Below are 115,343 nucleotides of genomic sequence, written 5' to 3'. Positions count from 1 at the left end.
TTGAAATCCCGGTACAGGATCTGGAACGTGCAACGGTATTTTATCAGGCTGTTTTTGCGGCTGAGTTTAAACGTGAATCTATGGGAGGAATGGAAATGGCCATCTTCCCGCACCAGAAACCGAATCCAGGCGGCGCATTACTCAAAGCCGATACGTTTAAGCCTTCAGCGCAGGGGACCGTGGTTTACCTCCATGCCCCTGACTTAACGGCGATGCTGGCTCGTGTCTCCAAAGCGGGCGGGGAATGCGTCTTTGGCCCGCAGGTATTGCCCGATGATATTGGCACTTTTGCTCTTATCGTCGATAGCGAAGGGAATCGTGTCGGGTTACATCAACCGGCGTGAGTGCGGATATACTGAACAACAAACGCCTGCCGGTTATGCTGGCAGGCATCTTATCTTCATAAATGAAGCCTATGAGCCGAAGAGCAGACCGCCTTTTTCAAATAGTACAAATTCTGCGTGGGCGTCGGCTATCGACGGCTGCGCTGCTTGCCGAGCGCCTCGAAGTCTCTGAGCGCACCATCTATCGTGATATTCGTGACTTATCCCTTTCCGGTGTTCCCATTGAAGGTGAAGCGGGCTGTGGCTACCGTCTGCTTGCCGGTTATGATTTACCTCCCCTGATGTTTACTCCCACAGAAGTGGAAGCGCTGGTGGCGGCGATACGCTTAGTGCAAACGTGGAGTGGTGAATCACTTGCCCAGGCGGCGGGCACAGCCGAAGAAAAGCTGCTTGGGGTCCTGACGCCGCAACGACGCGTGGTTGCGGAGCGTTGCCGGATTATTTCTCCCGATTTTAATAAATATCCGCAGGTGAAAACCTGGTTTGACGTCTTTCATCGTGCCATCGGGGAGTTGCAAGTGCTTCATATCGACTATGCCGATGAGAAGGGGCGCGCGTCGAGCAGGAATGTCCATCCGCTTGGGCTGACATTCTGGGGGGAAGTGTGGCTGCTGGTAGCCTGGTGCGAAGCGCGTGAGGACTATCGTAGTTTCCGGCTCGACAGATGTTTGTCAGTCGATCCTACTGGGCACTATTTTTCTGAACGAGCCGATCGTTCTCTGGCCCATTTCATCGAGTTGCAGCAACGTGAAGGGTGTTTACCAGAGACAAAACAACCGATCGGCTAAGTGCGGATCGGTTTTTTTTAACGCTTCAGACGGTTATTAGAAGTTGTAACCCACAACTAAGTAACCACCCCAACCGGTAGAACGTACGCTGAAGTCACCTTCACCGAAGTTCAGGCTTGCGTCATCCGCCCACTGACCACCATTGTGCCAGTAACGCGCAACAACTGAGTAGTGCCAGTGATCGTAGTTCAGCGCAAGGATATGGCTGGACGCGATGGAGTTGCTGGTACGCGCATGTTTGCCGTTATTGTCGATGAAGTTGTCATCGCCCAGATCTGAACCCCAGTCAAAGTTGGTGAAACCGATGTAGCTCAGGTTACCGCCCCACAGGCTGGTAATCGGTACAAAGTATTTCACTTTGAAACGGTAGCCATCCCACTCGTTTTCGTTGGATGCGCCATAGTTCTGCCACTGGTATTTCGCATACACGTTAAGAGACAGGCTCATCGGCAGACCGGTTTCGATGTCGGTACCCAGACCCATGTACCAGGTGCTTTGTTTGCTGGCATCATTGCCATGCGCACCCATGTCATAGATATAGTTGTTGGCGATGTACCACTCTTTGAATGGGCCAAATGCCAGGCTGGTGCCGGTCAACTTATCAATAGAGAAGCGCGGTTCGATCTCCATGAACATGCGTGAGCCGTCGTCCCAGACACCTTTATCGTTGCCGTTACCCCAGCCGAAGGTTTTTGGAATATCGATGTAGCCGTAGAAATCTAACCAGTCTTTTTTGGCGAATGCTTCATATTCCATATAGACGTCGTTAGTAATTTGCGGTCCAAAGCGAGTGTGGTAGCTGCCCACAACGTTGACGCTTTGATGCCACCAATCAGAGACATATTCACTATTTTTTGTATCTTCGGCGTGAGCCGCGAAAGAGCTTGAAAGCGCCAGGACGGTGCTAGCCGCCAAAATAATTTTTTTCATATTTTATGCCACTGTTTTTATACATGATTCCCGTGAGGGCAGGAGGCGAGTGATCACCCGGGTCATTAACCATTCAGCTGGTTTCTTATTGACGCGCCTATTATAGAAATCCCTGCTCACAAAAATATGTTTCATTTCACATTATCGCCACATGCGTAATCGATTGCGTTCACGTTTGCGCACATTCAAAACGGGCGAGATTTTACCTGGTTCGTGAATTTAAGCAAATGGATGAGCCATTGTTACAATTTTATGTGACTCAGATCACTGAGATTTATAATGTCAGAAAGACGTTTTCTCGAATTTCATTCGGCGAGGTGTAACAAAAAAAGGTAAATGTTACTGAGGGTTAATCCCCCGCAGAGGCAGGGGGATTATCGTTTATTGGGCAGGTAAAGCCTGAGAAGGATCAATTGGCTGGATATCATGAATGCGCACAAAACCCAGTTGCTCTGGTGTAAGACCCGAAAGCACTAATGGAATGCTCACATCACTCGGTGCAAGAACACTCGCAGGCGCATTGATTTGCTGCGTCTGGACATTCACTTCCTGATAGTTTTCGGTGGTGCCCTGAATTTGCCCCCATTCCACTTTGCCGGTGAAAGCAGGAAGTGGTTCGTTAGATTCACCTTTAATAATCAGCATCACGCGGCTGCCGTTGTCTTGCGGGGTGACGCTACTCAGCGACATTTGCAAATTGCCTAGTTGGCTGTTCAGGCGCGCCGGAATTTTCGAACCGGGTAACAAATAAACACCGGTTGTCGATTTGGCATTCAGCGCATTTTGCTGAGTCAGCTTGACGGTTTGATCGGTGAGTTGTGTCATTTCTTTATTTAAAGAACCTACTTCGCTCTTCATCTGGCGCACTTCTGTTTGTTGGGCACAAGCGCTGAGGCTCACCATACTGGTAACCAGGAGAATTCTTAGGTAACTCTTTGTCATAACTAATTTTTCCTTAAAGTTTCTTCCTGATTTAAGCGTAGCTGTTCGCCAATGAAAAGTCATATTTCCTGGGATACGGTGGCATGCCTTTGTACTCTAGCGACTTCGCGGTAAACTATTGTTCATTTGACTAATCCTTCAGGACGCGCCATGCATTGCCCATTCTGTTTCGCAGTAGACACCAAAGTGATTGATTCCCGGCTTGTCGGCGAAGGGTCTTCCGTGCGTCGTCGTCGTCAGTGCCTGGTGTGCAATGAACGCTTCACCACTTTTGAAGTGGCGGAGCTGGTTATGCCGCGCGTGGTAAAAAGTAATGATGTTCGTGAGCCGTTTAATGAAGACAAATTGCGCAGCGGTTTTTTAAAAGCGCTGGAAAAGCGGCCAGTCAGTTCCGATGACGTAGAAATGGCGATAAACCACATCAAATCCCAGTTACGTGGCACCGGCGAGCGTGAAGTGCCAAGCAAAATGATTGGCAATCTGGTGATGGAACAGCTTAAAAAACTCGATAAAGTGGCGTACATCCGCTTTGCATCGGTTTATCGCAGCTTTGAAGATATCCGCGAATTTGGCGAAGAAATTGCCCGCTTACAGGATTAATGCCGATGTCGCTTGATGAAAAATTTATGGCTCGCGCAATGCAACTGGCAAAGCGTGGCCGTTTTACTACGACGCCTAACCCGAATGTCGGCTGTGTTATCGCCAAAGACGGTGAAATCGTCGGTGAAGGTTTTCACTTTCGTGCGGGTGAACCCCATGCGGAAGTGCATGCATTACGTATGGCAGGAGAAAAAGCGCGCGGGGCGACAGCCTATGTCACTCTCGAGCCTTGCAGCCATCACGGGCGTACACCGCCATGCTGTGAAGCGTTAATTGCCGCAGGCGTTTCGCGTGTCGTTGCCGCGATGCAAGATCCCAATCCGCAAGTTGCTGGCCGTGGGTTATACGCTCTGCAACAAGCTGGCATTGAAGTCAGCCACGGTTTGATGATGAATGAAGCTGAGGCGATTAACCGCGGTTTCCTGAAGCGCATGCGTACCGGCTTCCCGTTTATTCAACTTAAACTGGGAGCATCGCTTGATGGGCGTACAGCAATGGCGAGCGGTGAAAGCCAGTGGATTACTTCTCCTGAATCTCGTCGCGATGTGCAGCGTCTGCGTGCGCAAAGTTCAGCGATTCTGAGTAGCAGTGCGACGGTGCTGGCAGACAATCCCTCTTTGACTGTACGTTGGAATGAATTAGATAGCGCAACGCAGGCGGTTTACGACGAAGAAAACCTGCGCCAGCCAACGCGGATTATTCTCGACCGTGAAAATCGCGTAACACCACAACATAACCTTATCGCTCAAGCGGGTGAAAGCTGGCTTGCGCGTTGTCATGCTGACCAACAAACGTGGCCTGAAGGCGTTGAGCAGTTTATCGTGCCCGAACACAACGGCCATCTTGATTTGGTGGTGATGATGATGTTGCTGGGCAAACGTCAGATAAACTCGATTTGGGTTGAAGCCGGCCCGACACTTGGCGGTGCGCTGCTTCAGGCAGGACTGGTGGATGAACTGATTGTCTATGTTGCGCCGAAACTATTGGGCAATGATGCGCGTGGCCTTTGTCACCTGCAAGGGCTTGAAAAACTTGCCGATGCGCCCGAGTTTAGCTTTAGCGAAGTCCGTCAGGTAGGCCCTGATTTGTGCCTGCATTTGACGCCGCGATACGCCGGCTAGTAAAACGTAAGCAGGCACCAAAAGATTATGATAAAATCCGCCCCCCTAACGGGGCTAAACAGAACCGTAAAGGAAGAATATGAACATCATTGAAGCAGCCGTTGCTACTCCAGACGCTCGCGTCGCCATCACCATCGCGCGTTTTAACAACTTCATCAATGACAGCCTGCTTGATGGTGCGCTTGACGCTCTGAAACGTATCGGCCAGGTTAAAGATGAAAATATCACCGTGGTCTGGGTTCCGGGTGCTTATGAGTTGCCACTGGCGGCAGACGCACTGGCGAAAACCAAGCGTTATGACGCGGTGATTGCGCTGGGTACGGTTATCCGTGGCGGCACAGCTCACTTTGAATACGTTGCTGGCGGTGCTAGCAACGGCCTGGCGCATGTTGCTCAGGAAACGGGTATTCCAGTCGCCTTTGGCGTGCTGACTACTGAAAGTATTGAACAAGCCATCGAACGCGCTGGCACAAAAGCCGGTAACAAAGGTGCAGAAGCTGCACTGACCGCGCTTGAAATGATTAATGTATTGAAAGCCATCAAGGCCTGATTTTTTGTAAGGGGAAATCTGTGAAACCTGCTGCTCGTCGCCGTGCCCGTGAGTGTGCCGTTCAGGCGCTTTACTCCTGGCAGTTATCTCGAAATGACATCGCTGATGTCGAATACCAGTTCCTGGCGGAACAGGACGTCAAAGACGTTGACGTTAACTACTTCCGCGAACTGTTGGTCGGGGTGGCTACTAACAGCGCGTATCTGGATGGGCTCATGAAGCCTTATCTGTCCCGTCAGCTCGAAGAGCTGGGTCAGGTAGAAAAAGCGGTTCTGCGTATCGCACTGTTTGAACTGGCTAAGCGAGATGACGTGCCATATAAAGTGGCGATTAATGAAGCCATCGATCTTGCGAAAACCTTCGGCGCCGAAGACAGCCACAAGTTCGTGAATGGTGTACTTGATAAAGCTGCTCCGCAAATCCGTCCCCGCAAGAAATAATCTCCAGGCCGGTTTATCCCGGCCTTTCTTTATTCTGTATCCGTTAGCATTCGAGTTGCATCCAACACCCTGCAGCATGAAGGATGACGGGTATATTTAGAGGCATAACGCATGGCATGCGGTGAGTTTTCCTTAATTGCCCGTTATTTTGATCGCGTAAGCAGTTCCCGCCGCGATGTGGAAACCGGAATCGGCGATGATTGTGCATTGCTAACGGTGGCTGAAAAGCAGGTCCTCGCGATCAGTACCGATACTCTTGTCTCGGGCATTCATTTCCTGGCTGATATTGACCCTCGTGATTTGGGTTACAAAGCGCTGGCCGTAAATTTAAGTGATCTGGCCGCAATGGGTGCGGATCCTGCCTGGTTGACGCTCGCCATTACCCTTCCTGAAGTCGATGAAAGCTGGCTTGAAGCCTTCAGCGACAGCCTGTTTGAACAACTCGAATACTACGATATGCAGCTGATTGGCGGTGACACGACGCGTGGGCCACTTTCCATGACGCTTGGCATTCATGGTCTGGTACCAGCTGGCCGCGCGCTTAAACGCAGCGGTGCACGCATTGGCGACTGGATTTATGTTACCGGCACGCCGGGAGATAGCGCAGCGGGTCTGGCAATCTTGCAGGATCGTTTAACGGTTAAAGATCCTACGCAAGCGGCCTATCTCAAGAAGCGCCATCTGCGACCAACAGCACGCATTTTGCACGGCCAGGCTCTGCGCGATTTGGCGAGCAGTGCCATTGATCTCTCTGACGGGCTAATTTCCGATTTGGGGCACATCCTCAAAGCCAGTGAATGCGGCGCGCGCGTGGATCTCGACGCTTTGCCATATTCTGATGCTTTGAAGGCGAATGTCAGCCCTGAGCTGGCTCTGCAGTGGGCGCTTTCGGGTGGAGAAGATTACGAACTGTGCTTCACCGTGCCAGAAATCAACCGTGGTGCGCTGGACGTAGCTATCGGCAATCTGGGGATCCCGTTTACCTGTATCGGTCAGGTAGGTCCTGCGTCGGAAGGGCTGCAGTTCTTCCAGCATGGCAAGCCGGTAACACTGGATTTAAAAGGATACGACCACTTTGCCTCGCTCTAAAGATGTGGCTATTAGCCGTTTAAAGCTCAGTAATCCGTGGCATTTGCTTGCCACCGGTTTTGGTAGTGGGTTAAGCCCGATTATGCCGGGTACTGCGGGTTCGCTTGCGGCAATTCCGTTCTGGTATGTGATGACTTTGCTGCCGTGGCAGCTTTACTCCATGATCATAATGCTCGGTATTTGTATCGGGGTTTATCTTTGCCACCAGACTGCGCGCGATATGGGCGTTCATGACCACGGCAGCATCGTGTGGGATGAATTTATCGGCATGTGGATAACCCTGATGGCGCTGCCAGTTAACGACTGGCGCTGGGTCGCAGCAGGCTTTGTGATTTTCCGTATCTTCGATATCTGGAAGCCGTGGCCGATCCGTTGGTTTGATCGCAACATTCATGGTGGGATGGGGATCATGGTGGATGACATCGTCGCGGGCGTCATTTCTGCGGGGATTATTTATCTGATTGGTCACCACTGGCCGATTGGCCTGTTCTGATTTAGAACAACCCTCACCCCGGCCCTCTCCCTGAGGGAGAGGGAGGAAAACGGACTGTTCCTTCTCCTGGGAGGAGAGGGAGAAAAACGGACTGTTCCCTCTCCTGGGGGAGAGGGTTAGGGTGAGGGCGTTACTTAAATCCAACCTTTTCATGCGGCTGGTAAACGGATTCCAGCTCGGCAATCTCTTCCGGTTTCAGCGTTAAATCCACCGCTGCCAGCAAATCATCTAGTTGATGTTCACGGGAAACGCCAATAATTGGCGCGGCAATCCCCGGCTTACTCAGCAACCACGCCAGTGCCACTTGTGCACGCGTGACGCCTTTATCAGCTGCAACATTCGCCAGTCGCTCTGCAATCAGCGCATCGTTATCGTGGCTAGCATCGTAGAGATCTTTACCGACTTCATCAGAGACCGAGCGTGCGGTGGTGTCGCCCCACGGACGCGTCAGTTTGCCTCGGGCCAGCGGGCTCCACGGAATAACCGCGATCCCTTGTTCGTAGCAAAGCGGCAGCATATCGAGTTCTTCTTCACGATAGATCAGATTGTAGTGATCCTGCATGGTGACGAAACGCGCCCAGCCGTGTTGATCCTGCAGTGCCAGCGCCTGAGCCAGCTGCGAACTGTGCATCGAAGAAGCCCCGATATATCGCGCTTTACCCGCTTTCACTACGTCATTGAGTGCCTCAAGCGTCTCTTCAATAGGCGTGTTGTAATCCCAGCGGTGGATTTGCAGCAGATCGACGTAGTCAGTTCCCAGACGTCGCAGGCTGTCATCTATCGAACGCAGGATTTGTGCACGGGAAAGGCCTTCGGGTAAATCGCCGACCTGAAAGTAAACCTTGGTCGCGAGAACAGCATCTTCACGGCGGATGAAATCTTTCAGGGCGCGCCCGACAATCTCTTCGCTGCTACCGTCGGAATAGCTATTGGCGGTATCAAAGAAATTAATGCCGTTATCAATGGCGTGTTTGATGATGAGGCGGCTACTCTCTTCGGGAAGCGTCCAGGCGTGATTGCCACGATCTGGTTCGCCGTAGGTCATACAACCCAGGCAAAGACGGGAAACCTTGAGATCTGTTTTTCCTAACGTGTTGTATTGCATGGTTCCACTCCAGTTATGCAGGATACTTTAAGCATAGCAGGAGTGGAGGAAGGAATTAGTTAAGCCAGTTGCGGATCCTTGCTTCCATACCTTCAGCATCCAGTCCGATAGCCGCGCGGGCCTCTTCCTGGGTACCTTGGGCAATAAAGTAATCCGGTAAACCGATATTTAATACCGGGACCACTTTACGGTTGGCCATCAACACTTCGTTAACGCCACTCCCCGCGCCACCCATCACCGCATTTTCTTCGATGGTGACTAGCGATTCGTGGCTGGCGGCTAATTCAAGAATCAGTGCTTCATCGAGCGGTTTCACAAAACGCATGTCGACCAGCGTCGCATTGAGGGATTGTGCAACGGCTTCAGCTTCCGGCAGCAATGTGCCAAAGTTCAGCAGGGCGATTTTTTCACCCTCGCGTTTTTTCAACCCTTTACCGATTGGCAACAATTCCAGTGGCTGCAATTCAGCGCCAGTGCCATTGCCACGCGGGTAACGCACCGCACATGGGCCTTCATTGTAGTGATAACCGGTGTGCAGCATCTGGCGGCATTCGTTCTCATCACTTGGCGTCATGATGACCATGTCTGGAATGCAGCGCAGGAAGGAGATGTCGAACGCTCCCTGGTGGGTTTGCCCGTCAGCACCGACAATACCCGCGCGGTCGATGGCGAATAACACCGGCAGCTTCTGGATAGCTACGTCATGAATCACCTGATCGTAGGCGCGTTGCAGGAAGGTCGAGTAAATCGCGACAACCGGTTTGTAACCGCCAATCGCAAGGCCTGCCGCAAACGTCACCGCGTGCTGTTCAGCGATGGCAACATCAAAATATTGCGAAGGATACTGGCGTGAAAACTCCACCATGCCCGAGCCTTCGCGCATCGCAGGCGTCACAGCCATTAGTTTGTCGTCTTTGGCTGCGGTTTCGCATAACCAGTTACCAAAGATCTTCGAGTAGCCTGGCAAGCCACCGGCTGCTTTCGGTAACGTTCCGCTTTGCGGATCAAATTTCGGCACCGCATGGAAGCTGATCGGGTCTTTCTCAGCAGGTGCATAACCACGACCTTTCTTGGTCATGATATGGAGGAATTGTGGGCCGTTCAGGTCACGCATGTTCTTAAGCGTATTGACCAGGCCGATAACATCATGCCCGTCGACCGGGCCAATGTAGTTAAAGCCTAACTCTTCAAACAACGTACCCGGCACCACCATGCCTTTAAGATGTTCTTCCGTACGCTTGAGCAATTCTTTGATTGGCGGCACACCGGAGAAGACTTTCTTCCCCCCTTCGCGCAACGAAGAATAGAGTTTGCCTGAAAGCAACTGGGCGAGGTGGTTATTCAATGCACCGACGTTTTCGGAAATCGACATTTCGTTATCGTTGAGGATAACCAGCATATTTGGGCGAATATCACCGGCATGGTTCATCGCTTCAAACGCCATCCCTGCTGTGATAGCGCCATCGCCAATCACACAGACCGTGCGACGGTCTTTACCTTCTTTTTCCGCAGCCACTGCAATACCAATTCCGGCACTGATGGACGTCGATGAGTGACCTACGCTCAGAACGTCATATTCGCTCTCGGCACGCCACGGGAAGGGGTGTAGGCCACCTTTCTGGCGGATAGTGCCAATTTTGTCACGACGGCCAGTAATGATTTTATGTGGATAAGCCTGATGACCGACATCCCAGATTAACTGGTCGAAAGGGGTGTTATAGACATAGTGAAGCGCTACGGTCAGTTCTATCGTGCCAAGACCTGAGGCAAAGTGCCCGCTGGAACGGCTTACGCTATCGAGCAGGTAGCGACGCAACTCGTCACACAGTTTCGGTAAGCTCTCTTTTGGCAACAGGCGTAACTCTGGAGCAGATTCCACCAGTGCGAGGGTCGGGTATTTGGCAATATCAAAACTCATTAGAAACTCATCGTGGTGTTTACCCTTCATCCTTCAAGCCTCTGCCTGAATGCCAAAGGGTAAGTTAATAATTATTTATCACGTTGGATTATATAGCTCGCTAACGCTTCCAGTGCGGTAGTGTCTAACGACTGGCGAGCCAGTCCTTCCAGCGCCCGGAGAGATTCCTGATAGAGATCCCATGCTTTCGTTTTGGCATTCTCCAGCCCAAGCAGCGCCGGATAAGTACTTTTACCGAGTTGCTGATCGGCGCCCTGGCGTTTACCCAGCGTTGCGGTATCACCGATGACATCGAGAATATCGTCCTGTACCTGGAATGCCAGGCCGATACTGTCTGCATAATGGTCAAGCAAAGGGAGAGCGTTACGGCCTGCATCACCTGCGCTCAATGCGCCCAGACGAACAGCTGCACGAATTAACGCGCCAGTTTTATGACGATGAATACGCTCAAGGCTTTGCAGATCAATATGCTTACCTTCAGCTTCCAAATCCAACGCCTGACCACCACACATTCCCGCAACGCCACTGGCCGTAGCCAGTTCTTTCACCATCGCGAGTCTGTCTGCAATCGCCACTCCCGCCATCGGGGCATCACTTAGTATAGAAAACGCCAACGTTTGTAGGGCATCCCCCGCTAAAATGGCACTCGCTTCACCGAATTTGATATGGCAAGTCGGTTGACCGCGACGTAAATCGTCGTCATCCATGGCGGGTAAATCGTCATGAATCAATGAATAAGCGTGGATGCATTCAATTGCCGCAGCAGGGGCATCCAGGGTTTCTTGCTCTACGCCGAACATTTCTCCGGTCGCGTAGACCAGGAAAGGGCGAAGCCTCTTGCCACCAAATAGTGCGCCATAGTGCATCGCTTCAACCAGAGGAGTGTTCTGAAACGGCAGCGGCGCTAAAAAACGCAGCAGCGCATCGTTGGCCCGCAGTGCATGGGCCTGCAACTGATGGTTAAAATCCATTTACTCGTTATCCGGGGTAAAAGGCTTGAGTGGGGCGTCTTCGCTATCGCTGAGCAGGATTTGCACGCGTTGTTCTGCCTGTTGCAGTTTCACCTGACCCTGGCGCGCAAGCTGCACACCACGTTCAAATTCATTTAATGCCTCTTCGAGCGCTAAATCGCCGCTCTCAAGACGAGTAACTATCTGCTCAAGCTCCACAAGCGCAGTTTCAAAACTGGCCGGGACTTCGGTTTTTTTCGGCATAGTGAATGTCTGACTCTAATAATTTTTGCGACTCTGCCATGGTAGCGGAGTCATTTGTGTAACGCCATGGCTCACTGTTAGTGATATACTTTTGCGCCTCGGATGTATCGGCGCTATTGCCGCTGCAATTCTTTAAGTCTTTTAGCCCGCATGATCGATATGCCTGGCTCATCAACGAATCATAGCCGCCATGAAGTTTATCATTAAATTGTTCCCGGAAATCACAATCAAGAGCCAATCTGTGCGCATACGCTTTATTAAAATGCTCACCGGGAACATTCGCAACGTTTTAAAACACTACGATGAAGATTTAGCGGTTGTTCGCCATTGGGACAACATTGAAGTTCGCGCTAAAGATGAAAATCAGCGTATCGCGATTCGTGAAGCGTTGACCCGTATTCCAGGTATTCACCATATTCTGGAGGTTGAAGATGTGCCATTTACTGACTTGCATAATATCTTCGAGCAGGCGTTGGAACTCTATCGCGATCAACTGGAAGGCAAAACCTTCTGCGTGCGTGTGAAACGTCGTGGTAAACATGAGTTTAGCTCTATTGAAGTTGAACGCTATGTCGGCGGTGGCCTGAATCAACACATTGAATCAGCGCGCGTAAAACTGACCAAGCCGGATGTCACGGTTAATCTGGAAATCGAAAACGATCGTCTGCTGCTGGTGAAAGGCCGTTACGAAGGTATTGGCGGCTTCCCGATTGGTACGCAAGAAGATGTGCTATCACTGATTTCCGGCGGTTTCGACTCTGGCGTGTCCAGCTATATGCTGATGCGTCGCGGCTGCCGCGTGCATTACTGCTTCTTTAACCTCGGTGGTGCAGCGCACGAAATCGGCGTTAAACAAGTCGCACATTATCTGTGGAACCGTTTCGGTAGCTCCCACCGCGTGCGCTTTGTGGCGATCAACTTCGAGCCTGTGGTGGGCGAAATCCTTGAGAAAGTTGAAGACGGCCAGATGGGCGTGGTGCTCAAGCGTATGTTTGTGCGTGCCGCTTCCAAAGTGGCTGAGCGTTATGGTGTGCAAGCGTTAGTGACTGGCGAAGCATTGGGCCAGGTTTCCAGCCAGACGCTGACCAACCTGCGTTTAATCGACAACGTTTCCGATACGCTGATTTTGCGTCCGCTGATCTCTCACGATAAAGAGCACATTATTGATTTGGCACGTGAAATTGGTACCGCTGACTTTGCGCGTACCATGCCGGAATACTGTGGTGTCATTTCGAAAAGCCCAACCGTCAAAGCGGTGAAGGCGAAGATTGAAGCCGAAGAAGCTAATTTCGACTTCTCCATTCTTGACCGTGTGGTTGAAGAAGCGACAAATATCGACATTCGTGAAATTGCCAATCAATCCAAAGAAGTGGTGACGGAAGTTGAAACCGTTGACGCATTTGGCCCGAATGATGTGCTGTTAGATATTCGTTCTATTGACGAGCAAGACGAGAAGCCATTTAAGCCAGAAGGTGTGGAAGTGGCGTCGCTGCCATTCTACAAACTCAGCACTGCATTTGGTGATTTGGATCAGAGCAAAAATTATTTGCTGTGGTGCGACCGTGGCGTGATGAGCCGTTTGCAGGCGCTGTATCTGCGTGAGCAAGGCTTTGAGAACGTGAAGGTTTACCGCGCTTAATTTTCTACGCCCTCATCCCAGCCTTCTCCCCCAGGAGAAGGAGAAGTCCAGTTTCCCCTCTCCCTCAGGAGAAGGAGAAGTCCAGTTTCCCCTCTCCCTCAGGGAGAGGGCCAGGGTGAGGGTGGTTTAATAATCCCTGTAACTATAAATTCCCGCCGCTAATACCAATTGCTGTGAAACCTCATGGGCTTTTTCACGGCTCACCAGCAAATCGATAATCTTCAGTGCAAAATCTATTGCCGTGCCAGGCCCCTGGCTGGTCAACAGGTTGACTCGCGGATCCCAGACAATACGTTTATCTTGCCACTGAGCTTCCGGAATCGTTTCCTTAAGGCCAGGAAAACCTGTCATGTTTGCGACAGGGAACAGCTCGTGCGGAACCAGAACCGTCCCGGCTGCAGCACAAATGGCGGCAACGATGCGTCCGGAAAGATGGAACTGGCGCACGGTTTCCACTAACAGTGGGTTGTCGCGAAAACACTCTGCGCCCTTTAAGCCGCCGGGCAGCACAATGATATCGAACTCACCGTCCGCCACTGCAACTAATGGCGCATCAGCCAGTAGTTTGACGCCACGTGAACAGGTAATGGTCAGATCTCCATCACTGGCGACGCTTGCGGTTGTGACGCAAATCCCGCCGCGCACCAGAAGATCGATCGTCGTAACGGCTTCTGTTTCTTCAGTTCCAGGAGCCAGGCAAACCAGTGCTCGAGCGCTCATACTCATTCTCCTTACGCTTTATCAGCTCATACAAGCGGCTGTTCACCGGCACGCTGAGGCCATGAGCGCGCGCGCGTTGCAGTAAATAACCAGTAATGTAATCAATCTCTGTGTGACGTTGAACCCGCACATCTTGCAGCATCGACGAGATATTCTCAGCGGTGCTTTCGATAACTTCATCGACGTAAAAAAGCAGATCTTCTGGGGACGTGTGATGCCCTTCGCGTTCCATCACCATGGCGACTTCGTGGCAGATTTCGCGCACTTCCGACGGATGATGGAGTAACTGACCGTTCGGGCAGTTATAGAGCGCGGTCAGCGGGTTAATCACACAATTCACCGCCAGTTTCTTCCAGCTTGCGGCTTGAATATTGTTATGCCAGGCTATTTCCGGCAGCGCGTGATGCAGGTTATCGGCGAGAAAACTGTACTCGTTGCCTGCCACATTGCCTGGGCCAATATGCGTAGTGCCATTTGCCACGTGAATAATGATATTGCCATCGCGACGGGCCGCATGGGTGGTGACGCCAGTTAAAAGTGGCTGGTGCAACGTCCGCAATTCTTCAATTGTCCCCATGCCATTATGCAGAAGCAGAATAGGGCAATGAGACGGAAGTTTGCTGGCCAGTGCTCTCACTGAGCCGGAAACCTGCCAGGCTTTTAGTGTCACCAGCAATAAATCGCTGCTGGCGAGAAAGTCGGGATCGTTAGCGGTCAGCGTTTGATTAAACACGCTGCCGTCGGTTTCGACCACGTTGACATGACAAAACGGCTGCGGTACGCGCAACCATCCTTGTACTTCATGTCCTTGCTTGTAAAGCGATGCTAGCCAAAGTTGGCCGAGCGCACCGCAACCTAGCACGGTGATTTTCATTATGTCTCCCCATAACACCCTTCAAACTTAGGTGTACGTGCAGCAGATGTTTTGCTTAATCTATATTATACAGGGCTCTCTCCTGCTTTAACGGGTTGTTTTGCTCGGCCCAGCAGGTATTATGCAACGCAACAAAAAGAGAGGGAGAAGAAAGCATGCCATCTTTTGACATCGTGTCTGAAATTGATATCCAGGAAGTGCGTAACGCGATTGAAAACGCGGAACGTGAGGTTGCTACTCGTTTTGACTTCCGTAATGTGCCGGCGACATTTGAACTGAATGAGAAAAATCAGTCCATTAAAGTGGCCAGCGAATCTGATTTCCAGGTTAACCAACTGTTGGATATTCTTCGTGCCAAGCTGCTTAAGCGCGGTATCGAAGGGGCTTCAATTGATGTGCCGGAAGAGTTTGTGCACAGCGGTAAAACCTGGAGCGTTGAAGCTAAGCTCAAGCAGGGCATTGAATCGACTATCGCCAAGAAAATTGTGAAGCTGATTAAAGACAGCAAGACCAAAGTTCAGGTGCAGATTCAGGGCGAGGAACTGCGCGTAACCGGTAAATCCCGCGACGATTTACAGGCCGCAATGGCGCTGGTTCGTGGTGGTGATTTGGGGCAGCCGTTCCAGTTTAAGAACTTCCGCGACTGATTTACGCCCTCACCCCGGCCCTCTCCCCCAGGAGAGGGGGAAAAGAATATTCCCTCTGCCTCAGGAGAGGGGGAAAAGAGTATTCCCTCTCCCTCAGGGGAGGGGGAAAAAATATTCCCTCTGCCCAGGAGAGGGAGAAAAGAATATGCCCTCTCCCTCAGGGAGAGGGCTAGGGTGAGGGTTGTATTTACCCTTTCACTACCTGCTCAATCTCAAATCGGTTCGTCAGCTTACTGTCTATCTTCACGTAAGCGCTGCGTTCCTGCGCAATAATATTCACATCACTCACGCCAGGCAGAGCCTGCAGTCGCTGTTTCAGAGACTCATCGGCTTCGACACCTTCAGGTAGCTCGACACGCAGGCTGGCGACATAAGGCGGTTCTGTCATGGTGCTGCTGACCAGTAGCCAAATCATTGCCAGTAACGCACCCGCCAGGAAGACGGTTTGCGAATCAAACAACCCATCAATCCAACCGCCCAACGAGCCGCCAATTGCCACGCCCAAAAACTGGCTGGTGGAGTAGATCCCCATCGCCGTGCCTTTGTAACCGGCTGGAGATTCTTTGGATATTAGCGACGGTAAAATCGCTTCCATCAGGTTAAACGCCAGGAAGAACAACTGCACGCCTAACACCAGTTCCCAGAAGTGCGGGCCGGAGCCCCAAAGCACGATTTCAGCAATCAGCAGCAATGCCACGCAGCCGACAAACACGCGCTTCATGCGGCGTTTTACTTCGGCATAAATAATAAATGGCACGACCGAGGCGAAAGCGATAAGCATGGTGCAGAGGTAAATCTTCCAGTGCTCAGACGCCGGGAAACCCGCCTGTTCAAGTTGCCCGGGGAGGGCGACAAACGTCGACATCAACATGATGTGCAGACACATAATGCCGAAGTTAAGCTTCAGTAATTTGGGCTCCGCCAGTACTTTGCTAAAGCAGCCTTTCACCATGCCTGACTCGCGGTTCAGGACATGATTTTTGGAATTCGGCACTACCCAAAGCGTGATGAGAATACCGCAGCCCGCAAGTACCGCAATCATCCAGAACAGCGCGTTTAAGCCCAGGTTATGGGTAATGATCGGGCCAAGCACCATGGCAATGGCAAAAGTAATCCCAAAGCTCACGCCGATAAACGCCATGGCTTTCGTACGATTTTGTTCGCGCGTTAAATCAGAAAGCAACGCCATAACAGCGGCGGCAATTGCCCCCGAGCCTTGCAGCGCCCGGCCAAGGATCACCCCCCAGATTGATTCTGAAAGGGCGGCGATAACACTACCGATGACAAAAATGAGTAAGCCGCCAATTATGAGCGGTTTGCGGCCAATACGGTCGGAAAGCAGACCAAAAGGGATCTGGAAGATAGCCTGAGCCAGGCCATAAATACCGATGGCGAGGCCAATCAGTGCCTCACTTGCGCCCTGTAACGCCATTCCGTAAGTAGTAAGAACCGGCAACACCATAAACATGCCAAGCATGCGCAGTGAAAAAACCGTGCCTAAACCCCACGTCGCACGTAGCTCGACGGGCGTCATTTTATAATCGTTCATTACCACCTCAGATAAAAAGCAGGTCTTAGTGTAGTGCGTGGGCAGGGGAGGGTAAACGGTTAGTTATTTAACAGATATTAAAAAAGGGCACCGAAGTGCCCTTTTACGCGGTTCAGATGTGGTTTGCGACTTACCAGACGTAAGTCATCAGATTTTGTGAATCTGGCACCATAAAGTCCACCGACATCATCACGCTGAGTGACGTGATAGCGACGATAGAAAAGACGAACAATTTGCGCGCCCAGACTTTATCGTCTTCCACTTTATATCCGCGTAATGCCATACCCAACCACCAGACACTCACTGCCGCAGCCACAACCAGATATTTATAACCCGCGTAACCGCCAAGAGAGAGCATCAGCGTTGCGACAGCAAACGCGATGATATACAGCGTGATGTGGTTCTTCGCGACCGAAATCCCTTTAACCACTGGCAACACCGGAATGTTCGCAGCCTGGTAATCTTTAAAGCGGAAGATAGCAATCGCATAGGAATGCGGCATCTGCCACAGGCTAAAGATAGCCAGCAGGATCAACGCACCGGTATCAAACTCGCCGGTCACCGCACAGTAACCAATTACTGGCGGTGCTGCCCCGGAAAGGCTGCCAATCAGTGTGCCGTAGACAGATTTGCGCTTCATGTACAGGCTATAAACCCCGACATAAACCACAAAGCCCATCACGCCTAACCACATGGCTAGCGGGTTAGCACCAAACCACAGCAGCATGAAGCCAGCAATACCCAACAAGGTGGCGTATACCAGCGAGGTTTTCGGCGCAATCAGGCCTTTGACCAGAACCCTGTTTTTGGTTCTCTCCATTTTGCGGTCGATGTCACGATCAATGAAGTTGTTATAAACACAACCCGATGCCACGACTAACGACACCCCAACCAGGGTGGAGATAAACAGGGTGTAATCAATACTGCCCTTTGAGGCCAGTAGAAATCCGCCAATGACAGAAATTAAATTGCCGAAAATAATTCCTGGCTTAGTGACTTGTAGGTACCGCTTCATCATATAGGCTGCTCTTAGTGAACCATCATGTTCTGGTTGAGGTTCCACATAATCCAGATAGAGCCGACCACCAGAATGGCAATTATCAGCGCGGTAAAGACAAAGGCTACCAGGTTCCAACGCTCCTCGGAAGAGGTGTTCATGTGCAGGAAGCACACCAGGTGAACCAGAATCTGTACCACTGCACTAACCAGTACCACGCCGAGAATCACAGCGTGGGAGGCTGTACCAGTCATCACCATCCAGAACGGGATAGCCGTCAGGATGATCGACAGGATAAAACCGGTCAGATACGTTTTAACGCTACCGTGGTGGGCGCCTGCGTGTTCAGTTGAATGACTCATTACATCGCCCCCATCAAATAGACAACAGAGAATACACAAATCCATACCACGTCCAGGAAGTGCCAGAACAAGCTCAGGCACATCAGACGAGTACGGTTAGCGCTGGTCAAACCGCGGCGAGAGACATGGAACATCATCAATGCCATCCACACCAGACCAGAAGTGACGTGCAGACCGTGCGTACCTACCAGAGCAAAGAAGCCTGACAGGAAGCCGCTACGATCCGGGCCATAACCTTCAACAATCAGGTGATGGAATTCATAGATTTCCATCCCAACGAAGCCCGCACCAAACAGGAAGGTCAGCGCCAGCCAGGAGATAACCTGGCTTTTGTTGCCTTTGTTCATAGCGATGATCGCCATGCCGTAGGTGATGGAGCTGAACAACAGCAGGGCAGTTTCGACCAGCACAAACGGCAGCTCGAAAATGTCTTTCCCTGCCGGGCCGCCGGCAGTGCCGTTCACCAGAACGGCATAAGTAGCAAACAAGCAACAGAACAGAATGCAGTCGCTCATCAGGTAGATCCAGAAACCAAAGACTTTATTGGTTCCTGCATCGTGATGCCCATGCTCCGCGGCGTGGGCGTTAGCGTGAGTGAGAGTTTCAGTTGACATTTTTCAGCCCTGCTTTGGTAATTTCATCGAAGTGCTGGTTTTCCAGTTTTTCGACTTCCGCAACCGGAACGTAGTAATCCACATCTTCGTCGAAGCTTTTCGCAATCCAGGTGATGATGATGCCGGCAAAGCCAACAATCGCCAGCCACCAGATGTGCCAGATCATCGCGAAACCAAACACGGTAGCGAACGCGGCAATCACGATGCCCGCTGCGCTGTTACGTGGCATATGAATTTCTTCATAATGCGTTGGCTGTTTGTACGCTTCACCTTTCTCTTTCATTTCCCAGAATGCATCACGCTCATGAACGTGTGGCAGGTGGGCAAAGTTGTAGAACGGAGGAGGAGAGGAAGTTGACCACTCCAGCGTACGGCCACCCCACGGGTCACCTGTCAGGTCACGGTTCTGCTCACGGTCACGGATTGAGACGTAGAACTGAATCAGCTGACACAGGATGCCCAGAGCAATCAGCGCTGCGCCACAAGCCGCAACAACCAGCAGAGTGTGGAACTGCGGATCTATCTGCTGGCTCAGGCGACGAGTCATACCCATGAAGCCCAGCACATACAGCGGCATAAATGCCACGAAGAAGCCGATGATCCAGAACCAGAATGCGCGCTTGCCCCAGGTTTCGTTCAGCGTGAAGCCGAAGGCTTTTGGCCACCAGTAAGTCAGACCTGCGAAGCAACCGAACACCACACCACCGATAATTACGTTATGGAAGTGAGCAATCAGGAACAGGCTGTTGTGCAGTACGAAGTCAGCACCCGGAACCGCTAACAGAACACCGGTCATGCCACCGATAGAGAAGGTGACAACGAAGCCAATGGTCCACAGCATTGCGGAGTTGAATACGATACGGCCCTGATACATGGTGAACAGCCAGTTGAAGATCTTCACCCCAGTAGGGATGGCGATAATCATGGTGGCGATACCAAAGAAGGCGTTGACGTTCGCGCCGCTGCCCATGGTGAAGAAGTGGTGCAGCCAAACGATGAACGACAGTACGGTAATCGCGATGGTCGCCCACACCAGTGAGGTGTAACCGAACAGGCGTTTTTTCGAGAATGTCGCCACCACTTCAGAGAACACACCAAACACCGGCAGTACCAGAATGTAAACTTCTGGATGGCCCCAGGCCCAGATGAGGTTGATATACATCATCATGTTGCCACCCATATCATTGGTAAAGAAATGGGTGCCAAGGTAGCGGTCAAGGGTTAACAGCGCGACGGTCACGGTAAAGATTGGGAATGCCGCAATAATCAGTACGTTAGTACACAGCGAAGCCCAGGTAAATACCGGCATTTTGAACATAGTCATGCCAGGCGTACGCATATTCAGGATAGTAACGAAGAAGTTAATACCCGTTAATGTCGTACCGATACCCGAGAGTTGCAGAGCCCATATCCAGTAGTCGACGCCGACCCCCGGACTGTACTCTATGCCCGATAGCGGTGGATAAGCCACCCAACCGGTCTGTGCGAATTCACCCACCCCAAGAGACAGGTTAACCAACACCACACCCACAACGGTGAACCAGAAGCTCAGGTTGTTCAGGAATGGGAAGGCAACGTCACGCGCACCAATCTGCAACGGCACGACAACGTTCATCAGGCCGATAACAAATGGCATCGCCACGAAGAAGATCATGATTACGCCGTGGGCGGTAAAGATCTGGTCGTAGTGATGTGGTGGCAAGAAGCCTGCTTCTCCGGCGGAGGCCAGAACTTGCTGGCTACGCATCATGATGGCGTCAGCAAAGCCACGCAGAAGCATGACGATTGCGACAATCACGTACATTATGCCGAGGCGTTTGTGGTCAACAGAGGTGAACCACTCTTTCCATAAATATTCCCACTTACCGAAGTAAGTGATAGCTGCAACTAGCGCCAGTCCCCCGACGATAATTGCTGCCACCGTAACCATGATAATGGGTTCATGGTATGGGACTGCATCCAGTGTAAGTTTTCCGAACATCGTATTATTCCTCGGCCCCTTAGTGAGAGGTTTCCGCGTGACTCATGTCCATGCCTTCCATTCCTTCATGCGCTGCGTGCTCGCCTTCAGGTTGGGTCATGTCCATGCTCTTCCCGTGCCCCATGAATTTGTTAATAACGTCTTTAAACAAATCAGGTTTAACAGCGGAGAAGTATTCGACTTTGTTGTATTCGCTTGGTGCTGCAAGCTTCTCGTAAGTTGCCATGTCGTTCATGACTTCCGGAGATTGTTTCGCTTTAGCAACCCATTGGTTAAAGGTGTTCATGTCCGGTGTGGCGATAGCCTTGAACTTCATACCGGAGAAACCTTTACCGCTGTAGTTAGACGAAATACCGTCGTAGGTGCCTGCTTCATCTGCAATCAGGTGCAATTTGGTCTGCATACCTGCCATTGCATAGATCTGGCTACCCAGTCGCGGAATAAAGAAGGAGTTCATCACCGAGTTAGAGGTGATTTTGAATTCCACCGGGGTGTTGGCCGGGAAGGCAATTTCATTAACCGTAGCAATACCTTGCTCTGGATAAATGAAGAACCATTTCCAGTCCATAGCGATAACTTCAATGGTCACCGGCTTCGCTTCGTGAACCAGCGGTTTGCTTGGCTCAAGGGCGTGCGTGGTTTTCCAGGTTAGTACCGCGAGGAAGATGACGATAAGGATAGGAATCGTCCAGACCACAGCTTCAACTTTGTTCGAGTGCGACCAGTTGGGGCTGTATTTGGCGTTTTTGTTTGAAGCACGATACTTCCAGGCAAAACCGATAGCCATTGCGATAGCGGGTATAACGACTATCAACATCAGCCCGATAGCTGTCAGTATCAATGAACGTTGTTCCAGTCCAATTTGTCCTTTGGGGTCCAGAAGTGCAGAATCACAGCCACTAAGTAAAAAAGTGCCTGTAATTAATGCCAACCATCCCAAACTTTTATTGTATTTCCTGAGTCTCATTTAACGACCTCAATTCCGGGGAGCTCTAATTGTCGTTTAAAGTGTGGAGGCATTTTACGGGAAGGTTACATTACTGTAAACATGAATGGCGCAGTGTCAGTGGGGTGTTACCAGGTTCTGCCTACAATGTCACATAGAATGCAACAAACTGTAAAATATCGAGATAGGCCGCAGCCTGGCTGGGTTATAACGAAAACCCGTGTTGAGATAATAAGTAGAGGTTAATTGGTATAACCAATCATTTTAATGAACATAATTTTAACAAATTAGCATCAATTGATAAACGAACTTACCTACAAAATATTTTAAGCAAAAGCTGAATCGGTTAAATGAAGCATGAAAATAATTTTGCTGCTAATAATGCAAAAAAAGAGTCTTGCTTTCGATAAATAAACCATGATGTGTAGTGATGTTTATTAATTGAACAATATAATCACGCAGCGCAACTTATTAATTCGGATAAAGAACAGTGCTTCTACATTAAAGCTGTTTTGCGTAATGCCAGATAATCAAGCAACCCGCCAAACAAAATCCCACCGATAGCAAACAACGCGCCCCATTCCAGGAACTGGATGTTGAACGCCCAGTTTGTCAGCCCTGTGGCATTGGTAATTAGCACAACGAGCCAGACTGCCAGAAGAGCACAACCCAACATCAGTGCGCGTAACGCAATGCGATAGGCTGAAGAAAACTCGCTACGAGGGATGAAGCTATCGTTATTCTGGGTGTATTCGAGCGTCGTTTTGCACACTAGCAGCAACAGGATGCCCGGCACGGCAGCCACAACCGAAAATAAGTAAAACGTCGGCCAACCGTGGGCTTCGACGAACCAACCGGCTATCGGCCCCACATAAACGCGTCCCACTGCTGAAAGGGCAGAAAGTAAAGCAAATTGGGTTGCGGAAAACGACTTATTACACAGCGTCATTAGCAGTGCGACAAAGGCTGCTGTGCCCATCCCGCCACAGAGATTTTCAAAGAAAACCGCTGTTGCCATGCTGAACATATGTTTATCGGTAATCGAGAGGAGCCAGTAACCAGCGTTGGATACCCCCTGCAAAATGCCGAATATCAGCAAAGCGCGGAACAGCGACAGGCGCTGCATCAAAATGCCGCCGTACAGTGCTCCAATAATTGTGGCAATCAGCCCCAACGTTTTATTCACCATGCCGACTTCGCCAGCATCAAAACCGACGCCGCGAATTAAAAAAGTGGTCGTCAGACTCATGGCAAAAGCATCACCGAGTTTGTACAACACAATCAGTAGCAGGATAAGCCAGGCATTATTCCGGCCAAAAAAATCACGCAGCGGTGCGACAACAGCTTGTTCAAGACTTTTTGGTACAGGAATCGCGTCAGTCGGTTCAGGGGCAAGCAAAGTCGCGATGATACAAGGCAACATTAATGCGGCCATCAGCCAGTACATGCCTTGCCAACCGAGATACCTGTCCGCAAGCCAAAGCGCTAAACCACCGGAAACTAACATCGCCAGGCGATAACCCAATACGCTTATAGCCGCACCCGTTCCGCGTTCTTCGGCGGGAAGAACATCGGTTTTCCAGGCATCAAAAACGATATCTTGCGAAGCCGAGCAGAAAGCAATGATTACCGCCAATGCAGCCATCCAACGCAACTGCGAACCCGGTTCCAGGAAACCCATGCCAGCAATAGCAATCAACAGCAGGACCTGCGTAATCAGCAACCAACCACGACGACGACCGAGTAGCGGCGGCGTATATCTGTCCATGACTGGCGACCACAGGAACTTAAACACATAGGCTTGCCCAACGAGCGAGAAGAAACCAATGGTTTTAAGATCGATGTTCTCAACCGTCATCCATGCCTGCAATGTGCCGGAGGTGAGGGCGAGAGGGAGGCCAGAAGCAAAGCCTAAAATCAACAGGATGGCTGATTTTGGCTGCTGAAAAAGACGAAGATAGTGGTTGGGCATACTGTGCTCTAAAGCCAGCCCGCATGACGCAGGCTGGTGGGGGTATTAATTAACGAGCGTTCTGCTTGATGAAATCATGAACGCTGGTGTCCTGGGCCATATCAGCAATGGTATCAGTCAATACGGAGTTTACTGCATTGGCGATATTCTTATTGGTAGCCTGGAATGCACCTTCTACGTTGTAGTTAGAACGGTAGTTCTTGGTCATCTTGGTGCCATTTTTTGCCGTCGCAATAATCACGATATCGGCTTTAGTGGCGATGTTGTAACGCACGCTACCTTGAGAGACGTCGGCATACAGCTGGTTCACGATGATTTGTAAGTCAACCGGGCTGTTTGGACCGATCATATAACCACGGGCAGTCATCTGTTTTTCCAGCACTTCTTGCAGCAGGAAGCGCAGATCACGAGATGGAGTCAGTGTCACCAGTTGGTTTTCACGAGTGACTTTAGCCAGAGCCTGGTCTTTACGTTGATCTGCACCGTTGATGCTCACAGTTACGCCCATCAGGCTTGGATCTTGCTGTGGCAGACTGATAGTTGGAGAAACATCAATGGTGGTAGGTGGTGTTGCGCAGCTGGCCAGCATAAAAATGGCAACCAACGGGAATAATAATTTTTTTAACATGTTCGCTATCTCAATGTACTCAAGGGGCAGGCAGATAAAAAATCACGCCATCATAACACTGCGGTTGCCCAGTGGAAGCAGTTAACGCACGTAATTTCATCGCGTTGCGCTTTTTCTGAGCGGTTGCAAAGCTATCTGACCATTTTGCCCACGATTAGTGCCGTATTCACATTAAGCTACAGGGGCTTGACGAAGAAAATCAGACGAAAGCTAAATAATTGTTGTAATTCCGTTATTAAAACGGCTAAAAGCGGCTAACATTTAAAGGGATGAGTGGCATCTCTACGCAGTTGAGGAGAAAGTTCATGATGATGCGCGAGCAAATAGAATCAAAATTAAGGGCAGCGTTTGAACCCGTGTTCCTGGAAGTCGTGGATGAAAGCTATCGTCACAATGTCCCGGCGGGTTCAGAGAGCCATTTCAAAGTGGTTCTGGTCAGTGACCGTTTCGCTGGCGAACGTTTCTTAAATCGCCACCGAATGATTTACGGCACCTTAAGTGCTGAACTCTCTACCACCGTTCATGCGTTGGCTCTGCATACCTACACCATTAAGGAATGGGAAGGGTTGCAGGATACGATTTTCGCCTCCCCACCTTGTCGTGGAGCAGGTTCAATCGCTTGAAGTTAACCTTCAGGCTTGCAACTTAGGGAACTTTTCCTTTATGTTGCGGTATATGAATCGTGTTTTATCAAACGGCCTGCGGGCCGTTTTGTTTTGTCTGAAATCGCCCTTGTTGTTCCAGGGTTTGGGCAATAAATCCAAAAGAACTGTGAAAAGGGCCGCAGCAACACTGTGTTGCCGTTCTCGACTCACCTTGGTGATGCCGCTATAATGCTGCGTCTTATTTTTCGGAATGTCTTCGGGACGATTCTGACGACAGGGAATGTGATTCTGATTTAGAAGGCATCCCGGTTCTGTGAAGCAATAGATACCCGTCATACTTCAAGTTGTGGGGGGGTTGGCTGCACTCACTCACCCCAGTCACTTACCTTAGTAAGCTCCTGGGGATTCCTGAGCTTGCCGCCTACCCACAACTCGAATTATTTGGGTATCGAGAGCTTCCAGAGTTGACCGAGCACTGTGATTTTTTGAGGTAACAAGATGCAAGTTTCAGTTGAAACCACTCAGGGCCTTGGCCGCCGTCTCACGATTACTATCGCTGCAGACAGCATCGAAACCGCTGTAAAAAGCGAGCTGGTCAACGTGGCAAAGAAAGCCCGTATCGACGGTTTCCGTAAAGGAAAAGTGCCGATGACTGTTATCGCACAACGTTATGGCGCTTCTGTTCGCCAGGACGTATTGGGCGAACTGATGAGCCGTAACTTCGTTGACGCGATCATCAAAGAAAAAATCAATCCAGCTGGCGCACCTAACTACGTTCCAGGCGAATACAAACTGGGCGAAGACTTCACCTACGCGGTTGAGTTTGAAGTGTACCCAGAAGTTGAGCTGCAAGGTCTGGAAGCAATCGAAGTTGAAAAACCGGTTGTTGAAGTGACTGACGAAGACGTTGACGCAATGCTGGACACCCTGCGTAAGCAACAAGCTACCTGGAAAGATTCAGAAGCTGCTGCAACTGCAGAAGACCGCGTAACCATCGACTTCACCGGTTCTGTTGACGGCGAAGTATTCGAAGGCGGCAAAGCGTCTGACTTCGTACTGGCAATGGGCCAGGGTCGTATGATCCCAGGCTTTGAAGACGGTCTGGTTGGTCACAAAGCTGGCGAAGAATTCACTATCGAAGTGACCTTCCCGGAAGATTACCACGCTGAAAACCTGAAAGGTAAAGCGGCTAAGTTCGACATCGTTCTGAAGAAAGTTGAAGAGCGTGAACTGCCAGAATTTACTGAAGAATTCATCAAACGTTTCGGCGTTGCTGATGGTTCTGTTGCAGGCCTGCGTACCGAAGTGCGTAAAAACATGGATCGTGAGCTGAAAGGCGCTGTGCGTAACCGCATCAAGTCTCAAGCAATCGACGGTCTGGTTGAAGCGAACAACATCGACGTACCAGCTGCACTGATCGACGGCGAAATCGACGTTCTGCGTCGCCAGGCTGCACAGCGTTTCGGTGGCAACGAGAAACAAGCGTTGGAACTGCCACGTGAATTGTTCGAAGAACAAGCTAAACGTCGTGTTGTTGTTGGTCTGCTGTTGGGCGAAGTGATTCGTACCCACGAGCTGAAAGCTGACGAAGAGCGCGTTAAAGGTCTGATCGAAGAAATGGCTTCTGCTTACGAAGATCCGACTGAAGTTGTCGAATTCTACGGCAAAAACAAAGAACTGATGGACAACATGCGTAATGTTGCTCTGGAAGAACAAGCTGTTGAAGCAGTACTGTCTAAAGCGAAAGTGTCTGAAAAAGCCACTACCTTTAGCGAACTGATGAACCAACAAGCGTAAGCATAATTTTTGGCATCATCGCCAAAATATTGCTGCATCAAGCCCGTCACCCGCAGGTGGCGGGCTTTTTTTATCACTGACACTCTGAAAACCCATCAATAAAACGAAGTTTCAGGGTTAGCGTAACAAGAAAAGGTTGTTATGCTTGAAACAGGGTAAGCTCATCCCCATAAATACGGGAATGGCTCAAAAACAGGACCCCTGACTGATAATCCGTCCAAATAAGGTTGCGAGACGCAAGGAGCGTAGTCTTCTTTTATCGTCTCAAGTAGAATCAGTGAACAGGTATCGAAGGCTTAATTATTCCAGGAGACGGAAATGTCATACAGTGGCGAAAGAGATCAATTTGCACCCCATATGGCCCTGGTGCCGATGGTTGTTGAACAGACATCGCGTGGCGAGCGTTCATACGATATCTATTCCCGTCTGCTCAAGGAACGTGTCATCTTTATGACAGGCCAGGTTGAAGACCACATGGCTAACCTGATTGTGGCGCAGATGCTGTTTCTGGAAGCAGAAAACCCAGAGAAAGACATCTATCTCTACATCAACTCACCAGGTGGCGTGATTACTGCCGGTATGTCTATCTACGATACGATGCAATTTATTAAACCAGATGTCAGCACTATCTGTATGGGACAAGCCTGTTCGATGGGCGCTTTCCTGCTGACCGCTGGAGCGAAAGGTAAGCGTTTCTGCTTGCCGAACTCACGAGTGATGATTCACCAGCCGCTGGGTGGCTATCAGGGTCAAGCAACGGATATCGAAATCCATGCTCGCGAAATTCTGAAAGTGAAAGCTCGTATGAACGAACTCATGGCGCAACATACTGGCAAGTCTCTTGAAGAAATCGAAAGAGACACCGAGCGTGACCGTTTCCTCGCCGCAAGCGAGGCGGTAGAGTACGGATTAGTCGACTCCATCCTGACTCACCGTAGCTAACGCCCGAAAACAGTGAGCCGTATACTATAGTTGAAGTAGCGGCAGTTGAAGTAGCGGCTCCTGGCGCGCTTACGATTGGCTGCGCCGTAGAATGGCACTTGTGCCGGACTTGTACGGTGCAAAGAAACAGAAAAGAGGTTTTACCGATGACAGATAAGCGCAAAGACGGTTCAGGCAAATTACTGTACTGCTCTTTTTGCGGCAAAAGCCAGCATGAAGTGCGTAAACTGATTGCCGGGCCGTCAGTGTATATCTGCGATGAGTGTGTCGACTTATGTAACGACATTATTCGCGAAGAGATCAAAGAAGTCGCGCCGCACCGCGAACGTAGCGCGCTGCCGACTCCGCATGAAATCCGTCACCATCTCGATGATTACGTCATCGGTCAGGAACAGGCTAAAAAAGTCCTGGCGGTAGCGGTTTATAACCATTACAAACGTCTGCGTAACGGCGACAGCACCAACGGCATCGAGCTGGGCAAAAGTAACATCCTGCTCATCGGGCCGACGGGTAGCGGGAAAACCCTGTTGGCTGAAACCCTGGCTCGTTTGCTGGATGTTCCATTCACCATGGCAGATGCCACAACGTTAACCGAAGCGGGTTACGTGGGTGAAGACGTAGAAAACATCATCCAGAAATTGCTGCAAAAATGTGATTACGATGTGCAGAAAGCACAGCGCGGTATCGTGTATATCGATGAGATCGACAAAATCTCCCGCAAATCTGATAACCCATCCATCACCCGTGATGTGTCTGGTGAAGGTGTGCAGCAGGCGTTGCTGAAACTTATCGAAGGTACCGTTGCTGCGGTTCCACCACAGGGTGGCCGTAAGCATCCACAGCAAGAATTCTTGCAGGTTGATACCTCTAAGATTCTGTTCATCTGTGGCGGCGCATTTGCAGGTCTCGATAAAGTTATCGCCAACCGAGTTGAAACCGGTTCAAGTATCGGCTTTGGTGCGACCGTAAAAGGTAAGTCTCAGAAAGCGACCGAAGGGCAGTTATTAGGCCAGGTTGAGCCAGAAGATTTGATCAAATTTGGTCTTATCCCTGAGTTTATTGGCCGTCTGCCAGTCGTTGCTACGCTGACTGAACTGAGCGAAGAAGCGCTGATTCAAATCCTGAAAGAGCCGAAAAACGCCCTGACCAAGCAATACCAGGCGTTGTTCAATCTGGAAGGTGTGGATCTGGAATTCCGCGACGAAGCGCTGGATGCGATTGCTAAAAAAGCAATGGCACGTAAAACCGGTGCTCGTGGTCTGCGTTCCATCGTTGAAGGCGCATTGCTGGATACCATGTACGATCTTCCTTCAATGGAAGATGTCGAGAAAGTGGTGATTGACGAATCCGTCATCGACGGTCAGAGCAAGCCATTATTAATTTATGGTAAGCCGGAAGCGCAACAAGCATCCGGTGAATAATTCGCCAAAATAACCAGTCAGTTAGTATAAAAAGGGGGATTTATATCCCCCTTTTGTTTTTCCTTCATTCCTGGCATTGAATGCTCGGGAAACATCCCCATATACTGACTTACTTGTTGGTGATGTCATGATATTCGTCATCCTTCAAACCGCAGGTGCGTTGACTGCAGCCACTTACTCCAGTCACATAGTCAACTATGCTCCTGGAGATTCGTGGCATTGTCGCCTTCCTGCATTTTGAATGATTTAGAATATAGACTGAGGCATCGCCCCATCACCAGGCGGACCTTAACTAAGAGAGAGCTCTATGAATCCTGAGCGTTCTGAACGCATTGAAATCCCCGTATTGCCGTTGCGCGATGTGGTGGTTTATCCGCACATGGTAATTCCACTGTTTGTCGGGCGAGAAAAATCCATTCGTTGCCTGGAAGCGGCCATGGATCATGATAAAAAAATCATGCTGGTGGCACAGAAAGAAGCCTCGACAGATGAGCCAGGTGTAAATGACCTGTTCTCAGTGGGTACCGTCGCATCCATCTTGCAAATGCTGAAACTGCCAGACGGCACCGTCAAAGTGCTGGTTGAAGGTTTACAGCGTGCACGTATTACTACGCTTTCTGACAACGGTGACCATTTCTCAGCGCAGGCTGAGTACCTGAATTCGCCAGCTATCGAAGAGCGCGAACAGGAAGTGCTGGTGCGCACCGCGATTAATCAGTTTGAAGGCTATATCAAACTGAACAAAAAAATCCCGCCAGAAGTGCTGACTTCACTGAACAGCATTGACGATCCTGCTCGTCTGGCCGACACCATCGCTGCACATATGCCATTAAAACTGACTGACAAACAGTCCGTTCTTGAGATGTCCGATATTAACGAACGTCTTGAATATCTGATGGCTATGATGGAGTCAGAAATCGATCTGCTGCAGGTTGAGAAGCGCATTCGCAACCGCGTTAAAAAGCAGATGGAAAAAAGCCAGCGTGAGTACTATCTGAATGAGCAAATGAAAGCGATTCAGAAAGAACTCGGCGAAATGGACGACGCTCCGGACGAAAACGAAGCGCTAAAACGCAAAATCGATGCGGCTAAAATGCCAAAAGAAGCGCGTGAAAAAACCGAAGCGGAACTGCAAAAACTGAAAATGATGTCGCCTATGTCTGCGGAAGCAACCGTGGTACGTGGTTACATCGATTGGATGGTGCAGGTGCCGTGGAATGCGCGCAGCAAAGTGAAAAAAGATCTGCGTCAGGCGCAGGAAGTCCTCGATACCGATCATTACGGCCTTGAGCGCGTGAAAGATCGTATCCTGGAATACCTCGCAGTCCAGAGCCGCGTAAACAAGCTCAAAGGGCCAATTCTGTGCCTGGTTGGGCCTCCAGGTGTAGGTAAAACCTCACTGGGCCAGTCCATCGCAAAAGCGACTGGGCGTAAATACGTGCGGATGGCGTTGGGCGGCGTGCGTGATGAAGCGGAAATTCGTGGTCACCGTCGTACTTATATCGGTTCCATGCCAGGCAAATTGATTCAGAAAATGGCGAAAGTGGGTGTTAAAAACCCATTATTCCTGTTGGATGAAATCGATAAAATGTCCTCAGACATGCGTGGCGATCCGGCATCAGCACTTCTGGAAGTTCTTGATCCAGAACAGAACGTGGCGTTCAACGACCACTATCTGGAAGTGGATTACGATCTGAGCGACGTTATGTTCGTTGCAACGTCTAACTCCATGAACATCCCGGCACCGCTGTTGGATCGTATGGAAGTGATTCGTCTGTCCGGTTACACCGAAGACGAAAAACTGAACATTGCTAAACAGCACTTGTTGACGAAGCAAATCGAACGTAACGCCTTGAAGAAAGGTGAAATCACGGTTCACGATAGCGCTATTACTGGCATCATTCGTTACTACACGCGTGAAGCGGGTGTTCGTAGCCTTGAGCGTGAAATTTCCAAACTGTGCCGTAAAGCGGTTAAACAACTGCTGCTGGACAAAACGCTCAAACATATCGAAATCGACGGTGACAACCTGAAAGATTTCCTTGGCGTGCAACGCTTTGACTATGGCCGTGCAGATAGCGAAAACCGTGTAGGGCAGGTTACTGGCCTTGCGTGGACTGAAGTCGGTGGTGATTTACTGACCATCGAAACCGCTTGTGTGCCGGGCAAAGGCAAGCTGACTTACACCGGTTCTTTGGGTGAAGTTATGCAGGAATCTATCCAGGCTGCGTTGACCGTGGTGCGTGCGCGTGCAGAGAAATTGGGCATCAATGCTGATTTCTACGAAAAACGCGATATCCACGTTCACGTACCAGAAGGTGCAACCCCGAAAGATGGCCCAAGCGCGGGTATTGCGATGTGTACCGCGCTGGTATCTTGCTTGACAGGTAACCCTGTGCGTGCAGATGTGGCGATGACCGGTGAAATCACGCTGCGTGGTCAGGTTCTGCCAATCGGTGGTTTGAAAGAAAAACTGCTTGCGGCACACCGTGGCGGCATCAAAACTGTTTTGATTCCGGATGATAATAAACGTGACCTGGAAGAGATTCCTGACAACGTTATCGCCGACCTGGATATCCATCCGGTTAAGCGCATTGAGGAAGTTTTGGCCCTTGCACTGCAAAACGAGCCTTACGGAATGCAGGTTGTAACCGCAAAATAGTGACCTGACGCATATTCGGTCAATAAAATCAGGGCTGGCGGGTGAATTGTCACTTGCCAGCTTTTTTTTGTATGGCTACTTTAGATCGCTGGGGATGCATGTCGTTCACAACGGGTGTTGTAAGGGCATGACAGGCCTGATATAACTGCTGCGCGGTCGCACTTTGAAGGATATCTGGTGCGATATAAATTATAAAGAGAGGAAGAGAAGAGTGAATAAATCTCAACTGATAGACAAAATTGCCGCAGGTGCTGATATTTCTAAAGCCGCGGCTGGACGTGCATTAGACGCTGTGATTGCTTCTGTTACTGAATCTCTGCAATCTGGGGAAGACGTGGCACTGGTTGGCTTTGGAACATTTGCTGTTCGTGAACGTGCTGCCCGTACCGGCCGTAACCCACAAACTGGCAAAGAAATCACCATCGCTGCTGCCAAAGTACCAGGTTTCCGTGCTGGTAAAGCACTGAAAGAAGCTGTGAACTGATTTATCGTCCGATTTTTAGGGCAAGGGTAGTCAAAAAGCTAGTTCAGGGCGCATCAATAGATGTGCCTTTTTTTATGGCTGAATGACTAATTTTGCGCATGTTAGATGATTTGAACCCATTTTCTTGTCACAATACCCGCTTGCACGCAGCGGCACAGCAGTACGCGTATTCAGGGATGCCCATTTAGCGACTGCGCTGGGTTTACCATTCACACTACAGTGGAGTGTTGTTACACCATGATGGACAATTTACGTACGGCGGCAAACAGCCTCGTAATCAAGATAATTTTCGGCATCATTATCGTGTCATTCATTTTGACTGGCGTGAGTGGCTACCTGATTGGCGGTAGCGCCAACTATGCCGCAAAAGTGAATGGTCAAGAAATTAGCCGTGGTCAGTATGAGAACGCCGTTGCAAGCGAGCGTAATCGCCAGCAGCAACAACTGGGCGAACAGTTCTCTGTACTGGCAGGCAACGAAGGCTATATGAAGCAGATGCGCCAGCAAGTGCTGTCACGCATGGTTGATGAAGCGTTGATGGATCAATACGCCAAACACCTTGGCCTGGGCATCAGCGACGAACAAATCAAACAAGCCATCTTTAAAGAACCGGCATTCCAGAACAACGGCAAGTTTGATAACGCGCGTTATACCTCGATCCTCAACAATATGGGGATGACACCCGATCAGTACGCACAGGCACTTCGCAATCAACTGACCACTCAGCAACTGATTAATGCCGTTGTTGGCACTGATTTCATGTTGAGCGGTGAAACTGATGCGCTGGCCGCGCTGGTGTCACAGCAGCGTGTGGTTCGTGAAGCCACAATTGATGTGAACGCACTGGCTGCAAAACAAGAAGTTACCGAGCAGGAAATTAACTCCAGCTACGAGCAGAACAAAAACAACTACATCGCCCCTGAGCAATACCGTGTCAGCTACATCATGCTTGATGCAGCGTCTCAGAATGTTGAAGTGGCAGATGCTGATATCCAGTCTTATTATGACCAACATCAGGATGAGTTCACTCAGCCTCAGCGTAACCGCTACAGTGTAATTCAAACCAAAACTGAAGCCGAAGCTAAAGCGATTCTTGATGAGCTGAACAAAGGTGCTGACTTTGCTGCACTGGCTAAAGAAAAATCTGCTGACATCATCTCTGCGCGCCAGGGTGGTGACATGGGTTGGCTGGAGCCTGGCACGACACCGGACGAGCTGAAAAGCGCCGGTCTGAAAGAGAAAGGTCAACTTTCTGGCGTGATCAAATCTTCTGTTGGTTTCCTGGTGGTTCGTCTTGATGATGTGACGCCTGCTCAAACCAAACCGTTGTCTGACGTTAAAGACGCGATTGCTGCGAAAGTGAAACAAGAGAAAGCGGTTGATGCTTACTATGCGCTGCAACAGAAGGTGAGTGACGCGGCAAGCAACGATAACGAATCTCTGGCAAGTGCTGAAAAAGTTGCGGGTGTTAAAGCGGTTGAGACAGCCTGGTTTGGTCACGACAACGTGCCTGCTGAGCTGAACTTCAAACCGGTTACAGATGCTATTTTCAATGGCGGTCTGGTCGGTGCTAATGGCACACCTGGTAGCAACTCCGACATCATCACTGTTGATGGTGACCGTGCATTCGTAGTGCGTGTAGCAGAACATAAAGCTGAAGCTATTAAGCCATTAGCGGAAGTTCGTGAGCAGGTTATCGCGCAGGTTAAACATCAGAAAGCTGAGCAACAAGCGAAGCTGGATGCTGACAAACTCCTGAACGCGCTGAAGCTTGGCAAAGGTGATGAAGCGATGAAAGCCGCAGGCTTGAGCTTCGGTGCTGCAAAAACACTGGCTCGCACTGGGCAGGATCCAATCAGTCAGGCGGCTTTCACTCTGCCTTTACCGTCTAAAGACAAGCCTTCCTTCGGCGTGGCGAACGACATGCAAGGTAACGTTGTTCTGTTAGCGGTGGATGAAGTTAAAGCCGGCGATATGCCAGCAGACCAGAAAAAAGCGATGGTTCAGGGTATTACCCAGAACAATGCCCAAATTGCTTTCGAAGCGCTGATGACCAATCTGCGCAAAGAAGCGAAAATTAAGATGGGCGACAGCATCGAACAGCAGTAACGTTCTTCGGCGTTGCTCGCACTCAGATGCAACGCTCTGCAACATTCAAAGGCCGCTTTCGCGGCCTTTTCCACATTTGAGGATTGCCATTTGTTTGTGTTTTTTTCTCCCGTTAAGGTGGCTTTGCTGTCAACACACAAGGAGGAACAGCATGAAACCAGGAATCAAAAGTGGAATAAAAACAGTCTGCATCGCCGTAACACTGATCGGTGCCAGCGCATGTTCACTGGCAACCGCTGCCCCAGCGGTCGTCAAGAATGAGACCGCTGTTCAACCGATTAATAAAACCCCAGCCACACCCGTCACGACGGTAAAGCAAAGCGATGCTGACGATGGCGTGGTGAGTATTAACACTGCCAGTGCAGAAGCTCTGGCGCAGGCGATGAATGGTGTGGGACTTAAAAAAGCTCAGTCGATTGTGAGCTACCGTGAAGAGTACGGTCCATTCAAAGCGCTTGAGCAATTGCAAGAGGTGCCAGGGATTGGCAGCGCATTGGTAGAACGCAATCTGTCTCACATTAAGCTGTAACGCTTCTTGCCAGTACCTCGCATACGGTAAAAAACTTGCTATGCTAAATCACAGGTCATACCAGTTTGGGTGTGGCCTGTTTACCTCACCTGATGATCAAAACTAAAAATAGGGTTTTAGCGCTATGCAAACACAAATCAAAGTTCGGGGTTACCATCTTGATTTCTATCAGCATGTTAACAATGCCCGCTACCTTGAGTTCCTCGAAGAAGCTCGATGGGAAGGGCTGGAAAACGCGGCTGGTTTCCAGTGGATGACGGACAACAACATCGCGTTCATCGTGGTGAATATCAATATTAACTATCGCCGTCCGGCAGTCCTTGGGGATGTGCTCCGCATCGAAAGCAGTTTGCAGCAACTCAACGGTAAAAGCGGTGTGTTAAGTCAGATTGTTAAACTTGAGCCTGAAGGTGAGATTGTGGCAGATGCTCTGCTGACATTCGTGTGTATCGATTTGAAGACGCAGAAGTCGGTTCCGCTGGAAGGAGAATTGCGCGAGAAGTTGGTGCAGATGATGGAGTAACCGATTAGGCGTGGCAAAACCACGCCCGCTGAATTACTTAAGCCCGGTCTTCTTTTTCATGGCTGCCATTACCGCAGGTTTATCTGCCAGGTAATGGTTTAGCCCGTTAGCACGAAGGTTACAGGCAGCACATTCACCACAGCCATCGCCCTGAATGCCGTTGTAACAGGTCAGAGTTTCTTCACGCACCAGATCCAGTTGCTGCCAGTAATCTGCCAGCGCCCAGGTTTCAGCTTTATCCAGCCACATCAGTGGTGTTTCAAAACGAACGTCACGGCCCATTCCGAGGCTGACTGCGTGATTCAGGGCTTTCACGAACTCATCGCGGCAATCCGGATAACCTGAGAAGTCTGTCTCGCACACGCCGGTAATCACGGCTTCGGCTTCAACCTGGTAGGCATAAATCGCGGTCAGTGTCAGGAACAGAATATTGCGACCTGGTACGAAGGTGCTTGGAATACCATTTTCTGACGGATCGTAATTAGGCACAGGAATGCTATCGCGCGTCAGGCTGCTGACGGCCAACTCGTTGAGTAAGGTGACATCAAGGACTTTATGGGCTCGCGCACCCAGTTTCAGCGCAAGTTCACGGGCAACGTCAATCTCAGCACGGTGGCGCTGGCCATAATCAAACGTCACACAGTGGACTTCATCATACTGTTCTAAAGCCTGAATCAGGCAGGTTGTGGAGTCCTGGCCACCACTAAAGACGACAACTGCACGTTTCATGAGTATTCCTGGTCAATATCGTAAAAAATATATGGTAACGCGTGGGCCGTATGGCTGCCCAGCTTCTTCACGCCATCGTTTTCACATCATCGTCGGTGGCGGTAACCAGGCCTGGGTAAAATCGAACCAACCCCATGCGTTGAGTTCTATGCCATTTACACCAGGTGGCGCGCTGATTTGGTAACGATAATTAAACAGTGGCGACACGATGGCATCGCACATTAATGCGCTGAACACTTCCTGCAAACCGGTACTGCGGGTGTTTTCATCGGGGTGGATTTGTACGGTATCGAGTGTCGCTTGCAAATGTGTGAACTGACTTTCGGTGAGAACCGCAGGCCACAGCACATCGCTGCGTAACCACTGCTCCAGCGTATAAACCGGCGCCTCACCAATTAACCGGTCGCCCATCATTAAATCGGCTTCTGCTAATGCTTCACAGCCGGTCCAGTTTTTTGCGTCGTGGAAAATTAGCGTTAATTCACAACCTAAAACCGCAAGATAAGTTTTCAACTGTTGCGCCATCACGTGCAATTCAACCGGCAAATGGTAAAGCAGCGTTAACTGCTGCGGGAGTGTCACCGCCTCACATTTTGTCCACTCCGGTATTTTCCAGCCGGGGATCATATCAACGCTTGGCATGATCAGCGATTCATCGACGGGCAGGCTGGCGATCAGCTGTTGCTGGTGGATTATCTGCATCAGATAGCGTGCCTGCTCAGGGGACAAACTCCGGTTCTGTTTCACCGCCAGATAACAAAAACCGAGGCTGATGCTATTGCTGACGGGGCGCAGATGCACCAGTTCATCCTTCTGACCAATGGCAATTTGCACCGGGTGGCGGCAACTGGTACCCAGTTCGGTATCGAACAGTTGCGGGGTTATCCAGTATTCCACTGCTTTGAGAAGCGGATGGCCGAGATGCCAGGACTCAAAACTTTCGATTCGCACCAGATTCTCTTTAAAGCTATTGATGCGAAATGGCCCGCAGCCAATTTGCGAATCTTCAGGATGCGCCAGGCGGCTGCAATAACTTGCCAGCCGGTGAGCCAGCCAGTAATCGGGGCTATGCAGCACGAAACGGATGCACTGTGTATGGGCAAGCTCAATGCGCTTTACGCTGACGAACAAACGTCGCATCGCCGGGAGTGCCAGCAGCATCATTAACCGTTGCTGTAGCTGCGCGGTTTCTACCGGTTCGCCATTATGCCAGTGAAGCGTGGAGCGAATAAAAAAGTACCAGTTCAGACCGTCTTCGGAGACTTCCCAGTGATGAGCCAGATCGGGTTGCGGAGCCGGGTTATTTGAGGTGAAACGGGTGAGGCCGGCAAAGATTTGCCCTGCTAAATGTTGTTCGGCGCGGCCAGGCAGAAATCCCGGCTGCAAGGGTTCAAGTGGTCGGTAATAGGGAATACGCAGCGTTGGCGTGTCATTTTGCCATTGCCCGCCGAGAAACGGTTGCAGCAACTGGCGCAATTGTTCCGGCGCGATTTGCGCCAGTTCGAGTGCGTTCTGGTGCTGACCTTTGTGCAACACCTGTTCCATCATTCCAGAACGAACGCTCTCAGGCGTCACCAGAAAGGTGAGTGTTCCTCGTTTGCCTCGCCCCGACTGTGCCTGCCAGGTCAACCAACCCGCATCTTGCAGTTGATTTAGCAGCGTGCGCACATGTCGTTCACTGCAAAAACAGCGAGCCGCCAAATCGGCGACGGTCACGAGTTGTGTTTCGCCGGAAGAGGGCTGCCATAAACGCTGAAACTGGTTGAGTCGATTTAACAAGCGCATGAGATAAACCCGGAACAATTTTCAGAAAGTATTCACTATTAGTTCCGTATATGCCAGGCGATACTGCTCACTCGCAAAATATTTTGAGCAAAGATTTCGCAAATCGGAGTAAACATGGCTCGTCTGGCTGCATTTGATATGGATGGTACGCTGTTAATGCCCAATCACCATTTGGGTGATGAAACGCTGTTTACCCTGAACCGTCTACGTGAAGAGCGCCAGATGACGCTAGCATTTGCCACCGGCCGCCATGTTCTGGAAATGCGCCATATTCTCGGTTCGTTGTCGCTTGAAGCCTATTTGATTACCGGCAACGGTACGCGCATCCACTCAACGAAAGGGGAGTTGCTGCATAGCCAGGATCTCGCGCCGGAAGCGGCAGAAATCGTGTTGCACAGCCATTGGGATACACAGGCCAGCATGCATGTGTTTAATGATAGCGGCTGGATGACGCAAAACGAAATCCCCGAGTTGCTGCACGCTCATGTCTACAGTGGGTTTAAATATCGTCTGACCGATCTCAAGCGTTTGCCTGCGCATCAGGTGACGAAGATCTGTTTCTGCAGCGATCACGACGATCTCCGCCGTCTGAAAATCCAGTTAAATGAAGCGCTGGGCGATAGCGCATTCCTCTGTTTCTCGGCGGTGGATTGTTTAGAAGTGTTGCCGACAGGCTGTAACAAAGGTGCGGCGCTGAATGTGTTAAGCCAGCATCTTGGCCTGACGATGCAAGATTGTATGGCATTCGGCGATGCAATGAACGACCGCGAAATGCTCTCAAGCGTGGGTCATGGTTTGATCATGGGCAACGCGATGGCGCAACTGAAAGCAGATTTACCGCATTTACCTGTTATTGGCCACTGCAATAAACAGGCTGTTTCTCATTATTTGACTCATTGGCTGGATACACCAAACCTCACTTATTCCCCCGAATGACAAGGCTTAAGCCAGCCGGGCAAATGCCCGGTTTTTTTTACTTAATTAATTCCTGAATCTCCGCCTGCCACGGCTGTAAATCACCGATATTCTTCATCACCCATTCCGCGTTGTAATAGCTTTCCAGATAACGGTCGCCGCTATCGCACAGTAACGTGACAATAGAACCGGTGCGCCCTTCTGCACGCATACGCGCAGCAAGCTGCAACACACCCCACATGTTGGTCCCGGTGGAGGCGCCAACTTTGCGACCCAGTACGGTTTCCAGCCACTGCATGGTGGCGATACTCGCCGCATCAGGAACGCGCATCATGTCGTCGATGACATCCGGAATGAACGACGGCTCGCAGCGTGGGCGGCCGATCCCTTCAATTTTACTGCCTGTGTCGCTGCGCAAACTGCAATCACGTTTCTGCCAGTAATCCATGAACACCGAATTTTGCGGATCGACTACAGTCAGCTGCGTTGGATAACCCTGATAACGCAGATAACGGCCAATAGTGGCGGAGGTGCCACCGGTGCCTGCACTCATCACGATGTAATCGGGCACCGGATGCGGTTCATGTTCCATCTGACGGAAAATACTGTCGGCAATATTGTTATTGCCGCGCCAGTCGGTTGCGCGTTCGGCGTAGGTGAACTGATCCATATAATGGCCGTTCAAATCGCGAGCCAGAGTTTCTGACGCGGCATAAATCTCGCAGGCATTGTTCACGAAATGGCAGCGGCCGCCATAAAACTCAATCTGTTCAATCTTACGTTTCGCCGTGTAAGCAGGCATAACGGCAATAAATGGCAACCCTAACAAACGGGCAAAGTAAGCCTCAGAAACCGCGGTTGAACCTGAAGACGCCTCAATAATCGTCGTGCCTTCTTTAATCCAACCGTTACATAAACCGTATAAAAAGAGTGAACGGGCAAGACGATGTTTCAGGCTGCCGGTCGGATGGGTACTTTCATCTTTCAGGTAGAGCTGGATGCCGGGAAAACCAGGTAGCGCAAGGCGAATCAAATGTGTATCTGCGGAGCGTTGGTAATCGGCGTTAATTTCGCTTATAGCGTGGTTTACCCAGGAACTGGTCATGATGTTGTCCGTTTGTCTATTTGTGCTTAGAGTAATGCAAAAAGAGGATAAAAAAGTTGCCTTTTAGCCTGTCTGGGACGTTCAATGGAGAAAAACTTTCTCCCGGAGGCCGTCATGTTAGATAAAATTGACCGCAAGCTGCTATCCTTACTGCAAAACGACTGCACCCTCTCTTTGCAGGCACTCGCTGATGCCGTTAATCTGACCACCACACCCTGCTGGAAACGCCTGAAACGGCTTGAAGATGACGGGATTATTCGGGCCAAAGTCGCGCTCTTAGATCCGGAAAAACTGGGCCTCGGTCTGACCGCATTCGTGCTGATAAAAACCCAGCATCACAGCAGCGAGTGGTACTGTAAATTTGTCTCCGTCGTGGCGCAGATGCCCGAAGTTCTTGGTTTCTGGCGCATGGCAGGGGAGTACGACTACCTGATGCGTGTGCAGGTAGAAGACATGAAGCGGTATGACGATTTTTACAAACGGCTGGTGAACGGCATTCCTGGTTTAAGCGATGTGACTTCGAGTTTTGCCATGGAACAGATAAAATACACCACGGCTTTGCCTCTAGAACGCTGAGTCCCCATAGCCTTCCATTTCTCTGCCCGACCCCGGCAGACAGCATTTCAGGAATTTGACTGCGTGCGATTATTTGCTCAATTAAGCTGGTATTTCACCCGCGAATGGCGACGCTATCTCGGGGCTGTCGCCTTGCTTATTATCATTGCTATCTTGCAATTAGTGCCGCCAAAACTGGTGGGCGTGATTGTCGATGGTGTCACCCAACAGCGCCTTTCTGGAAGCGACGTGTTGATGTGGATTGGCGTGATCTTCGCCATCGCGGTCGTCGTCTACATGCTGCGTTACGTCTGGCGCGTGTTGTTATTTGGCGCTTCCTACCAGCTTGCCGTTGAATTGCGCGAAGACTATTACCGCCAGTTAAGCCGCCAGCACCCTGAATTCTATCTGCGTCACCGCACCGGTGATTTGATGGCGCGTGCAACTAACGATGTCGACCGCGTGGTCTTTGCCGCGGGTGAGGGGGTGTTAACTCTCGTGGATTCGCTGGTGATGGGTTGCGCGGTATTGATCGTGATGTCGACGCAAATCAGCTGGGAACTCACGCTGCTTGCCTTACTGCCGATGCCGATTATGGCGCTGGTGATCAAACGCTATGGCGACCAGTTACATCAACGTTTCAAACTCGCCCAGGCTGCATTCTCAACGCTAAACGACAGGACGCAGGAAAGTTTATCCAGCATCCGCATGATCAAAGCATTCGGTCTGGAAGACCGCCAGTCCGCGCTGTTTGCCGCCGAAGCCAAAGATGCCGGCATGAAAAACATGAAAGTGGCGCGGATTGATGCACGTTTTGATCCCACGATTTATATCACCATCGGCACTGCAAACCTGCTCGCTATCGGCGGTGGCAGCTGGATGGTGATTCAGGGCTCACTGACGCTTGGGCAACTTACCAGTTTCGTGATGTACCTCGGCCTGATGATTTGGCCGATGCTGGCGCTGGCATGGATGTTCAATATCGTTGAGCGTGGCAGTGCAGCATACAGCCGTATTCGCAGCATGTTATCCGAAGCACCGTCAGTCACTGATGGTGAACAAGTTGCCCCGGCAGGGCGCGGTACCGTAGAGGTAAATATTCAGGCGTTCCACTACCCGCAAACGGCACGGCCAACACTTGAAAATGTCTCCTTTACTTTAAAGCCTGGCGCAATGTTGGGGCTATGCGGGCCAACGGGTGCCGGGAAAAGTACCATTCTGTCTCTTCTCCAGCGCCATTTTGACATCGACCAGGGCGAGATTTGTTTCCATGGCATTCCGCTGGTGCAGATGCAGCTCGACTCATGGCGTAGCCGCCTGGCAGTGGTAAACCAGACGCCATTCCTGTTCTCCGATACCGTCGCCAGCAACATCGCGCTGGGTAAACCGGGTGCTACGCAGGAAGAGATTGAACATGTGGCCAGGCTTGCCAGCGTTCACGACGATATCCTGCGTTTGCCGCAAGGTTATGAAACCGAAGTGGGAGAGCGTGGCGTAATGCTTTCTGGCGGCCAGAAGCAGCGTATTTCCATCGCCCGCGCGTTATTACTGGATGCGGAAATCTTGATCCTCGACGATGCGCTTTCTGCCGTTGATGGCCGGACTGAACACCAGATCCTGCATAACCTGCGTCAGTGGGGCGAAAACCGCACGGTGATTATTAGCGCGCACCGCCTGTCGGCATTGACCGAAGCCAGTGAAATCCTGGTAATGCAGCACGGGCATGTTGTCCAACGTGGCAATCACGATGTGCTGGTGGGCGAGCCGGGATGGTATCGCGACATGTATCGTTATCAACAACTGGAAGCGGCGCTGGATGACGCGCCACAAACCACAGCAGACGAGGAGCCAGCCAATGCGTAAATCAATACAGCAATGGCCAACCATAAAACGCCTGCTGGCTTACGGATCCCCGTGGCGTAAACCGCTCGCAGGGGCGGTGGTTATGCTGTGGATTGCGGCTGCTGCCGAAGTCAGTGGCCCGATTTTAGTCAGTTATTTCATTGATAACATGGTCTCTGAACATCGCCTGCCGATAGCGGCGGTGGCGGGATTGGGGACAGCCTATTTACTGCTGTCTATTTCAGCGGCGGGGCTGCATTACTGGCAGGCTTTATTATTTAACCAGGCCGCCGTTGGCGTGGTGCAAAAGCTGCGTACTGACGTGATGGATGCAGCACTTCGCCAGCCGCTCAGCACCTTTGATACCCAGCCGGTTGGACAATTAATTTCCCGTGTTACCAACGATACCGAAGTGATACGTGACCTCTACGTGACAGTGGTAGCGACCGTGTTACGAAGTGCCGCATTGATTGGCGCGATGCTGGTGGCTATGTTCAGCCTCGACTGGCGTATGGCGTCGGTGGCGGTTTGCATCTTCCCGGCGGTCATTATCGTGATGTTCATCTACCAGCGTTACAGCACGCCGATTGTCCGTCGGGTGCGCAGTTATCTGGCTGACATCAACGATGGCTTTAACGAAGTCATCAACGGGATGAGCGTCATTCAGCAGTTCCGCCAACAAGCGCGTTTTGGCGAGCGCATGGGGGCGGCAAGCCGTTCACACTATCTGGCGCGTATGCAAACTCTGCGTCTCGACGGCTTTTTACTGCGCCCGTTGCTGAGCCTGTTTTCGGCGATGGTGTTGTGCGGCCTGTTGATGCTGTTTGGTTTTACCTCGGTCGGGACTATCGAAGTGGGCGTGTTATACGCCTTTATCAACTATTTAGGCCGTCTTAATGAACCGCTAATCGAACTCACCACGCAACAATCGATGCTGCAACAAGCGGTGGTTGCAGGGGAGCGCGTGTTCGAATTAATGGACGGTAAACGTCAGGATTACGGCAACGATAATCGCCCGCTGGAAAGCGGTCGTATTGAAGTCGACAACGTTTCCTTTGCCTATCGCGGCGATCGCCTGGTATTGCAGGACATCAATCTCGATGTTCCCGCGCGCAGTTTCGTGGCGCTGGTGGGGCATACCGGCAGTGGCAAAAGTACTCTGGCAAATTTGCTGATGGGCTATTACCCGCTGACCAACGGTGAAATTCGTCTGGATGGTCGTCCGCTGGACACCCTGAGTCATAGCGTGTTGCGCCAGGGTGTTGCGATGGTGCAACAAGATCCGGTGGTGCTGGCGGATTCCTTCTTTGCCAACGTGACGCTCGGACGTGACATTAGCGAAACGGCAGTCTGGCAAGCGCTGGAAACGGTGCAACTCGCCGAACTGGCACGCACCATGAGTGATGGCATTTATACGCGGCTGGGTGAGCAGGGCAATAATTTGTCCGTCGGCCAGAAGCAATTGCTGGCATTGGCTCGAGTGTTAGTGGATGCCCCGCAGATCTTGATCCTCGATGAAGCGACGGCGAATATCGACTCCGGTACCGAGCAGGCGATTCAGCATGCGCTGGCTGCGGTGCGTGAGCACACGACGCTTGTGGTGATTGCTCACCGTCTCTCAACGATTACTGATGCCGACACCATTCTGGTCTTGCACCGTGGGCAGGCCGTGGAACGAGGCACGCACAGTGAATTGCTGGCGGCACAAGGCCGTTACTGGCAGATGTATCAACTGCAACTGGCGGGTGAGGAACTGGCTGCGGCCACGCGTGAAGAGCCCGCGACGGCCTGACGCACCAAAAACACGCAAAAATCCAATGGGTATCCCCGTTGGTGCAGAAATGAAACGCACCATGCACTGAAATGGTGCGTTTTTATTATCTAAGAAATTTCTTAATCCCGGTCATCGAAATGCCCTCCCTTTAAATCCTTATACAGCGCGGCTTAACGCGCTGAAAATTCCTGTTTTTCATTTTTGGCACGGCCTTTGCTTTATCTAATTCGTGTTGTAGAGGCAATTACCCAATTCTGACTGGAGGGGATCTATGAAGCTGGTTACCGTGGTGATCAAACCGTTCAAACTCGAAGACGTACGCGAAGCGCTGTCTTCAATCGGTATTCAAGGGCTGACCGTGACCGAAGTGAAAGGCTTTGGCCGCCAGAAAGGTCATGCAGAGTTGTACCGCGGTGCTGAGTACAGCGTCAATTTCCTGCCTAAAGTGAAAATTGATGTGGCAATTGCCGATGATCAACTCGATGAAGTCATTGATGTCATTAGCAAAGCTGCCTACACCGGCAAGATTGGCGATGGCAAAATCTTCGTTGCTGAACTGCAACGTGTCATCCGCATTCGTACCGGCGAAGCCGACGAAGCTGCACTGTAATCGTCTTGCCACTCGTGAAAGGGATGGAAAAAATGAAAAAATTAGCCTCTATCTTAGGCGTTGTAGCCCTGGCACTTGCGCCATCAATTGCTCTGGCGGCACCGGCTGTCGCTGATAAAGCAGACAACGCCTTTATGATGATTAGCACCGCATTGGTGCTGTTTATGACTATACCCGGGCTGGCGCTGTTTTACGGCGGCCTGATTCGCTCCAAAAACGTGCTGTCGATGCTGACGCAGATTACGGTCACGTTTGCTCTGGTTTGTGTGCTGTGGGTGGTTTACGGCTATTCATTGGCCTTTGGCACCGGTGGCAGCTTCTTCGGTAATTTCGACTGGGTGTTGCTGAAAAATATTCAGCTCACCGCGTTGATGGGCTCTTTCTACCAGTATATTCACGTGGCGTTCCAGGGCTCTTTCGCCTGCATCACCGTGGGGCTGATTGTCGGTGCGCTGGCTGAACGTATTCGCTTCTCTGCGGTGCTTATCTTCGTTGTGATTTGGCTGACGCTCTCTTATGTGCCGATTGCGCATATGGTGTGGGGTGGTGGCTTGCTGGCATCGCACGGTGCGATGGACTTCGCGGGCGGTACAGTCGTACACATCAACGCCGCAGTTGCGGGTCTGGTGGGGGCTTACCTGATTGGTAAACGTGTGGGCTACGGTAAAGAAGCATTTAAACCGCATAACCTGCCAATGGTGTTTACCGGTACTGCCATCCTGTACTTCGGCTGGTTTGGCTTCAACGCTGGATCTGCAAGTGCGGCAAACGAAATCGCAGCACTGGCCTTTGTTAACACAGTTGTGGCAACGGCGGCAGCCATCCTCGGTTGGGTATTTGGTGAGTGGGCATTGCGTGGCAAACCTTCTCTGCTGGGTGCGTGTTCCGGTGCGGTTGCAGGCCTGGTCGGTATCACTCCAGCGTGTGGTTATGTCGGTGTCGGTGGAGCACTGATTATCGGTCTGGTGGCGGGTCTGGCTGGTTTGTGGGGCGTGACGCTGCTGAAAAAATGGCTGCGTGTGGATGACCCTTGTGATGTGTTCGGTGTCCACGGCGTGTGCGGTATCGTAGGTTGCATCATGACCGGTATCTTTGCCGCGACCTCTTTAGGTGGTGTGGGCTACGCAGAAGGCGTGACTATGGGCCATCAGGTACTGGTGCAGTTGGAAAGTATCGGTGTGACGATTGTCTGGTCCGCGATTGTTGCGTTCATCGGCTTCAAAGTGGCTGACCTGACAGTAGGTCTGCGTGTACCAGAAGAGCATGAACGTGAAGGTCTGGATGTGAACAGCCACGGCGAAAATGCTTACAACGCATAAGTAATTTATCCCTCCCCCTCAATTTTTAGCCTTCTCCCTCTCCTGGGGGAGAGGGACGGGGGGGGAGGGCGTTCTGACTTAACCTCGTTTACGCATCACACCTTCTTGCACCGTTGACGCAACCAGCACGCCATCGCGTGAATAAAACTCTCCGCGAACAAAACCACGTGCACTGGAAGCTGAGGTACTTTCTACGCTGTACAGCAGCCAGTCATTCAGATCAAACGGGCGGTGGAACCACATTGAGTGATCGATGGTCGCCACTTGCATGCCCGGCTCCAGGAAACCCACTCCATGAGGCTGAAGCGCGACAGGAAGGAAGTTAAAATCAGAGGCATAACCCAGCAGATACTGATGTACGTGTAATTCGCCAGGCATTTTGCCGTTGGCTCGCATCCACACCTGGCGTACCGGCTCATCGACATGGCCTTGCATTGGGTTGTGGAACACTACCGGTCGGATCTCGAGTGGCTTTTCACACAGAAATTTCTCTTTCAGGCTCTGCGGGAGCAACTTTTCAAACGCCATGGCAATTTCAGTTTCTGACTTCAGATTTTCCGGAGCAGGTGCTGCTGGCATGGCTTTTTGATGTTCAAAGCCGGGTTCTGGCGCCTGGAAAGAGGCGGTCATGTAGAAAATCGGCTTGCCATTCTGAATTGCCGCTACGCGACGCGCGCTGAAACTATTGCCATCACGCAGGGTTTCGACGTCATAGACAATCGGTTTTTGGCTGTCCCCTGGGCGCAGAAAATAGCTGTGGAATGAGTGTACCAGGCGTTCAGCGGGCACAGTTTCTTTGGCGGCATACAACGCCTGGCCAACCACTTGTCCACCGAATACCTGACGTAAACCTAAGTCCTCGCTCTGGCCACGAAAAATACCTTCTTCAATCTTTTCCAGATTGAGTAATGCCAACAAATTGCTGAGCGGTTGACTCATAAAAGGTCCTCAGTAAAAAAATAAAAATCCCGCATCTGGCCTGATTATAACAGGTTTCCAACAATCTCCATCCAGTGGCCCGACCTGATGATCTCTTTCGGTTTTGGGCAAAAATCAGTGATATGTGCCACACTTAGCGTGATAAGTATGTTTAACCACTCATTACTTGTGGGCCAACAGCCTGCTGGTGCATTGATAATAAGGAGAACAAATCAATGAAACTTGTGCACACGTTAAGTGGTTTAGCCATTGCTGTTGCGATGGTGGGTTGCGCGCATAACAAAAGTGCGGACATCCCAACTCCGGCTCCTGCTGCGACGACGTCATCAGCAGCGGCTACGGCTCAGTCTGATATTCAGCAGCCGAATGTCTCGGGTACGGTTTGGATCCGTCAACGTATTGCGCTGCCACCCGATGCAGTGCTAACAGTGACGTTATCCGATGCTTCCATGGCGGACGCTCCGTCTAAAGTGCTGGCGCAGCGAGCGGTCCGCACGGAAGGGAAACAATCACCGTTCAGCTTTGTACTGCCGTTTAACCCAGCGGATATCCAACCTAACGCGCGGATTATCCTGAGCGCGGCCATCACCGTGAATAACCAGCTGATGTTTATCACCGATACTATTCAGCCGGCAATCAACAATGGTGGGACGAAAGTGGATCTGACATTGGTACCGGTTCAGCAGACAGCGGTTCCTGTGCAGAATAACGGTGGCGCAACAACGACCGTTCCGTTGACCTCTCCGACTCAGGTTAACCCTTCATCAGCAGTGCCTGCTCCAACGCAGATGTGATGCTAAACAAGTGCCTCTACGGAGGCGCTTTTAGTTTGGTCGGGTGGATAAGCGCTAGCGTCATCCACCATTTGCATCAGTTTTGTCATTTAGTAATTCCAGCGATAACGCTGCATATCAATTTGCCCGCTCCCGGAAACCATAATCCCCTCTGAAAGCAAAGCTTGCCGCTGACGTTGCAAATCTGGGCCGGTCAGGGAAATCGCGCCATGACGATTCACGACCCGATGCCAGGGTAATTTACTGCCTTCGGGTAAGCGTTTGAGTACACCGCCCACTTGCCGTGCTGCGCGCGGTGAGCCAGCCAGCCGCGCGACATCGCCATAGGTGGTGACGTAACCTTCAGGGATCGCGGCAATAATCTGATAAACGCGCTGGGGGAATGAGTCGTTATTATCCATTGCACACTCCAAATCAGGATGTCGGTAAGGATAATCGTGGTGAGCTAAACTAGAAAGAGAAACAGGGGCTGCGCAAGAAAGCAACACCTGACCGCTCCTTGCTTGCAATTGCATGGGTCAACATGGATAATGCGCCAGCGCGTTAGGTAACTAGCGCTCTCAATGGGGGCCCTGTTGGTTCTCCCGCAACACTAATTTGTGAATTCGGTCAGGTCCGGAAGGAAGCAGCCGCAGCAGATGACGTGTGTGCCGGGATGTAGCTGGCAGGGCCCCCACCCAATTCTGGGTCTCAAACCCTTCAGCAGTCATCCCTAAAAAAATCCTACACCACCATCGCTCGTCCAGCGTAACTGCCCGCGTGTGACAGATTGTCCCAGACTGGTTTTAAACGTTCCAGAGCGGTGCGCATCTGTGTTGGCTCAAGCGTGAACGGCAAACGCAAATAGCGTTCAAATGCCCCTTCGGCGCCAAAACGTGGGCCTGCACCAATGCGAATCCCGATTGATTCCGCACTGGCGGCAAAGACGGTTGCCAGCGGTGCAGGCAGTTCGATCCACCAGGATAAACCTCCCTCCGGCACGACGGTTATTTTCCACTCCGGGAATAACGCTTTGATAGCTTCAGCGCAGGCATCTCTGTGCTGGCGCAGCATGGCGCGTCGCGCAGGCAGGAAGTTATCTGCTTCGTTAAATAGGTGGATAGCCGCGAGCTGCTCCAGCACTGGCGAGCCTAAATCCAGGCTGTCGCGGATTTGAATCAGCGATGCGATAGTGCGGGGCGATGCCCGAATCCAGCCTATCCGCAAACCGCCCCAGAAACTTTTCCCGCCGGATCCCAGAGTGATTATCCGGTCGTCATGATCAAATGTCGCCAGCGGTGGCGGCGGTGGGGCGTCAAACCACAGGTCGACCATGGTTTCATCAACCACCACGGTGGTACGGGTGCGGGCGGCCATTTCAGCGATAGCGATACGCGTCGCGACATCCATACAACGCCCGGTAGGATTATGGTAATCGGCAATCAAGTAGGCGAGTCGTGGGGACGTTTGCGCAATGGTCGCCGCCAGCCCTTCGGTGTCCCAACCCTGTTCAGTCAGGCTAACGGGAACCGCACGGCACGACGCACCTTTAATTGCCGTCAATGCCATCGGATAAGTTGGATGATCCATCAAGACGCGATCGCCCGGGCCTGTCAGTAGACGCAGGATCAACCCAAAACCACTAAGCGCACCATTGACGATCATAATCTGGTCGGCGTGAGTCGGCAGCCCGCGGGCAGCGTAGCGCTGTGCGATAACCTGACGCAGTTCCGGTAGACCCTGCTGGTTGTAACCAGTCGAGCCCAAATGTTCTGGCAAAGCCATCAGCGCGTTTGCGTAGGCCTGATGAATTTCCGGCCCGGCAGTCAGTGCCGCGGTGGAAAGATCTAACGTTGCCGCCTGACCAGGAAGGGGAGATACAGCTTGTCGCCCTTCCGGCAGCATGGTGACCGAACCTGAACCTTGTCGGCTGGCCAGATAACCTTCATCACGCAATTGTGCGAGTGCGGTCGCGACAGTGGTCCGGCTAACGCCGAGCGCTGCTGCCAGTTCACGTTCACCTGGCAGGCGACTGTCGAGCGGCAAACGCCCATCCAGAATCAACAACCGTAGCCCATCCGCCAGTTGGCGATAAACCGGGGTGCGGGGTAAATCCTGTTGCCAGTTTCCCAGCAATTTGGTCAGAGATGATGATCCGGTTCTACGCTGGGCCATAGCAATCCACTTTTTATTAACTGGACCTTAATATCAGATCCATTTTGCGTAAAAGTAAAGCCACAGAAGAATACTGAGGTGAAGAAAATGATCGCTCGTCGCTTGCTGCAACTGTATACCGGCCTGGTTTTGTATGGCGTTTCCACGGCGATGTTCGTGCGGGCCAATTTAGGCGCCGATCCCTGGAACGTGTTCCACCTCGGCGTGGCGCGGATCTTCTCTTTAAATATTGGCATGGTGATGATCCTGGTGGGCGCTCTGGTGCTGCTGCTGTGGATCCCGCTGCGTCAGAAACCGGGTCTTGGGACTGTCAGCAACGTGATTGTGTTGGGCCTTGCCGCAGACGGCGCACTAGCCTTAATGCCGCCGATTGAATCGCTGGTAATGCGCAGCATTTTGCTGTTGGCAGCTATTCTGGTGAATGCGATAGCGACAGGGATGTACATCGGCGCAGGTTTCGGCTCTGGCCCGCGTGATGGTTTGATGACCGGGATTAACGCGCGTACCGGCTGGTCAGTGCGCAGCGTACGCACGGCGATTGAGTTAACCGTGTTGCTGGCTGGTTGGTTGATGGGAGGCACATTTGGTGTGGGTACCGTGTTATATGCGCTGGCGATTGGCCCGATGATTCAACTCTGTTTGCCATGGTTTCGCATTCGCCCAACCCAGAAAACTCCGCAGGTAGAACCGACACATTCATAACCACTCCTTATTTCTGGAATGGCTACCGTGCCATGTGTCATGTTGTGCGATATTGAACAAAATACTCATGGCGTGCGGTTCTCACGCTATGTTTTATCACTGTAAGCAAAATCCCCTATTGGATGAGGTAACAGATGAACAGCACGGTCATCAGTCAGGCGGCGGCAAACTGGAATAGCTATCAGTTAGCAGAGATTTTATCCCACTGTTTTGAAGGGTATCTGGTTCCTTTCACCATTGATGGGGAGACGTTTGCCTCGCGTTTTGCCGCGGAAGATATGAGCCTCAATGACAGTCGCGTGTGGACGCAGGACGGCGAACCGAAAGCGCTGGCGATCATCAGCCGCCGTGGGCAAACCAGCCGTCTGGCAGCTTTCGCGATTCGCCCTGAATTACGCGGGCAAGGTTTCGGCAAACAGTTTATGCAGCAACTGATCGACGAGGCGCGTGCGCGGGGCGACCGTAACATGTGGCTGGAAGTCATTGTCGGCAACGACTCTGGTATTGCGTTGTATGAACGCATGGGCTTTGTGCGCCAGCAGACGTTAGTCGGATTTAATGCCGTCAGTTCCACGTTGTTTACACAAACCGGTGAGTTGCAGGAAATCGACCCGCTGGTGATGGCTAAAAAAATGATGACCGATACAGACTTGCGGTTGCCATGGCTGAGTGCGGCAGAAACCGGCTATAAATTACCGGGCAAAGCGTTTGTGTTAAATGATATGGCGTACGCCATGATAGCCACGGCTCCTCAAGGGTTCAGAGTGCGCATGCTCTATGTTGACCCCGCGGCTCGGGGTCAGGGGCTGGCGAAAAAATTGCTGACGCTGCTGCGTGAGCGTTTTGGTGGGCTGTATACCGCAACAGCTATTCCCGAGCCCCTTGCGCCGGTGTTCTTAAGTAGCGGCTACCGTCAGGATCCCGTTACGCAATATGAAATGTTGCTCAAACTCTGAACAGGCGGCATTCATTCTTAACGACTAAACTTATCATTTGTAATCATCACGGGTGGAAAACATCTACCCGTCTTCCCCACACTGTGGAGGTTTACAATGCCTTATGTTGATGGTTTCGTTGTTGCTGTACCGGCAGCAAATAAGGACGCGTATAAGCAGATGGCCGCCAAAGCAGCACCGCTGTTCAAAGAATTTGGTGCGGTACGCGTAGTGGAATGTTGGGCTGACGATGTGCCCGATGGCAAGCTCACTGATTTTCGTATGGCGGTGAAAGCCGAAGAGAGCGAGGAAGTGGTTTTCAGCTGGATTGAATATCCGTCTAAAGAAGTGCGTGATGAAGCGAATGCCAAGATGATGTCTGACCCACGGATGAAAGAGTTTGGCGAGTCGATGCCATTCGATGGCAAACGCATGATTTATGGTGGCTTTGCACCAATTCTCGACGAGTAAAAATCGGCGGATGACGCTCACGCTGACTGCTCTCAAGCACGGGATTAGCGCAGCGTCATCTACCCGGTTAAAACCGCTAAATCTGCAACTCGCGCAACAATCCGCACTGACCGTTCTGCCATTACTTAGCGTGGCATGAATGCCCTGTTCTGTTTTCGACTGCGATTCCAGGCATTGATTAAACAGTAGTTCCACACCCATAGTATTAAGCCGATGCTGAAGACGGCTGCTGACTTCCGCGGGCATCAGCTCGGTCAGTGCACCGGCGTGGTCCTCTTCCGCGTGGTTGATAATATAGTGGCTGGCGCGTCTCAGATGCGTTACATCGCTCGGGCGGTATAGTTTGCCACCCATTCGATGAACTTATCTTTTGGCAGGGCTTTGCTGAATAGCCAGCCCTGACCGTACTGCACACCTTTGGTCCGCAGCCACGTGGCCTGCACGGGCGTTTCGATTCCCTCGGCGACCATTAAAATCCCCAACGCATTGGCCATTTCAATGATATGCGGAGTGATATTTTTATATCCAATCGCGTCAACAAATGACTTATCTATTTTAAGGATATCGACATCAAGATCCTGCAAATAGCTCAGGCTTGAATAACCGGTACCAAAATCATCAATATAAATGGCATGTCCTGCCTGGCGATATTGCGCAATAATTGGTGCGGTCACTTTCGGATCTGCAAAACCACGTTCAGTAATTTCAAAAGCTATTTGACCCGCTTGTACGGAATAACGTGCTAAATATGGACTGATGACTTCCAGGATATGTAAGCTGCGGATATCACGGATACCTAAATTAACTGAAATATGATAGTCAGGATGTTGGTGGAGCCACTCGCCCAGCTCGATGAAAATAAGATCAATAACCTGCTCAGTTAATTGCGTGATCAGGCCTGAATGTTCTGCCAGCGGAATAAAAACATCCGGAGTCAGCATAGTGCCGTCTTGCTGTTGCCAGCGGATTAATGCCTCAGCACCGACACTCTCACCGCTTTCAAGATGCACGATGGGTTGGTAGACCACACTAAGTTCATTGTTTTTAATCGCATCCATTAACCGATTACGTGGCGATAATAGCTGACGTAAAACCCGCGTTAAGAACCATCCTGTGGCCAGACTAATAATTAATCCCACAGGTAACCAAATATACAGTTGCTGATACCAGGCGACGGTGAGCGGTGCCACTGACGCCCAGGCAATCATGGCGAGGCCAAGATTATTGTCCCGACGAATAACATAGATATTATTATCGCTTTGAAATTCATCTACGCCCTGGGCCAGCGGCTTGCGCCAGTCATCAGACACATAATGGCTATTTGTCGCGATAACTTCATTTTTGTGCAGTCCCACCATCACAATATTGAGCGTATAAGACCCAAAAGGCAGCACATCAATTAATGACATCGGGTCGATTAAAGCAAGATGCGGCGGTTTGCCGATAAAAATCATCTTACGTTTAAAACCCGGCATCGGTGGGGTGGCATACCACGCGCTAAAGCCTTGCTCACCGACGCGATCGGGAGGGCCTAAATTTTCATTGTAATTCAAAGACTCCAGCGAACTGCACAGTATGTGGTTATCTTTTTCATACATCATTTCTTGCACATTACGATACTCAAGAGCCGTGCGGTGCATGGCTTCAGCGTGTGCATGAGAGCAGTTTCCGTCTCTAAAACGGTTAATATCGTCAACGGCAGAAATAGCTTCGTTGATGACCTGACCGGTACGCATCAACGCGTGGTCGGCAAATTCTTTCAGTTCATTATGAAAAACTTGTTCAGCCTTGCGATGAGCAAGATAAATGCTTAACAAAATGGGAAGCAAAACAGCCAAAATAAGGATGCCGCTGACCAGACTGATGAGTTTTCGGGATGTCATTCTTTTAGACCCCGTTAATTAAATAGTTTTTATAATGGTTTTACATAGAAGAGGTTAGTCTATCTCACATGAATGAGGGATGTTATGTTTTCATGCAAAGTGGGCATGGAATGTTTAGACGCGTGTAACGGGTGAACATGTAATGAAGAAAAAAGAGTTTGTCATCCAGGATTTGTTAAGCAAAATTTACCAGCATAATGATTCCCAACGACGCAAATTACCTCCGGAGCGTCAGCTTGCAGCAGAATATGACGTTTCGCGTTTTACGATCCGCAAAGCTCTGGAAAGGCTGGTGAGTATTGGGGTGATTGAAATTATTCAGGGGTCGGGAATATGGATTAATACACAAGCCCGTAATAACCCGTTGGTCTATAACTCCATTACCGAGAAACGTTTTGATCAGATGGCTTTTCGTATGATCAATTTACATAAAAAGTTACCCAATCGCGAAGAGCAACAAGTCTTTGGTGTGGGTGAAAATGAGTACATCTGGCAGTTTTGCCGCCTGCGATATGTGGACAATCAAAAGGTACAAATAGAGATTTCACGCCTGCCGGTGCAGGATTTCCCCGACCTTAATCAGCAAGTGATTGAACGCTCCATTCAACAATATGTACTCAGTAAAGGATTTCGAATTTCGCACCTGTTAACCAGTTATCAGGCGGTTTCGATCAGTAAGGAGCAGGCCGCATTACTGGAGTGTAAAAAAGGGATCCCGGCGATGCATATCATCAACCGCGGGATCCTCGAAGGGGGGCGGGTATTTGAAATCAGCGAAATCGTCGATATCAATTATTCCTGCACTTATGTCATCCCCTATAACCATGACAATTTGGCTTATCGCCAGGGCACTCAGGGAGTATGAATGGCCCCGTTGGGTAAGCGGCTTTGCGTCCACTCATGTAGACGATATTCCACGGGGAAGGTTTCCGCTTTTTGCTGGTCGAAGCCCACACCAATACCCGGTTTTTCAATCGGATAGATATAACCTTGTTCTGCAACTGGCGCGCCAGGGAACACCGATTCGGTGTTCGGCTTATTCGGGATAAATTCCTGAATTGCCGCATTGTGCAGATGAATATTCAGATGGGTGTTCACCGCCACGCCAATAGGGGTCATGTCAGACGGGCCATGCCAGGCCAGACGTACGCCAAATGCCTGGCAAAGCACGGCGAGTTTGAGCGCAGGCGTTATTCCACCAATTTGTGAAACGTGGCAGCGGATAAAATCGATGCGTCGATTCACAATTAAGTCATGCCATTCAGCGGGGTTATTAAACAGTTCCCCCATTGCCAGTGGAACCGAAGAGTGCGCGCGCACTTGTTCTAACCATGCACTTTGTTGCGGCGGCAGAATATCTTCGATAAACCATGGCTGATAAGGTTCGAGCGCTTTTGCCAGTTGCACCGCTTGCTGTGGGAATAAACGTTCATGCACATCATGAAGAATGTGGAACTGATTACCGTACTTCTCGCGCAGCGCCTTGAACATCGCTACGGTATTCGCCATGTATTCATCCTGATCGTAATACGCACCAGGAGTTGGCGATTTTGTTGCATGCAAGCCTTGCGGCGTGCCGCCGTAAAAACCTAACTGGCAGCGAATATAGCGATACCCTTGTGCCAGCAACTTGTCGACTTCCAGGTACAACCCTTCCAGCGATTCACTGGCGGCGTGACTGTAAGCGGCGATTGCATCTTTCGACTTCCCACCCAGCAGTTGATACAGCGGCATATCTGCCAGTTGGCCTTTAATATCCCACAGAGCCATATCAACACCGGCAATCGCGTTGTTGATTACAGGGCCGTTGCGCCAGTAAGCGTTGACCGTCATCATTTGCCACAGGTCTTCGATATTGTTGGCATCACGCCCGATAAGCAGTGGTTTCAGGTACTCGTCAACCATCGCTTTAACGGCCAGCGGGCGCTGCTGGAAAGTGGCGCAACCGTGGCCAGTCACGCCTTTATCGGTGGTGACACGCACCGTGACCAGATTGTGGCGGTCAGGACGCGTAATGAAACATTCGATATTTTCAATAATGGTTGGTTTCACAAAATTACTCCACACCCTGGAATTAGTTAGGGCAGTTCATGGGCGGTGACTTATTAATTGTCGGCATCTGCTAATTACTATCACCTTATTTTTATGTGCGGGTAAATCATTTTTTTTAGCTATTTTTATTGGTCAGGAAAAATGACCGGGTAAACCTAAAAAGCGTACCAATTTGCTTCTTTTACGGGTTAAAGGGCTTTTGTATAGGCTAAATGTGATGTTGTTCAAAGTTTATTGGTTTGTTTTCGTGTTTGTGATTCCCTACCATCACTGGCATACAACACATAACAATAAGCATTTTTTTGGGAGTGACTGATGGGGAATCGTGATGCCATTAATAATATTATTCACCTGATTGGTGGTGCGGATAATATTAGTAAAGCCTGGCACTGTATGACGCGCTTGCGCTTCTCTCTGATTGACGAGAATAAAATTGATCAGTCTGAGATTAAAAAAATCCCCGGTGTTTTAGGGGCGCAAATCCAGAGCGATCAATTCCAGATTATTATTGGCCCGCAGGTCAACAGTTGGTATGAACAGCTGACCACCGTGCTGGGTTCCACTCCTGAACAAACCGCGCCCGCCCAGCAAAAGAAAGCACGTAAAAGCCTGGTATCGATGTTTATGGATACGGTTTCCGGCGTGTTTGGACCGATAGTGCCCGCAATTGCCGGTGCCGGGATGATCAAAGGTCTTCTGGCGGGGCTGATTGCGCTGAAAATGGTGTCAGCAAAAAGCGATACGGTGATCGTTATCGATTTGATTGCGAGCGGTGTGTTTTACTTTTTGCCATTTTTCCTTGCCATCTCTGCCGCCCGTATCTTCAAGACCAATGAGTATCTGGCCGCTGCGGTTGCCGCCTGCTTAATGTATCCCTCGCTGATTGAAGCGGCGAAGGCGCTGGCCTCTCATTCTCCTGATGCCGTTGATGCGTTCTATTTCCTCAACGTTGTGCCTGTTTCGGTATTTAACTACGCCTCAAGCGTTATCCCGGTTATTTTCTCGGTTCTGGCATTAAGCTACATCCATCGATGGGTGGATAAAATCATGCCGGATATCCTGAAAACCGTGTTTACTCCAACGCTCACTCTGTTTATTGCCGCACTGGTTGCGCTGGTGGTGATTGGGCCGCTGGGTATCTATCTGGGCAAAGCACTGGCGTGGTTTATCGAAGGTTTGTTTGGTGTGTCAGCGAGTTTTGCAGGTCTGGTGGTTGGGGCGATTCGCCCGGTGGCTATTCTGACCGGCATGCATCACGCGATGACGCCAATCGCGCTGCAAAACTTTACCGACCGTGGTTACGACATGCTGATGCCAATGATGTTTATGGCCAATATGGCGATTGCCGGTTCCACTTTTGCTATCTGGAAACAGAGCACATCACGTGAAGAGCGTGCGGTGGTGTTGCCTGCGGCGATTTCGGCTCTGCTGGGGATTACGGAACCTGCGCTGTTTGGTGTTCTGACGCGCTATAAGAAAGCGTTTATTGCCGCCACGGTAGCCAGTTCTCTCGCATCAGCCTTCATTGCCTTCTTCGGTGTGCGTCTGTATGGCTATATTTTATCAAGCATTTTCAGCCTGCCGGCTTATATTGGTCCGTACTTTATCTTTGCAGTGATGGGCGTGGCAATGGCATTAGGATTGTCGTTTACGCTGACCACGTTGCTGGTGCGCGAGAAAGCCTGAAAAACTGGCGGATGACGCTTGCGCTTATCCGCCCTACGAAAAGATTTGTCATTAGTCTTAAAGCTCTGGCTATACAGAAGGGTAATGAACGGATTTTGTAGGGGGGATAAGCGTTAGCGTCATCCACCATTTGCGCCAGTTTTGTCGGATGACGCGGCGCTTATCCGACCTACGAAAGATTGTGGGGGTTGTGGGTCGGATAAGCGCAAGCGTCATCCGACACGTTAACGCCGGTGCGCGAGTCGGCGCACCAGACGGTCTCCAGCACTTTGTACCAGCTGCACCATCACCACCAGAATCACCACGGTGCCAATCATCACCTGGTCATTAAAACGCTGATAACCATAGCGAATCGCCAAATCCCCCAGGCCACCCCCGCCAATTACGCCAGCCATCGAAGAAAACCCAATCAGCATCACAACGGTGAGTGTGATACCGGCCAGCAACGCGGGCAACGCTTCGGGTAACAGCACTTTGCCGATGATGTGCCAGACATTGCCGCCCATCGATAAGATGGCTTCGATACGGCCTTTATCGACCTCATCTAAGGCGTTTTCCACCACTCGTGCAAAGAACGGAAATGCACCAATCGTGATGGGAACCACCGCCGCGGTACTGCCTAACGTGGTGCCAATGATAATGCGGGTGAATGGAATTAAGGCAATCAACAGCACTATAAACGGCAGCGAACGCCCGACATTCACCACACTGCCGATAATCTGATTGAAAGCCGGTGCAGGCAGCACGCCGTCGCGACGGGTGAGAAACAACAATACCCCGAGTGGTAAACCGATAATCACGGTAAATCCAGCGGCAAGCCCGACCATATAAAGTGTATCGAGCGTGCCATCAAGCAGTAATGGCCACAAATCTTCCCAGGCTAAGCGACTTCGCATAACGCTCTCCCTGACACGCCGATCCGGCGTAAAAATGCTTGTTCTGCGGCATCGCCTGGTAATAGCGCCTGGCGCAGACGAGAGTAGGGGGTAGCCAGCAATTCAGCTAACGAACCGCTTTCAACCAGCTTGCCGTTTTCCAGTAATGCCGCGTGATCGCAAACCGCCTTCACCACTTCCAGTTGATGGGTAATCAGCACAATCGTGACGCCCAGCTTAAGGTTGATATCCATCAGCAACGCCAGCACCGAGGCGGTGGTTTCGCTGTCTAATGCGCTGGTGGCTTCGTCGCAAAGCAAAACATCAGGATGCGCGGCCAGCGCCCGGGCGATACCGACGCGTTGCTTTTGCCCACCAGAAAGTTGCGAGGGGAAAGCCTGGGCTTTATCACTAAGGCCGACTAGTTCGAGCAGCTCTGCGATGCGTTTTTGGCGCACCTCACGCGGTAGACCGGCGATTTCCAGCGGCACTGCAATATTGTCCGCCACATTGCGGGCATGGATCAGATTGAAGTGCTGGAACACCATGCCGGTACGCTGGCGATGGGCGCGTAATTCACGTTTACCGAGCGTGGTGATATCCATGCCATTCATCAGAATGCGACCCGACGAGGGCCGCTCCAGTAAGTTTAGGCAGCGAATCAAGGTACTTTTCCCCGCGCCACTGCGCCCGAGAATGCCGTAGATTGCGCCATCCGGCACAGTTAGCGAAACATCGTCCAGTGCCGGTTGGCCTGCTCCGGCGTACACTTTGCTCAGCCGCTCGAGGGAAATCATGATTGCGGATTGGCGACCGGGATCACTGAGCCGTTGAATTGCTGACGAATAAATTCAGCTACCTGCGGCGATTGCAGATCTTTCGCCAGTTCTTTGATGCGCGGATCGTTCGCCAGATTTGGATTGGTCACCAGAATGTTGGCGTACGGGTTATGCGTGGCACTTTCCAGCCCCAGCGCATCTTTCGCCGGCGTTAATCCCGCTTCCAGCGCGTAATTGCCATTGATGACGGCCAGATCAACATCATCCAGTGAGCGCGGCAGTTGTGGCGCTTCGATCTCCACGATCTTCAGCTTCTTAGGATTACTGGCGATATCACGCGGCGTGGCCTGATTCACTGACGCATCCTTAAACTCTGATTTCAATGTGATGAGTCCCTTGTCCTGCAAAAGGTAGAGTGCGCGACTCAAGTTGGTGACGTTGTTCGGCAGGGCAATGGTGGCGTTTTCCGGAACTGACTTCAGGTCTTTATATTTGTGGGAATAAATACCTAACGGCTCGATATGCACGGTCGCGGCGACGGTGAATTTTTTGCCCAGCGCTTTTTCCTGGTCACGCAAATAAGGGACGTGCTGGAAATAGTTAGCATCGACATCGCCGTTCGCCAGCAATTCGTTGGCATTCACGCCGTTACTCAACTCAACCACTTTACCACTTTGAGCTTTAAATTAGGATCGAGCTTTTGCACGAAAGCGAGGATCTCTGCATGCGGTACTGCGTCCGCGGCAATGCGCAGCGTTTCGGCTGCGTGAGCGCTAAAAGCCAGAGTCAAAGACAGCGCGATCCCTGCCAGTTTAAAAGAGGCATTTTTCATGGTGTTTTCCTTTAGTGTTTAAGCGATGAGTTCAGTGCTGTTACGCAAGACATCCGGGTAATAACGTTCCGCCACGTCGGGATGCGAACGTAGGCGACCTTTTAGATAATTCCATCCAACATCACGCAGCAACGGGTTGCGCGGGTCACTTTCAGGCCCATGAGCATGTTGTGCGAGTTCCGGTGGCAATGTATAAACCGGTACCACTGCGTCTAACTGAGCGCCGAGGAAAAAGGCAATCGACTGTCGTTCCTGACCCGGCGGTGGGGAGACAACACGATGGACCGTCGCCCGTAAATACCCATTGGTCGCCAGCTCCAGCAATTCACCGATATTCACCACAAAACTGCCAGGCAGAGGGGCGGCGTCTGTCCAGTTATCTGGCGAGACTTCGACCTGTAAGCCCTGCTGTTGGTCTTGTAACAGGAAGCTCAGGAAGCCTGAATCTTTATGGGCGCCGACACCCTGATTGCCATCCGTTGCGGGCTTTCCTGGATAACGAATCAGCTTGATGTGCTCGTTGGGTTTGTTGCCATACAGATTATCGAAACTGTTCGCCGGGAGTGCTAACGCCTGGGCAAAAGTACGCAGCAGCTTCAATGCGACAGCCGTCATTTCACGCTGAAATTGCAACAGGGTAGGTTTAAGAGTGGGTAACGATTCTGGCCACAAGTTTGGACCTTGTAATCGCTGCCAACCGTGTTGCGCGTCGGTGACCGTCAGTGCCGGACGCTCAGCGCCAATATCAAACTGTTCACGCCAGTCAGGTTTGCCGCGGGTTAATTCGCTGGCAGCGCGGTTGTAACCACGAAAATGGGGGGAGTGGATCATCGCCACTTTTTGTTTTTCTTCTTCGGGCAAAGAGAAAAATTGTTGTGCTTCACGCTGAACGGCCTGTTGCAGTTCAGAACTCACACCATGATTAATCAGGTAGAAAAAACCGATGTCACGAGCGGCATGGCGTAGTTGCTGAAGAAATGCCGTGCGATCGGTGGCTGTGCCGTTAAGGGCTAAAAGATCGAGTATTGGCAAGGCCTGGGTCGTTGTTTTGCTCATGGTGAACTCCGCGTAAGACGAATGTTTTTCCGACGAATGCTGATTTTTTGGCGCAACAACAACGACAACGCTGGTTCATGATGTATCCCTTTTTGGATGATGTGGTGTTCGTGGAAATAACATAGCTGCAAGGATCTGGCGCCGCCCAATATTGTTATCTTCTAAGTTATGGCGTGAGCGGGTTCTAAGCATTTGCAGAATTCAGCAATGCAAAAAATGGAGTTGCATTCTTTTCGTTCACCATTTAATGTTATGTTATAACATAACGAAGGCAATGGCAGATAACAACCATCATCGACTTTTGCTTAAGGGGCTAAATTAATGCAGGTTCTGAATTCATTACGCAGTGCAAAGCAGCGCCATCCGGATTGCCAGATTGTGAAACGCAAAGGGCGGCTTTATGTGATTTGCAAAAGTAATCCGCGATTTAAAGCGGTGCAGGGCGGGAAGAAGCGACGTTAAGACAAGGGGCAATCGCCCCTTTCTTTACTACCCGGGAAGGTTACGAACGCCCGAGTGAGAAGATATCGTAAAAAGAGAGTTCGCCTTTCGTGGCAACCATTTTATGCAGTAGAGATTTATGTTGTTCGTCAACACCAGGGGAATGCAGAATTTTTTCTATCAATGTCGGCGGGACATTGCGCGTGTTGTACCACTCGCCGTTGTAGCAAACACGCAAATCAAGCACATCGATATCGTCGTAGCGATAGCGCGGATTAACATCAAAAAAGAAGAAGCCATTCAGTAGCGCAAACAGCACGACCAGCAGCCAGACTGAGCCCGCCAAAGTATCCGACTCCAGCATCACCCACAATGTGGCAAACCAGCCTATCCACATACCGATAAATAATCCCGGATGTTTGCGGATGAAGCTGATGCTAAAACGCGGACGGTTGTCGCGTTTTTCGTCGGCATTGAGTTGCTCGATAGTATCGGTGAGCAGGCGCTGAATTTCGGTCATGATGAGCCTTCTGAACGGAAACGCTACAGGCAGAGAACTGTTATTCTAAGAAGCCCTGAGAGGGTAAAAAAGTAACAGTTATGCCAAAAAAAACCATAACAGTTACGGACTGACGCCTGGAACCATTTTAATCACGCGCGCCGGGTTACCTGCCACCACCGAGTTGGCGGGAATATCTTTCGTGACCACCGAGCCTGAGCCAATCACCACGTTATCGCCGATAGTGACACCGGGATTGATCACCGCGCGTCCACCAATCCAGACGTTATCGCCAATCGTCACCGGTTTGCCAAACTCAACGCCACTGTTGCGTGTTTCTGCATCCAGCGGATGGGTCGCGGTATAGATATGCACACCTGGCGCTAGCATACAGTTGTCGCCAATGTGAACCGGGCAAACATCGAGGATCACGCAGTCAAAATTGGCGTAGAAGTTTTTGCCGAGAAAAATATTGAAACCATAATCACAGCGAAACGATGGCTCGATATACGCATTGAGACTTTGCCCGAGAAGCTGTTCCAGCAATTCTGCGCGAACGGCTTTTTCATCGGGCCCAGTATGATTAAAGCGATGAATCAGGTGGCGAGCTTTGATGCGGTCATCATGAAGTTCTGGACAACCAGGGCGATAGAGCTCGCCCGCAATCATTTTCTGTTTTTCTTCACTCATAGCGATGCCTCTAATAAATAGACAGAACAGGCGTTACCGTAAGCGATTAGTTTGTTATTAATGAAAGCGTTGTTTCTTTTTGTGATTTTAATCACACAGTTAATGTGGTGTTCAATAATCACACAGAATGAACAGAGACCGACATATGCAGGAGCATTCGGTTTAAGCATTATCTTAATAACATTAACGAGGTATTAACGGATAAATTTCCATACAGAAGGTGGTATTTTATCGTAAAGCTTATTCATAGTCAGTTCAGCGAGTCGATGGTCAGCTGCTGAATAAAATACCGCCAATTCATTATCTGATAATTCGTATTTATTCTTTTCAATTACGCGTTCTAAAGTATCAATTGTTTGGCAGCGTCGCAGACGCATCAAATAATCTGTCTTGGTTAATGGTTTAGTTGTCATGAAATCACCTTATACATCTTGTAATATTTTTAAAAGGAGAGACTTACAGGGTTAGCGCGGCTCTCTGAGACGAAACATCGGAATAATCGATTCCCTGACTTACGCCATTTTTGCAAGTCATGTGCGTTGATGCCGTAGTTGCTGAATAGCATAAAGGTATCGTCCAAATATTCGTCAATTTGTTCAATCAATTTACTCTCATCATCGTACTTAATTTTGTAATTAAGTGCGAAGGCAGCTATGTGCTCAATCAATTCATTCAACTGCAAGTTAATGGCCGAAGTAGGATCATTAACCCAACCATGATTACTCTCGCCAAGGTTGGTCAGGCAGTCATGATACAGGTTTTCGCAGAGAAATTTAAGCTGCGCAATATCATGCCGTTTTGGTGAGTATTCGTCCATAATGCAGCCCCTTTTATCGAAGAAATTTGATAAACACAACGCGATGGGGTGGACACACCTGGATGAGGTGGGGATCTATAACAACGATTATTCCATATACATTTACTATAAATCAATTCGCGGTAGATTTCCTTTCACTATTACGAAAAATTACATTTGTTGCCAGGCCGCTTAGGGTAAAGCAATGTTTATAAAGACATTCACGCTTTTTCAAAGCAACGTCTCATGAAATATCTTAAATGGACGTTTAAGAAAGCAGCTTTTGTTTCAAAAGGTTAAGTGACTGTTGCTGGGATGGTGGGTGAACATTCATAAATAAATAACTGTTTAGGAATGTTCCTGATAAATAAGTATGAATCTGGACTTACAAACTCACCAGCCAGATAGAGAAATATTTTGTCATGATATTCGTCAGTGACTGGCTCTCAGTCGCAACATTTTGAAACCTTTCGTGGGCAAAGTAAGCCGCTTTCGATATTTAATATCATGACAAATTGAGTGGTCAGATATAAAAAAGGCCGCTTGCGCGGCCTTGTATTTGCAGTCTATAGCTTACTTGTGATGCTCAACCGGGTGAGCATGCTCGAGGTCTTCACTCTTACGGCTGAAGCGACGGCGTACTACCACGAAGAACACAGGTACGAAGAAGATAGCCAGGACAGTTGCAGTCACCATCCCGCCCATTACACCTGTACCTACGGCGTTCTGCGCACCGGAGCCCGCACCGGAGCTGATTACCAATGGCATTACCCCGAGGATAAACGCCAGGGATGTCATCAGAATCGGACGCAGACGCATACGAACAGCTTCAAGCGTAGCTTCAATCAAGCCTTTACCTTCTTTATCCATCAGGTCTTTGGCGAATTCTACGATAAGTATCGCGTTCTTCGCCGACAAGCCAATGGTTGTCAGCAGGCCTACCTGGAAGTACACGTCGTTAGTCAGACCACGTAAGGTTGCGGCAAGTAACGCCCCCACAACACCCAGTGGAACAACCAGCATAACCGAGAATGGAATCGACCAGCTCTCGTACAATGCAGCCAGACACAGGAATACCACAATCAGGGAAATCGCATACAGGGCAGGGGCCTGGTTACCAGACAAACGTTCCTGATATGACATACCCGTCCAGTCGTAGCCGATACCGGTTGGCAGTTTGCCAGCCAGTTCCTGCATCAGATCCATCGCTTCACCGGTACTTTTACCCGGAGCAGCCTGACCCAGGATTTCCATGGAAGGCAAGCCGTTGTAACGTTCCAGACGTGGTGAACCATATTCCCAATGCGCAGTAGAGAACGAAGAGAATGGCACCATCTGGCCGCTAGCACCACGCACATACCAGCTGTTGATATCGCTTGGCAGCATACGGAATGGCGCATCAGCCATCAGGTAAACTTTCTTCACACGACCACGGTCGATGAAGTCGTTCACGTAGCTACCACCCCATGCAGCACCCAGTGTGGTGTTGATGTCGCTGATAGAAACACCCAGTGCCTGCGCTTTTTCCTGGTCGATATCGACTTTAAACTGCGGCGTATCTTCCAGACCGTTTGGACGCACACCTACTAACAGGTCAGGGTGTTTAGCGATTTCACCAAACAACTGGTTACGCGCCTGAGTCAGTTTTTCGTGTCCAAGGTTCGCCTGGTCAATCAACTGGAAGTCGAAGCCCGTTGCGGTACCCAGTTCCACGATAGCTGGCAGGTTAAATGCGAATACGATGGCATCCTGGATTTTAGAGAATTCGGCACTGGCGCGACCTGCAATCGCCGGTACTTTGTTCTCTTCACCTGGACGATCACTCCAGTCTTTCAAGGATACGAATGCCAGACCGGTGTTCTGCCCCTGGCCTGAGAAACCAAAGCCGTTAACGGTAAATACCGACTCAACGTTGGCTTTCTCTTTATCGAGGTAGTACTTGGTCACGTCATCAAGAACGGCTTGTGTACGTTCTTGTGTCGCACCCGCAGGCAACTGAGCCATGGTCAGGAACACACCCTGGTCTTCATCTGGCAAGAAGGAGCTTGGCAGACGAACGAACAGGAAGGCCATACCCACCACAATCAGCAGATACAACAGCAAGTAACGACCGGTGCTACGCAAGATGTTACCGACGCTGTCGGTATAGTGATGCGTGCTCTTATCGAACATGTTGTTAAACCAGCCGAAGAAGCCTTTCTTCTCGTGGTGTTCGCCTTTAGCAATTGGCTTGAGCAAGGTGGCGCACAGTGCTGGAGTCAGGATCATTGCCACCAGAACAGAAAGCACCATTGCCGAAACGATGGTAATTGAGAACTGACGATAGATTGCCCCTGTAGAACCGCCGAAGAATGCCATCGGTATAAATACCGCTGACAGTACCATCGCGATCCCGACCAGAGCGCCCTGAATCTGCTCCATCGATTTGCGTGTGGCCTCTTTCGGTGGCAATCCTTCTTCCACCATCACACGCTCAACGTTCTCTACTACCACGATGGCATCATCAACCAACAGGCCTATCGCAAGCACCATCCCGAACATCGTTAGGGTATTTATCGAATAGCCAAAGATGGCAAGGATAGCGAACGTCCCTAGCAGTACCACCGGCACAGCAATCGTTGGAATCAATGTGGCGCGGAAGTTCTGCAAGAACAGATACATTACCAGGAACACCAGCACGATGGCTTCAACGAGGGTTTTTACTACCTCTTTGATAGAGATTTTAACGAACGGCGTGGTGTCATATGGATAAACCACTTTCAGACCCGCCGGGAAGAACGGTTGCAGTTTTTCAACGGTGGCACGTACCGCATTGGCTGTATCCAGGGCGTTAGCACCGGTGGCCAGTTTGATACCTAAACCAGACGCTGGTTGACCGTTGAAACGTGCGACAACGTTATAGTTCTCGCCGCCCAACTCAACTTTTGCCACATCTTTAAGCAGAACACGTGAGCCATCTTGATTCACTTTCAGCAGAATTTTGCTGAACTCATCGGCAGATTTCAAACGGGTCTGAGCAATGATTGAGGCGTTAAGTTGCTGGCCTTTAACCGGTGGAGTCCCACCTAACTGACCTGCTGCTACCTGGGCGTTCTGCGCTTTAATAGCATTGATAATATCAACCGGCGTGAGCTGGTAGTTGTTCAGTTTGTTCGGATCCATCCAGATACGCATCGCGTACTGAGCACCAAACAGCTGAACATCACCGACACCACGAGTACGGCTGATAGGGTCTTTAATGGTTGCGCCAACATAGTCCGAAATATCTTCCTGAGACATGGAGCCGTCGGTGTTGATCATACCGAGAACCATCAGGAAGCTACTGGAGGACTTCTCAACGCTAACACCTTGCTGCTGTACTTCTTGAGGAAGCAGTGGCATCGCAAGTTGCAGTTTGTTCTGAACCTGAACCTGGGCGATATCCGCGTCAGTACCAGAGTCAAAGGTAATGGTGATGGTTACAGAACCAGAAGAATCACTGGAAGAGGACATGTACAGCAGGTTGTCGATGCCGTTCATGTTCTGTTCGATAACCTGCGTCACGGTATCCTGTACCGTTTTTGCATCCGCACCTGGATAGTTAGCTGAGATCGAAATTGCTGGTGGCGCAATGGTTGGATATTGCGCGATTGGCAATTTCATGATCGCAAGCCCGCCCGCCAACATAATAATGATGGCGATTACCCAGGCAAAAATCGGGCGATCGATAAAAAACTTAGCCATGTCTTAACGTCTCCTGTTTAAGTTAAGACTTCGTTTGTTCAGTCTGTGCGCCAGCGGCTGCTTGATTCTGGCCTTTATCATCTGCCGCTACTTCCTGCGCTTTCACCTGAACACCGGGTTTAACTTTTTGTAAACCGGTCACAATAACGCGATCGCCATCCTTCAACCCATCGGTTACCAGCCATTTATCGCCGATAGCCTGTGTTGCTGTGATATTACGGACTTCAACTTTGTCATCTTTGCCAATCACCATTGCAGATGCGTCACCACGCGGTGTACGAGTCACACCTTGCTGTGGCACTAACAGTGCGTTTGGATTGGTCCCTTCTTCCAACTTAGCGCGGACAAACATGCCTGGAAGCAGTGTTTTGTCTGGGTTCGGGAAGATGGCACGCAGAGTGATTGAGCCGGTGCTCTGGTCAACTGTCACATCAGAAAACTCTAAAGAACCTTCTTGCGGGAACTCGATACCGTCGTTTGTGACTAACTTAACTTTCGCTTTGCCGTTTTCTTGTTTCAGTTTGCCGTCAGCCAACTCTTGCTTAAGACGCATGAAATCGTTGCTGGATTGGGTCACATCCACATAAATCGGGTCGAGCTGTTGGACGGTCGACATTGCAGTTGCCTGACCGCTGGTCACCAGCGCACCTTCTGTAACAGCAGATTTACCAATACGACCGCTAATAGGAGAGGTCACTTTGGTATAAGCCAGGTTAATGCGAGCCGATTCAACCGCCGCTTTAGCTGCAACGACAGAAGCATTTGCCTGTTGAGAATCGGCAAGTGCAGTGTCGTAGTCTTGTTGACTGATGTACTTAGTACCCAAAAGTTTCTGATAACGCTTCAGGGTCAGCTGTGCAATGTTGGCACTTGCTTGCGCTTTTGCGAGGTCACCCTTGGCGCTGTCATAGGCAGCCTGGTAAGTCGCGGGATCGATTTGGTACAGTGAAACGCCTGCTTTAATTTCACTACCTTCTTCAAAGTTGCGTTTCAGAATGATGCCACTAACCTGCGGGCGAACTTCTGCAATACGATAAGCACTGGTACGGCCCGGAAGCTCAGTAGTTATCTGCAAAGGAGCACTTTTCAGTGTGACGACACCCACTTGTGGGGTATGCGGCGCACTCTGTTGTGCTTCTTTGTCATTACATCCTGTAAGCACTAAGCTGCCTGAAAGCATCAGAACGGCCGCCAGAGGCGTAAACCCTCTGTTTTTGTTCATATGTAAACCTCGAGTGTCCGATTTCAAAGTTGTTCAATGGATCAAATGTCCACAAACCCATTGCTGCGTTTATATTATCGTCGTGCTATGGTACATACATTCACAAATGTATGTAAATCTAACCACCTAACTTTCCCCACTTATGGCACGAAAAACCAAACAACAAGCGCTTGAAACTCGCCAGCATCTTCTGGATGTGGCAATCCGCTTGTTTTCTCAGCAAGGTGTGTCCTCAACTTCGCTGGCAGATATTGCTAAAGCAGCGGGTGTCACCCGTGGTGCAATCTATTGGCATTTCAAAAATAAGTCGGATTTATTTAATGAAATCTGGGAGCTAACTGAATCCAGTATTGGTGATTTAGAGACTGAGTATCAGGCAAAATTTCCTGACGATCCACTTTCTGTTGTCAGAGAGTTACTAATTTACATATTACAAGCAACTGTCACCGAAGAACGTCGTCGTTTAATGACAGAAATCATCTTCCATAAGTGTGAATTTGTTGGAGAACTTGCGGTATTGCAACAGGCCAGGCGCAAACTTCATCTCGAAGGAAACGAAAGAATTGAGAGCAGTTTGCAGCGTTGTATTGATGCAGAAATGTTACCAAAGGATCTGCGTATCCCGGTAGCGGTTATTCTGATGCGCAGTTATATCACTGGCCTCATCGAAAATTGGCTGGTTGCACCAGATAGCTTTGATCTCCACGGCCAGGCAGAAGACTACATCGCTATTTTGATAGAAATGTTTCAGACCTGCCCAACCCTGCGAAATACTCCACACTAAAAATATGCTTATCAGGGCAATTCCGCAGCGAGTTGACCAAGGATTTTTTGACAAGACGTGCTAATCTGAGCGCTCGTATTTCGTCTTTAACTCGCCATCCTTTCGGCCTGTTCTCAAACACTGTCAAACTATGCCGCAACTCTTGTCTTCAATCTATTCACGTCGCATATCTGCACGGTTTTTATTTATCGCGTTTATTAGCCTGCTTTTCATGCTGGCGCAGCCCGTTTGGGCGAAAAATAATAATAGCGATCTCCCGACTCGCGATGAAATTCAAAACCAGCTGACCACGCTTAATAAGCAAAAGACGCTGTCACCTAATGACAAACTTACGCAACAAGATCTCAATGAAACGCTTGAGGTTTTGGACAAAATAGACCGGGTCAAGGATGAAGCGGCAAAACTCCATCAGCAGGTCAGTGAAGCGCCCAAAACGCTGCGCAAAGCAACGGATGCATTAAACGAACTTAAAAATCAGCGAGATAACCAGGCCAACGAAGAGGCCGAAATCGAAGCGTTGAGTTTACGTCAGCTTGAATCTCGTCTGAATGATTTGATGACGGAATTACAGAATTCCCAAAGCGATTTAGCCACCTGGAATAGCCAGTTGATTTCGCTGCAAACGCAGCCAGAGCGCGTACAGAATGCGATGATGGCCGCGTCAGCACAGCTCGAGACGATTCGTAATCGCCTGAATGGTGTCACACCGGGTGCTGCTGAATTACGTCCAGGCCAGCAAACCTTACTACTCGCGCAACAAGCGTTACTGAATGCGCAGTTGGATCAGCAACGCGACAGCCTGAAAGGCAACACGCTGCTGCAAGATACACTGCAAAAACAACGTGATTACACCAATGCTCATATCAACCAGATGGAACACACGCTGCAACTGTTGCAAAAGGCAGTCAGCAGCAAGCGTCTGACGCTGACCCAGCAGACTGCGCAGGAAGCCATCGACTCCGAAGACACGGGTAAAATTCAGCAAAACCCGTTGGTGAAACAAGAACTGGATATCAACCACCAGTTAAGCCAACGTTTGATTGACGCCACCCAGCGCGCCAATGAGATGGTGCCGCCGAGCATCCGCATCAAAAACACGCTGGATCGCGCACTGCAATCTGAACGCAATTTGAAAGAACAAATCGCGGTGCTGAAAGGCAGCTTGCTGTTGTCGCGCATTCTCTATCAGCAGCAACAGCAGAACCTGCCCTCTGCGGAAGACACCGAAGACCTGACCAATCGTATTGCGGATATTCGCCTCGAGCAGTTTGATGTCAACCAGCAGCGTGATGCGTTATTCCAGCCTGACGAATTAGTGGCGAAGATAGAAGAAGGGCACGCCGCTGAGGTCACGCCTGATGTTCATGATGCGTTGTCGCAGATTCTGGATACTCGCCGCGAATTACTCGACCAGTTGAACAAGCAGCTCGGCATGCAACTCATGCTGGCAATCAACCTGCAGAATAATAAGCAGCAACTGCAAAACGTGACCAAATCTCTCGACCAAATTCTTACCGAGCAGATTTTCTGGGTCACCAGTAACAAACCGATGGACTGGGACTGGCTGAAATCGTTGCCTTCTTCGTTACGCGATCAGTTTAAAAACGCGCGTATCAATTTTAAGGGGCCGGAAAGCTCGCTTAAAATCCTCGCTATTCTATTGCTGATGATCCCGGCATTGCTGCTGGCGGGAGTGATTCGCTGGCGCTTTAAAGCTATTGATCGCTACCTGGAAAAGCAGGCCAGTCGGGTTGGACAACTGCGTAACGACAGTCAAATGCTGACACCGAAAGCCATCGCGTTGACCCTGGTGAAAGTGTTGCCTGGAGCATTGATTATCTATTCCATCGGCTTAGCGTTTGCCGGAATAGATATGAATATCAGCGAATCGATGCTGGCGTTTTGTAAACAGCTTTCCCTGTTCTGGATTGTTTTTGGCCTGACCTACAAAGTGCTGTCGAACGACGGCGTCGCCGTGCGCCACTTTAATATGCCGCCGCAACTGTGTAGCCATTATCGCCGTCAACTGGTGCGCATTGGTTTTGCGCTGTTGCCGCTACTGTTCTGGTCGGTATTAGGCGAGCGTTCACCGCTTCACCTGGTGGAAGATGCGTTTGGTCAGTTGCTGATATTTTTCAATCTGTTACTCATCACCGCCTTCGTGTTTCCGATGTGCCGTGACAACTGGCGCAACAAGAATAACCATACTATGCAGCTCTTTACCGTCACGGTGATGGGCGTGGTGCCGGCGGTATTAATTGTGCTGACGGCGATGGGCTATTTCTATACGACCTTGCGCCTCGCGGGCCGTTGGATTGAAACCATCTATCTGGTGCTTATCTGGAACCTGGTTTACCAAACCGTACTGCGTGGCTTGAGTGTGACCGCGCGTCGTATGGCCTATCGTCGCGCTGTGTTGCGCCGCGAAAACCTGGTGAAAGAGGGGGCTGAAGGTGGCGAGCCGGTGGAAGAGCCTCCGTTGGCACTTGATCAAATCAACCAACAAACCATGCGTCTGGCCATCATTGCGCTGTTCGCGTTGTTTGCCATCTTCTTCTACACCATTTGGTCAGATTTGTTTGGCGTATTCGGTTATCTCGATAGCATCCAGTTATGGAGTTATAACGGCACCGAAGCGGGCGCCGCAGTGGTGAAAAACGTCACCATGGGCAGTTTGTTATTTGCCGTGATCGCCTTCGCCATCGCCTGGGTGCTGATTCGCAACTTACCGGGTTTACTGGAAGTGCTGGTGCTTTCACGCCTGCAAATGCGTCAGGGTGCTTCATATGCCATCACCACCATTCTGAACTACGTGATTATTGCCGTCGGTGCGATGACTATCTTTGGCTCGCTCGGCGTCTCGTGGGATAAATTGCAATGGTTGGCGGCCGCATTATCGGTCGGCCTCGGGTTCGGTTTACAGGAGATTTTCGGTAACTTTGTGTCCGGTCTGATTATTCTGTTCGAACGTCCGGTACGTATCGGCGATACGGTAACAATCGGTACTTTCTCGGGCAGTGTCAGCAAGATCCGTATTCGTGCTACTACGATTACGGACTTCGATCGTAAAGAAGTGATCATCCCGAACAAAGCGTTTGTGACCGAACGACTGATCAACTGGTCGCTGACCGACACCATCACGCGCGTGGTTATCCGCCTCGGTGTTGCGTACGGATCCGATCTGGATAAAGTGCGTGAAATCTTACTGAAAGCCGCGCATGAACATCCGAAAGTGATGCACGATCCGGAGCCGACGGTGTTCTTCACCACCTTCGGGCCGAGTACTTTGGATCATGAATTGCGTTTGTACGTCCGTGAACTGCGCGATCGCAGCTATACCGTTGATGAGCTGAACCGGACCATTGATCGTCTGTGTCGCGAAAATGACATTAATATCGCCTTCAACCAACTCGAAGTTCATCTACGTAATGATAAAGGGGATGAATTGACTGAAGTGAAACGCGATAACAATGGTAAATGAGATGCTGTGCCGGATGACGCTGCGCTTATCCGGCCTACGGTAAAGCTTTTGGAGGGTGGATAAGCGTCAGCGTCATCCACCGTTTTCTTTTTGTTCTTCCCGCTTACGCAAAAAGTCCTGACGGACAATCTCTAACGCAGCCAGCGCGGTTTCCGTCGGGATTTGATGTTCTTCCAGTAGCATGATCAAATCGACAGCCAGTTTCACTTCATCCGGTGCATTTTCCAGCGACATAGCGTTACTCTCGTTAATCTTTATTTAGATGAATATCCGCAAAATATTTCGAGTTGTGGGTAGGCGGCAAGGGAGCAAATCCCAGGAGCTTACTTGAGTAAGTGACTGGGGTTTGTGAGTGTAGCCACTGCCCTCACAGCTTGAAGGATGATGGGGATTAGCTTAGCCCACGCTCTCGCCTTTCGATGCCACGTTCAATTCGCACAATAGCCTGACGGCAGCGTTGCAGGCGACCTTCAAGGGCGGACAGCTCTTTTTGCAGTTTCTGTTGTCCGGCAAGCGTAGTTTGGATAGACAACTGGCTTTCACGATCGCTGATCATACTTTGAAGGCGGCGTTCATAATCCTGATGCGTAGAGAGCTTCTCATACAGATTTTCCACAACCGGCGGCTGGGGATCGTTTTTCCGCATCTGCAAAGTGGCAAGTTCTCGCTGCAAAGCAGCAAGCTGTGCCACCAGTTTTTCGGCAAGATACGCCACTTGATCCGCTTTACCGACTTTCACGCTAAGCTGTAATTGCGCGAGATTGGCCTGAACTTCGGTCAGATAATCTTTTAATTGCGTGCTGTGAGTGGAAAACAGTTTACGATCGAAGCGTGCTTGCGAAGCACGTTGCAACGAAACAGGTGCAATGGCCTCCGCGAGTTCCGCGACGCGAACATCCAAAGCTTGTAACAGCGCAGCGGTTTTCACAAAATGACTCTCCAGTGTTGCACATGTTTAAGTGCCAGGTCATACCCAGGCTATTTCAGGATGGGTATTTTGACGGAATAAAAAATGAAACGGACTATTTTAATCATCATTGGCTGGCTGGCGGTAGTCCTTGCGACGCTGGGAGTGGTGTTACCGTTACTTCCCACCACCCCATTTTTACTTCTGGCGGCCTGGTGTTTTGCACGTTCCTCGCCACGCTTTCACCACTGGCTACTCTATCGTTCATGGTTTGGCAGTTATATCCGCCACTGGCAGCAACATCGAGCTTTGCCACCCGGCGCTAAACCCAGAGCATTGATTTTCATTGTTTTAACTTTTTCGGTGTCCCTTTATCTCGTCAACATTCTGTGGGTCAGGCTACTATTATTGTTGATGATGTGTGCATTACTGTTCTTTATGTGGCGGATGCCGGTAATTGACGAAAAGCAACAAAAGGCATAAAGCGCATTTGCGACAGTTGCAATTGTTGTTTGCAGACAGTAAATTCGACCGCTTTCGAGCACGGTATGATTGATTAATGAATCACCAATGGGGTGTTTATTAATCAAATACGTGCTTTGTTAGAACCACGTTTTTAGCAGGCATTAATTATGACCGCGACTGCGCAGCAGCTTGAATATCTGAAAAACAGCATTAAAAGCATTCCAGACTACCCGAAGCCTGGGATCCTATTCCGTGACGTTACCAGCTTGCTTGAAGATCCGAAAGCCTACGCCACCAGCATCGAATTATTAGTTTCACGCTTTAAAGATGCCGGCATCACCAAAGTGGTGGGCACTGAAGCGCGCGGTTTTTTATTCGGTGCACCGGTTGCGCTGGAATTAGGTGTTGGCTTTGTGCCTGTGCGTAAGCCTGGCAAACTGCCACGCGAAACTATCGCTGAGAACTACGAGCTGGAATACGGTACCGATCAACTGGAAATCCACGTTGATGCTATCCAGCCAGGCGACAAAGTACTGGTAGTGGACGATTTGCTGGCCACCGGTGGCACCATTGAAGCGACCGTGAAACTTATCCGCCGTCTGGGTGGGGAAGTGACTGATGCCGCATTTATCATCAATCTGTTTGATATTGGTGGTGAGCAGCGTCTGGAAAAAATGGGCGTGAAAAGTTACAGCCTCGTCCTTTTCCCTGGTCACTAAGTTCAGTCTCACTAATATGCCCAAAATCAGAAGCCTCGCCCGATGGGTGAGGCTTATGTTAGCATTACCCCCTCAATTCACCCCGCGATGTAGAGCCTATCTCGAATGAGCTATCAGGTCTTAGCCCGTAAATGGCGGCCACAAACTTTTGCTGATGTCGTCGGCCAGCAACACGTTCTGACTGCGCTGGCTAATGGCTTATCCATGGGCCGAATCCACCACGCCTATCTCTTTTCAGGGACGCGCGGCGTGGGTAAAACGTCCATCGCTCGCCTGTTGGCGAAAGGGTTAAATTGTGAAACCGGCATCACTGCCACCCCTTGTGGCGTGTGCGATAACTGCCGTGAAATCGAACAGGGGCGTTTTGTTGACCTGATAGAGATTGACGCCGCTTCACGCACCAAAGTCGAAGACACCCGTGACTTGCTGGACAACGTTCAGTACGCACCGGCGCGTGGCCGCTTCAAAGTCTACTTAATCGATGAAGTCCACATGCTCTCCCGCCACAGCTTCAACGCACTGTTGAAGACGCTGGAAGAGCCACCTTCGCATGTCAAATTCTTGCTGGCGACTACCGATCCGCAAAAGTTGCCGGTGACTATTCTTTCTCGCTGCCTGCAATTCCACCTGAAAGCGCTGGATGTCGAACAAATCCGCCATCAGCTGGAATACATTCTTGGCGAAGAGAACATCCCTTCTGAAACTCGCGCGCTGCAATTGCTGTCCCGTGCCGCAGATGGCAGCCTGCGTGATGCATTAAGTCTTACCGACCAGGCTATCGCTAGTGGCGATGGGCAAGTGACCACGGCAGCTGTCAGCACCATGCTTGGCACGCTGGATGACGATCAGGCGCTGGCACTGATAGAAGCGATGGTCCAGGCCGATGGCGAGCGAGTGATGAGCTTGCTTAACGATGCCGCCGGTCGCGGTATTGAGTGGGAAGCGCTGCTGGTAGAAATGCTCGGTTTGCTACACCGTGTGGCCATGGTGCAACTCTCTCCGGCCGCGTTGGGTAGCGATATGGCGGCGATTGAACAGCGCATGCGGGAGCTGGCACGAGTCGTGCCGCCTGCAGAAGTGCAATTGTATTATCAGACTCTGCTGATGGGGCGCAAAGAGCTCTCCTGGGCTCCCGATCGCCGTATGGGGATTGAGATGACGTTGCTGCGCGCGCTGGCGTTCCATCCGCGCAAGCCGTTGCCAGAGCCTGAGCAACCGCGACAAGTGGCGAGTATTCCGGTCGTCAATCCCGTTCCGGTACGACAACAAACGTCACCTCCGCCACGGCAAAATGAAACCCCGTTGCCGGACACCACAAGCCAGGTGCTGCAAGCGCGAACCCAGTTAATGCGCCAGCAGGGAGCCAACAAAGCAAAAAAGAATGAGCCGGCAGCGCCTGATCTAGCGCGGCCGGCAAAGAACACCGCCCTGGAACGCTTAGCTTCAGTGACCGAGCGTATTCAGTCCCGGCCAGCCGCGGCAGTGGAAGAGAAACCGGCCCAGAAGCCTGAAGCTTATCGCTGGAAGTCGCAAAACGTTTCTGACGTCGTCGAAGAACCGGTTGCGACACCGAAAGCTTTAAAGCGCGCGCTGGAGCACGAGAAAACCCCGGAGCTTGCACAGAAACTGGCGTTAGAAGCTATCGAACGTGACAGTTGGGCGGCGGAAATTAGCCAGTTGGTGTTACCAAAACTGGTGCAGCAATTGGCGTTGAACGCCTGGAAAGAGCAGGATGGCAACCGCGTTTGTTTGCACTTGCGTCCGGCATTACGGCATCTGAATTCACCGTCGGCATTGAAAACGCTGGCGGATGCGATGAGTACTTTTAGCGGTGAAACTGTTGAGCTGACTATTATTGAAGATGATAATCTTGCACAACGCACCCCGCTGGAGTGGCGTCAGGCTATCTACGAAGAGAAGCTGGCGCGTGCGCGGGAATCAATGAGTACTGATAACAATATCCAGACCTTGCGTCGTTTCTTTGATGCAGAGCTGGATGAAGACAGTATTCGACCAATTTGACAGGCTGGTTATGCCAGTTTGTTGTAAACCCTGATAGCCGTTAATTGTGATATACGATTGTCGGCCCGAGCAAAAGAGAGAAGACTATGTTTGGAAAAGGCGGTCTGGGCAACATCATGAAGCAAGCCCAGCAGATGCAGGAAAAAATGGCCCAGGTTCAGGAAGAAATCGCTCAAATGGAAGTCACCGGCGAATCAGGTGCGGGTCTGGTAAAAGTGACCATCAACGGTGCGCATAACTGCCGTCGTGTGGAAATCGATCCAAGCCTGATGGAAGACGATAAAGAGATGGTTGAAGACCTGGTAGCTGCGGCCTTCAACGATGCTGCGCGTCGTATCGGCGAAGCGCAGAAAGAGAAAATGGCTGGCGTTTCGAGCGGTATGCAGTTGCCGCCAGGCTTCAAAATGCCGTTTTGATTTTCTCCCTCTCCTGTGGGAGAGGGCTGGGGTGAGGGCGTTTTGCGTTCTCACTCCTCCTCAAACGCCGCATAACTCTCCACCAAAAAATCAATCAATGCCCTGACCGCCGGTAACTGGCCGCGCCGCGAAGGAAACACCAAATGTATCACCTCACGTCTTGCCCGCCACTCTGGCAACAAACGCACCAGACTTCCGTCCGCCAGCTGCTGGTTAACCATCAATATTGGCAACTGCACCACGCCCACTCCCGCCAGCGCAGCCGTTCGTAGCGCATCCATATCCGTGGTCACTAGCCGTGGTTTGTGGTGCAACGTCACTTCCTGATTATCCGGGCCGAACAGGCACCAACGATAAACCTGCTGGGGTTTCGATAAAGCCAGGCTTGGCCAGTGCTGAAGAAAGGCAGGCGACGCAGGTGGGGTAAATCGCTCAACCAGTTCGGGGCTGGCGACCAGACACATCCCGCGATCCGCCAGTTTGCGCATCACCAGATCGCTGTCATCCAGCGGCAATGGCCGTACCCGCACCGCTAAATCGATGTTTTCATTCAGCACATCAACCTGGCGATTGGTCTCTTCCAATTGCACGGTCACTTGCGGGTAAAGTGCCATAAACCGCGCCAGCATCTCCCCGATATGCACATGCAGCAAGGCAATCGGGCAGCTCAGGCGAATTAGCCCGCGAGGCTCGGCGCGCAGGGAATTAATCGCCTCCTGGGCGGCTTCAGCTTCAATAATCATCGCTTTGCAATGGCGATAAAAAATCTGTCCGGCTTCGGTCACCGTAAAACTGCGTGTTGAACGCTGAATCAGACGCGTCTCGAGACTTTCTTCCAGTAGCGCAATCCGGCGGCTCAGGCGTGACTTCGGAATGCCGATTACCCGACTCGCTGGAGAAAATCCTCCGTTATCCACCACTTGTACGAAATACCACAGATCGTTGAGGTCCTGCATTTTCATTGTCCTGTATATGGAACACTGAGTTCATTTTCAGAGTCTACCGGGGAATTCGTCTTATGAGTAAGCTTTATCTCAACAGAAATCGACACTCAATGGAGATAACGATGAAATCAATTCTTGGCGTTTATTCAGCACCAGCGTCCCACTGGGTGGGCGATGGCTTCCCGGTTCGCTCACTGTTTTCTTACTCAAAATTTGAAAAACAGCTCAGCCCGTTCCTGCTGATGGATTACGCAGGCCCGGCAGATTTTAAGCCGAGCAACAAAGGGCAACGTGGCGTTGATGTGCACCCGCACCGCGGTTTTGAAACCGTCACCATCGTCTACAAAGGCGAAGTGGCACACCGCGACTCCACGGGTAGCGGCGGGGTCATTGGCCCGGGTGATGTGCAATGGATGACCGCCGGTAGCGGCATTTTGCATGAAGAGTTCCACTCACCGGCATTTAGCGAGAAGGGCGGTACGCTTGAAATGGTTCAGCTGTGGGTCAACTTGCCAGCCAAAGACAAGTCAACACCACCGAACTACCAGTCGATTACCGATGCCGATATTCCGGTTGTGACATTGCCGGATAACGCCGGCCTGGTACGGGTTATTGCCGGTGAAATGGATGGCGTAAAAGGCCCGGCACGCACGTTTTCTCCGCTGCGCGTGCTGGATATGCGACTTAACGCGCACAGTGCTACGCAACTGACGCTGCCTGATGGCTGGAATACCGCGCTGGTGGTGCTCAAAGGCACCGTGCAGGTCAACGGGCAGGAAGTGGCTCGTGAGGCGCAACTGGTGGTGCTGGATGCCAAAGGCGAAACGGTGACGCTTGAAGCCAATAACGACGCCGTGGTGCTGGTGTTAAGTGGTGAGCCACTTAATGAGCCAGTGGTGGGTTACGGGCCGTTCGTTATGAGCACTCGTGAGCAAATCAAAGAAGCCATTGACGATTTTAATCAGGGCAAATTTGGTCAGACAGTCTAACTAACGTGAACGGCTATCATCCCGGTAGCCGTTAACTTTCAGCAGTTTATTAAGTAAATAAAGAGGATACGGACATGGCACCTGCAAACTTTAACGGACAACTTCCCACTATCGACCCTAACGACGCGGTCATGCTGCTTATCGACCATCAGAGCGGTTTGTTCCAGCTCGTGCACGACATGCCAATGCCAACTTTACGCACTCACGCTACTGTGCTTGCGAAGGTTGCAACCCTTGCCAATATTCCGGTTATCACCACTGCTTCGGTTCCACAAGGCCCGAATGGTCCGTTGATCCCGGAAATCCACCAGTACGCACCGCATGCGCAATATGTGCCGCGTAAAGGTGAAATCAATGCCTGGGATAACCCCGACTTCGTTGCTGCGGTTAAAGCGACCGGGCGTAAAACCTTGATTATTGCCGGTACCGTAACCAGCGTGTGCATGGCTTTCCCGGCAATCAGTGCCGCGGCAGAAGGCTTTAAAGTCTTCGCAGTCATTGACGCTTCTGGCACCTATTCCAAAATGGCTCAGGAAGTGACGCTGGCGCGAGTGGTGCAGGCGGGTGTTGTACCGATGGATACCGCGGCCGTAGTAGCCGAAGTCCAGCACACCTGGAACCGTGACGATGCGATGGAATGGGCAAATTTGTGGGGAGGTGTGTTCATTGAGTACGGCTTGCTGATGGAAAGCTACCAGAAAGCGCAAGACGTAGTGACCAATCAAGAGCAACTGGACTCCCAGCGCAGCTAAATAATTTCCCCTTTTGCGAGAGATCGCGAAGGGGGAATATCTTTTCCTATACCCCTGCGCAGGGCTAATGTTAGGCTATGGTCCACTCTTTTTTCAGAAGTCAGAGCGATGCAAACCAGTCCTTTACTTACCGCCCTCATGGAATCCCTGCGCTGCCTGCCGGGTGTAGGCCCTAAGTCTGCACAACGTATGGCGTTTGCGCTTTTGCAACGCGATCGCAGCGGTGGAATGCGTCTTGCTCAAGCATTGACTCGCGCCATGTCCGAAATCGGGCACTGCGCGGATTGCCGTACATTCACCGAACAAGAAGTCTGTGCCATTTGTTCCAACCCACGCCGCCAGGAAAATGGCCAGATTTGCGTGGTGGAAACGCCAGCGGATATTCACGCGATCGAAGCGACCGGCCAGTTTTCCGGACGCTATTTTGTTCTTATGGGGCACTTATCCCCGCTCGACGGTATTGGCCCGCAGGATATCGGTCTGGACAGGCTTGAACAGCGTCTTGAGCATGAAACCATCAAAGAGCTGATCCTTGCTACCAACCCGACGGTTGAAGGGGAAGCAACCGCGAACTACATTGGCGAGCTGTGCGGGCAATATGGCGTCGATGCCAGCCGTATCGCGCACGGTGTGCCAGTGGGTGGCGAACTGGAAATGGTCGATGGCACCACGCTGTCACATTCTCTCGCAGGTCGTCATAAGATTAATTTCTAATTTACCCATCATACTTGCAGCTGCATCTGTGTTGGCTGCACTCCCTCACCCCAGTCACTTACTTGAGTAAGCTCCTGGGGATTAATGAGTTTTCCGCCTTGATGCAACGCCAATTATTTAGGGTAAAGAAAGGAAGAATCTCTTTTCCCGCTTGAAAACCTCAGTTTCTATCCTCATATCACCCTCAACGTTTTCATCACCCCTATGTATTTTGTTGAGGTATCAATGACCATGAAAGGACAAGAGACTCGTGGCTTCCAGTCTGAAGTGAAGCAACTTCTGCACCTGATGATCCACTCCCTCTACTCAAATAAAGAAATTTTCCTGCGTGAGCTGATCTCCAACGCCTCTGATGCGGCAGACAAATTGCGCTTCCGCGCGCTGTCCCACGCTGACCTTTATGAGGGTGACGGCGAGCTGCGCGTGCGTGTCTCATTTGATAAAGAAAAACGTACCCTGACGATTGCTGATAACGGCATCGGTATGACTCGTGACGAGGCAATCGATCACCTCGGTACCATTGCAAAATCTGGCACCAAAGCGTTCCTCGAATCTATGGGCTCTGACCAGGCGAAAGACAGCCAGCTTATCGGCCAGTTTGGTGTGGGCTTCTACTCCGCGTTTATCGTGGCGGACAAAGTGACCGTGCGGACTCGCGCGGCAGGTGTCCCTGCGGATCAAGCGGTATTCTGGGAATCTGAAGGTGCGGGCGAATATACCGTTGCGGATATCACCAAAGCGGACCGTGGTACCGAAATCACTTTGCACCTGCGTGAAGGTGAAGACGAGTTCCTGGACGACTGGCGTGTACGCTCAATCATCGGTAAATACTCCGATCACATTGCGCTGCCGGTTGAGATTGAAACCCGTGAAGAGAAAGATGGCGAAACCATCCTCGGCTGGGAAAAAATCAACAAAGCGCAGGCGCTGTGGACGCGTAGCAAGTCTGAAATTAAAGACGAAGAGTACAACGAATTCTACAAGCACGTGTCTCATGACTTCTCCGACCCGCTGGCCCACAGCCATAACCGCGTGGAAGGGAAACAAGAGTACACCAGCCTGCTGTACATCCCGTCTCATGCACCGTGGGATATGTGGAATCGTGACCATAAACACGGCCTGAAATTATACGTGCAGCGCGTGTTCATCATGGATGATGCAGAACAGTTCATGCCGAACTACCTGCGTTTTGTTCGCGGCCTGATAGATTCCAACGACCTGCCGCTGAACGTATCGCGTGAAATTCTGCAAGACAGCCGTGTCACTCAGAACCTGCGTAGTGCGCTGACTAAACGCGTATTGCAGATGCTGGAAAAACTGGCAAAAGACGACAGCGAAAAATACCAGACCTTCTGGAAAAACTTCGGCCTGGTGCTGAAAGAAGGCCCTGCTGAAGACAACGCCAACCAGGAAGCTATCGCTAAACTGCTGCGCTTTGCGACGACGCATACCGACTCCGCTGCACAAACTGTGTCGCTGGAAGAGTACGTGTCACGCATGAAAGAAGGGCAGGAGAAGATTTACTACATCACCGCCGACAGCTATGCCGCCGCGAAGAGCAGCCCGCATCTGGAATTGCTGCGTAAGAAAGGCATCGAAGTCTTGCTGCTTTCTGACCGTATCGACGAATGGATGATGAGCTATCTGACCGAGTTCGACGGCAAATCCTTCCAGTCTGTCAGCAAGACCGACGAGACGCTGGAAAAACTGGCTGACGAAGAAACACCTGAAGCGAAAGAAGCAGAAAAAGCGCTGGAGCCATTCGTTGACCGCGTGAAAACTCTGCTGGGCGAACGTGTGAAAGAAGTGCGTCTGACGCACCGTTTGACCGACACGCCAGCTATCGTGACCACTGACAGCAACGACATGAGCACGCAAATGGCGAAGTTGTTTGCCGCTGCGGGCCAGGAAGTGCCAGAAGTGAAGTACATCTTCGAGCTGAATCCGGATCACGGGCTGGTTAAACGCGTTGCGGATACTCAGGATGAAGCACAGTTCGGCGAGTGGGTCGAATTGCTGCTCGACCAGGCGCTGTTGGCTGAACGCGGCACGCTGGAAGATCCAAACCAGTTCATTCGCCGTATGAATCAGTTGCTGGCTTCCTAAACCTTGTGGCGGATGGCGCATTCGCTTATCCGCCCTACGATTGATGCAGAAAGTGTAGGGTGGATAAGGCGTCAGCCGTCATCCACCTTTTTATCTTTAGAACACCTTCTCGCGCCTGGCTTTCTTGAGGTGAATACGCCTTTAATGGTAAGGTCTCCGCCTCTGCTTTAAAAAATCAAAAATCCAAACGAATGGGGAATTACGCAATGCGTATTATTCTGCTTGGCGCTCCGGGCGCAGGTAAAGGAACTCAGGCTCAGTTCATCATGGAGAAATATGGCATTCCGCAAATCTCCACCGGTGACATGCTGCGTGCTGCAGTAAAATCTGGCTCAGAGCTGGGTAAACAAGCAAAAGACATCATGGATGCCGGAAAACTGGTTACCGATGAACTGGTTATCGCGCTGGTAAAAGAACGCATTACTCAGGAAGACTGCCGTAACGGTTTCCTGCTCGATGGTTTCCCTCGCACCATTCCACAAGCTGACGCAATGAAAGAAGCGGGCATCAATGTGGACGTGGTTCTGGAATTTGCCGTACCGGACGAACTGATTGTTGAGCGTATCGTGGGCCGTCGCGTACACGCCCCATCTGGCCGCGTTTATCACGTCACCTTCAATCCACCGGTCGTTGCAGGTAAAGACGACGCCACAGGCGAAGAACTGACAACTCGTAAAGACGATCAGGAAGAAACCGTGCGTAAGCGCCTGGTGGAATACCATCAGATGACTGCTCCGCTGATCTCCTACTACAGCAAAGAAGCTGAAGCCGGTAACACCAAATACGTAAAAATCGACGGCACCCGTAAAGTGACCGAAGTGAGCGCAGAGCTGGCAAAAATCCTCGGCTAATATTTTGGGTATATAAAAATACCAGGACCTGTTCCTGGTATTTTTTTGCCCAAATTTTGCCCTTTCGCTGTAATCGGTTTTCCTGAGCCACTTTTACGTTACAATTATCAGTAATTTATTGATAAGGAGTGGAAATGAATCAGGAAAAAGTGGGTATTTTACTGGCAAACCTTGGCACACCTGATGCACCCACTCCGGCGGCGGTAAAACGCTACTTACGGCAGTTTCTCAGCGACAAACGCGTCGTTGATACCCCGCGTCTGCTCTGGTGGCCGCTACTGCGCGGCGTGATTTTGCCGCTGCGATCTTCACGTGTGGCAAAACTTTATCAGTCTGTGTGGATGGACGAAGGCTCGCCGCTGCTTGTTTATAGCCGACGCCAGCAAGTCGCTCTGGCGGCACAATTACCGGATACACCTGTGGTTCTCGGCATGAGTTATGGTTCACCATCACTGAAAAGTGCCGTCGACGAACTATTGACTCATAACGTCGACCACATTGTCGTGCTACCGCTGTACCCACAATTTTCTTGCTCGACCGTCGCCGCCGTCTGGGATGAGTTAGGACGCATTTTTGCCAACTATCGCTCGTTGCCGTCGATTTCCCTGATTCGTGACTATGCCGATAACCCCTTATACATCAATGCGCTGGTGGCTTCGGTTAAACAATCATTCGCCCAACACGGCGAACCGGATGTGTTGCTGCTTTCCTATCACGGGATCCCACAGCGTTATGCCAACGAAGGTGATGATTATCCGCAACGTTGTCGCGATACTACGCGGGAACTGCTTTCAGCCCTCGAACTGCCACCTGAAAAAGTGATGATGACCTATCAGTCGCGCTTTGGTCGCGAACCCTGGCTGATGCCGTATACCGATGAAACGCTGAAAATGCTGGCGGAAAAAGGCGTGAAACATATTCAGGTGATGTGCCCTGGTTTCTCCGCGGATTGTCTCGAAACGTTAGAGGAGATGGCGGTGCAAAACCGTGAAGTGTTCCTCGAGGCGGGTGGCGCTAAATATGAGTATATTCCTGCGCTTAATGATGACCCTGCACACATCGCGATGATGATGAGTCTGGTGGAAAAATATCGCTGATCTCGCTACTGGCCGTTAATGTGCTACCATTTCCGGCCTGATTAGCAAACTCCGAACATCATCATGAAATTTCCCGGCAAACGAAAATCCAAACACTACTTCCCGGTTAGCGCACGCGATCCATTACTGCAGCAGGTTCAGCCTGAAAATGAAACTGGCACCTCCTGGATTGTCGGCATCGACCAGACTCTGGTGGATATCGAAGCCAAAGTGGATGACGAGTTTGTTCATCGTTTCGGCTTGAGTTTCGGCCATTCTCTGGTGATTGAAGACGATGTGGCCGAAGCGCTGTATCAGGAACTGGTGCAAAAAGATCTGATCACTCACCAGTTTGCCGGCGGCACCATTGGCAATACGATGCATAACTATTCCGTGCTGGCCGATGACCGCTCTGTTTTGCTGGGCGTAATGTGCAGCAATATCGAAATTGGTAGCTATGCCTACCGCTACCTCTGCAATACCTCCAGTCGTACCGATCTCAACTATCTGCAAGGCGTGAATGGCGCGATTGGCCGTTGCTTCACGTTGATTGGTGAGCAGGGCGAACGGACTTTTGCGATAAGCCCTGGCCACATGAACCAGCTGCGCGCCGAGAGCATCCCGGAAGAGGTGATTGCCGGTGCGTCTGCGCTGGTGCTGACTTCCTACCTGGTGCGCTGCAAAGATGGCGAGCCCATGCCGGAAGCGACCATGCAGGCCATCGCGTATGCGAAAAAGTACAACGTTCCGGTAGTGCTGACGCTGGGCACAAAATACGTTATCGCGGAAAACCCGGAGTGGTGGCAGGCGTTCCTGAAAGAACATGTCTCGATTCTGGCGATGAACGAAGAAGAAGGGCTGGCGCTGACGGGCGAAAACGATCCGCTGCTGGCGGCTGATAAAGCGCTGGATTGGGTTGATTTAGTACTGTGTACCGCAGGGCCGGTCGGGCTGTATATGGCGGCGTTTACTGAAGAGTCCGCGAAACGCACCACCCAGCATCCTTTGCTGCCGGGTGCGATTGCTGAATTTAACCAGTACGAATTTAGTCGCGCGATGCGCCATAAAGATTGCCAAAACCCGATGCGTATTTTCTCGCACATTGCGCCATATATGGGCGGGCCTGAGAAAATCATGAACACCAATGGCGCGGGCGATGGCGCACTCGCGGCACTGCTGCATGATATTACGGCCAATAATTATCACCGCTCTAACGTGCCGAACTCCAGCAAACACCAGTTCACCTGGCTGACCTATTCATCTTTGGCGCAGGTGTGTAAATACGCGAACCGCGTGAGTTATCAGGTGTTAAATCAGCATTCTCCGCGTCTGACCCGTGGTTTACCGGAGCGCGAAGATAGCCTGGAAGAGTCTTACTGGGACCGTTAAGTCCCGAGTCTGGAAGGTGGATGACGCGTGCGCTTATCCACCCTACAACATCCTTTCGTAGGTCGGATAAGCGAAGCGCCATCCGACACTATTGCATCAGAAATTATCCCGACACTGTTTCCTGCTCGACCGGTTTATTCAGCATCCCCATCATGGTATTGGCAATTTCACGCTCACCCATCACCACCTGATTCGCACCACGCTCGGTAATGTAATCCACCTCATCGTCATAATGGGCGCGGGCAATGATCTCGATATCCGGATATTTCGTACGCGCGGTCGCGACAATTTCCCCAGCCTCGTAACCGTTTGGAATGGTCAACAACAACCAACGGGCACAATCAAGATGCGCAAGATTCATGATCTCTTCATTGGCTGCATTTCCCAGCACCGCACGGATCCCGCGTTCACGCAACTCATCGACCCGGCTGCGGGAGGTTTCAATCACGACCAATGGGATGCCCTGAGCCAATAATTTTTCGCCCAGCAAGCTGCCCACGCGCCCAAAACCTACCAGCAGGGCGTGATTACAGATATCCACTGGGATCTGCTTCTCGTCTTCGATAGCTTCTTCCAGCGTTTGCTCTTCCAGGGTTTCGGTTTTTGCCAGATAACGCTCAAGTACCGCAAACAAAATCGGATTGAGCATAATCGACAAAATCGCGCCGGCCAGTACCAGATTTTGCCCGGTCTGCGGTAACAGATTCAGCGCCATTCCCAGGCCCGCCAGGATAAAGGCGAATTCACCAATCTGTGCAAGGCTTGTGGCGATGGTTAATGCAGTACGTTGCGAGTGACCAAACAGACGCACCAGGATGAAAGCGGCCAACGATTTGCCAAACACGATGATGGCAACGGTGCCTAATACCGCGAGCGGCTCCTGAATCAAAATCATCGGGTCGAACAGCATGCCGACCGAGACAAAGAACAGCACCGCGAAGGCGTCGCGTAGCGGCAATGTGTCATGAGCGGCACGATGGCTCAGTTCCGATTCGTTGAGCACCATTCCGGCGAAGAACGCACCCAGCGCAAAGGAAACATCAAACAACTCGACGGCACCAAAAGCAATGCCCAGAGCCAGCGCCAGAACCGCCAGCGTAAACAGCTCACGTGAACCGGTGGCGGCACTTCGCGCCAGGATCCACGGCACCAGGCGGCGGCCAACAATCAGCATAATCGCAATAAACGCCACCACTTTGCCGATGGTTAAACCCATATCCAGCGACAAGGACGCGAGGCCAACGTTGCCTTTTTCCATCATTCCGGCAACGGCGGGTAGCAGCACCAGAGTTAACACCATCACCAGATCTTCAACAATCAACCAGCCAATGGCGATTTGCCCGCGCTGGCTGTCGATTAATTGCCGTTCTTCAAGTGCGCGTAGCAGTACCACGGTACTGGCAGTGGAAAGACACAGGCCAAACACGATGCCAGTCATCAGCGACCAACCCATCAACGATGAAAGCGCCATACCCAGCAGCGTCGCCACACCAATCTGGGCGATAGCTCCGGGAATGGCGATGGCCTTTACCGCCATCAAATCCTTTAAAGAGAAATGCAGACCGACACCAAACATCAGCAAGATTACGCCCAGTTCAGCTAATTCTGGGGCAAGTTTGGTATCCGCGACAAAACCAGGCGTAAACGGCCCGGCTAAAACCCCAGCTAATAAGTAACCCACCAAGGGTGATATACGAAGTTTGTTGGCGAGCATACCGAGCAAAAAGGCCAGTACAAGGCCGCCGACAATGGTGGTAATAAGCGGGGTGGCGTGATGCATTCCGTCTCCTTTCGTAGTTAATCAGGTCCAGTAAATCCAAAATCCTGTTTTTAGTTTATGACAAATTTTTACTCGTTGTGTGTGTTAAATATGTGTTTTTTTAGGAAAAGGCGCATTTAGACAAAAATAGGTGTCTGATGGGCGTTTTATACGCTTAATTTAGGAAAGGTCTGGCGGAATGTGGAAGTGGTGCAGGGCCAGAGAGTTTCTCTGGCCCATATAACTATGACTTATGGCGGTAGTCAGGCAGGAATATGGTCAATATGCCGAGAAGTGGCAGGAAAGCACATATTTTATAGACTAATTCGATACTTGTATGGTCGGCAACCAGACCCAGTACCGCCGCCCCCAATCCGCCCATACCAAAGGCAAAACCGAAGAACAGGCCGGAAACCATACCGATACGCCCAGGCATCAGTTCTTGCGCATAAACCAGAATCGCCGAAAATGCAGAGGCAAGAATAAAGCCGATGATCACCGTCAGAATGCCCGTCCATTCCAGAGAGACATACGGCAAGAAAAGGGTGAACGGCGCGACGCCAAGAATCGAACCCCAAATCACGTATTTACGACCAATCTTGTCGCCGACTGGTCCGCCAATCACGGTCCCCGCAGCCACCGCAAACAAGAAGGCGAACAGGTGGAACTGGGCGTTCTGCACCGACAAACCGAATTTGTGCATCAGATAGAAGGTGTAATAACTGCTGATACTCGCCATATAGAAATACTTCGAGAAAATCAGCACCAGCAAAACGGTTACTGCCTGAATCACTTTTTTGCGCGGCAGTGGGTTAACCACCGGCGCGGCAGTTTTGCCTTTTGTCATGCGATGTTGCGCGGCATACCAGCGGCTAATCTGCAGCAGGACAATAATCGCCAACAGTGCAGCCAGCACAAACCAGCCGACGTTACCTTTGCCGTAAGGGGCGATGATCAGCGCCGCCAGCAATGGGCCCAGCGAGCTACCAAAATTACCACCCACCTGGAACAGTGACTGCGCAAGACCATGACGACCACCGGATGCCATACGTGCTACGCGGGAGGATTCCGGGTGGAATACCGAAGAGCCGGTGCCCACCAGCGCTGCCGCCAGAAGCACCATCGGGAAACTACCGGCCAGGGCCAGAATCACTAACCCACAAAGTGTGAAGCACATACCAATCGGCAATGACCATGGCATCGGGTATTTATCTGTGTAGTATCCTACCACCGGCTGAAGTAGCGATGAGGTGACCTGGAAGGTCAGCGTTATCATCCCTATTTGCACAAAACTCAGCGAGAACTCACTCTGTAAAAGCGGGTAGAGCGCCAGAATGAGCGACTGAATCATATCGTTGAGCAAATGAGAAAGGCTGATTGCTCCGAGAATTCCGAACGCGGTGCGAGCTTTTTTAGGCTCCGTCGCCGCGAGAGTTTGTTCCGAGATTGCCATAAGTACCTGTAATTATTGAGGTGATTGTTTTTAGCCCAGTTCACTGATGGAACCGTAGGAAATCATTACCCAGCTAACATACCTTCTGGAAAGTTCCGAAGAAAGTCACAATCATGAAAAGTTATTTGCCTATACTCGTCATACTTGAGGTTACAGGGGCGTTGACCGCACTCCTTCACCCCAGTCACTTACTCAAGTAAGCTCCTGGGGATGAACTCCCTTGCCGCCTACCTGAAACTCGAATTATTTAGAGTATAAGATAATGATGGTTTGCTATTGGTGCGTAAGCATTTATTGAATATGGAGATTTAAGATGAAGTTCGTCGTGAAAGGGGTGGCCACAGCATTGCTGATGGCAATGAGCTTAACCAGCGCGTCTGCACTGGCATGGGAAAAAGATAAAACCTATAACATCACCATTCTGCACACCAACGATCACCACGGTCATTTCTGGCGTAACGAACACGCGGAATATGGACTGGCTGCGCAAAAAACTCTGGTCGACAGTATTCGTAAAGAGGTGGCAGAGCAGGGGGGCAGCGTACTGCTGCTGTCTGGCGGTGACATCAACACCGGTGTTCCGGAATCTGACTTGCAGGATGCTGAACCTGATTTCCGTGGGATGAATTTGATTGGCTACGATGCGATGGCTATCGGCAACCATGAATTCGACAACCCACTCTCAGTGTTACGCCAGCAAGAAAAATGGGCCAAATTCCCGCTGCTTTCGGCCAATATTTACCAGAAAAGCACTGGCGAGCGCCTGTTTAAACCCTGGGCCATCTTCAAGCCACAGGGCATTAAAATTGCGGTGATCGGTTTAACCACTGATGACACGGCGAAAATTGGTAATCCGGAAAACTTCGTCGACATCGAATTCCGCAAACCGGCGGATGAAGCGAAACTGGTGATTCAGGAGCTGCAATCGACTGAGAAACCCGACGTGTTGATCGCGGCCACGCACATGGGCCACTACGATAATGGCCAGTCTGGTTCTAACGCGCCGGGCGATGTAGAAATGGCTCGCAGCCTGCCTGCTGGCGCGCTGACGATGATTGTTGGCGGTCACTCGCAAAACCCAGTCTGTATGGCGGCTGAGAATAAAAAGCAGGTCGATTACGTTCCAGGCACGCCGTGCGCGCCGGATAAACAAAACGGTATCTGGATTGTTCAGGCTCACGAGTGGGGGAAATACGTGGGACGGGCTGATTTCGAGTTCCGTAATGGCGAGATGAAACTGGTGCACTACCAGCTTATCCCTGTCAACCTGAAGAAAAAGATAACCTACGATAACGGTGAAAGTGAGCGCGTACTCTATACGCCGCAGATCCCTGAAAACCAACAGATGCTGTCACTGCTGACGCCATTCCAGAATAAAGGCCAGGCACAACTGAACGTGAAAGTGGGCAGCGTAAACGGCCACATGGAAGGCGATCGCAGTAAAGTTCGTTTTGTACAAACTAACCTTGCGCACCTGTTGCTGGCGGCACAAATGGCACGCACCAGTGCTGACTTTGCGGTAATGAGTGGTGGCGGTATTCGTGATTCTATTGAAGCCGGTGATATCAGCTATAAAGACGTGCTGAAAGTGCAGCCGTTTGGCAACACCGTGACCTATATCGATATGACAGGCAAAGATGTGATCGAGTATCTGAGCGCCGTTGCGCAGAAGAAACCGGACTCTGGCGCATACCCGCAGTTTTCGAATGTCAGCTTTGTGGCGACCGCATCAGGTCTGCAAGATCTGAAAATCAAAGGTGAGCCGGTTGATCCTGCGAAAACCTACCGTATGGCGACGCTGAACTTCAACGCTTCCGGTGGCGATGGTTACCCTGAAATTGACAAGAAACCAGGCTATGTGAACACCGGTTTTGTGGATGCGGAAGTGCTAAAACAGTACATCGAGCAGAACTCTCAGCTTGATGTAAATGCTTATGAGCCGAAAGGCGAAGTGAGCTGGAAGTAACGATTCTGTTTGAATCGGCAAATTGTTCGTAGGGCGGGTAAGCGGTGGATGACGCCTGGGCTTATCCACCCTACGAACGGAATGGCGATGCAGAGTCAGTCGCAACGGGCAATCTCGGCAAAGGTGGCATTGAGCAGTTTTGCCAGGTCGCTCGCAGCCAGTTCGATATCCAGCCCGCGTTTACCACCCGAAACATAAATAGATGCGAACGTCTGTGCCGGAGCGTCGATAACCGTTGGCAGGCGCTTTTTCTGGCCCAATGGACTTATACCTCCCACCAAATAACCCGTGATTCGCTGTGCGACCATAGGGTCGGCCATCTCGACTTTTTTGGCGCCTAACGCTTTAGCGACTTTCTTCAAATCCAGCTGACCGGAAACCGGTGTCACGGCTACCGCTAACTGCTTCATGTCACCGTTAATGGCAACCAGCAGCGTTTTGTAGACCTGTTCGGCATTCAGGCCTAGTTTGCGGACCACTTCATCACCGAAATTGGTTTCGGCTGGATCATGGTCATAAGCATGTAATTGAAATGGAACGCGGTTTTTTTCGAGAAGTTTTACTGCTGGTGTCATGTCACCTTCTTAGGGCTTTTGTTTGAAAAGCGCACGATCATATAAACAACGTGATTTGTTTTATAAAAATTATATATAGGCTGAATAGTGATAGCGTTAATCGTCACATTGAGCGACAATTCTGAGTCTGCCCATTAATTTGGTCAGAATAACAACAATAATATACAAATTCCTCTTTGACGGGCCGATAGCGATATTGGCCGTTTTTTTATTTATTTTTCAATATCTCAGGTAAGTTTCCCTTCCCGTACAAATGCAGTGCGCCGACGGCAACCACATACTGCCCGGCGGGCAGTTGCTCCAGGAAATGCTGCCACGCCAGATTACGTTGATGCATAAGTACATCGTATAGTTCGTCGCCAAAGGTGTTCGGCAATTGCACATTTCCACGCTGCGGTGGCGCTTCCAGCCACCAACTGATCATCATTTGCAGCAGGCGAGCATTTGTGTGCCAGTGAATTAGCGTGTCGGTTAGCAGCGGCATGCCGCCATCGGGCAAACGGGTAAGAATATCAATTTGATGCTGCGCACCTTCCAGTTCAATAACCGGAACCGCCATCGCTTTTGCTGCTTCCAGTAACTGAAAATCTATCCCGTAATTGGCACGTAAACCCAGGCGCTGTGCCTGATGAGCCTGTAACACCAGAGCAATTTGCCAGGCCGGTTGGTTGTCAATCTGGCTCAGCGGGATGCCAAGCTCCTCGATTAACGACATCACCTGCGCCCAGTTTTCGGCAGACAGGCGCTGCTCTAGCGGCAGTTCATCAGGAATATCGAGGAAGGGAGAGCCGCTCTCAGTAATGTCAGCCTCAACAATCAACGCGTCGGCATCCCTGAGTTTGTTAATCAGCTTCCCGGACAGCGGTGCCATGTCGCATGTACCCATATGAATACTGCCGAGCAGGTGCAAATGCCGCGAGCCAGGTAGAACAACATCCATAGCGGGCCAGGGATAGCTGGTATTAGAAAGGCTTGAAAATAATGCGGTAATTCGCGATAGCAGACCCATTAGCAGACTCCCCGGCTAAAAAGTCATGCTACCGCTGCGAGTCATCCGGTGCAAATTTCACAACGGTAAACACTCGAACCGATGTCACTGGTAGATGTCGCTATCGCTAATCCCCCCAACAAAACCCACAAAATTGTCTGAAACGGGTAGGTCGGATAAGCGTTGCGTCATCCGACACTAGTCCTTCGGCTTAAAGCGCAACAAACGGTTGGCGTTGCTGACCACGGTAATGGATGACAGCGCCATGGCGGCTCCGGCCACCACCGGGTTAAGCAAGGTTCCGGTCAACGGGTATAAAATCCCTGCCGCAATCGGGATCCCCAGCGCGTTGTAAATAAACGCCCCCACCAGGTTCTGCTTCATATTGCTGAGTGTGGCTTTGGATATCGCCAGCGCATCCGCCACGCCCACTAAACTGTGGCGCATCAGCGTGATGGCGGCGGTTTCGATGGCGACGTCACTCCCGCCACCCATCGCAATCCCGACTTCAGCCTGCGCTAAGGCTGGCGCATCGTTGATACCATCGCCCACCATTGCAACCTGGCGGCCCTGTTGTTGCAGTTTTTTAATCGCTTCGGCTTTGCCGTCTGGCAACACACCGGCGATCACTTCGTCAATGCCAGCCTCTTTGGCAATGGCGTTGGCGGTCGTTGGGTTATCGCCGGTCAACATCACCAGCCGGTAGCCGTTTCGGTGCAAACGTTGCAGAGCGCTGATACTGTCGGCGCGCAATGGATCGCGGATAGCAAACAATGCGACCAGTTTACCGTTGACAGACAGCAGCACTGGCGTTGCGCCACGGCTGGCCTGTGCTTCAATTTCTGTTGCCATTGGGCCGGTATCAACATTTTGCTCATCCATCAGCGCCTTGTTGCCGAGCAACAACTGACGACCTTCGGTTTCGCCGCTCACTCCTAATCCACGCAAAGTGCGGAAGCCATTAATCTGCGGCAGTTCGGTACCGTCCATTTTGTCGAGAATCGCGCGCGCCAGCGGGTGGCTGGAGCCTTGTTCCAGTGCTGCGGCGAAGCGCAACGCTTCTGCTTCTAAATAATCATTGTAAGTGACGACGGCGACCACCTGCGGTTTACCCTCGGTCAGCGTGCCGGTTTTATCAAACACGATAGTATCGAGCGTACTGGCACGTTGTAGCGCGTCGGCATCACGGACTAAAACACCAAACTCAGCAGCGCGACCGACACCAGAGATAATCGACATCGGCGTTGCCAGGCCCAGCGCACAAGGGCAGGCGATAATCAGCACGGTAGTGGCGATGACTAATGTATAAACGATTTGCGGGGCCGGGCCGAAGAAGTACCAGATGGCGGCGCTAAATAGCGCAATCAGCACTACGACCGGAACAAATACCGCTGAGATTTTATCGGCAAGCTGCCCAATTTCCGGCTTACTGCTTTGTGCCTGGCGCACCATGCGGATAATGCGTGACAAGGTAGTGTGGTTACCGGTTGCTGTTGCGCGGAACAGCACGCTGCCGTCCTGGACGACTGTGCCTGCGTGAATTGGCTCGTCAGTGGATTTTTGTTGTGGAACTGGCTCGCCCGTCAGCATGGCTTCATCAAACCAGGCTTCGCCCTGGGTAATTTCCCCGTCCACCGGAACGCGATCACCGGTGGTTAGACGCAATATCATGCCGGCGGTGACTTCCGCCAGCGGAACACTTTTCTCACCTTCTTCTGTCACAACACGTGCCGTTGGCGGAGTTAAATCCAGCAGACGTTCCAGCGCTTTAGAAGAGCGTTGGCGGGCACGTTGTTCCAGCATATGCCCGAGGTTAATCAGGCCGATAATCATCGCACTGGCTTCGTAATAGAGATGGCGCGCTTCCATTGGGAAGTGCTGCGGCCAGATGTTGACAGTAATCGAGTAAATCCAGGCGGCACCGGTACCGAGTGCAACTAGCGTATCCATGGTGGCGGTTTTGTTGAGCAGGCTGCGCCACGCGCTACGATAGAAATGCCCACCGGCAAACACCATCACGGCAAGCGTGGCGAGACCGATAGCCAGCCACAATGATTGGTTGTCATCGGAGACCATCATGTTGTCGCCGATCATTCCCCACACCATCACGGGAATACCGAGGGCTAGTGCCATAATCGCCTGCCAGCGGAAGCGCTTCACGGCGGAGTTGGCGGTTTCTTGCTGACGTTCACGGCGTTTCGCATCATCTTCGATGGCTTCAGCGCCGTAACCTGCACTTTCTACTGCTTTTATTAAAGATTCGGCGGAGGCAGTGCCCATAATCAGGGCGCTGCGCTCGGCAAGGTTTACCCGTGCCATGCTGACTCCAGGGACGTTTTGCAACGCACTTTGTACCCGGGTCACACAACTGGCGCAGCTCATCCCGCTTAACAACAGCTGTTGGCTATCGTCGTTATCAACGGTGGCTGTCGGAAGCAAGGTGGATGCCGCTGTCAGTGCTTCCGACGGGATTGATGACTCTGCCAGCGGATTAGACTTTGGGTGGCTGGCGATTTCTGCGTCGTATCCCGCTTGTTTTACCGTTTCGATTAACGCATCAGCAGATGCATTGCCTGTTACGCGAGCATGGGTTTGTGTCACTTCTGCCTGTTCAACGTCGCTACGTTGTTCAAGACTTTCTTTCACACGTTTGACGCAATGACCGCAGGTCAGGCCGTCCAGGTTGAGATCGATAATATGAGACATCATAAAATTCCTGTATGATTGTGAGGTTAAAAATTGACCGTCAGACTGACTTCGTTGACTTATGAGTAAGGTTAAACCTTCCATCAAGGGGAAGGTCAAGGAGGAAACGTGAATATCAGTGATGTAGCGAAAAAGACCGGTTTAACCAGTAAAGCGATTCGTTTTTATGAAGAGAAAGGATTGGTCACCGCACCAATTCGTGCTGAAAACGGCTACCGGAGCTACACGCAAAAACATCTCGATGAACTGACGTTATTGCGCCAGGCCCGTCAGGTGGGATTTAACCTGGAAGAGTGTCGTGAACTGGTTAATTTGTTTAACGATCCGGCGCGTCATAGTGCGGATGTAAAAGCGCGTACTTTGCAGAAAGTAGCCGATATCGAAAAGGTGATTTCGGAGCTTCAGGGAATGCGCCAACAGTTGCTGGCGCTGGCAGATTCCTGCCCTGGCGACGACAGCGCGGATTGCCCGATTATTAATAATCTTTCGGGCTGCTGCCACCGCCAGTAATGGTCATCGTTGTTTAGGTCGGATGTGCGTCGCGACATCCGACCTGACAGACTTAAACCGCTTTAACCTTCAACGTAATCCCTTCAACCGCCACCACCACCACTTCGGTGCCTGCAGTTAAATTGCTGTCCGCCATCACCGGCCATGAACTATCTGCAACACGTATATGGCCGCGACCGTTTTCGAGAGTGGTATCCAGACGTAAGCGCCTGCCAATCAGTTGATGACCGCGTTGATTGAGCACTTCGCCCGGCTCTTGCTGCTTACGCGTCGACAGCCAGCGCCACCACAAAAATGCCGCGACCAGCGTGAGAAGGGCAAAACACACGCCTTGCCATTCCCAACCCAGCGGTACCACCCACACCAGCAAACCGGTCAACACTGCAGCAACACCACTCCACAACAGATAACCACTGGCGCCGAGCATTTCAGCGGCCAGCAGCAGGCCGCCCAGCGTCAGCCAGAAGATATGCGCGTGTGCAAACAGCAGGGCTATCATTTTTTACGCTCGTTACCGCTTTGCGCGATAAGTTCGCTGATACCGGCAATCGAACCCATCAGGCTGGTGGCATCCAGCGGCATCAACACCACCTTGCTATTATTGGCAGAACCAATCTGTTGCAGCGCGTCGGTATATTTCTGGGCGACGAAGTAGTTAATCGCCTGAATATCACCAGCAGCAATAGCTTCCGAAACCATTTTGGTCGCCGCTGCCTCTGCTTCTGCACTACGCTCACGGGCTTCGGCCTGTAAGAATGCGGATTGACGTTCACCTTCCGCTTTCAGGATCTTCGACTGTTTATCACCTTCGGCCTTCACGATTTCAGCCTGACGGATCCCTTCAGCTTCCAGAATATAAGCACGTTTGGTTCGTTCGGCTTTCATCTGCGCATTCATCGCGTCAATCAATTCAGCCGGTGGGCGAACATCGCGAATTTCAATACGGGTGATTTTGATGCCCCATGGATTGGTCGCTTCATCCACGATATGCAGTAGACGGGTGTTGATGTTGTCGCGCTGCGAGAGCATTTCGTCCAGTTCCATAGAACCCAGCACGGTACGAATGTTGGTCATGGTGAGGTTCATGATTGCCAGCTCAAGATTGCTGACTTCATACGCTGCACGCGGGGCGTCGACAACCTGAATAAAGCACACCGCGTCGATGGCGACATTGGCGTTATCTTTGGAAATGATTTCCTGGGAAGGGATGTCCAGCACTTGCTCCATCATATTGATTTTGCGGCCAATGCGGTCCATAAACGGCACCACAAGGCTTAAGCCTGGCATCAGGGTTTTGGTGTATCGACCGAAGCGCTCTACTGTCCATTGGTAGCCTTGCGGCACGATTTTTACCCCGGCGCCGACGATTATCAGCGCGACGAGGATCAGTACGGGAATGACGATTAACATCAAATAAACCTCCATTGTTATTTGATGTAAGTCTACCCCTTTACGGGCTTGAATCAGCGATTTTTTTAAGCTTCGATGACGCTGCGCTTATTCACCCTACGTTTCTTTTCGTAGGTCGCAAAAGCGCAGCGTCTTCCAGCATTATTAATACAGCAATGAATAGATCTGGCGACGATACTTCGATGCCAGTGCATCACCTGTCCCCAGCGCCGCCAGGATTTCCATCATCATTTTGCGCACTTGCCCGTCTGCCGCACCGAGATCTTTTTTCAGATGGGTGTACAGCAATTCCAGCGCTTCTTCGTTGCGCCCAACCTGATGCAGTTGCAGCGCCAGCTGGCTGGCTAACAGCGCATTTTGCGGATCTAACTCAACTTGTTGCTGAAGTAACTGGATCTCTGGAGTATCCGCCGCTTGTTTCAGCAAATCAATCTGCGCCACCAGCCCCTGATAACGGCTGTCCTGGTCCTGCAATGGAATGGTTTTCAGCACCGCTTCAGCTTCTTCACTGCGGTTCAGTTCAATCTGAACTTCCGCCAGCATCAGGCCAATTTCGCTGTTCTGGTTGGAGAGTTGCCACGCATCTTTCAGCAACGGCAGCGCTTCAGCGTGTTTGCCTTCTTGCATCAGTAACATCGCTTCTTGCGCTTTCAACTCTTCTTCACGCGGCAGGACTTTTTCCAGTAATGCGCGAATCGCTTCTTCGGGTTGAGGACCCTGGAAACCGTCAACTGGCTGACCATTCTGGAATAAGTAAACGGTCGGAATACTGCGCAAGCCAAACTGCGAGGCGACCATTTGCTCGGCGTCACAGTCTACTTTGGCGAGAAGAAACTGTCCCTGATACTGCGCGGCCAGTTTGTCCAGAATCGGCGTGAGTTGTTCGCAGTGTTGGCTGCGCGCTGACCAGAAGTAAAACAGCACCGGCGTCGTAACGGATTGTTCTAACGTCTGGTGTAGGTTCGCTTCGGTGATATCAATATTGTACTGTGCAGACATGAGTCACTCTCTTTTCAAGATTTGTTTTTTACATGGGGGTTGGCGGCAGGTGCTTCAACTAACCACGTAAAATTTTATCTAACATGCGGCCCGGTAACAGACGACGCAGCCACGTTAAAGCATGGGCAACGAGCGTGACCGGATAGCGTAATTTTGGATTCGGACTCTCAAAAGCATGGCGCACTTTTACCACTACTGCTTCCGGACCCAGCGTAAAGCGTGCGGCAATCCCCGGATTTTCTACCGGATGGTCAGCCTGAGTCTGGTTGACGTTTTGCGTGAACTGCGTGCGGATAGGACCAGGCTCTATCAAACTGACTTTGATCCCGCTGTGGTGCAGCTCCATACGCAACGCATCAGACCAGGCTTCCAGCGCGTATTTACTGGCGGCGTACGCGCCACGCCCTGGTGTCGAAACCAGTCCCATCACTGAGCTGGTCATCACGATTCGCCCTTCGCGGTGCGGCAGCATCGCTGGTAGCAACAGCATCGTCAGTTGGTGGGTGCCAAATAAATTGGTCGAAAACTGCTGCTCAAGCTGTTCGCGTGAAAGCGTTTGTAGCGGCCCATAGACGCCAAATCCACCATTATTAAACAGCCCAAACAGGCGATTACCCGTCAGTGCGATGACTTCAGCTGCCGCGGTTTGCACGCTTTCAGGGGAGTCGAGATCGAGCAGAACTCCGGTGAATCCGGCCTGATTCATGCGTTCGACATCTTCGCTCTTGCGGCAGGCGGCCAGAACGCGATAACCCTGTTGTTTTAAATCTTGTGCGCAGGCAAGACCAATACCGCTGGAACAACCTGTAATTAAAACTGATTTTTGCATAACTTTACCCGCGCGAAGCTCCGATTGTTCATGAGTCGTGTTTTACTAAAGGTGCCAGACGGGAGGACATCCAGTCGGCGATAAACGGTTGGGCATCACTGTTTGGATGTATACCGTCATCCTGCATCCATTGCGGTTTCAAATAGACCTCTTCCATAAAAAATGGCAACAGAGGGATAGAAAACTCTTTGGCAAGTTGCGGATAAATAGCGCTAAACGCCTCATTATAACGACGACCGTAGTTTGCCGGCAGACGTATTTGCATCAGCAATGGTTGTGCCTTTGCCGCTTTCACATCGGTAATTATCTGGCGCAGACTTTTTTCGATGGCTTGTGGCTGAAAACCACGCAGACCATCGTTGCCGCCAAGCTCAATTAATACCCAGCGAGGCTGATGTTGTTTCAGCAGCGCCGGTAACCGTGCCAGCCCTTGTGGCGCGGTGTCGCCACTAATACTGGCGTTCACAACTTTGGTATTTTGCTGATGCCATTTCGCATCCAGCAGCGCAGGCCAGGCCGCGGTTGCAGACATTCTGTATCCGGCACTCAGGCTGTCACCCAAAATCAGCAACGTGTCCGCATGTGCGGCGCGAATGGTTAAAAAAGCCAGAAACAGGAAGGGCAAATGCCAGCGGAAAACATTGTTGAAGTTCATCATCTTAGTAAGTCCGTAGGTCATGGGGAACACCAGCTCTCCATCCTTACTGGAGTTGAGCTGGTTGTCAAACCGGCACAGACCATTGCGTTAATCGGTGAGTCAGGTTCCGGGAAGTCTACACTACTGGCGATCCTCGCAGGGCTTGATGATGGTAGCGACGGGGAAGTTCACCTGTGCGGCCAGCCGTTACACACCATGGATGAAGAAGCGCGAGCGGCACTGCGGGCGAAAAATGTCGGCTTTGTGTTCCAGTCATTCATGCTGGTGCCCACGCTTAACGCGCTGGAAAACGTCGAACTCCCGGCGCTGTTGCGCGGTGAAAACGACGCCTCGAGCCGCGCGCAGGCGAAAGCGTTGCTCGAGCAACTGGGGCTGGGCAAACGTATGGAAAACCTTCCCGCACAGCTTTCTGGCGGCGAACAGCAACGTGTGGCTCTGGCGCGTGCCTTTAATGGGCGTCCGGGAGTGTTATTTGCCGATGAACCTACCGGGAATCTTGACCGCCACACCGGCGACCGCATTGCGGATTTACTCTTCTCTCTGAATCGTGATTTCGCCACCACGCTTATCCTCGTCACCCATGATGAACAACTGGCTGCACGTTGCGACCGCCGTCTGCGTCTGCGTGAAGGTAAATTGTGGGAGGAAGCATGATTGCCCGCTGGTTCTGGCGCGAATGGCGCTCGCCGTCGTTATTGATTGTCTGGCTGGCATTGAGCCTGGCGGTGGCGTGCGTGCTGGCGCTTGGAAATATCAGCGACCGCATGGAACAAGGGCTTAATCAACAAAGTCGTGACTTTATGGCGGGCGATCGTGCGCTGCGAAGTGCACGTGAAGTCCCACAAGAGTGGCTGGATCAGGCAAAAAAAGAGGGGCTGAAAGTCGGCAAACAGCTGGCTTTTGCCACCATGACGTTTGCCGGAGACACGCCACAACTGGCATCGGTCAAGGCGGTAGATGAAGTCTATCCCATGTACGGCCAGCTCGATACCAACCCGCCGGGTCTGAAACCTGAGCCCGGAAGCGTGCTGCTGGCACCGCGCTTAATGGCGCTGCTGGATCTCAAAGTCGGCGATTCGCTTGATGTGGGCGACGCCACGTTGCGCATTGCCGGGGAAGTGGTTCAGGAACCCGATTCCGGTTTTAATCCGTTCCAGATGGCCCCACGTTTAATGATGAACCTCGCGGATGTGGAAAAAACCGGCGCGGTACAACCGGGTAGCCGCATCACCTGGCGCTACAAATTTGGCGGTACTGAGCAACAGCTCGATAAATTTGAAAAATATCTGCTACCGAAACTGAAACCTGAACAGCGCTGGTACGGTATGGAGCAGGATGACGGCGCGCTCGGGAAATCCCTTGAACGCTCGCAACAATTCTTGCTGCTGTCAGCGCTGCTGACGCTGTTACTGGCCGTAGCCGCGGTTGCTGTGGCGATGAACCATTACTGCCGCAGTCGTTACGATCTGGTCGCAATCCTGAAAACCCTTGGGGCAGGGCGGGCGGCACTGCGCAAACTCATTATTGGCCAATGGCTGATGGTGCTGGCACTTGCTGCGATTACTGGTGGTGTCGCAGGCCTGGTGTTTGAGGCGGTATTAATGCGCCTGCTGAAACCTGTTTTGCCAGCGGCACTTCCGCCTGCGAGCCTGTGGCCGTGGGTATGGGCGGTCGGTTCGATGGTGGTGATTTCGCTGTTGGTGGGCCTGCGCCCTTATCGTTTATTGCTGGCCACGCAACCGATCAGAGTGTTACGCCGTGATGCAGTCGCCAATGTCTGGCCGCTGAAAATCTATTTGCCGGTTATCTCCATCGTCGTGGTTGTGCTGTTAGCGTGGCTGATGGGAGGAAGCACGTTACTGTGGGCGGTACTGGCGGGAACGGTCGTGCTGGCGGCGCTGTGTGGGATTGTCGGTTGGGGTGTCTTGCGGTTAATGAAAAAACTGACGCTCAAAAACCTGGCATTGCGCCTCGCTGTGAACCGCTTATTACGCCAGCCATGGGCCACGTTAAGCCAGCTCGCCGCGTTCTCGCTGTCATTTATGTTACTGGCATTATTGCTGGTGCTGCGCGGCGATTTGCTCGACCGCTGGCAGCAACAATTACCTCCAGAAAGCCCTAACTATTTCCTGCTCAACATTGCCACTGAGCAAGTTCAGCCGGTGAAAGAGTTTTTGGCTGAGCACCAGATTATCCCGGAATCGTTCTACCCGATTGTGCGGGCGCGCATGACGGCAATAAACGGAAAATCGACCGAAGGCAATCCGGATGAGGCACTCAATCGTGAACTGAATCTGACATGGCAGAGCCAGAAACCGGCGCATAACCCCATACTTGCGGGATCCTGGCCACCAAAAGCGGGTGAAGTATCGATGGACGAAGGTGTGGCGAAACGGCTGGACATCGGGCTTGGCGATACCGTCACGTTTATGGGCGATACCCAGGATTTCTCCGCCAAAGTCACCAGCCTGCGCAAAGTCGACTGGGAGAGCCTGCGCCCTAACTTCTACTTTATTTTCCCGCCGGGTGCAGTTGATAACCAACCACAAAGTTGGTTAACCAGTTTCCGCTGGGAAGGGAAGAACGGCATGTTGACGCAGCTTAACCGTGAGTTCCCAACAGTCAGCTTGTTGGATATTGGTGCGATATTGCGCCAGGTCGGGCAGGTACTGGAGCAGGTCAGCCGGGCGCTGGAAGTGATGGTGGTGCTGGTAACCGCGTGTGGCGTACTGCTGCTTTTAGCTCAGGTTCAGGTCGGGATGCGCCAGCGCCATCAGGAGTTGGTGGTGTATCGCACGTTGGGGGCCGGTAAGCGCTTACTGCGCACGACGCTGTGGTGTGAGTTCGCGGTGCTCGGGTTTGTCTCCGGACTGGTTGCGGCCATCGGGGCTGAAACGGCGCTGGGGCTGCTGCAAACACGGGTGTTTGACTTCCCGTGGGAGCCTGACTGGCGGCTGTGGGTTACCCTGCCAGTGAGTGGTGCGGTACTGCTTTCGCTGTGTGGCGGTTGGTTAGGTGTGCGCTTACTGAAAGGCAAAGCGCTATTCCGCCAGTTTGTTGGGTAAATTTAAAGGCGTTAAGAAGCCCTGAATGGTGCTGGTGTTGTCCTGAAACAGACGGACAATTTCCAGCGCCGCTTTCCCCGCCTGAGCATGGTGCCAGGCGAGACTCAGTGGGGAAGAGGGACGCATAGCCGGAATGGTGCGCGTCACCAGTTCACCCCGGTCAAGATAACGCTGGCACAGTTTTCGGGGTAAAAAGCCAATCCCCACCCCCGCAACATGTGCGGCAATCTTGGTACTCAAATCTGACACCTGAATCTCTTTTTGCCCCGTCAGACGCCAGGCAACACGCTTGGTGATATGACGGGCGCTATCTTCAATATTTATCGCCGGATACTGGCGTAACTTCGCTTCACTTAACGCGCCTTCTTCCTGGGCTAACGGGTGGCTTGCCGCCAGCACAAATACCCAGTCGATCTCCCCAAGCGGTAACAGGCTGATGGTTTCGGATAAGGTTTCCGTACCTGTAACACCAATCGCCAGCGAAAAATCCTCATGCAGTAAGGCATCCCACACGCCCATGTAGATCTGACGAGACAAGGTGAATTGTGTCAGGGGGAAACGTGCCACGAGGTGAGCCAGCAGTGCGGCAATCGCTTCAGGTTCATAAAGCAAGTTGTTGATAACAATATTTACCTGCCGCTCTACACCATCGTTGATCTGCTTAAGCTCTCCCGGCATCGCATCCAGCCATGCCAGCCACTCTTTTGATCGTTCCAGCAGATGGATACCTGCTGGGGTCAGCAACACGCTACGGGTGGTGCGCTGAAACAAGGGCACGCCCGTGCTTTCTTCCAAAAGTTTGATGCGATAACTGATCGTTGCGGTGGTTTTGTGCAATCGTTTAGCGGCGTTAGAAAAGCTGGCGGTTTCGGCGACGGTCAGAAAGGTGCGAATGGTTTCCTGGTCAAGCATGGCATCACCTGCAATGAGTAATTTTCATCTTTATGATTTTTAATGATATTTACACATTACCCTTAAAAATGATGTGGTGTAAATCTCATTGTTGGAAAAATATTCCAATTTAAGATTGCATCAATGTGGCATTAGGTTTTAGATTGCTCTCAGCGGAGCCACTGTTTTAAAAAGTGGCTAAAGGATCAACAGGAGCAGGAACACGGAATGAAACTCAAGTTGTTACCTCTTACTCAAGAGGCTTTTTCGCCTTATGGCGACGTTATCGAAACTCAGGGAAAGGACTTTTTCCACATCAATAACGGGCAAACCGAACGCTATCATGACCTGGCGTTTGTCGAGATCCTCGAGCAGGATCGCGCATTAGTCAGTATTAACCGCGCACAACCGCTGGCTATGCCGATAACCATTACCCAGCTGGAACGCCATCCTTTGGGGACGCAGGCCTTTATTCCTCTTAACGGTGAGCGCTTTATCGTGGTGGTGGCGTTAGGTGATGAACAACCTGATAGCGATACGTTGCTGGGCTTTATCACCGATGGCAGCCAGGGTGTGAATTACCATCGCAACGTCTGGCACCACCCGCTTTTCGCATGGCAAAAAGTGACAGATTTTTTAACCGTTGATCGTGGCGGTAGCGATAATTGCGATCTGGTAAATATCACGCCAAAAGAGTTAGTGCTGAGCTGATTGCAAAAAGTTTGGTTTAGGATAAATCCCGTGACGCTTCAAGGTATCTTTCATAAGATGGCGCGTTTAATTCATTGACGTAGCACGCTTCCCGTAGATTCCTGGGTAGGGAGATAATTGAAGAATGACTGAATTAAGACGTCGCGGGCGACCAAGCCAGCCGGAATCCGGCACGCAGAAAGGAGCGCAGGCACTGGAAAGAGGCATCGCCATTTTGCAGTACCTGGCACAGGCAGGTGGAAGTTCTTCGGTCACTGATATTGCCGAAACCCTCGAACTCCCACTCTCGACCACTTTCAGATTGCTGAAAGTTCTCGAAAATGCCGATTTTATCTATCAGGACAGCCAGTTAGGCTGGTGGCATATTGGTTTGGGCGTGTTTAACGTCGGTGCAGCTTATATCCATAACAGGGATGTATTATCGGTTGCCGCACCCTTTATGCGCCGTCTGATGATGCACTCCGGTGAAACGGTTAATGTTGCGATTCGTAACGGTGGCGAAGCGGTGCTGATTGGTCAGCTTGAATGCCAGTCGATGGTGAGGATGTGCGCTCCATTGGGTAGCCGTTTACCACTTCATGCCTCGGGTGCCGGAAAAGCATTGCTGTATCCGCTGGTAGAAGAAGAGTTGCTGGATTTGATAGTGAAAACCGGGCTCAAGAGCTTTACGCCAGGAACGCTAGCCGATCTTAATCAGTTAAAAAAAGATTTACAGCTATCTCGTGAACGTTGTTATGTCATTGATAGTGAAGAGCATGTTGTGGGGCTGAATTGTATCGCCTCGCCGATTTATGACAGCACTGAAAACGTCGTGGCAGCCATTTCAATCTCGGGCCCAGCTTCACGGCTAACGCCGGAAAGATTTACCAGTCTGGGCGAATTGGTTCGTGACACGGCAATTGATATCAGTGCAGCACTGGGTCTGAACACGCCAGTACGCTAAAAACGAAATTCCCGTCATTCATGTGCGGGATTTTTTTGAATCAACTTCAAGTTGGAAAAAGTTTCCAACTATAAATTTGAAAAGGAAAAGTACCATGGCTCGAATGAAAGCCGTTGATGCGGCAATGTATGTACTGGCAAAAGAGGGTGTGAATACCGCGTTTGGTGTACCGGGTGCGGCGATAAATCCTTTCTATTCAGCAATGCGTCAGCATGGCGGCATCCGTCACGTACTGGCTCGTCATGTAGAAGGTGCATCCCATATGGCGGAAGGCTTTACGCGTGCTAAAGCCGGGAATATCGGTGTGTGTCTGGGGACTTCAGGCCCTGCGGGTACCGACATGATTACTGCGCTCTATTCCGCATCAGCGGACTCTATTCCTATTCTTTGCATCACCGGCCAGGCACCACGGGCACGTTTGCATAAAGAAGATTTCCAGGCAGTGGATATTGAGTCTATCGCTAAGCCAGTATGCAAAATGGCGGTTACGGTTCGTGAACCGGCACTGGTGCCGCGCGTGCTGCAACAGGCATTCCACTTAATGCGTTCAGGTCGCCCGGGCCCAGTTCTGGTTGATTTACCGTTTGATGTCCAGGTTGCGGAAATCGAATTTGATCCGGATATGTACGAGCCTTTGCCGGTTTACAAACCTGCGGCTTCTCGCAATCAAATTGTGAAAGCGCTCGAGATGTTGATGCAGGCTGAGCGTCCGGTCATCGTCTCCGGTGGCGGTGTTATCAATGCGGATGCGGCGGCATTGCTGCAACGTTTTGCTGAAATCACTCAGGTTCCTGTCATTCCAACCTTGATGGGCTGGGGTACGATTCCGGACGATCATGAACTGATGGCGGGGATGGTCGGGCTGCAAACCGCGCACCGCTATGGTAACGCGACACTGCTGGCTTCCGACATGGTGTTTGGTATCGGCAACCGCTTTGCTAACCGCCACACCGGTTCGGTAGAGAAGTACACAGCAGGGCGCAAAATCGTGCATATCGATATTGAGCCTACGCAGATTGGCCGCGTGTTATGCCCGGATCTCGGCATTGTTTCTGATGCAAAAGCGGCACTGACGCTGTTAGTAGAAGTGGCAGAAGAGCTGAGAAAAGCAGGGCGTTTGCCGGATCGCAAAGCGTGGATTGCCGACTGTCAGCAGCGCAAACGCACTCTGCTACGCAAAACTCACTTCGACAATGTGCCGGTGAAACCGCAACGCGTTTACGAAGAGATGAACAAAGCCTTTGGCCGCGACGCTTGCTACGTGACCACCATTGGCCTGTCACAAATTGCCGCTGCACAAATGCTGCATGTCTTCAAAGATCGTCACTGGATTAACTGTGGGCAAGCTGGACCATTAGGCTGGACAATTCCAGCGGCACTCGGCGTTTGCGTCGCAGCACCAGAACGTAAAGTGGTCGCAATTTCTGGCGATTACGACTTCCAGTTTATGATTGAAGAGTTAGCCGTCGGCGCACAATTCAAGATCCCATATATTCATGTGCTGGTGAATAACGCCTACTTAGGATTGATCCGCCAGTCGCAGCGTGCCTTTGATATGGATTATTGCGTCCAGTTAGCTTTCGACAATATTAACTCCGAAGAAGTGAATGGTTACGGTGTTGACCACGTCAAAGTAGCTGAAGGTTTAGGTTGCAAAGCAATTCGTGTCTTTAAACCTGAAGATATTGCGCCAGCATTAGAACAGGCCAAAGAGCTGATGGCGAAATACAGCGTGCCAATCGTTGTGGAAATTATTCTTGAGCGTGTCACGAATATTTCCATGGGTTCAGAGATTGATAACGTAAATGAATTTGAAGCCACAACAGAAAGTGCAGAAGATGCGCCAACTGAAACCTGCTTCATGAAATATGAATAACGGAGGATCCCATGCTACGTTTTTCGGCTAATTTATCGATGCTGTTTCTGGAATATGATTTCCTCGAGCGTTTTGACCGCGCTGCTGCCGCGGGATTCAAAGCGGTAGAATTTATGTTCCCGTATGGTTACAGCGTTGCGGTATTGCAGGACAAACTAAAATCTAACGGGCTTGAACATACTTTGCATAACTTACCGGCTGGCGACTGGGAAAAAGGCGAACGCGGTATCGCCTGTATTCCGGGGCGTGAAGAGGAGTTTCGCAGCGGCGTACAGGCTGCAATCCTGTATGCCAAAGCGCTGGGCAATAGCAAAATCAACTGCCTGGTCGGGAAAACGCCAGCAGGGGTGAACGCTGAAACAGTCCGTCAGACTTTGGTTGAAAACCTCCGTTATGCCGGAAGCGAACTGGCAAAAGAAGGCATTCTGTTAGTGATTGAACCTCTCAATCATTTCGATATGCCAGGTTTTTATCTCACTGGCACCCAGCAGGCTATCGACTTAATTGATGAAATTGGCTGCGATAACATACGCGTGCAATATGACATTTATCATATGCAACGTATGGAAGGGGAATTAACGAATACGTTAACGGGGAAATTGGCAAGAATTGGTCATATCCAGTTAGCGGATAACCCAGGGCGTGGCGAACCGGGAACCGGAGAAATAAATTATGATTATTTATTCTCGGTCATAAATCAATCTGATTATGACGGTTGGGTTGGTTGTGAATATAAACCGAAAACCACGACCGAAGAAGGGATGTCCTGGATTAACCAGTACCACTAATCCTAATTAAATAAACAGGCAATAAAAATATGTCCACTTATGTGACAGGGACTCTTATTGCCTCAAATAACCTCTACCCAGGCAACTTCAAGATGCAGGTAGGCGGCAATCGAATGAATCCCGATGAGCTTACTCAAGTAAGTGATTCGGGTGAATGAGAGCAGCCAACAACCCTGCAGCTTGAAGGGCGAAGGGTATACAAGGAATAAAAAAATGAATCTTGGTTTTATTGGTCTGGGTATTATGGGCACGCCAATGGCGCAACGTCTGGCACAAGTTGGGCATAAACTCCGCGTCTGCACTATCGGTCCGGTTTCAGACAAACTCTATTCATTAGGGGCTGAAAACTGCGAAACGGCGCGTCAGGTAACAGAAAATTCAGACATTATATTTATTATGGTGCCGGATACGCCGCAGGTGGAAGAAGTGCTGTTTGGGCCTGAAGGATGCGCCCAGGCTCCTCTGAAAGGTAAAACGATTGTCGATATGAGTTCGATTTCGCCTATCGAAACCAAACGCTTTGCTCAGAAAGTGATTGAGCGCGGCGGCAATTACCTCGATGCCCCGGTTTCCGGCGGCGAAGTGGGTGCCAAAGAAGGTACGCTTTCCATCATGGTTGGCGGTGATCCTGAAGTCTTCGAGCGCGTAAAACCCCTGTTTGAAGTGATGGGCAAAAACATCACCCTGGTGGGCGGCAATGGCGATGGTCAAACATGTAAAGTAGCCAACCAGATTATCGTTGCCCTGAACATTGAAGCGGTATCAGAAGCGTTGCTGTTTGCCTCCAAAGCCGGTGCCGATCCTGCTCGAGTGCGCCAGGCCTTAATGGGCGGTTTTGCTTCCTCACGTATTCTGGAAGTCCACGGTGAACGCATGATCAAACGTACTTTTGCCCCTGGTTTTAAAATTGCGCTGCACCAGAAGGATTTAAATCTGGCGTTACAAAGTGCTAAAGCGCTGGCGATTACTTTACCTAACACCGCGACCTGTCAGGAATTATTTAATACCTGTGCCGCAAATGGTGGCAGCCAGCTTGATCATTCGGCACTTATTCAGTCTTTAGAATTAATGGCTAATCATAAAATAGCTTAAGTAGCGACTTATATGCACTGTGCACAAAGAGGCACAGTGCAAAACAATAATAATATTTTTGCTTTATTTGTTTTATTTCTATTTCCGAAAAGCTAAGCCCATAGCGTTGTTATTACGTGAAATAAGAGGGACATATGGAAAGACAGGAACAGCAACAGAGAGAGCTTTATCGGGCCAGGGGATACAGTGAGGATCTTCTTCCAAAGGAAAAAGAGAAACAAACCTGGAAAGCCTTTAACTATTTTACTTTATGGATGGGATCGGTTCATAACGTACCAAACTATGTCATGGTCGGCGGCTTCTTTATATTAGGCCTGTCAACATTAAGCATAATGCTGGCGATTATTCTGAGTGCCTTCTTTATTGCATTTGTGATGGTCATGAATGGTGCCGCAGGAACCAAATACGGCGTGCCGTTTGCCATGATCTTACGTGCATCCTACGGGGTACGTGGTTCATTATTCCCGGGCATTTTACGTGGTGGTATTGCTGCGATTATGTGGTTCGGTTTGCAATGTTACGCAGGTTCGCTCGCCTTTTTAATTCTGATTGGCAAAATTTGGCCAGGGTTCCTCACCCTCGGCGGCGATTTCAATATTGTCGGCCTTAATTTGCCTGGCTTGATTGCATTCTTGTTCTTCTGGGCAATCAACGTTGCTATCGGTTTTGGCGGCGGCGGGGTACTCAATAAATTCACTGCAGTGCTCAACCCTTGCATTTATATCGTATTTGGCGGCATGGCTATCTGGGCTATCTCGCTGGTAGGTATCCAGCCGATTCTGGAGTATGTCCCGGCAGGCGTGCAGAAAGCGGAAAATAGTGGCTTCCTGTTCCTGGTGGTGATTAACGCAGTGGTCGCCGTTTGGGCGGCGCCGGCGGTGAGTGCCTCAGACTTTACTCAGAACGCAAAAAGTTTCCGTCAGCAGGCGCTCGGGCAGACGTTAGGTTTGCTGGTGGCTTATATTCTGTTTGCGGTTGCCGGTGTGTGTATTATTGCCGGTGCGAGTATTCACTACGGCGTTGATACCTGGAACGTGCTGGATATTGTACAGAAATGGGACAGCCTGTTTGCCTCATTCTTTGCGGTGCTGGTTATTCTGATGACCACCATTTCAACTAATGCCACCGGTAATATTATTCCGGCAGGTTATCAGATCGCTGCTATTGCACCGACCAAACTGACCTATAAAAATGGTGTATTAATTGCCAGTATAATCAGTCTTCTGATTTGTCCATGGAAATTAATGGAAAACCAAAACAGCATCTATTTATTCCTCGATATCATCGGCGGCATGTTAGGGCCGGTAATCGGTGTGATGATGGCGCACTACTTTGTTGTCATGCGTTCGCAGATTGACCTCGATACTTTATATACCAAGGCAGGTGATTATAAGTTTTATGATAATGGTTTTAACGTTACGGCATTCTCTGTGACATTAATTGCGGTTGTCCTTTCACTGGGTGGTAAGTTCATTCCAGTATTAGAACCACTCTCACGTGTGTCATGGTTCGTTGGCGTTATCACTGCATTCGTTTTATATGTCCTGCTTAAAAAACGGAATGCATCAGCTATTTCTACTGAGCATAAAACAGCGTGATTTAAAAATAACAACTTACCCCTGTACTCAATAACTATTTGTACCCTTACAAGGAGATGTGTATGTCTTACGATCTTATTATTAAAAACGGTACTGTGATTTTAGATAATGAAGCACTGGTTACCGATATCGCAGTGAAAGACGGCAAAATAGCCGCCATTGGTGATGGTCTGAATGGTGCAAAAGAAGTGATGGACGCAACCGGTCTGGTCGTTGCACCAGGCATGGTCGATGCTCACACCCATATTTCTGAACCGGGCCGTAGCCATTGGGAAGGTTATGCTACCGGTACGCGTGCTGCAGCTAAAGGCGGCATCACAACGATGATTGAAATGCCACTCAACCAACTGCCAGCCACGGTTGACCGCGCCAGTATTGAAATGAAATTCGATGCTGCCGCTGGCAAATTGACAATCGATGCGGCACAGCTCGGTGGCCTGGTGTCCTACAACCTCGACCGCCTGCACGAGCTGGATGAAGTCGGTGTAGTGGGCTTCAAATGCTTCGTGGCAACCTGTGGCGATCGCGGTATCGACAACGACTTCCGTGACGTGAACGACTTCCAGTTCTTCAAAGGCGCGCAGAAGCTTGGAGAGTTGGGCCAGCCGGTTCTGGTTCACTGCGAAAACGCATTAATTTGTGATGAACTGGGTGATGAAGCCAAACGCGAAGGCCGTGTGACGGCACACGACTATGTGGCATCACGCCCGGTATTCACCGAAGTTGAAGCCATTCGCCGCATTCTTTATCTGGCAAAAGTGGCGGGTTGCCGCCTGCACGTTTGCCACGTCAGCAGCCCGGAAGGCGTTGCCGAAGTGACACGCGCTCGTCAGGAAGGCCAGGATGTAACTTGCGAATCCTGCCCACACTACTTTGTGCTGGATACTGACCAGTTCGAAGAAATCGGCACCCTGGCAAAATGCTCGCCACCAATCCGCGATGCTGAAAACCAGAAAGGTTTGTGGGAAAAACTGTTCAACGGTGAAATCGACTGCCTGGTTTCCGACCACTCTCCATGCCCTCCAGATATGAAAGCGGGCAACATCATGCAGGCGTGGGGCGGTATTGCTGGCCTGCAAAGCTGTATGGATGTGATGTTTGATGAAGCGGTACAAAAACGCGGCATGTCCTTGCCAATGTTCAGCAAGCTGATGTCTGGCAACGCGGCAGATATCTTCGGGCTGAAACATAAAGGCCATATCGCGCCGGGTAAAGATGCTGACCTGGTCTTCATCCAGCCGAACTCCTCTTATGTGCTGAAAAGCGAAGATCTGGAATATCGCCATAAAGTCAGCCCGTATGTGGGCCGTACCGTTGGCGCTCGCATCCTGAAAACCATTCTGCGTGGCGAGGTGATTTACGATATCGAAAGCGGCTTTGGTGCTAAACCAATCGGCCAGTTCATTCTGAAACACCAGCAGTAATTTTTATCCTGCGGCTGCGCTCGTGAATACGGGTGCAGCCTATTTTCCGTTTTGTAGGGTGAGATTATGAGTGCTGTACGTCTTAGCCGGGACACCTGGCTGTCTGGTTTTCAATGGTTTTTTTTTATCTTCTGCAATACGGTGGTGATCCCGCCGACGCTGCAATCCGCGTTTCATCTTAGCCACGCCACCACATTTGTGCTCACGCAATATTCATTTCTGACCACCGCCGTGGCTTGCCTGTTACAGGCATTTTTGGGGCATCGGCGAGCATTGATGGAAGGGCCGGGTGGCCTGTGGTGGGGGACGATTTTAACCCTCACGCTTGCAGAATCGGCACAGGGAACCTCGCTTGCCTCGATTGGCGGCAGCCTCGCGTTGGGTATTGCGCTGGCGGGCGTTCTGACGATGGTGATTGGTTTTAGCGGGCTGGGACCGTGGCTTGCCAGGTTGTTTCGCCCGGCGGTGATGATTGTATTTATGTTTTTACTCGGCGCGCAGCTCACCACCATCTTTTTTAAAGGCATGCTTGGGTTGCCGTTTGGAGCGGTGAGCGGGCCTGTTGAGCTTAACGGCGCTGCATTCTCACTGGCCGTTGCGGTGGTCATTTTTATCGTCGCGTTCATCGTTATTCTTCCCCAACGGATTGGGAAGTTTGCCGTTTTGCTCGGCACCATTCTGGGCTGGGGCATTTACGTTTGCTGGTTCGGGAATACTCACGTCAGTACACAAACCCAGAGCTGGCAGTGGTTCCCGCTTGGGCATTCACTGGATATCAAACCCGGCATTGTGATTACCGCTGTGCTGACGGGACTGGTGAATATCTCCAACACTTTTGGCGCGATCCGTGGCAGCGACACTTTTTACGGCAACACTCCAGCCATGCCAGCGCTATACCGCCGCAGTTTTGTGGTTTCCGGCGCAATGACATTAATCGGCGCGCCGCTGGGTGTGATCCCTTTCTCGCCGTTCGTCTCCTCTATTGGCCTGATTACTCAAACCCAGGATGCGACACGCCGCGCATTTGTCGTCGGCAGTCTGCTGTTTTTGTTGATTGGTCTCTTTCCACCGCTGACGCGCTTTTTCTGCGCGATTCCACTCACGATTAGTAGTGCCGTGATGTTGGTGGCTTACCTGCCATTACTGTGGTCGTCGTTGCTGTTTGTGAACCTGACCGCGCTTAACTCGCGCAACATTTATCGCATCGCTATTCCGCTGTTTTGCGGTGTGTTTTTGATGGGCGTGCCGGGCGCTTATTTGCAACAGCTGCCGCTACTGGTTCGCCCGTTACTCAGCAATGGCCTGCTGATGGGCGTACTACTTGCTGTGGCTCTGGAAAACCTCTTCCCCTGGGACCGCGTGAAATAGCGGCCCGCATTGTTAAGGATCAAATGATGAAAATTGTAATTGCACCGGATTCGTTTAAAGAGAGCCTGAGCGCGGAGCGCACTGCGCTGGCGATTAAGAAGGGGTTTGAAGAGATTTTCCCGCAGGCGCAGTATCTCTGCCTGCCGATTGCCGACGGCGGTGAAGGCACGGTAGATGCGATGATCGCCGCAACCCGGGGAAAACGGATAACACTGAATGTCACCGGCCCGATGGGCACACCGGTTGAGGCGTTTTATGGTGTCACGGGTGACGGACGTACTGCGGTAATTGAAATGGCGGCGGCCAGTGGTTTGATGCTGGTGGAACCGGATTTACGAAACCCGCTGTACGCCACCAGTTTTGGCACCGGTGAGTTGATTAAACATGCGCTCGATGCGGGTATCAGGCACATCATTCTCGGCATCGGTGGTAGTGCGACCGTTGATGGCGGCATGGGGATGGCGCAGGCATTGGGTGTGCATTTTTACGACCATCAGGGATATGAGCTACCAGCAGGCGGTGGGGCATTAACATCATTGGCTCGAATAGAAAGGCAGCAACTCGATCCGCGAGTCAAAGAGTGCCACTTTGAAATCGCCTGCGATGTGGATAACCCGCTGACCGGGCCGCGTGGCGCTGCTGCGGTATTCGGCCCACAAAAAGGGGCAACGCCAGAAATGGTAATCCAGTTAGATGAAGGGCTGGCAAAACTGGCTGATATTTTGAAACAGCAAACGGGCCGCGATATTCACTCCATTATTGGCGGTGGTGCAGCGGGTGGCATGGGCGTTGCGGCAGAGATTTTCCTCGGCGGTGAGCTAAAGCCTGGCATTGATATCATTATGAACGCCGTGAATCTTGAGCAAGTACTCGAAGGCGCTGATTTGGTAATAACCGGCGAAGGGCGTATCGACAGCCAGACCGTCGGCGGCAAAGCGCCGATTGGTGTGGCGCGTGTCGCTCAACGTCTCGGCGTACCGGTTATCGGCATGGCCGGTGTGCTCGGAGAAGGTGTTGAAGTGGTGCATCAGCATGGCATCGATGCTGTATTCAGCATTCTCCCACGCCTGGCTCCGCTTGCCACCGTGTTATTGCAGGGGGAAATTAATCTGCAACATTGTGCGCGAAATATCGCTCAGGCGATGAAGTTAGGACAGGCCATTCCGGCGTAAAAAAAGGCCACGGAGCAACCGTGGCTGTTTGCCGTATGTTCAAACAGAAGTAGTTTATTTCCCTGCATCCATATCACAACTCATATGATCCCAGCCCTTATAGTCTTTTACTTCAGGGACCCGATCGGGGAGATCCTGCCATTCACTCCTGAATTGGTTAGTTGACTGTTGAAGTCCTTTTTTAGTCATATATACCATTCCCCAGGCCCAACCGGGCGCACGAGGTTTAAGTATATGAGCGTTGCCGTC

The 115,343-nt window shown here is 51.1% G+C and carries 105 protein-coding genes, 1 other RNA gene, 2 pseudogenes and 1 other annotated feature (1 of these 109 running past the window's edge); of the genes and pseudogenes, 59 read left to right on the top strand and 49 right to left on the bottom strand.

What is annotated here, in order from left to right:
• Both WBL83_RS18055 and WBL83_RS18050 read left to right on the top strand, forming a co-directional pair.
• On the top strand, positions 1-344 hold the 3' portion of the coding sequence (locus WBL83_RS18055) for a VOC family protein (RefSeq protein ID WP_424590424.1). The gene continues 22 nt to the left of window position 1, outside the view; only the last 344 of its 366 coding nucleotides appear in the window; its start codon lies off the left edge, out of view; it ends in the stop codon at positions 342-344.
• 71 nt (positions 345-415) lie between these two features.
• Positions 416-1,132 carry a helix-turn-helix transcriptional regulator gene (locus tag WBL83_RS18050; RefSeq protein WP_424590423.1) on the top strand — a complete coding sequence of 239 codons (717 nt, stop codon included), beginning with the start codon at positions 416-418 and terminating at the stop codon, positions 1,130-1,132.
• A gap of 36 nt (positions 1,133-1,168) precedes the next feature.
• Here the strand turns inward: WBL83_RS18050 and WBL83_RS18045 are convergent, their stop codons facing one another.
• Both WBL83_RS18045 and WBL83_RS18040 read right to left on the bottom strand, forming a co-directional pair.
• Positions 1,169-2,062, bottom strand: coding sequence for a nucleoside-specific channel-forming protein Tsx (locus tag WBL83_RS18045; RefSeq protein ID WP_424590422.1), 894 nt, complete (start codon positions 2,060-2,062; stop codon positions 1,169-1,171).
• 381 nt (positions 2,063-2,443) lie between these two features.
• Positions 2,444-3,004, bottom strand: coding sequence for a DUF3251 domain-containing protein (locus WBL83_RS18040; protein ID WP_424590421.1), 561 nt, complete (start codon positions 3,002-3,004; stop codon positions 2,444-2,446).
• A gap of 150 nt (positions 3,005-3,154) precedes the next feature.
• Here WBL83_RS18040 and nrdR point away from each other — a divergent pair, with 150 nt between their 5' ends.
• From nrdR to pgpA, 6 genes are all read left to right on the top strand, one after another.
• The gene (nrdR, locus tag WBL83_RS18035) at positions 3,155-3,604 is read left to right on the top strand and encodes a transcriptional regulator NrdR (RefSeq protein WP_034493695.1); all 450 of its coding nucleotides are present in this window, start codon (positions 3,155-3,157) and stop codon (positions 3,602-3,604) included.
• Positions 3,605-3,609: 5 nt separating this feature from the next.
• Positions 3,610-4,725, top strand: a complete 1,116-nt coding sequence (gene ribD, locus WBL83_RS18030) for a bifunctional diaminohydroxyphosphoribosylaminopyrimidine deaminase/5-amino-6-(5-phosphoribosylamino)uracil reductase RibD (protein WP_424590420.1) — start codon at positions 3,610-3,612, stop codon at positions 4,723-4,725.
• Between the two features lie 79 nt (positions 4,726-4,804).
• On the top strand, positions 4,805-5,275 hold the full coding sequence (ribE, locus tag WBL83_RS18025) for a 6,7-dimethyl-8-ribityllumazine synthase (protein WP_424590419.1): 471 nt from the start codon (positions 4,805-4,807) through the stop codon (positions 5,273-5,275).
• A 20-nt stretch (positions 5,276-5,295) separates the two neighbouring features.
• Positions 5,296-5,715 (top strand): transcription antitermination factor NusB, encoded by a 420-nt coding sequence (gene nusB / locus WBL83_RS18020; RefSeq protein ID WP_034457944.1) that lies wholly within the window; start codon positions 5,296-5,298, stop codon positions 5,713-5,715.
• Positions 5,716-5,826: 111 nt separating this feature from the next.
• A complete protein-coding gene (thiL, locus tag WBL83_RS18015; RefSeq protein ID WP_424590418.1) occupies positions 5,827-6,804 on the top strand; it encodes a thiamine-phosphate kinase in 978 nt (325 codons plus the stop codon).
• The gene (gene pgpA, locus WBL83_RS18010; protein WP_424590417.1) at positions 6,791-7,297 is read left to right on the top strand and encodes a phosphatidylglycerophosphatase A; all 507 of its coding nucleotides are present in this window, start codon (positions 6,791-6,793) and stop codon (positions 7,295-7,297) included. Before thiL ends, pgpA begins: the two co-directional genes overlap by 14 nt.
• Positions 7,298-7,427: 130 nt before the next feature.
• Here pgpA and WBL83_RS18005 read toward each other — a convergent pair whose 3' ends face one another.
• The 4 genes from WBL83_RS18005 to xseB all read right to left on the bottom strand — a co-directional run bounded on the left by WBL83_RS18005 (position 7,428) and on the right by xseB (position 11,534).
• Positions 7,428-8,402: an aldo/keto reductase gene (locus WBL83_RS18005; RefSeq protein ID WP_424590416.1), complete on the bottom strand. Its 975-nt coding sequence runs from the start codon at positions 8,400-8,402 to the stop codon at positions 7,428-7,430.
• 55 nt (positions 8,403-8,457) lie between these two features.
• A complete protein-coding gene (dxs, locus tag WBL83_RS18000) occupies positions 8,458-10,320 on the bottom strand; it encodes a 1-deoxy-D-xylulose-5-phosphate synthase (RefSeq protein WP_424590436.1) in 1,863 nt (620 codons plus the stop codon).
• A gap of 71 nt (positions 10,321-10,391) precedes the next feature.
• Positions 10,392-11,291 carry a (2E,6E)-farnesyl diphosphate synthase gene (gene ispA, locus WBL83_RS17995; RefSeq protein WP_424590415.1) on the bottom strand — a complete coding sequence of 300 codons (900 nt, stop codon included), beginning with the start codon at positions 11,289-11,291 and terminating at the stop codon, positions 10,392-10,394.
• Positions 11,292-11,534 (bottom strand): exodeoxyribonuclease VII small subunit, encoded by a 243-nt coding sequence (gene xseB / locus WBL83_RS17990; protein ID WP_034457955.1) that lies wholly within the window; start codon positions 11,532-11,534, stop codon positions 11,292-11,294.
• Between the two features lie 190 nt (positions 11,535-11,724).
• Between xseB and thiI the strand changes: the two genes are divergently transcribed.
• Positions 11,725-13,173 (top strand): tRNA uracil 4-sulfurtransferase ThiI, encoded by a 1,449-nt coding sequence (gene thiI / locus WBL83_RS17985; RefSeq protein WP_424590414.1) that lies wholly within the window; start codon positions 11,725-11,727, stop codon positions 13,171-13,173.
• A 126-nt stretch (positions 13,174-13,299) separates the two neighbouring features.
• On the opposite strand, the gene yajL is transcribed toward thiI, so the two are convergent.
• Together yajL and panE are read right to left on the bottom strand one after the other, a co-directional pair.
• Positions 13,300-13,893, bottom strand: a complete 594-nt coding sequence (yajL, locus tag WBL83_RS17980) for a protein deglycase YajL (RefSeq protein WP_424590413.1) — start codon at positions 13,891-13,893, stop codon at positions 13,300-13,302.
• Positions 13,853-14,767: a 2-dehydropantoate 2-reductase gene (panE, locus tag WBL83_RS17975; protein ID WP_424590412.1), complete on the bottom strand. Its 915-nt coding sequence runs from the start codon at positions 14,765-14,767 to the stop codon at positions 13,853-13,855. Before panE ends, yajL begins: the two co-directional genes overlap by 41 nt.
• Before the next feature lie 155 nt (positions 14,768-14,922).
• Between panE and WBL83_RS17970 the strand changes: the two genes are divergently transcribed.
• Positions 14,923-15,414, top strand: coding sequence for a YajQ family cyclic di-GMP-binding protein (locus tag WBL83_RS17970; protein ID WP_064516617.1), 492 nt, complete (start codon positions 14,923-14,925; stop codon positions 15,412-15,414).
• 187 nt (positions 15,415-15,601) lie between these two features.
• Here WBL83_RS17970 and WBL83_RS17965 read toward each other — a convergent pair whose 3' ends face one another.
• From WBL83_RS17965 to WBL83_RS17930, 8 genes are all read right to left on the bottom strand, one after another.
• A complete protein-coding gene (locus tag WBL83_RS17965; protein WP_424590411.1) occupies positions 15,602-16,963 on the bottom strand; it encodes an MFS transporter in 1,362 nt (453 codons plus the stop codon).
• Between the two features lie 130 nt (positions 16,964-17,093).
• Positions 17,094-17,981: a heme o synthase gene (gene cyoE / locus WBL83_RS17960; protein WP_424590410.1), complete on the bottom strand. Its 888-nt coding sequence runs from the start codon at positions 17,979-17,981 to the stop codon at positions 17,094-17,096.
• 11 nt (positions 17,982-17,992) lie between these two features.
• Entirely contained in the window at positions 17,993-18,322 is a 330-nt protein-coding gene (locus WBL83_RS17955; RefSeq protein WP_424590409.1) for a cytochrome o ubiquinol oxidase subunit IV, read from the bottom strand.
• Positions 18,322-18,936, bottom strand: a complete 615-nt coding sequence (locus WBL83_RS17950) for a cytochrome o ubiquinol oxidase subunit III (RefSeq protein ID WP_424590408.1) — start codon at positions 18,934-18,936, stop codon at positions 18,322-18,324. The genes WBL83_RS17955 and WBL83_RS17950 overlap by 1 nt, the downstream gene beginning before the upstream one ends.
• Positions 18,926-20,917 carry a cytochrome o ubiquinol oxidase subunit I gene (gene cyoB, locus WBL83_RS17945; RefSeq protein WP_424590407.1) on the bottom strand — a complete coding sequence of 664 codons (1,992 nt, stop codon included), beginning with the start codon at positions 20,915-20,917 and terminating at the stop codon, positions 18,926-18,928. Before cyoB ends, WBL83_RS17950 begins: the two co-directional genes overlap by 11 nt.
• A gap of 19 nt (positions 20,918-20,936) precedes the next feature.
• Positions 20,937-21,884, bottom strand: a complete 948-nt coding sequence (gene cyoA, locus WBL83_RS17940; protein WP_424590406.1) for a cytochrome o ubiquinol oxidase subunit II — start codon at positions 21,882-21,884, stop codon at positions 20,937-20,939.
• 475 nt (positions 21,885-22,359) lie between these two features.
• Positions 22,360-23,835: a muropeptide MFS transporter AmpG gene (gene ampG, locus WBL83_RS17935; RefSeq protein ID WP_424590405.1), complete on the bottom strand. Its 1,476-nt coding sequence runs from the start codon at positions 23,833-23,835 to the stop codon at positions 22,360-22,362.
• Between the two features lie 49 nt (positions 23,836-23,884).
• Positions 23,885-24,463: a lipoprotein gene (locus WBL83_RS17930; protein ID WP_424590404.1), complete on the bottom strand. Its 579-nt coding sequence runs from the start codon at positions 24,461-24,463 to the stop codon at positions 23,885-23,887.
• Positions 24,464-24,768: 305 nt separating this feature from the next.
• Here WBL83_RS17930 and bolA point away from each other — a divergent pair, with 305 nt between their 5' ends.
• From bolA to WBL83_RS17885, 9 genes are all read left to right on the top strand, one after another.
• The gene (bolA, locus tag WBL83_RS17925) at positions 24,769-25,086 is read left to right on the top strand and encodes a transcriptional regulator BolA (protein WP_120066136.1); all 318 of its coding nucleotides are present in this window, start codon (positions 24,769-24,771) and stop codon (positions 25,084-25,086) included.
• A gap of 480 nt (positions 25,087-25,566) precedes the next feature.
• Positions 25,567-26,865, top strand: a complete 1,299-nt coding sequence (tig, locus tag WBL83_RS17920) for a trigger factor (protein WP_424590403.1) — start codon at positions 25,567-25,569, stop codon at positions 26,863-26,865.
• Between the two features lie 318 nt (positions 26,866-27,183).
• On the top strand, positions 27,184-27,807 hold the full coding sequence (clpP, locus tag WBL83_RS17915) for an ATP-dependent Clp endopeptidase proteolytic subunit ClpP (RefSeq protein WP_034457992.1): 624 nt from the start codon (positions 27,184-27,186) through the stop codon (positions 27,805-27,807).
• A 146-nt stretch (positions 27,808-27,953) separates the two neighbouring features.
• Positions 27,954-29,228 carry an ATP-dependent protease ATP-binding subunit ClpX gene (gene clpX / locus WBL83_RS17910; RefSeq protein ID WP_424590402.1) on the top strand — a complete coding sequence of 425 codons (1,275 nt, stop codon included), beginning with the start codon at positions 27,954-27,956 and terminating at the stop codon, positions 29,226-29,228.
• A 307-nt stretch (positions 29,229-29,535) separates the two neighbouring features.
• Positions 29,536-31,890 carry an endopeptidase La gene (gene lon, locus WBL83_RS17905; RefSeq protein WP_424590401.1) on the top strand — a complete coding sequence of 785 codons (2,355 nt, stop codon included), beginning with the start codon at positions 29,536-29,538 and terminating at the stop codon, positions 31,888-31,890.
• 211 nt (positions 31,891-32,101) lie between these two features.
• Positions 32,102-32,374, top strand: a complete 273-nt coding sequence (gene hupB, locus WBL83_RS17900) for a nucleoid-associated protein HU-beta (RefSeq protein WP_034457998.1) — start codon at positions 32,102-32,104, stop codon at positions 32,372-32,374.
• Between the two features lie 237 nt (positions 32,375-32,611).
• Positions 32,612-34,483, top strand: a complete 1,872-nt coding sequence (gene ppiD / locus WBL83_RS17895) for a peptidylprolyl isomerase (RefSeq protein WP_424590400.1) — start codon at positions 32,612-32,614, stop codon at positions 34,481-34,483.
• Between the two features lie 163 nt (positions 34,484-34,646).
• Positions 34,647-35,012 carry a helix-hairpin-helix domain-containing protein gene (locus tag WBL83_RS17890; RefSeq protein WP_424590435.1) on the top strand — a complete coding sequence of 122 codons (366 nt, stop codon included), beginning with the start codon at positions 34,647-34,649 and terminating at the stop codon, positions 35,010-35,012.
• Positions 35,013-35,136: 124 nt separating this feature from the next.
• Positions 35,137-35,535: a YbgC/FadM family acyl-CoA thioesterase gene (locus WBL83_RS17885; protein WP_424590399.1), complete on the top strand. Its 399-nt coding sequence runs from the start codon at positions 35,137-35,139 to the stop codon at positions 35,533-35,535.
• 33 nt (positions 35,536-35,568) lie between these two features.
• Here the strand turns inward: WBL83_RS17885 and queC are convergent, their stop codons facing one another.
• Both queC and WBL83_RS17875 read right to left on the bottom strand, forming a co-directional pair.
• Complete coding sequence (queC, locus tag WBL83_RS17880; RefSeq protein WP_424590398.1) at positions 35,569-36,264, bottom strand: 7-cyano-7-deazaguanine synthase QueC; 696 nt, start codon at positions 36,262-36,264, stop codon at positions 35,569-35,571.
• Between the two features lie 81 nt (positions 36,265-36,345).
• On the bottom strand, positions 36,346-38,049 hold the full coding sequence (locus WBL83_RS17875; RefSeq protein ID WP_424590397.1) for an SgrR family transcriptional regulator: 1,704 nt from the start codon (positions 38,047-38,049) through the stop codon (positions 36,346-36,348).
• 114 nt (positions 38,050-38,163) lie between these two features.
• Between WBL83_RS17875 and cof the strand changes: the two genes are divergently transcribed.
• Complete coding sequence (cof, locus tag WBL83_RS17870) at positions 38,164-38,985, top strand: HMP-PP phosphatase (RefSeq protein WP_424590396.1); 822 nt, start codon at positions 38,164-38,166, stop codon at positions 38,983-38,985.
• A gap of 37 nt (positions 38,986-39,022) precedes the next feature.
• Here the strand turns inward: cof and WBL83_RS17865 are convergent, their stop codons facing one another.
• On the bottom strand, positions 39,023-40,069 hold the full coding sequence (locus tag WBL83_RS17865) for a PLP-dependent cysteine synthase family protein (RefSeq protein ID WP_424590395.1): 1,047 nt from the start codon (positions 40,067-40,069) through the stop codon (positions 39,023-39,025).
• Positions 40,070-40,183: 114 nt separating this feature from the next.
• Here WBL83_RS17865 and WBL83_RS17860 point away from each other — a divergent pair, with 114 nt between their 5' ends.
• The 5 genes from WBL83_RS17860 (at position 40,184) to amtB (ending at position 46,169) form a co-directional block, all read left to right on the top strand.
• On the top strand, positions 40,184-40,645 hold the full coding sequence (locus tag WBL83_RS17860; RefSeq protein ID WP_424590394.1) for an Lrp/AsnC family transcriptional regulator: 462 nt from the start codon (positions 40,184-40,186) through the stop codon (positions 40,643-40,645).
• Positions 40,646-40,708: 63 nt separating this feature from the next.
• Entirely contained in the window at positions 40,709-42,487 is a 1,779-nt protein-coding gene (locus tag WBL83_RS17855; protein WP_424590393.1) for a SmdA family multidrug ABC transporter permease/ATP-binding protein, read from the top strand.
• Positions 42,480-44,258, top strand: coding sequence for a SmdB family multidrug efflux ABC transporter permease/ATP-binding protein (locus WBL83_RS17850; protein ID WP_424590392.1), 1,779 nt, complete (start codon positions 42,480-42,482; stop codon positions 44,256-44,258). Before WBL83_RS17855 ends, WBL83_RS17850 begins: the two co-directional genes overlap by 8 nt.
• Before the next feature lie 253 nt (positions 44,259-44,511).
• Entirely contained in the window at positions 44,512-44,850 is a 339-nt protein-coding gene (gene glnK, locus WBL83_RS17845; RefSeq protein WP_002891893.1) for a P-II family nitrogen regulator, read from the top strand.
• Positions 44,851-44,882: 32 nt separating this feature from the next.
• Positions 44,883-46,169: an ammonium transporter AmtB gene (gene amtB / locus WBL83_RS17840; protein WP_424590390.1), complete on the top strand. Its 1,287-nt coding sequence runs from the start codon at positions 44,883-44,885 to the stop codon at positions 46,167-46,169.
• Positions 46,170-46,247: 78 nt separating this feature from the next.
• Here the strand turns inward: amtB and tesB are convergent, their stop codons facing one another.
• On the bottom strand, positions 46,248-47,108 hold the full coding sequence (gene tesB, locus WBL83_RS17835; RefSeq protein ID WP_424590389.1) for an acyl-CoA thioesterase II: 861 nt from the start codon (positions 47,106-47,108) through the stop codon (positions 46,248-46,250).
• A gap of 215 nt (positions 47,109-47,323) precedes the next feature.
• Here tesB and WBL83_RS17830 point away from each other — a divergent pair, with 215 nt between their 5' ends.
• Positions 47,324-47,902 (top strand): YbaY family lipoprotein, encoded by a 579-nt coding sequence (locus WBL83_RS17830; RefSeq protein WP_424590388.1) that lies wholly within the window; start codon positions 47,324-47,326, stop codon positions 47,900-47,902.
• A gap of 89 nt (positions 47,903-47,991) precedes the next feature.
• On the opposite strand, the gene WBL83_RS17825 is transcribed toward WBL83_RS17830, so the two are convergent.
• The gene (locus tag WBL83_RS17825; RefSeq protein WP_424590387.1) at positions 47,992-48,303 is read right to left on the bottom strand and encodes an MGMT family protein; all 312 of its coding nucleotides are present in this window, start codon (positions 48,301-48,303) and stop codon (positions 47,992-47,994) included.
• A 172-nt stretch (positions 48,304-48,475) separates the two neighbouring features.
• Here WBL83_RS17825 and ffs point away from each other — a divergent pair.
• An RNA gene (gene ffs, locus WBL83_RS17820) (signal recognition particle sRNA small type) lies at positions 48,476-48,572 on the top strand.
• Positions 48,573-48,625: 53 nt separating this feature from the next.
• Here ffs and WBL83_RS17815 read toward each other — a convergent pair.
• The gene (locus WBL83_RS17815; RefSeq protein ID WP_424590386.1) at positions 48,626-50,056 is read right to left on the bottom strand and encodes a PLP-dependent aminotransferase family protein; all 1,431 of its coding nucleotides are present in this window, start codon (positions 50,054-50,056) and stop codon (positions 48,626-48,628) included.
• A gap of 90 nt (positions 50,057-50,146) precedes the next feature.
• On the opposite strand from WBL83_RS17815, the gene WBL83_RS17810 reads away from it, so the two are divergent.
• From WBL83_RS17810 to WBL83_RS17800, 3 genes are all read left to right on the top strand, one after another.
• A complete protein-coding gene (locus tag WBL83_RS17810; protein WP_424590434.1) occupies positions 50,147-50,758 on the top strand; it encodes a YczE/YyaS/YitT family protein in 612 nt (203 codons plus the stop codon).
• A 134-nt stretch (positions 50,759-50,892) separates the two neighbouring features.
• Positions 50,893-51,714, top strand: a complete 822-nt coding sequence (locus WBL83_RS17805; RefSeq protein WP_424590385.1) for a GNAT family N-acetyltransferase — start codon at positions 50,893-50,895, stop codon at positions 51,712-51,714.
• 96 nt (positions 51,715-51,810) lie between these two features.
• Positions 51,811-52,164, top strand: coding sequence for a DUF1428 domain-containing protein (locus WBL83_RS17800; RefSeq protein ID WP_324115293.1), 354 nt, complete (start codon positions 51,811-51,813; stop codon positions 52,162-52,164).
• Positions 52,165-52,484: 320 nt separating this feature from the next.
• Here the strand turns inward: WBL83_RS17800 and WBL83_RS17795 are convergent, their stop codons facing one another.
• Positions 52,485-54,047: an EAL domain-containing protein gene (locus WBL83_RS17795; RefSeq protein WP_424590384.1), complete on the bottom strand. Its 1,563-nt coding sequence runs from the start codon at positions 54,045-54,047 to the stop codon at positions 52,485-52,487.
• 142 nt (positions 54,048-54,189) lie between these two features.
• Between WBL83_RS17795 and WBL83_RS17790 the strand changes: the two genes are divergently transcribed.
• Positions 54,190-54,912, top strand: a complete 723-nt coding sequence (locus WBL83_RS17790) for a GntR family transcriptional regulator (RefSeq protein ID WP_424590383.1) — start codon at positions 54,190-54,192, stop codon at positions 54,910-54,912.
• Here the strand turns inward: WBL83_RS17790 and WBL83_RS17785 are convergent.
• Complete coding sequence (locus WBL83_RS17785) at positions 54,900-56,099, bottom strand: enolase C-terminal domain-like protein (protein ID WP_424590382.1); 1,200 nt, start codon at positions 56,097-56,099, stop codon at positions 54,900-54,902. The two genes, WBL83_RS17790 and WBL83_RS17785, sit on opposite strands and share 13 nt — an antisense overlap.
• Positions 56,100-56,414: 315 nt before the next feature.
• Here WBL83_RS17785 and WBL83_RS17780 point away from each other — a divergent pair, with 315 nt between their 5' ends.
• Complete coding sequence (locus tag WBL83_RS17780; protein WP_424590381.1) at positions 56,415-57,785, top strand: PTS transporter subunit EIIC; 1,371 nt, start codon at positions 56,415-56,417, stop codon at positions 57,783-57,785.
• A 224-nt stretch (positions 57,786-58,009) separates the two neighbouring features.
• On the opposite strand, the gene WBL83_RS17775 is transcribed toward WBL83_RS17780, so the two are convergent.
• From WBL83_RS17775 to WBL83_RS17760, 4 genes and pseudogenes are all read right to left on the bottom strand, one after another.
• The gene (locus tag WBL83_RS17775) at positions 58,010-58,681 is read right to left on the bottom strand and encodes a methionine ABC transporter permease (RefSeq protein WP_424590380.1); all 672 of its coding nucleotides are present in this window, start codon (positions 58,679-58,681) and stop codon (positions 58,010-58,012) included.
• The gene (locus WBL83_RS17770) at positions 58,666-59,457 is read right to left on the bottom strand and encodes a methionine ABC transporter ATP-binding protein (protein ID WP_424590379.1); all 792 of its coding nucleotides are present in this window, start codon (positions 59,455-59,457) and stop codon (positions 58,666-58,668) included. The genes WBL83_RS17775 and WBL83_RS17770 overlap by 16 nt, the downstream gene beginning before the upstream one ends.
• Positions 59,454-60,271 (bottom strand): annotated as a pseudogene (locus WBL83_RS17765) (MetQ/NlpA family ABC transporter substrate-binding protein). Before WBL83_RS17765 ends, WBL83_RS17770 begins: the two are co-directional and overlap by 4 nt.
• Positions 60,272-60,289: 18 nt before the next feature.
• Positions 60,290-61,327 carry an isopenicillin N synthase family dioxygenase gene (locus WBL83_RS17760; RefSeq protein WP_424590378.1) on the bottom strand — a complete coding sequence of 346 codons (1,038 nt, stop codon included), beginning with the start codon at positions 61,325-61,327 and terminating at the stop codon, positions 60,290-60,292.
• Between the two features lie 321 nt (positions 61,328-61,648).
• Here WBL83_RS17760 and ykgO point away from each other — a divergent pair, with 321 nt between their 5' ends.
• On the top strand, positions 61,649-61,789 hold the full coding sequence (gene ykgO / locus WBL83_RS17755) for a type B 50S ribosomal protein L36 (protein ID WP_034458060.1): 141 nt from the start codon (positions 61,649-61,651) through the stop codon (positions 61,787-61,789).
• A 40-nt stretch (positions 61,790-61,829) separates the two neighbouring features.
• Here ykgO and WBL83_RS17750 read toward each other — a convergent pair whose 3' ends face one another.
• From WBL83_RS17750 to acrA, 6 genes are all read right to left on the bottom strand, one after another.
• Positions 61,830-62,288: a YlaC family protein gene (locus WBL83_RS17750; protein WP_424590377.1), complete on the bottom strand. Its 459-nt coding sequence runs from the start codon at positions 62,286-62,288 to the stop codon at positions 61,830-61,832.
• A gap of 102 nt (positions 62,289-62,390) precedes the next feature.
• Positions 62,391-62,957, bottom strand: coding sequence for a maltose O-acetyltransferase (gene maa, locus WBL83_RS17745; protein WP_424590376.1), 567 nt, complete (start codon positions 62,955-62,957; stop codon positions 62,391-62,393).
• A gap of 194 nt (positions 62,958-63,151) precedes the next feature.
• Complete coding sequence (locus tag WBL83_RS17740; RefSeq protein ID WP_121265420.1) at positions 63,152-63,370, bottom strand: HHA domain-containing protein; 219 nt, start codon at positions 63,368-63,370, stop codon at positions 63,152-63,154.
• A gap of 29 nt (positions 63,371-63,399) precedes the next feature.
• Entirely contained in the window at positions 63,400-63,774 is a 375-nt protein-coding gene (gene tomB, locus WBL83_RS17735; RefSeq protein WP_424590375.1) for an Hha toxicity modulator TomB, read from the bottom strand.
• A 552-nt stretch (positions 63,775-64,326) separates the two neighbouring features.
• The gene (gene acrB, locus WBL83_RS17730; RefSeq protein WP_424590374.1) at positions 64,327-67,476 is read right to left on the bottom strand and encodes a multidrug efflux RND transporter permease subunit AcrB; all 3,150 of its coding nucleotides are present in this window, start codon (positions 67,474-67,476) and stop codon (positions 64,327-64,329) included.
• Positions 67,477-67,498: 22 nt separating this feature from the next.
• The gene (acrA, locus tag WBL83_RS17725; RefSeq protein ID WP_424590373.1) at positions 67,499-68,698 is read right to left on the bottom strand and encodes a multidrug efflux RND transporter periplasmic adaptor subunit AcrA; all 1,200 of its coding nucleotides are present in this window, start codon (positions 68,696-68,698) and stop codon (positions 67,499-67,501) included.
• Positions 68,699-68,840: 142 nt separating this feature from the next.
• Here acrA and acrR point away from each other — a divergent pair, with 142 nt between their 5' ends.
• Together acrR and mscK are read left to right on the top strand one after the other, a co-directional pair.
• The gene (gene acrR / locus WBL83_RS17720) at positions 68,841-69,482 is read left to right on the top strand and encodes a multidrug efflux transporter transcriptional repressor AcrR (protein WP_424590372.1); all 642 of its coding nucleotides are present in this window, start codon (positions 68,841-68,843) and stop codon (positions 69,480-69,482) included.
• A 130-nt stretch (positions 69,483-69,612) separates the two neighbouring features.
• Positions 69,613-72,963: a mechanosensitive channel MscK gene (gene mscK / locus WBL83_RS17715; protein ID WP_424590371.1), complete on the top strand. Its 3,351-nt coding sequence runs from the start codon at positions 69,613-69,615 to the stop codon at positions 72,961-72,963.
• 72 nt (positions 72,964-73,035) lie between these two features.
• Here mscK and rsmS read toward each other — a convergent pair whose 3' ends face one another.
• The gene (rsmS, locus tag WBL83_RS17710; protein WP_424590370.1) at positions 73,036-73,197 is read right to left on the bottom strand and encodes a pleiotropic regulatory protein RsmS; all 162 of its coding nucleotides are present in this window, start codon (positions 73,195-73,197) and stop codon (positions 73,036-73,038) included.
• Positions 73,198-73,354: 157 nt separating this feature from the next.
• Positions 73,355-73,891 carry a primosomal replication protein PriC gene (gene priC / locus WBL83_RS17705; RefSeq protein WP_424590369.1) on the bottom strand — a complete coding sequence of 179 codons (537 nt, stop codon included), beginning with the start codon at positions 73,889-73,891 and terminating at the stop codon, positions 73,355-73,357.
• An 84-nt stretch (positions 73,892-73,975) separates the two neighbouring features.
• Between priC and WBL83_RS17700 the strand changes: the two genes are divergently transcribed.
• The 4 genes from WBL83_RS17700 (at position 73,976) to WBL83_RS17685 (ending at position 77,492) form a co-directional block, all read left to right on the top strand.
• Complete coding sequence (locus tag WBL83_RS17700; RefSeq protein WP_424590368.1) at positions 73,976-74,353, top strand: DUF454 family protein; 378 nt, start codon at positions 73,976-73,978, stop codon at positions 74,351-74,353.
• Between the two features lie 149 nt (positions 74,354-74,502).
• Positions 74,503-75,054 (top strand): adenine phosphoribosyltransferase, encoded by a 552-nt coding sequence (apt, locus tag WBL83_RS17695; protein WP_034493753.1) that lies wholly within the window; start codon positions 74,503-74,505, stop codon positions 75,052-75,054.
• A gap of 105 nt (positions 75,055-75,159) precedes the next feature.
• Positions 75,160-77,076 (top strand): DNA polymerase III subunit gamma/tau, encoded by a 1,917-nt coding sequence (dnaX, locus tag WBL83_RS17690; protein ID WP_424590367.1) that lies wholly within the window; start codon positions 75,160-75,162, stop codon positions 77,074-77,076.
• Positions 76,409-76,473: a sequence feature (DnaX frameshifting element), on the top strand. It overlaps the preceding gene by 65 nt.
• Before the next feature lie 86 nt (positions 77,077-77,162).
• Complete coding sequence (locus WBL83_RS17685; protein ID WP_034458087.1) at positions 77,163-77,492, top strand: YbaB/EbfC family nucleoid-associated protein; 330 nt, start codon at positions 77,163-77,165, stop codon at positions 77,490-77,492.
• Positions 77,493-77,542: 50 nt separating this feature from the next.
• Here the strand turns inward: WBL83_RS17685 and WBL83_RS17680 are convergent, their stop codons facing one another.
• Complete coding sequence (locus tag WBL83_RS17680; protein ID WP_424590366.1) at positions 77,543-78,454, bottom strand: LysR family transcriptional regulator; 912 nt, start codon at positions 78,452-78,454, stop codon at positions 77,543-77,545.
• Between the two features lie 104 nt (positions 78,455-78,558).
• On the opposite strand from WBL83_RS17680, the gene WBL83_RS17675 reads away from it, so the two are divergent.
• From WBL83_RS17675 to WBL83_RS17645, 7 genes are all read left to right on the top strand, one after another.
• Positions 78,559-79,425 (top strand): pirin family protein, encoded by an 867-nt coding sequence (locus WBL83_RS17675; protein WP_424590365.1) that lies wholly within the window; start codon positions 78,559-78,561, stop codon positions 79,423-79,425.
• A 74-nt stretch (positions 79,426-79,499) separates the two neighbouring features.
• Positions 79,500-80,177 (top strand): isochorismatase family protein, encoded by a 678-nt coding sequence (locus tag WBL83_RS17670; protein ID WP_424590364.1) that lies wholly within the window; start codon positions 79,500-79,502, stop codon positions 80,175-80,177.
• A gap of 108 nt (positions 80,178-80,285) precedes the next feature.
• The gene (gene recR / locus WBL83_RS17665; protein ID WP_424590363.1) at positions 80,286-80,891 is read left to right on the top strand and encodes a recombination mediator RecR; all 606 of its coding nucleotides are present in this window, start codon (positions 80,286-80,288) and stop codon (positions 80,889-80,891) included.
• A 231-nt stretch (positions 80,892-81,122) separates the two neighbouring features.
• A complete protein-coding gene (gene htpG, locus WBL83_RS17660) occupies positions 81,123-82,997 on the top strand; it encodes a molecular chaperone HtpG (RefSeq protein WP_424590362.1) in 1,875 nt (624 codons plus the stop codon).
• A gap of 206 nt (positions 82,998-83,203) precedes the next feature.
• Entirely contained in the window at positions 83,204-83,848 is a 645-nt protein-coding gene (gene adk, locus WBL83_RS17655; protein ID WP_424590361.1) for an adenylate kinase, read from the top strand.
• Positions 83,849-83,982: 134 nt separating this feature from the next.
• A complete protein-coding gene (gene hemH, locus WBL83_RS17650) occupies positions 83,983-84,945 on the top strand; it encodes a ferrochelatase (RefSeq protein WP_424590360.1) in 963 nt (320 codons plus the stop codon).
• Positions 84,946-85,008: 63 nt separating this feature from the next.
• Positions 85,009-86,313, top strand: a complete 1,305-nt coding sequence (locus WBL83_RS17645) for an inosine/guanosine kinase (RefSeq protein ID WP_424590359.1) — start codon at positions 85,009-85,011, stop codon at positions 86,311-86,313.
• A 103-nt stretch (positions 86,314-86,416) separates the two neighbouring features.
• Here WBL83_RS17645 and ybaL read toward each other — a convergent pair whose 3' ends face one another.
• Positions 86,417-88,093, bottom strand: a complete 1,677-nt coding sequence (gene ybaL, locus WBL83_RS17640) for a YbaL family putative K(+) efflux transporter (RefSeq protein WP_424590358.1) — start codon at positions 88,091-88,093, stop codon at positions 86,417-86,419.
• 223 nt (positions 88,094-88,316) lie between these two features.
• Positions 88,317-89,525: an MFS transporter gene (locus WBL83_RS17635; RefSeq protein ID WP_424590357.1), complete on the bottom strand. Its 1,209-nt coding sequence runs from the start codon at positions 89,523-89,525 to the stop codon at positions 88,317-88,319.
• Between the two features lie 313 nt (positions 89,526-89,838).
• Between WBL83_RS17635 and ushA the strand changes: the two genes are divergently transcribed.
• A complete protein-coding gene (ushA, locus tag WBL83_RS17630) occupies positions 89,839-91,491 on the top strand; it encodes a bifunctional UDP-sugar hydrolase/5'-nucleotidase UshA (RefSeq protein WP_424590356.1) in 1,653 nt (550 codons plus the stop codon).
• 95 nt (positions 91,492-91,586) lie between these two features.
• Here the strand turns inward: ushA and ybaK are convergent, their stop codons facing one another.
• The 3 genes from ybaK to copA form a co-directional block, all read right to left on the bottom strand.
• Complete coding sequence (gene ybaK / locus WBL83_RS17625; RefSeq protein ID WP_424590355.1) at positions 91,587-92,066, bottom strand: Cys-tRNA(Pro)/Cys-tRNA(Cys) deacylase YbaK; 480 nt, start codon at positions 92,064-92,066, stop codon at positions 91,587-91,589.
• A 208-nt stretch (positions 92,067-92,274) separates the two neighbouring features.
• Positions 92,275-93,075 carry a TraB/GumN family protein gene (locus WBL83_RS17620; RefSeq protein WP_424590354.1) on the bottom strand — a complete coding sequence of 267 codons (801 nt, stop codon included), beginning with the start codon at positions 93,073-93,075 and terminating at the stop codon, positions 92,275-92,277.
• A 177-nt stretch (positions 93,076-93,252) separates the two neighbouring features.
• Positions 93,253-95,760 carry a copper-exporting P-type ATPase CopA gene (copA, locus tag WBL83_RS17615; RefSeq protein ID WP_424590433.1) on the bottom strand — a complete coding sequence of 836 codons (2,508 nt, stop codon included), beginning with the start codon at positions 95,758-95,760 and terminating at the stop codon, positions 93,253-93,255.
• A 108-nt stretch (positions 95,761-95,868) separates the two neighbouring features.
• On the opposite strand from copA, the gene cueR reads away from it, so the two are divergent.
• Positions 95,869-96,270, top strand: a complete 402-nt coding sequence (gene cueR / locus WBL83_RS17610) for a Cu(I)-responsive transcriptional regulator (protein ID WP_424590353.1) — start codon at positions 95,869-95,871, stop codon at positions 96,268-96,270.
• A gap of 52 nt (positions 96,271-96,322) precedes the next feature.
• Here the strand turns inward: cueR and WBL83_RS17605 are convergent, their stop codons facing one another.
• From WBL83_RS17605 to tesA, 5 genes are all read right to left on the bottom strand, one after another.
• Entirely contained in the window at positions 96,323-96,769 is a 447-nt protein-coding gene (locus WBL83_RS17605; RefSeq protein WP_424590352.1) for an NfeD family protein, read from the bottom strand.
• On the bottom strand, positions 96,766-97,680 hold the full coding sequence (locus tag WBL83_RS17600) for an SPFH domain-containing protein (RefSeq protein ID WP_424590351.1): 915 nt from the start codon (positions 97,678-97,680) through the stop codon (positions 96,766-96,768). The genes WBL83_RS17605 and WBL83_RS17600 overlap by 4 nt, the downstream gene beginning before the upstream one ends.
• A 144-nt stretch (positions 97,681-97,824) precedes the next feature.
• Positions 97,825-98,679, bottom strand: coding sequence for a co-chaperone YbbN (locus WBL83_RS17595; RefSeq protein WP_424590350.1), 855 nt, complete (start codon positions 98,677-98,679; stop codon positions 97,825-97,827).
• A gap of 58 nt (positions 98,680-98,737) precedes the next feature.
• Entirely contained in the window at positions 98,738-99,508 is a 771-nt protein-coding gene (locus WBL83_RS17590) for an SDR family oxidoreductase (protein ID WP_424590349.1), read from the bottom strand.
• A 28-nt stretch (positions 99,509-99,536) separates the two neighbouring features.
• Positions 99,537-100,166 (bottom strand): multifunctional acyl-CoA thioesterase I/protease I/lysophospholipase L1, encoded by a 630-nt coding sequence (tesA, locus tag WBL83_RS17585; RefSeq protein WP_424590348.1) that lies wholly within the window; start codon positions 100,164-100,166, stop codon positions 99,537-99,539.
• Between tesA and ybbA the strand changes: the two genes are divergently transcribed.
• Positions 100,134-100,820, top strand: a complete 687-nt coding sequence (ybbA, locus tag WBL83_RS17580) for a putative ABC transporter ATP-binding protein YbbA (RefSeq protein ID WP_424590347.1) — start codon at positions 100,134-100,136, stop codon at positions 100,818-100,820. The genes tesA and ybbA overlap by 33 nt on opposite strands.
• Positions 100,817-103,231 (top strand): putative ABC transporter permease subunit YbbP, encoded by a 2,415-nt coding sequence (gene ybbP / locus WBL83_RS17575; protein ID WP_424590346.1) that lies wholly within the window; start codon positions 100,817-100,819, stop codon positions 103,229-103,231. The genes ybbA and ybbP overlap by 4 nt, the downstream gene beginning before the upstream one ends.
• On the opposite strand, the gene allS is transcribed toward ybbP, so the two are convergent.
• Entirely contained in the window at positions 103,208-104,143 is a 936-nt protein-coding gene (gene allS, locus WBL83_RS17570; protein ID WP_310607922.1) for an HTH-type transcriptional activator AllS, read from the bottom strand. The genes ybbP and allS overlap by 24 nt on opposite strands.
• Positions 104,144-104,350: 207 nt before the next feature.
• Here allS and allA point away from each other — a divergent pair, with 207 nt between their 5' ends.
• From allA to glxK, 9 genes are all read left to right on the top strand, one after another.
• Positions 104,351-104,833, top strand: coding sequence for an ureidoglycolate lyase (gene allA, locus WBL83_RS17565; RefSeq protein ID WP_310607921.1), 483 nt, complete (start codon positions 104,351-104,353; stop codon positions 104,831-104,833).
• 124 nt (positions 104,834-104,957) lie between these two features.
• On the top strand, positions 104,958-105,776 hold the full coding sequence (gene allR, locus WBL83_RS17560; protein WP_424590345.1) for an HTH-type transcriptional repressor AllR: 819 nt from the start codon (positions 104,958-104,960) through the stop codon (positions 105,774-105,776).
• A gap of 94 nt (positions 105,777-105,870) precedes the next feature.
• Entirely contained in the window at positions 105,871-107,652 is a 1,782-nt protein-coding gene (gcl, locus tag WBL83_RS17555; RefSeq protein WP_424590344.1) for a glyoxylate carboligase, read from the top strand.
• 11 nt (positions 107,653-107,663) lie between these two features.
• The gene (gene hyi, locus WBL83_RS17550) at positions 107,664-108,440 is read left to right on the top strand and encodes a hydroxypyruvate isomerase (protein WP_424590343.1); all 777 of its coding nucleotides are present in this window, start codon (positions 107,664-107,666) and stop codon (positions 108,438-108,440) included.
• 180 nt (positions 108,441-108,620) lie between these two features.
• A complete protein-coding gene (glxR, locus tag WBL83_RS17545) occupies positions 108,621-109,532 on the top strand; it encodes a 2-hydroxy-3-oxopropionate reductase (RefSeq protein ID WP_424590432.1) in 912 nt (303 codons plus the stop codon).
• A 134-nt stretch (positions 109,533-109,666) separates the two neighbouring features.
• Positions 109,667-111,130, top strand: coding sequence for an allantoin transporter (locus tag WBL83_RS17540; protein WP_424590342.1), 1,464 nt, complete (start codon positions 109,667-109,669; stop codon positions 111,128-111,130).
• 62 nt (positions 111,131-111,192) lie between these two features.
• Entirely contained in the window at positions 111,193-112,554 is a 1,362-nt protein-coding gene (allB, locus tag WBL83_RS17535) for an allantoinase AllB (protein ID WP_424590341.1), read from the top strand.
• 66 nt (positions 112,555-112,620) lie between these two features.
• The gene (locus tag WBL83_RS17530; protein WP_424590340.1) at positions 112,621-113,922 is read left to right on the top strand and encodes a uracil/xanthine transporter; all 1,302 of its coding nucleotides are present in this window, start codon (positions 112,621-112,623) and stop codon (positions 113,920-113,922) included.
• A gap of 26 nt (positions 113,923-113,948) precedes the next feature.
• The gene (gene glxK, locus WBL83_RS17525; protein ID WP_424590339.1) at positions 113,949-115,094 is read left to right on the top strand and encodes a glycerate 3-kinase; all 1,146 of its coding nucleotides are present in this window, start codon (positions 113,949-113,951) and stop codon (positions 115,092-115,094) included.
• Positions 115,095-115,148: 54 nt separating this feature from the next.
• Here glxK and WBL83_RS17520 read toward each other — a convergent pair.
• Positions 115,149-115,343: pseudogene (locus tag WBL83_RS17520) on the bottom strand (T6SS immunity protein Tli3 family protein); the annotation flags it as partial.

The sequence above is a fragment of the Buttiauxella sp. genome, from assembly GCF_049686335.1.
Classification (GTDB): Bacteria; Pseudomonadota; Gammaproteobacteria; order Enterobacterales; family Enterobacteriaceae; genus Buttiauxella.
Note: the sequence above shows the minus strand (reverse complement) of the source record. Positions and strands in the feature narration are given on the sequence as shown.

Bases quoted from the DNA above. Each gene is read 5' to 3' on its own strand.
- apt (WP_034493753.1), top strand. From the start codon at position 74,503: ATGACCGCGACTGCGCAGCAGCTTGAATATCTGAAAAACAGCATTAAA.
- panE (WP_424590412.1), bottom strand. From the start codon at position 14,767: ATGAAAATCACCGTGCTAGGTTGCGGTGCGCTCGGCCAACTTTGGCTA.
- ushA (WP_424590356.1), top strand. From the start codon at position 89,839: ATGAAGTTCGTCGTGAAAGGGGTGGCCACAGCATTGCTGATGGCAATG.
- cyoB (WP_424590407.1), bottom strand. From the start codon at position 20,917: ATGTTCGGAAAACTTACACTGGATGCAGTCCCATACCATGAACCCATT.
- WBL83_RS17885 (WP_424590399.1), top strand. From the start codon at position 35,137: ATGCAAACACAAATCAAAGTTCGGGGTTACCATCTTGATTTCTATCAG.
- WBL83_RS18045 (WP_424590422.1), bottom strand. From the start codon at position 2,062: ATGAAAAAAATTATTTTGGCGGCTAGCACCGTCCTGGCGCTTTCAAGC.
- cyoA (WP_424590406.1), bottom strand. From the start codon at position 21,884: ATGAGACTCAGGAAATACAATAAAAGTTTGGGATGGTTGGCATTAATT.
- yajL (WP_424590413.1), bottom strand. From the start codon at position 13,893: ATGAGCGCTCGAGCACTGGTTTGCCTGGCTCCTGGAACTGAAGAAACA.
- cof (WP_424590396.1), top strand. From the start codon at position 38,164: ATGGCTCGTCTGGCTGCATTTGATATGGATGGTACGCTGTTAATGCCC.
- WBL83_RS17950 (WP_424590408.1), bottom strand. From the start codon at position 18,936: ATGTCAACTGAAACTCTCACTCACGCTAACGCCCACGCCGCGGAGCAT.
- allR (WP_424590345.1), top strand. From the start codon at position 104,958: ATGACTGAATTAAGACGTCGCGGGCGACCAAGCCAGCCGGAATCCGGC.
- bolA (WP_120066136.1), top strand. From the start codon at position 24,769: ATGATGATGCGCGAGCAAATAGAATCAAAATTAAGGGCAGCGTTTGAA.
- WBL83_RS17605 (WP_424590352.1), bottom strand. From the start codon at position 96,769: ATGATAGCCCTGCTGTTTGCACACGCGCATATCTTCTGGCTGACGCTG.
- acrR (WP_424590372.1), top strand. From the start codon at position 68,841: ATGGCACGAAAAACCAAACAACAAGCGCTTGAAACTCGCCAGCATCTT.
- WBL83_RS17540 (WP_424590342.1), top strand. From the start codon at position 109,667: ATGGAAAGACAGGAACAGCAACAGAGAGAGCTTTATCGGGCCAGGGGA.
- clpP (WP_034457992.1), top strand. From the start codon at position 27,184: ATGTCATACAGTGGCGAAAGAGATCAATTTGCACCCCATATGGCCCTG.
- glnK (WP_002891893.1), top strand. From the start codon at position 44,512: ATGAAGCTGGTTACCGTGGTGATCAAACCGTTCAAACTCGAAGACGTA.
- xseB (WP_034457955.1), bottom strand. From the start codon at position 11,534: ATGCCGAAAAAAACCGAAGTCCCGGCCAGTTTTGAAACTGCGCTTGTG.
- WBL83_RS17780 (WP_424590381.1), top strand. From the start codon at position 56,415: ATGGGGAATCGTGATGCCATTAATAATATTATTCACCTGATTGGTGGT.
- ybaK (WP_424590355.1), bottom strand. From the start codon at position 92,066: ATGACACCAGCAGTAAAACTTCTCGAAAAAAACCGCGTTCCATTTCAA.
- WBL83_RS17760 (WP_424590378.1), bottom strand. From the start codon at position 61,327: ATGAGCAAAACAACGACCCAGGCCTTGCCAATACTCGATCTTTTAGCC.
- WBL83_RS17800 (WP_324115293.1), top strand. From the start codon at position 51,811: ATGCCTTATGTTGATGGTTTCGTTGTTGCTGTACCGGCAGCAAATAAG.
- queC (WP_424590398.1), bottom strand. From the start codon at position 36,264: ATGAAACGTGCAGTTGTCGTCTTTAGTGGTGGCCAGGACTCCACAACC.
- ykgO (WP_034458060.1), top strand. From the start codon at position 61,649: ATGCAGGTTCTGAATTCATTACGCAGTGCAAAGCAGCGCCATCCGGAT.
- WBL83_RS17595 (WP_424590350.1), bottom strand. From the start codon at position 98,679: ATGTCTGCACAGTACAATATTGATATCACCGAAGCGAACCTACACCAG.
- WBL83_RS17645 (WP_424590359.1), top strand. From the start codon at position 85,009: ATGAAATTTCCCGGCAAACGAAAATCCAAACACTACTTCCCGGTTAGC.
- allB (WP_424590341.1), top strand. From the start codon at position 111,193: ATGTCTTACGATCTTATTATTAAAAACGGTACTGTGATTTTAGATAAT.
- dxs (WP_424590436.1), bottom strand. From the start codon at position 10,320: ATGAGTTTTGATATTGCCAAATACCCGACCCTCGCACTGGTGGAATCT.
- tomB (WP_424590375.1), bottom strand. From the start codon at position 63,774: ATGGACGAATACTCACCAAAACGGCATGATATTGCGCAGCTTAAATTT.
- WBL83_RS17670 (WP_424590364.1), top strand. From the start codon at position 79,500: ATGGCACCTGCAAACTTTAACGGACAACTTCCCACTATCGACCCTAAC.
- cyoE (WP_424590410.1), bottom strand. From the start codon at position 17,981: ATGATGAAGCGGTACCTACAAGTCACTAAGCCAGGAATTATTTTCGGC.
- ybaL (WP_424590358.1), bottom strand. From the start codon at position 88,093: ATGCATCACGCCACCCCGCTTATTACCACCATTGTCGGCGGCCTTGTA.
- copA (WP_424590433.1), bottom strand. From the start codon at position 95,760: ATGTCTCATATTATCGATCTCAACCTGGACGGCCTGACCTGCGGTCAT.
- WBL83_RS17955 (WP_424590409.1), bottom strand. From the start codon at position 18,322: ATGAGTCATTCAACTGAACACGCAGGCGCCCACCACGGTAGCGTTAAA.
- nrdR (WP_034493695.1), top strand. From the start codon at position 3,155: ATGCATTGCCCATTCTGTTTCGCAGTAGACACCAAAGTGATTGATTCC.
- acrB (WP_424590374.1), bottom strand. From the start codon at position 67,476: ATGGCTAAGTTTTTTATCGATCGCCCGATTTTTGCCTGGGTAATCGCC.
- rsmS (WP_424590370.1), bottom strand. From the start codon at position 73,197: ATGTCGCTGGAAAATGCACCGGATGAAGTGAAACTGGCTGTCGATTTG.
- tesA (WP_424590348.1), bottom strand. From the start codon at position 100,166: ATGATGAACTTCAACAATGTTTTCCGCTGGCATTTGCCCTTCCTGTTT.
- maa (WP_424590376.1), bottom strand. From the start codon at position 62,957: ATGAGTGAAGAAAAACAGAAAATGATTGCGGGCGAGCTCTATCGCCCT.
- hyi (WP_424590343.1), top strand. From the start codon at position 107,664: ATGCTACGTTTTTCGGCTAATTTATCGATGCTGTTTCTGGAATATGAT.
- WBL83_RS17620 (WP_424590354.1), bottom strand. From the start codon at position 93,075: ATGGGTCTGCTATCGCGAATTACCGCATTATTTTCAAGCCTTTCTAAT.
- hemH (WP_424590360.1), top strand. From the start codon at position 83,983: ATGAATCAGGAAAAAGTGGGTATTTTACTGGCAAACCTTGGCACACCT.
- acrA (WP_424590373.1), bottom strand. From the start codon at position 68,698: ATGAACAAAAACAGAGGGTTTACGCCTCTGGCGGCCGTTCTGATGCTT.
- WBL83_RS17790 (WP_424590383.1), top strand. From the start codon at position 54,190: ATGAAGAAAAAAGAGTTTGTCATCCAGGATTTGTTAAGCAAAATTTAC.
- WBL83_RS17875 (WP_424590397.1), bottom strand. From the start codon at position 38,049: ATGCGCTTGTTAAATCGACTCAACCAGTTTCAGCGTTTATGGCAGCCC.
- tig (WP_424590403.1), top strand. From the start codon at position 25,567: ATGCAAGTTTCAGTTGAAACCACTCAGGGCCTTGGCCGCCGTCTCACG.
- WBL83_RS17850 (WP_424590392.1), top strand. From the start codon at position 42,480: ATGCGTAAATCAATACAGCAATGGCCAACCATAAAACGCCTGCTGGCT.
- WBL83_RS17865 (WP_424590395.1), bottom strand. From the start codon at position 40,069: ATGACCAGTTCCTGGGTAAACCACGCTATAAGCGAAATTAACGCCGAT.
- WBL83_RS17680 (WP_424590366.1), bottom strand. From the start codon at position 78,454: ATGAAAATGCAGGACCTCAACGATCTGTGGTATTTCGTACAAGTGGTG.
- WBL83_RS18050 (WP_424590423.1), top strand. From the start codon at position 416: ATGAGCCGAAGAGCAGACCGCCTTTTTCAAATAGTACAAATTCTGCGT.
- lon (WP_424590401.1), top strand. From the start codon at position 29,536: ATGAATCCTGAGCGTTCTGAACGCATTGAAATCCCCGTATTGCCGTTG.
- WBL83_RS17600 (WP_424590351.1), bottom strand. From the start codon at position 97,680: ATGTTAATCGTCATTCCCGTACTGATCCTCGTCGCGCTGATAATCGTC.
- WBL83_RS17750 (WP_424590377.1), bottom strand. From the start codon at position 62,288: ATGACCGAAATTCAGCGCCTGCTCACCGATACTATCGAGCAACTCAAT.
- glxK (WP_424590339.1), top strand. From the start codon at position 113,949: ATGAAAATTGTAATTGCACCGGATTCGTTTAAAGAGAGCCTGAGCGCG.
- ybbA (WP_424590347.1), top strand. From the start codon at position 100,134: ATGCCAGCGGAAAACATTGTTGAAGTTCATCATCTTAGTAAGTCCGTA.
- amtB (WP_424590390.1), top strand. From the start codon at position 44,883: ATGAAAAAATTAGCCTCTATCTTAGGCGTTGTAGCCCTGGCACTTGCG.
- WBL83_RS17830 (WP_424590388.1), top strand. From the start codon at position 47,324: ATGAAACTTGTGCACACGTTAAGTGGTTTAGCCATTGCTGTTGCGATG.
- WBL83_RS17530 (WP_424590340.1), top strand. From the start codon at position 112,621: ATGAGTGCTGTACGTCTTAGCCGGGACACCTGGCTGTCTGGTTTTCAA.
- WBL83_RS18040 (WP_424590421.1), bottom strand. From the start codon at position 3,004: ATGACAAAGAGTTACCTAAGAATTCTCCTGGTTACCAGTATGGTGAGC.
- ribD (WP_424590420.1), top strand. From the start codon at position 3,610: ATGTCGCTTGATGAAAAATTTATGGCTCGCGCAATGCAACTGGCAAAG.
- WBL83_RS17965 (WP_424590411.1), bottom strand. From the start codon at position 16,963: ATGAACGATTATAAAATGACGCCCGTCGAGCTACGTGCGACGTGGGGT.
- mscK (WP_424590371.1), top strand. From the start codon at position 69,613: ATGCCGCAACTCTTGTCTTCAATCTATTCACGTCGCATATCTGCACGG.
- WBL83_RS17970 (WP_064516617.1), top strand. From the start codon at position 14,923: ATGCCATCTTTTGACATCGTGTCTGAAATTGATATCCAGGAAGTGCGT.
- ampG (WP_424590405.1), bottom strand. From the start codon at position 23,835: ATGCCCAACCACTATCTTCGTCTTTTTCAGCAGCCAAAATCAGCCATC.
- WBL83_RS18005 (WP_424590416.1), bottom strand. From the start codon at position 8,402: ATGCAATACAACACGTTAGGAAAAACAGATCTCAAGGTTTCCCGTCTT.
- ribE (WP_424590419.1), top strand. From the start codon at position 4,805: ATGAACATCATTGAAGCAGCCGTTGCTACTCCAGACGCTCGCGTCGCC.
- dnaX (WP_424590367.1), top strand. From the start codon at position 75,160: ATGAGCTATCAGGTCTTAGCCCGTAAATGGCGGCCACAAACTTTTGCT.
- WBL83_RS17700 (WP_424590368.1), top strand. From the start codon at position 73,976: ATGAAACGGACTATTTTAATCATCATTGGCTGGCTGGCGGTAGTCCTT.
- recR (WP_424590363.1), top strand. From the start codon at position 80,286: ATGCAAACCAGTCCTTTACTTACCGCCCTCATGGAATCCCTGCGCTGC.
- ybbP (WP_424590346.1), top strand. From the start codon at position 100,817: ATGATTGCCCGCTGGTTCTGGCGCGAATGGCGCTCGCCGTCGTTATTG.
- WBL83_RS17825 (WP_424590387.1), bottom strand. From the start codon at position 48,303: ATGGATAATAACGACTCATTCCCCCAGCGCGTTTATCAGATTATTGCC.
- ispA (WP_424590415.1), bottom strand. From the start codon at position 11,291: ATGGATTTTAACCATCAGTTGCAGGCCCATGCACTGCGGGCCAACGAT.
- clpX (WP_424590402.1), top strand. From the start codon at position 27,954: ATGACAGATAAGCGCAAAGACGGTTCAGGCAAATTACTGTACTGCTCT.
- WBL83_RS17675 (WP_424590365.1), top strand. From the start codon at position 78,559: ATGAAATCAATTCTTGGCGTTTATTCAGCACCAGCGTCCCACTGGGTG.
- WBL83_RS17930 (WP_424590404.1), bottom strand. From the start codon at position 24,463: ATGTTAAAAAAATTATTATTCCCGTTGGTTGCCATTTTTATGCTGGCC.
- ppiD (WP_424590400.1), top strand. From the start codon at position 32,612: ATGATGGACAATTTACGTACGGCGGCAAACAGCCTCGTAATCAAGATA.
- allS (WP_310607922.1), bottom strand. From the start codon at position 104,143: ATGCTTGACCAGGAAACCATTCGCACCTTTCTGACCGTCGCCGAAACC.
- thiI (WP_424590414.1), top strand. From the start codon at position 11,725: ATGAAGTTTATCATTAAATTGTTCCCGGAAATCACAATCAAGAGCCAA.
- allA (WP_310607921.1), top strand. From the start codon at position 104,351: ATGAAACTCAAGTTGTTACCTCTTACTCAAGAGGCTTTTTCGCCTTAT.
- WBL83_RS17685 (WP_034458087.1), top strand. From the start codon at position 77,163: ATGTTTGGAAAAGGCGGTCTGGGCAACATCATGAAGCAAGCCCAGCAG.
- WBL83_RS17815 (WP_424590386.1), bottom strand. From the start codon at position 50,056: ATGGCCCAGCGTAGAACCGGATCATCATCTCTGACCAAATTGCTGGGA.
- tesB (WP_424590389.1), bottom strand. From the start codon at position 47,108: ATGAGTCAACCGCTCAGCAATTTGTTGGCATTACTCAATCTGGAAAAG.
- thiL (WP_424590418.1), top strand. From the start codon at position 5,827: ATGGCATGCGGTGAGTTTTCCTTAATTGCCCGTTATTTTGATCGCGTA.
- WBL83_RS17770 (WP_424590379.1), bottom strand. From the start codon at position 59,457: ATGATTTCCCTCGAGCGGCTGAGCAAAGTGTACGCCGGAGCAGGCCAA.
- WBL83_RS17740 (WP_121265420.1), bottom strand. From the start codon at position 63,370: ATGACAACTAAACCATTAACCAAGACAGATTATTTGATGCGTCTGCGA.
- WBL83_RS17805 (WP_424590385.1), top strand. From the start codon at position 50,893: ATGAACAGCACGGTCATCAGTCAGGCGGCGGCAAACTGGAATAGCTAT.
- WBL83_RS17635 (WP_424590357.1), bottom strand. From the start codon at position 89,525: ATGGCAATCTCGGAACAAACTCTCGCGGCGACGGAGCCTAAAAAAGCT.
- htpG (WP_424590362.1), top strand. From the start codon at position 81,123: ATGAAAGGACAAGAGACTCGTGGCTTCCAGTCTGAAGTGAAGCAACTT.
- WBL83_RS17775 (WP_424590380.1), bottom strand. From the start codon at position 58,681: ATGCGAAGTCGCTTAGCCTGGGAAGATTTGTGGCCATTACTGCTTGAT.
- WBL83_RS17860 (WP_424590394.1), top strand. From the start codon at position 40,184: ATGTTAGATAAAATTGACCGCAAGCTGCTATCCTTACTGCAAAACGAC.
- WBL83_RS17795 (WP_424590384.1), bottom strand. From the start codon at position 54,047: ATGACATCCCGAAAACTCATCAGTCTGGTCAGCGGCATCCTTATTTTG.
- gcl (WP_424590344.1), top strand. From the start codon at position 105,871: ATGGCTCGAATGAAAGCCGTTGATGCGGCAATGTATGTACTGGCAAAA.
- WBL83_RS17590 (WP_424590349.1), bottom strand. From the start codon at position 99,508: ATGCAAAAATCAGTTTTAATTACAGGTTGTTCCAGCGGTATTGGTCTT.
- adk (WP_424590361.1), top strand. From the start codon at position 83,204: ATGCGTATTATTCTGCTTGGCGCTCCGGGCGCAGGTAAAGGAACTCAG.